Annotated in this window: 93 protein-coding genes and 1 rRNA gene (1 of these 94 running past the window's edge); 63 read left to right on the top strand and 31 right to left on the bottom strand. The window is 43.6% G+C overall.

Translation table 11 applies throughout. The annotated features are described in order from the left end of the window. From rrf to BLR82_RS06895, 5 genes are all read left to right on the top strand, one after another. Positions 1–93: ribosomal RNA gene (gene rrf / locus BLR82_RS06915) — 5S ribosomal RNA — on the top strand; the annotation flags it as partial. Between the two features lie 79 nt (positions 94–172). Further along, entirely contained in the window at positions 173–409 is a 237-nt protein-coding gene (locus BLR82_RS06910; RefSeq protein ID WP_425440888.1) for a transposase, read from the top strand. 472 nt (positions 410–881) lie between these two features. Continuing rightward, the gene (locus BLR82_RS06905; protein ID WP_074598202.1) at positions 882–1,259 is read left to right on the top strand and encodes a DUF2512 family protein; all 378 of its coding nucleotides are present in this window, start codon (positions 882–884) and stop codon (positions 1,257–1,259) included. A 223-nt stretch (positions 1,260–1,482) separates the two neighbouring features. Next, complete coding sequence (locus tag BLR82_RS06900) at positions 1,483–2,490, top strand: STAS domain-containing protein (protein ID WP_074598201.1); 1,008 nt, start codon at positions 1,483–1,485, stop codon at positions 2,488–2,490. A gap of 11 nt (positions 2,491–2,501) precedes the next feature. Beyond that, entirely contained in the window at positions 2,502–2,930 is a 429-nt protein-coding gene (locus tag BLR82_RS06895; protein ID WP_074598200.1) for a hypothetical protein, read from the top strand. A 48-nt stretch (positions 2,931–2,978) separates the two neighbouring features. Here BLR82_RS06895 and BLR82_RS20990 read toward each other — a convergent pair whose 3' ends face one another. Then, positions 2,979–3,119: a hypothetical protein gene (locus BLR82_RS20990; protein ID WP_175486761.1), complete on the bottom strand. Its 141-nt coding sequence runs from the start codon at positions 3,117–3,119 to the stop codon at positions 2,979–2,981. Between the two features lie 85 nt (positions 3,120–3,204). On the opposite strand from BLR82_RS20990, the gene mug reads away from it, so the two are divergent. The 3 genes from mug (at position 3,205) to BLR82_RS06880 (ending at position 6,825) form a co-directional block, all read left to right on the top strand. After that, entirely contained in the window at positions 3,205–3,729 is a 525-nt protein-coding gene (mug, locus tag BLR82_RS06890; protein ID WP_139186915.1) for a G/U mismatch-specific DNA glycosylase, read from the top strand. After that, entirely contained in the window at positions 3,720–4,478 is a 759-nt protein-coding gene (locus BLR82_RS06885) for a (S)-benzoin forming benzil reductase (RefSeq protein ID WP_074598198.1), read from the top strand. The genes mug and BLR82_RS06885 overlap by 10 nt, the downstream gene beginning before the upstream one ends. A 394-nt stretch (positions 4,479–4,872) precedes the next feature. Further along, entirely contained in the window at positions 4,873–6,825 is a 1,953-nt protein-coding gene (locus BLR82_RS06880) for an aconitate hydratase (protein WP_074598197.1), read from the top strand. Positions 6,826–6,984: 159 nt separating this feature from the next. Here BLR82_RS06880 and BLR82_RS06875 read toward each other — a convergent pair whose 3' ends face one another. After that, positions 6,985–7,602: an NUDIX hydrolase gene (locus BLR82_RS06875; protein ID WP_074598196.1), complete on the bottom strand. Its 618-nt coding sequence runs from the start codon at positions 7,600–7,602 to the stop codon at positions 6,985–6,987. Between the two features lie 300 nt (positions 7,603–7,902). Between BLR82_RS06875 and BLR82_RS06870 the strand changes: the two genes are divergently transcribed. Continuing rightward, positions 7,903–8,031 carry a YjcZ family sporulation protein gene (locus BLR82_RS06870; protein ID WP_074598195.1) on the top strand — a complete coding sequence of 43 codons (129 nt, stop codon included), beginning with the start codon at positions 7,903–7,905 and terminating at the stop codon, positions 8,029–8,031. A 161-nt stretch (positions 8,032–8,192) separates the two neighbouring features. Here BLR82_RS06870 and BLR82_RS06865 read toward each other — a convergent pair whose 3' ends face one another. Next, positions 8,193–8,741 (bottom strand): GNAT family N-acetyltransferase, encoded by a 549-nt coding sequence (locus BLR82_RS06865; RefSeq protein WP_074598194.1) that lies wholly within the window; start codon positions 8,739–8,741, stop codon positions 8,193–8,195. A gap of 320 nt (positions 8,742–9,061) precedes the next feature. Between BLR82_RS06865 and map the strand changes: the two genes are divergently transcribed. Together map and BLR82_RS06855 are read left to right on the top strand one after the other, a co-directional pair. Next, the gene (gene map / locus BLR82_RS06860; protein ID WP_074598193.1) at positions 9,062–9,817 is read left to right on the top strand and encodes a type I methionyl aminopeptidase; all 756 of its coding nucleotides are present in this window, start codon (positions 9,062–9,064) and stop codon (positions 9,815–9,817) included. Positions 9,818–9,925: 108 nt separating this feature from the next. Continuing rightward, on the top strand, positions 9,926–10,702 hold the full coding sequence (locus BLR82_RS06855; protein ID WP_074598192.1) for a cobalamin-binding protein: 777 nt from the start codon (positions 9,926–9,928) through the stop codon (positions 10,700–10,702). On the opposite strand, the gene nhaC is transcribed toward BLR82_RS06855, so the two are convergent. Beyond that, positions 10,699–12,054 (bottom strand): Na+/H+ antiporter NhaC, encoded by a 1,356-nt coding sequence (nhaC, locus tag BLR82_RS06850; protein WP_074598309.1) that lies wholly within the window; start codon positions 12,052–12,054, stop codon positions 10,699–10,701. The two genes, BLR82_RS06855 and nhaC, sit on opposite strands and share 4 nt — an antisense overlap. Before the next feature lie 425 nt (positions 12,055–12,479). Between nhaC and BLR82_RS06845 the strand changes: the two genes are divergently transcribed. The 3 genes from BLR82_RS06845 to BLR82_RS06835 all read left to right on the top strand — a co-directional run bounded on the left by BLR82_RS06845 (position 12,480) and on the right by BLR82_RS06835 (position 14,118). Beyond that, positions 12,480–13,208, top strand: a complete 729-nt coding sequence (locus tag BLR82_RS06845) for an AzlC family ABC transporter permease (RefSeq protein ID WP_074598191.1) — start codon at positions 12,480–12,482, stop codon at positions 13,206–13,208. After that, positions 13,205–13,498, top strand: coding sequence for an AzlD domain-containing protein (locus BLR82_RS06840; protein ID WP_074598190.1), 294 nt, complete (start codon positions 13,205–13,207; stop codon positions 13,496–13,498). Before BLR82_RS06845 ends, BLR82_RS06840 begins: the two co-directional genes overlap by 4 nt. 68 nt (positions 13,499–13,566) lie before the next feature. Further along, complete coding sequence (locus BLR82_RS06835; RefSeq protein ID WP_074598189.1) at positions 13,567–14,118, top strand: GNAT family N-acetyltransferase; 552 nt, start codon at positions 13,567–13,569, stop codon at positions 14,116–14,118. Between the two features lie 202 nt (positions 14,119–14,320). Here BLR82_RS06835 and BLR82_RS06830 read toward each other — a convergent pair whose 3' ends face one another. Further along, the gene (locus tag BLR82_RS06830; protein ID WP_074598188.1) at positions 14,321–15,205 is read right to left on the bottom strand and encodes a cation diffusion facilitator family transporter; all 885 of its coding nucleotides are present in this window, start codon (positions 15,203–15,205) and stop codon (positions 14,321–14,323) included. Between the two features lie 254 nt (positions 15,206–15,459). On the opposite strand from BLR82_RS06830, the gene BLR82_RS20770 reads away from it, so the two are divergent. From BLR82_RS20770 to BLR82_RS06800, 6 genes are all read left to right on the top strand, one after another. Continuing rightward, complete coding sequence (locus tag BLR82_RS20770; protein ID WP_139186897.1) at positions 15,460–15,672, top strand: hypothetical protein; 213 nt, start codon at positions 15,460–15,462, stop codon at positions 15,670–15,672. Positions 15,673–16,008: 336 nt separating this feature from the next. Further along, positions 16,009–16,605, top strand: a complete 597-nt coding sequence (gene wrbA, locus BLR82_RS06820) for an NAD(P)H:quinone oxidoreductase (protein ID WP_074598186.1) — start codon at positions 16,009–16,011, stop codon at positions 16,603–16,605. A gap of 358 nt (positions 16,606–16,963) precedes the next feature. Next, a complete protein-coding gene (locus BLR82_RS06815; RefSeq protein WP_074598185.1) occupies positions 16,964–18,202 on the top strand; it encodes an MFS transporter in 1,239 nt (412 codons plus the stop codon). Between the two features lie 348 nt (positions 18,203–18,550). After that, positions 18,551–18,793, top strand: a complete 243-nt coding sequence (locus BLR82_RS06810) for an IDEAL domain-containing protein (RefSeq protein ID WP_026569099.1) — start codon at positions 18,551–18,553, stop codon at positions 18,791–18,793. A gap of 149 nt (positions 18,794–18,942) precedes the next feature. Continuing rightward, the gene (locus BLR82_RS06805; RefSeq protein WP_074598184.1) at positions 18,943–19,776 is read left to right on the top strand and encodes a M15 family metallopeptidase; all 834 of its coding nucleotides are present in this window, start codon (positions 18,943–18,945) and stop codon (positions 19,774–19,776) included. 635 nt (positions 19,777–20,411) lie between these two features. Continuing rightward, the gene (locus BLR82_RS06800; protein WP_074598183.1) at positions 20,412–21,704 is read left to right on the top strand and encodes an MFS transporter; all 1,293 of its coding nucleotides are present in this window, start codon (positions 20,412–20,414) and stop codon (positions 21,702–21,704) included. 113 nt (positions 21,705–21,817) lie between these two features. Here BLR82_RS06800 and BLR82_RS06795 read toward each other — a convergent pair whose 3' ends face one another. Next, positions 21,818–22,735, bottom strand: a complete 918-nt coding sequence (locus tag BLR82_RS06795; protein WP_074598182.1) for a zinc dependent phospholipase C family protein — start codon at positions 22,733–22,735, stop codon at positions 21,818–21,820. A 361-nt stretch (positions 22,736–23,096) separates the two neighbouring features. Here BLR82_RS06795 and fumC point away from each other — a divergent pair, with 361 nt between their 5' ends. From fumC to BLR82_RS06770, 5 genes are all read left to right on the top strand, one after another. Beyond that, positions 23,097–24,482, top strand: a complete 1,386-nt coding sequence (gene fumC, locus BLR82_RS06790) for a class II fumarate hydratase (RefSeq protein ID WP_074598181.1) — start codon at positions 23,097–23,099, stop codon at positions 24,480–24,482. 304 nt (positions 24,483–24,786) lie between these two features. Beyond that, on the top strand, positions 24,787–25,623 hold the full coding sequence (locus BLR82_RS06785) for a YihY/virulence factor BrkB family protein (protein ID WP_074598180.1): 837 nt from the start codon (positions 24,787–24,789) through the stop codon (positions 25,621–25,623). A 90-nt stretch (positions 25,624–25,713) separates the two neighbouring features. Beyond that, positions 25,714–25,917, top strand: coding sequence for an alpha/beta-type small acid-soluble spore protein (locus BLR82_RS06780; RefSeq protein ID WP_074598179.1), 204 nt, complete (start codon positions 25,714–25,716; stop codon positions 25,915–25,917). Between the two features lie 241 nt (positions 25,918–26,158). Further along, complete coding sequence (locus BLR82_RS06775; RefSeq protein ID WP_026569106.1) at positions 26,159–26,362, top strand: alpha/beta-type small acid-soluble spore protein; 204 nt, start codon at positions 26,159–26,161, stop codon at positions 26,360–26,362. A 362-nt stretch (positions 26,363–26,724) separates the two neighbouring features. Continuing rightward, positions 26,725–26,907 carry a hypothetical protein gene (locus BLR82_RS06770; RefSeq protein WP_245693658.1) on the top strand — a complete coding sequence of 61 codons (183 nt, stop codon included), beginning with the start codon at positions 26,725–26,727 and terminating at the stop codon, positions 26,905–26,907. A 48-nt stretch (positions 26,908–26,955) separates the two neighbouring features. On the opposite strand, the gene BLR82_RS06765 is transcribed toward BLR82_RS06770, so the two are convergent. The 4 genes from BLR82_RS06765 to BLR82_RS06755 form a co-directional block, all read right to left on the bottom strand. After that, positions 26,956–28,053, bottom strand: a complete 1,098-nt coding sequence (locus BLR82_RS06765; RefSeq protein WP_074598177.1) for an ABC transporter ATP-binding protein — start codon at positions 28,051–28,053, stop codon at positions 26,956–26,958. Between the two features lie 125 nt (positions 28,054–28,178). Next, on the bottom strand, positions 28,179–29,075 hold the full coding sequence (locus BLR82_RS06760; protein WP_074598176.1) for a PucR family transcriptional regulator: 897 nt from the start codon (positions 29,073–29,075) through the stop codon (positions 28,179–28,181). A gap of 465 nt (positions 29,076–29,540) precedes the next feature. Beyond that, entirely contained in the window at positions 29,541–29,717 is a 177-nt protein-coding gene (locus BLR82_RS20985) for a hypothetical protein (protein WP_175486760.1), read from the bottom strand. 48 nt (positions 29,718–29,765) lie between these two features. Further along, positions 29,766–31,097, bottom strand: a complete 1,332-nt coding sequence (locus BLR82_RS06755; protein WP_074598175.1) for a YheC/YheD family endospore coat-associated protein — start codon at positions 31,095–31,097, stop codon at positions 29,766–29,768. Between the two features lie 113 nt (positions 31,098–31,210). Here BLR82_RS06755 and BLR82_RS06750 point away from each other — a divergent pair, with 113 nt between their 5' ends. Both BLR82_RS06750 and BLR82_RS06745 read left to right on the top strand, forming a co-directional pair. After that, on the top strand, positions 31,211–32,350 hold the full coding sequence (locus tag BLR82_RS06750) for a DUF445 domain-containing protein (RefSeq protein ID WP_083334733.1): 1,140 nt from the start codon (positions 31,211–31,213) through the stop codon (positions 32,348–32,350). Positions 32,351–32,452: 102 nt separating this feature from the next. Beyond that, entirely contained in the window at positions 32,453–32,809 is a 357-nt protein-coding gene (locus BLR82_RS06745; RefSeq protein WP_074598174.1) for a YlbF/YmcA family competence regulator, read from the top strand. Between the two features lie 160 nt (positions 32,810–32,969). Here BLR82_RS06745 and BLR82_RS06740 read toward each other — a convergent pair whose 3' ends face one another. Continuing rightward, positions 32,970–33,155, bottom strand: a complete 186-nt coding sequence (locus BLR82_RS06740) for a YhzD family protein (RefSeq protein ID WP_074598173.1) — start codon at positions 33,153–33,155, stop codon at positions 32,970–32,972. Between the two features lie 381 nt (positions 33,156–33,536). Here BLR82_RS06740 and BLR82_RS06735 point away from each other — a divergent pair, with 381 nt between their 5' ends. The 5 genes from BLR82_RS06735 (at position 33,537) to BLR82_RS06715 (ending at position 40,959) form a co-directional block, all read left to right on the top strand. Next, positions 33,537–34,436: an ABC transporter ATP-binding protein gene (locus BLR82_RS06735; protein WP_074598172.1), complete on the top strand. Its 900-nt coding sequence runs from the start codon at positions 33,537–33,539 to the stop codon at positions 34,434–34,436. Next, a complete protein-coding gene (locus BLR82_RS06730; RefSeq protein ID WP_074598171.1) occupies positions 34,429–35,679 on the top strand; it encodes an ABC transporter permease in 1,251 nt (416 codons plus the stop codon). Before BLR82_RS06735 ends, BLR82_RS06730 begins: the two co-directional genes overlap by 8 nt. A gap of 483 nt (positions 35,680–36,162) precedes the next feature. Next, the gene (locus tag BLR82_RS06725; RefSeq protein ID WP_074598170.1) at positions 36,163–37,395 is read left to right on the top strand and encodes a metallophosphoesterase family protein; all 1,233 of its coding nucleotides are present in this window, start codon (positions 36,163–36,165) and stop codon (positions 37,393–37,395) included. A gap of 10 nt (positions 37,396–37,405) precedes the next feature. Continuing rightward, a complete protein-coding gene (locus BLR82_RS06720; protein ID WP_074598169.1) occupies positions 37,406–40,360 on the top strand; it encodes an ATP-binding protein in 2,955 nt (984 codons plus the stop codon). A 53-nt stretch (positions 40,361–40,413) separates the two neighbouring features. Continuing rightward, positions 40,414–40,959, top strand: coding sequence for a GbsR/MarR family transcriptional regulator (locus BLR82_RS06715; protein WP_074598168.1), 546 nt, complete (start codon positions 40,414–40,416; stop codon positions 40,957–40,959). 271 nt (positions 40,960–41,230) lie between these two features. Here BLR82_RS06715 and BLR82_RS06710 read toward each other — a convergent pair whose 3' ends face one another. After that, complete coding sequence (locus BLR82_RS06710) at positions 41,231–42,460, bottom strand: HD domain-containing protein (RefSeq protein WP_074598307.1); 1,230 nt, start codon at positions 42,458–42,460, stop codon at positions 41,231–41,233. Positions 42,461–42,708: 248 nt separating this feature from the next. On the opposite strand from BLR82_RS06710, the gene BLR82_RS06705 reads away from it, so the two are divergent. Next, positions 42,709–43,977 carry an MDR family MFS transporter gene (locus tag BLR82_RS06705; protein ID WP_074598167.1) on the top strand — a complete coding sequence of 423 codons (1,269 nt, stop codon included), beginning with the start codon at positions 42,709–42,711 and terminating at the stop codon, positions 43,975–43,977. Positions 43,978–44,050: 73 nt separating this feature from the next. Further along, positions 44,051–44,266, top strand: coding sequence for a sporulation YhaL family protein (locus tag BLR82_RS06700; protein ID WP_083334732.1), 216 nt, complete (start codon positions 44,051–44,053; stop codon positions 44,264–44,266). A 184-nt stretch (positions 44,267–44,450) separates the two neighbouring features. On the opposite strand, the gene BLR82_RS06695 is transcribed toward BLR82_RS06700, so the two are convergent. Further along, positions 44,451–45,464, bottom strand: coding sequence for a peptidylprolyl isomerase (locus BLR82_RS06695; RefSeq protein WP_074598166.1), 1,014 nt, complete (start codon positions 45,462–45,464; stop codon positions 44,451–44,453). 198 nt (positions 45,465–45,662) lie between these two features. On the opposite strand from BLR82_RS06695, the gene BLR82_RS06690 reads away from it, so the two are divergent. Next, positions 45,663–45,746, top strand: coding sequence for a YjcZ family sporulation protein (locus BLR82_RS06690; protein ID WP_074598165.1), 84 nt, complete (start codon positions 45,663–45,665; stop codon positions 45,744–45,746). Between the two features lie 237 nt (positions 45,747–45,983). Here BLR82_RS06690 and BLR82_RS06685 read toward each other — a convergent pair whose 3' ends face one another. Together BLR82_RS06685 and BLR82_RS06680 are read right to left on the bottom strand one after the other, a co-directional pair. After that, positions 45,984–46,163, bottom strand: a complete 180-nt coding sequence (locus tag BLR82_RS06685) for a hypothetical protein (protein WP_026569119.1) — start codon at positions 46,161–46,163, stop codon at positions 45,984–45,986. A 156-nt stretch (positions 46,164–46,319) separates the two neighbouring features. Next, positions 46,320–46,853 carry a DUF3267 domain-containing protein gene (locus BLR82_RS06680; RefSeq protein WP_074598164.1) on the bottom strand — a complete coding sequence of 178 codons (534 nt, stop codon included), beginning with the start codon at positions 46,851–46,853 and terminating at the stop codon, positions 46,320–46,322. A 267-nt stretch (positions 46,854–47,120) separates the two neighbouring features. Between BLR82_RS06680 and BLR82_RS06675 the strand changes: the two genes are divergently transcribed. Continuing rightward, positions 47,121–47,459 carry a DUF1878 family protein gene (locus tag BLR82_RS06675; RefSeq protein ID WP_074598163.1) on the top strand — a complete coding sequence of 113 codons (339 nt, stop codon included), beginning with the start codon at positions 47,121–47,123 and terminating at the stop codon, positions 47,457–47,459. Here the strand turns inward: BLR82_RS06675 and BLR82_RS06670 are convergent. Continuing rightward, the gene (locus BLR82_RS06670) at positions 47,456–47,986 is read right to left on the bottom strand and encodes a GbsR/MarR family transcriptional regulator (RefSeq protein ID WP_074598162.1); all 531 of its coding nucleotides are present in this window, start codon (positions 47,984–47,986) and stop codon (positions 47,456–47,458) included. The genes BLR82_RS06675 and BLR82_RS06670 overlap by 4 nt on opposite strands. Before the next feature lie 433 nt (positions 47,987–48,419). Between BLR82_RS06670 and BLR82_RS06665 the strand changes: the two genes are divergently transcribed. From BLR82_RS06665 to BLR82_RS06655, 3 genes are all read left to right on the top strand, one after another. Further along, positions 48,420–49,619, top strand: coding sequence for a quaternary amine ABC transporter ATP-binding protein (locus BLR82_RS06665; protein ID WP_074598161.1), 1,200 nt, complete (start codon positions 48,420–48,422; stop codon positions 49,617–49,619). Next, a complete protein-coding gene (locus BLR82_RS06660; protein WP_074598160.1) occupies positions 49,612–50,469 on the top strand; it encodes an ABC transporter permease in 858 nt (285 codons plus the stop codon). The genes BLR82_RS06665 and BLR82_RS06660 overlap by 8 nt, the downstream gene beginning before the upstream one ends. Before the next feature lie 74 nt (positions 50,470–50,543). Continuing rightward, entirely contained in the window at positions 50,544–51,476 is a 933-nt protein-coding gene (locus BLR82_RS06655) for a glycine betaine ABC transporter substrate-binding protein (RefSeq protein ID WP_074598159.1), read from the top strand. A gap of 202 nt (positions 51,477–51,678) precedes the next feature. Here BLR82_RS06655 and BLR82_RS06650 read toward each other — a convergent pair whose 3' ends face one another. Together BLR82_RS06650 and BLR82_RS06645 are read right to left on the bottom strand one after the other, a co-directional pair. Further along, a complete protein-coding gene (locus BLR82_RS06650; protein WP_074598158.1) occupies positions 51,679–52,053 on the bottom strand; it encodes a YtxH domain-containing protein in 375 nt (124 codons plus the stop codon). A 106-nt stretch (positions 52,054–52,159) separates the two neighbouring features. Then, entirely contained in the window at positions 52,160–52,588 is a 429-nt protein-coding gene (locus BLR82_RS06645; RefSeq protein ID WP_074598157.1) for an HIT family protein, read from the bottom strand. Positions 52,589–53,090: 502 nt separating this feature from the next. Here BLR82_RS06645 and BLR82_RS06640 point away from each other — a divergent pair. From BLR82_RS06640 to BLR82_RS06630, 3 genes are read left to right on the top strand one after another with little or no spacing between them, the layout of a single operon-like run. Beyond that, positions 53,091–53,834: an ABC transporter ATP-binding protein gene (locus BLR82_RS06640; protein WP_074598156.1), complete on the top strand. Its 744-nt coding sequence runs from the start codon at positions 53,091–53,093 to the stop codon at positions 53,832–53,834. After that, entirely contained in the window at positions 53,827–55,041 is a 1,215-nt protein-coding gene (locus BLR82_RS06635; RefSeq protein ID WP_074598155.1) for an ABC transporter permease, read from the top strand. Before BLR82_RS06640 ends, BLR82_RS06635 begins: the two co-directional genes overlap by 8 nt. 13 nt (positions 55,042–55,054) lie before the next feature. Continuing rightward, on the top strand, positions 55,055–55,771 hold the full coding sequence (locus BLR82_RS06630) for an EcsC family protein (protein WP_074598154.1): 717 nt from the start codon (positions 55,055–55,057) through the stop codon (positions 55,769–55,771). A gap of 1 nt (position 55,772) precedes the next feature. Here BLR82_RS06630 and BLR82_RS06625 read toward each other — a convergent pair whose 3' ends face one another. Beyond that, on the bottom strand, positions 55,773–56,942 hold the full coding sequence (locus BLR82_RS06625; RefSeq protein ID WP_139186896.1) for a M20 metallopeptidase family protein: 1,170 nt from the start codon (positions 56,940–56,942) through the stop codon (positions 55,773–55,775). 236 nt (positions 56,943–57,178) lie between these two features. After that, positions 57,179–57,619 carry a ferritin-like domain-containing protein gene (locus tag BLR82_RS06620; protein ID WP_074598153.1) on the bottom strand — a complete coding sequence of 147 codons (441 nt, stop codon included), beginning with the start codon at positions 57,617–57,619 and terminating at the stop codon, positions 57,179–57,181. Between the two features lie 133 nt (positions 57,620–57,752). Here BLR82_RS06620 and BLR82_RS06615 point away from each other — a divergent pair, with 133 nt between their 5' ends. The 6 genes from BLR82_RS06615 to BLR82_RS06590 all read left to right on the top strand — a co-directional run bounded on the left by BLR82_RS06615 (position 57,753) and on the right by BLR82_RS06590 (position 62,183). Next, entirely contained in the window at positions 57,753–58,409 is a 657-nt protein-coding gene (locus BLR82_RS06615; RefSeq protein ID WP_074598152.1) for a phosphatase PAP2 family protein, read from the top strand. A 189-nt stretch (positions 58,410–58,598) separates the two neighbouring features. Beyond that, complete coding sequence (liaF, locus tag BLR82_RS06610; RefSeq protein ID WP_074598151.1) at positions 58,599–59,372, top strand: cell wall-active antibiotics response protein LiaF; 774 nt, start codon at positions 58,599–58,601, stop codon at positions 59,370–59,372. 12 nt (positions 59,373–59,384) lie between these two features. Next, positions 59,385–60,422 carry a sensor histidine kinase gene (locus tag BLR82_RS06605; protein WP_074598150.1) on the top strand — a complete coding sequence of 346 codons (1,038 nt, stop codon included), beginning with the start codon at positions 59,385–59,387 and terminating at the stop codon, positions 60,420–60,422. Between the two features lie 29 nt (positions 60,423–60,451). After that, positions 60,452–61,084: a response regulator transcription factor gene (locus BLR82_RS06600; protein ID WP_074598149.1), complete on the top strand. Its 633-nt coding sequence runs from the start codon at positions 60,452–60,454 to the stop codon at positions 61,082–61,084. Between the two features lie 179 nt (positions 61,085–61,263). After that, positions 61,264–61,701, top strand: coding sequence for a disulfide oxidoreductase (locus BLR82_RS06595; protein ID WP_074598148.1), 438 nt, complete (start codon positions 61,264–61,266; stop codon positions 61,699–61,701). Then, the gene (locus BLR82_RS06590; protein WP_074598147.1) at positions 61,698–62,183 is read left to right on the top strand and encodes a thioredoxin family protein; all 486 of its coding nucleotides are present in this window, start codon (positions 61,698–61,700) and stop codon (positions 62,181–62,183) included. Before BLR82_RS06595 ends, BLR82_RS06590 begins: the two co-directional genes overlap by 4 nt. 402 nt (positions 62,184–62,585) lie before the next feature. Here the strand turns inward: BLR82_RS06590 and BLR82_RS06585 are convergent, their stop codons facing one another. Continuing rightward, complete coding sequence (locus BLR82_RS06585) at positions 62,586–63,083, bottom strand: antibiotic biosynthesis monooxygenase family protein (protein WP_074598146.1); 498 nt, start codon at positions 63,081–63,083, stop codon at positions 62,586–62,588. A gap of 288 nt (positions 63,084–63,371) precedes the next feature. On the opposite strand from BLR82_RS06585, the gene BLR82_RS06580 reads away from it, so the two are divergent. The 4 genes from BLR82_RS06580 to hemY all read left to right on the top strand — a co-directional run bounded on the left by BLR82_RS06580 (position 63,372) and on the right by hemY (position 69,205). After that, a complete protein-coding gene (locus BLR82_RS06580) occupies positions 63,372–65,534 on the top strand; it encodes a transglycosylase domain-containing protein (protein ID WP_245693657.1) in 2,163 nt (720 codons plus the stop codon). A 228-nt stretch (positions 65,535–65,762) separates the two neighbouring features. Next, entirely contained in the window at positions 65,763–66,800 is a 1,038-nt protein-coding gene (gene hemE / locus BLR82_RS06575; RefSeq protein ID WP_074598145.1) for a uroporphyrinogen decarboxylase, read from the top strand. 52 nt (positions 66,801–66,852) lie between these two features. Further along, on the top strand, positions 66,853–67,803 hold the full coding sequence (hemH, locus tag BLR82_RS06570) for a ferrochelatase (protein WP_074598144.1): 951 nt from the start codon (positions 66,853–66,855) through the stop codon (positions 67,801–67,803). Beyond that, positions 67,796–69,205 carry a protoporphyrinogen oxidase gene (gene hemY, locus BLR82_RS06565; protein ID WP_074598303.1) on the top strand — a complete coding sequence of 470 codons (1,410 nt, stop codon included), beginning with the start codon at positions 67,796–67,798 and terminating at the stop codon, positions 69,203–69,205. The genes hemH and hemY overlap by 8 nt, the downstream gene beginning before the upstream one ends. 270 nt (positions 69,206–69,475) lie before the next feature. Here hemY and yhfH read toward each other — a convergent pair whose 3' ends face one another. Next, on the bottom strand, positions 69,476–69,622 hold the full coding sequence (gene yhfH, locus BLR82_RS06560; protein ID WP_074598143.1) for a protein YhfH: 147 nt from the start codon (positions 69,620–69,622) through the stop codon (positions 69,476–69,478). A gap of 82 nt (positions 69,623–69,704) precedes the next feature. On the opposite strand from yhfH, the gene BLR82_RS06555 reads away from it, so the two are divergent. The 5 genes from BLR82_RS06555 to BLR82_RS06530 all read left to right on the top strand — a co-directional run bounded on the left by BLR82_RS06555 (position 69,705) and on the right by BLR82_RS06530 (position 75,666). Then, the gene (locus BLR82_RS06555) at positions 69,705–70,436 is read left to right on the top strand and encodes an MBL fold metallo-hydrolase (RefSeq protein WP_074598142.1); all 732 of its coding nucleotides are present in this window, start codon (positions 69,705–69,707) and stop codon (positions 70,434–70,436) included. A gap of 75 nt (positions 70,437–70,511) precedes the next feature. Continuing rightward, a complete protein-coding gene (gene lplA / locus BLR82_RS06550; RefSeq protein ID WP_074598141.1) occupies positions 70,512–71,507 on the top strand; it encodes a lipoate--protein ligase in 996 nt (331 codons plus the stop codon). Between the two features lie 326 nt (positions 71,508–71,833). Continuing rightward, positions 71,834–73,375 carry a fatty acid--CoA ligase family protein gene (locus BLR82_RS06540; RefSeq protein ID WP_074598139.1) on the top strand — a complete coding sequence of 514 codons (1,542 nt, stop codon included), beginning with the start codon at positions 71,834–71,836 and terminating at the stop codon, positions 73,373–73,375. A gap of 110 nt (positions 73,376–73,485) precedes the next feature. Continuing rightward, positions 73,486–74,700 carry a M48 family metalloprotease gene (locus BLR82_RS06535; protein ID WP_074598138.1) on the top strand — a complete coding sequence of 405 codons (1,215 nt, stop codon included), beginning with the start codon at positions 73,486–73,488 and terminating at the stop codon, positions 74,698–74,700. 27 nt (positions 74,701–74,727) lie between these two features. Then, a complete protein-coding gene (locus BLR82_RS06530; RefSeq protein ID WP_074598137.1) occupies positions 74,728–75,666 on the top strand; it encodes a hypothetical protein in 939 nt (312 codons plus the stop codon). Here BLR82_RS06530 and BLR82_RS06525 read toward each other — a convergent pair. Further along, the gene (locus tag BLR82_RS06525; RefSeq protein ID WP_074598136.1) at positions 75,663–76,124 is read right to left on the bottom strand and encodes a DUF3939 domain-containing protein; all 462 of its coding nucleotides are present in this window, start codon (positions 76,122–76,124) and stop codon (positions 75,663–75,665) included. The genes BLR82_RS06530 and BLR82_RS06525 overlap by 4 nt on opposite strands. A 224-nt stretch (positions 76,125–76,348) precedes the next feature. Here BLR82_RS06525 and BLR82_RS06520 point away from each other — a divergent pair, with 224 nt between their 5' ends. Continuing rightward, positions 76,349–76,858, top strand: a complete 510-nt coding sequence (locus BLR82_RS06520) for a competence protein ComK (RefSeq protein WP_074598135.1) — start codon at positions 76,349–76,351, stop codon at positions 76,856–76,858. Here the strand turns inward: BLR82_RS06520 and BLR82_RS06515 are convergent. Beyond that, entirely contained in the window at positions 76,806–77,195 is a 390-nt protein-coding gene (locus tag BLR82_RS06515) for a YhjD family protein (RefSeq protein WP_074598134.1), read from the bottom strand. The genes BLR82_RS06520 and BLR82_RS06515 overlap by 53 nt on opposite strands. Before the next feature lie 194 nt (positions 77,196–77,389). Between BLR82_RS06515 and BLR82_RS06510 the strand changes: the two genes are divergently transcribed. Further along, positions 77,390–77,656: a hypothetical protein gene (locus BLR82_RS06510; protein WP_139186895.1), complete on the top strand. Its 267-nt coding sequence runs from the start codon at positions 77,390–77,392 to the stop codon at positions 77,654–77,656. A gap of 54 nt (positions 77,657–77,710) precedes the next feature. Here the strand turns inward: BLR82_RS06510 and BLR82_RS06505 are convergent, their stop codons facing one another. The 3 genes from BLR82_RS06505 to BLR82_RS06495 all read right to left on the bottom strand — a co-directional run bounded on the left by BLR82_RS06505 (position 77,711) and on the right by BLR82_RS06495 (position 78,844). Continuing rightward, entirely contained in the window at positions 77,711–78,043 is a 333-nt protein-coding gene (locus BLR82_RS06505) for a YolD-like family protein (RefSeq protein WP_074598132.1), read from the bottom strand. A 2-nt stretch (positions 78,044–78,045) separates the two neighbouring features. Beyond that, positions 78,046–78,267, bottom strand: coding sequence for a WYL domain-containing protein (locus BLR82_RS06500; RefSeq protein ID WP_074598131.1), 222 nt, complete (start codon positions 78,265–78,267; stop codon positions 78,046–78,048). Positions 78,268–78,583: 316 nt separating this feature from the next. Beyond that, the gene (locus tag BLR82_RS06495) at positions 78,584–78,844 is read right to left on the bottom strand and encodes a hypothetical protein (RefSeq protein ID WP_074598130.1); all 261 of its coding nucleotides are present in this window, start codon (positions 78,842–78,844) and stop codon (positions 78,584–78,586) included. A gap of 224 nt (positions 78,845–79,068) precedes the next feature. On the opposite strand from BLR82_RS06495, the gene BLR82_RS06490 reads away from it, so the two are divergent. Together BLR82_RS06490 and lepB are read left to right on the top strand one after the other, a co-directional pair. After that, positions 79,069–79,683 (top strand): TVP38/TMEM64 family protein, encoded by a 615-nt coding sequence (locus BLR82_RS06490; protein WP_425440890.1) that lies wholly within the window; start codon positions 79,069–79,071, stop codon positions 79,681–79,683. 73 nt (positions 79,684–79,756) lie between these two features. Then, entirely contained in the window at positions 79,757–80,299 is a 543-nt protein-coding gene (gene lepB / locus BLR82_RS06485; RefSeq protein WP_074598128.1) for a signal peptidase I, read from the top strand. 376 nt (positions 80,300–80,675) lie between these two features. Here the strand turns inward: lepB and BLR82_RS06480 are convergent, their stop codons facing one another. Beyond that, positions 80,676–81,407 carry a hypothetical protein gene (locus BLR82_RS06480; protein ID WP_074598127.1) on the bottom strand — a complete coding sequence of 244 codons (732 nt, stop codon included), beginning with the start codon at positions 81,405–81,407 and terminating at the stop codon, positions 80,676–80,678. Positions 81,408–81,576: 169 nt separating this feature from the next. After that, positions 81,577–82,707 carry an MFS transporter gene (locus BLR82_RS06475; RefSeq protein WP_074598126.1) on the bottom strand — a complete coding sequence of 377 codons (1,131 nt, stop codon included), beginning with the start codon at positions 82,705–82,707 and terminating at the stop codon, positions 81,577–81,579. Positions 82,708–82,782: 75 nt separating this feature from the next. Between BLR82_RS06475 and addB the strand changes: the two genes are divergently transcribed. Continuing rightward, positions 82,783–86,274, top strand: coding sequence for a helicase-exonuclease AddAB subunit AddB (gene addB, locus BLR82_RS06470; protein ID WP_074598125.1), 3,492 nt, complete (start codon positions 82,783–82,785; stop codon positions 86,272–86,274). Next, positions 86,274–89,999 carry a helicase-exonuclease AddAB subunit AddA gene (gene addA / locus BLR82_RS06465; RefSeq protein ID WP_074598124.1) on the top strand — a complete coding sequence of 1,242 codons (3,726 nt, stop codon included), beginning with the start codon at positions 86,274–86,276 and terminating at the stop codon, positions 89,997–89,999. Before addB ends, addA begins: the two co-directional genes overlap by 1 nt. A gap of 153 nt (positions 90,000–90,152) precedes the next feature. Here addA and BLR82_RS06460 read toward each other — a convergent pair whose 3' ends face one another. Together BLR82_RS06460 and BLR82_RS06455 are read right to left on the bottom strand one after the other, a co-directional pair. Then, complete coding sequence (locus BLR82_RS06460; RefSeq protein ID WP_074598123.1) at positions 90,153–90,371, bottom strand: spore germination protein; 219 nt, start codon at positions 90,369–90,371, stop codon at positions 90,153–90,155. Positions 90,372–90,400: 29 nt separating this feature from the next. Then, on the bottom strand, positions 90,401–90,722 hold the 3' portion of the coding sequence (locus BLR82_RS06455) for a spore germination protein GerPE (protein WP_074598122.1). The gene runs 77 nt beyond the window's last position; the window shows 322 of its 399 coding nt (coding positions 78–399); the start codon falls outside the window, past its right edge; its stop codon occupies positions 90,401–90,403.

The following is a 90,722-nucleotide window of genomic DNA, read 5'->3' as shown; positions in this document are numbered from 1 at the left end:
CACACCTGTTCCCATGCCGAACACAGCAGTTAAGCTCTCCAGCGCCCATGGTAGTTGGGGCTTTGCCCCTGCGAGAGTAGGACGCCGCCAGGCAAACCAACCCCCGTGAATGAGGTTATCCTCATTCACGGGGGTTTTTTTATGATTCACAAATCAACATGTTTCAGAAGAGGTGGATATGAAGACACCTATTCACATGAAGCGAAGTGAAAAACTGTTGTGGAAATCGCCCTCCAAGCTGTTAGAAGAAGAACCACAAAAGGTAGAAAAGCTTCTCCAGAACCATCCGCGTTTAAAAGAGGCATATGTGTTAAAGAACATAGAGGCATTCCGTCGTGTAAGAAAAACGTTCATGGGTTGGAAACATAACGATAAAAGTTTTAAAACGAGATTCCTTTGGAACGAATAAAGCATAAAATTTTATGGCAGCAAGCGGTTAAAAATATCTATAGAGTGAAATAGCGTAGCAGAGGAACTAAGCGAGACTCCTGCGGAAAAACGGACGTCCGAGACCCCACAGCTGGGCTTGCGAGGAGGCTTGGGCGTTCGTCCGCGGAAAACGCGAGTTTAGTTCCTCTGCGGCCGCAGGAAAATAGCTATTTTTGGAGTGAGTCTTTCGATAAAGAGAGAGTGGAGTGAATATTACACTACCACATTTGACAGAGAACCAATTTACTTTTTTGCAGCTGACTAAAGAGGGAAAATAAGTAATACATCGGATTAACCCTAGGTCCTATTTAAAAAAGCCTACCGGTCAATAAGAATTAGCAAATGAGGAACAAAAAATCAATAGTCCAATTTTACTAAAATGTTTATGAAACGTTTATCCTTTCAGGATACGCGGAATAACATTACCAAATACAGATAAAGGAGGTATTTTCATGGAACACGGAAAAGCCCTTGGCATGAAGGCGTTAATGGTCTTACCTATCATGTGGATTGTTATGACGCTGATTTTTGATGTATCTTTTTGGAGCACCACTGTATTGGGAATTATCCTAATTGCAGCAGCGTATGCTCTTGGCGATATGATGGTATTTCCGCGAACTAGCAACATGATGGCTACTCTAGCTGACTTTGGTTTAGCGTTAATTGTGCTTTGGATTGGACTTGCAGTCATCGGAGCAGAAAGTACCTTTTTACCAGCATTGATCTCGGCAGTTGTAATAGCTGCAGGAGAATGGTTCTACCACAAATGGTTAGTGAAAAATAACATGGCGACAATCAGAGAAAGCCGTAAGTTATCCGAAAGTCATTAATAAATTTAGTAGAAGAAGAATAAATTAATAAAATAGCCCTCTGATTCTTAGTGAATCAGAGGGCTATTTTTATAACTCCGGATAAAAAATAACAGAACCATTTTATGAAAAAGTAGAGAAGCAAGTCTTCCAAATGAAGAATAAACGCATTGTTTTGGTAAATCGACAGGAAATGATAAAATTAGGACGCAGGAAATACTGTCTATGAATGGGGGAACGACAGATGAGTGAGTCCGTTTTAGAAAAACATGCTAGTTATACATGGCTCCCTAAAGAGGGCAGCATGAGATTTGAAGGACAGGATGTTATTATATTCTGGATCGAAACGGCGATGAAGTCGTTTGTTGATACAATAGAAGAAGTGTCCGGCAACGCTGCAGCAAACGTGGTGATGGAAACAGCCGGTTTCAGAATGGGCAACATCGTTAGTGATTTCTTTAAACAAGATTGCATAAATAATGTGATTACCTCTTTTCCGGATATTTATGCTGCAGCAGGCTGGTGTGATTTGGAAGTTGTCGATTTTTCAGAAGAGAAAAAAACGGCTGTCATTCGGGTGAGAAACAGCTGGGAGTATAAAGTGAACAAGGTGCAGGGAAAACAGAAAATGAGTACCTTTTTACCTGGGCATTTCGCTGGTACATTGACCGGTTTGTTCGGGCAAAACACCGGTTTTTCGGTGGTGAAAAGCCAGCTGGAAGGGGATGAATATGACGAAATACACTACTATCCTTCCGATGGACATCCAGTCAGGGACATTCACCATTTTACAAGGATAAAGGAGCAAGAGGAGATAAGTCGTCTGGAAAAAATGGTCGAGGAGAGGACGGAAACATTAACCACCCTTGTTAAAGAAATCTCCTCCCCATTGATCCCGGTATTGGACGGGATTGTGGTGATGCCACTAATCGGCAAGTATGATGAGACCAGAGCCGATGATTTGCTGAACAAAACTTTGAAAAGCTTACCGGAATACCAGGCCAACTTTTTAATCCTCGATGTAACCGGATTGGATGACGATTTGGATGCCTACTCGATTTCCCTTCTGCAAAGCTTGACCCATTCTTCTGAATTGCTGGGGACCAAGAGTGCTATTGTCGGCATTTCCCCGCACTTGAGCATGAAGCTGATCGAAGCAAAGGTTGACATGAAAGGGTTGAACTGTTTCTCTACGTTAAAACATGCGATTCACTTTGCTTTGGCCCAGGAAGGGAAACAGATTATTGGCTAAGGAGAGAAATAATGAGTAACGTGAAAATCGAAATGACGGAAAGTCAGTACAAAAAATTGACCGAGCTCGTTTATTTAGGGAATTGGCTAGTAAATGCCCATCGAAACGAAGAAATTACCGACTATGAAGAACTAGAACAATTGGTTTATAAAAATGCAGGGTTAGCCGATATGGTGACATACGATAAAGAGGATGATTTTTACAGTCTCCCACCTGAGCAGGAAGAGAAACTCCATCGTTATATAAAGGAATATGAAGACTATAATTTTTGGGAAGAATTGACTTATCGACTTGCTAACCGTGACTTGTTACGTGAGCTTGGGCCGAAAGGAAAACTGGAACAAAAGGACATAGAAAAAAGGCTGGAACTTGCCGAAGAATACGAGAACGAGTTTATTAAGCATGGATTGAGGAATGTGACCGTCAACAAACCCAGTTAGTAAAGGCAGCGCCCCTTCCAGAGCGCTGCTTTTCCTATAGTGCATCATCTACTCACTCGCTTCAGTCGTATTAAAAAACAATTTTTCATCTTTGTGGGTTGGGGTTCTTCCTTTATCACGATGCTGGTCTTTCCCCATCTTTCCATCTGACTCGTAGCTTTGCTTATACGTTTTCTGTTCTTTGTCCAATTCAAAAACTCCTTTTATGTCGTAGGGTTTCCCTGAATTGATGCTGGTATGCAAACGATTCGAAAGAGAGGAAGTAGTGTCTATGTTGGAACCAATTCCTGACCATTTACGGAAACATTTGAAGGTCCTGTTTGTAGGGTTTAATCCTAGTATTAGGTCATCTGAAACAGGTCATCATTATGCTAATCCAAACAACCGTTTCTGGACCATTTTGTATAGGTCCGGCCTGACCCCTGTTAAGCTTTCCGCACAGGAAGATGCCCGGCTGCTGGAATATGGCTATGGGTTAACAAACATTGTCCAGAGGCCAACAAAGGAAGCTGCTGATATAACGAAAGCAGAGTATCAGCGGGGAAGGTTGGAATTGCTGAATAAAATATCCTATTATCAGCCCAATGTTGTTTGTTTTGTCGGGAAGGGAGTTTATCAGGAGTTTAGTCAGAAACGGCAGATATCTTGGGGAATGCAGGATAATTCCGTAAGCAGCAGGTATGAATTTGTAGCTCCGTCTTCGAGCGGTCTGGTCAGAATGAAACTGGACGAAATTACAGCTATTTATCAAAAATTGGCAGAAGTAGTGAAGAAAGGGGATGATCAACAATGGAATTAGCTATCGTTACGGGAGCATCACGCGGTCTTGGTGCAGCTTTGACTAAAAGGCTTTTGTTGCAGGGAACAAATGTCATCGGAATTTCACGAGAGGAAAATCAGGAGTTGCTGGAGATCGCTAAAAAAAACCAGATTTATTTTCAGCATTATAAATGTGATTTAGCGGATACTCGGGAAGTGGAGAAGGTTTTTAATAAGGTAGCGAATAAGGCATTTGACGGCACCTTTGAAAAGGTTTATTTAATTAATAATGCTGGAGTAGTCAGTCCAATCGATATTGCCGGTAATTATGATACGGCCACTTTGAGCAAACATATCCAAGTTAATCAATTGGCGCCTATGACGACGACCAACATACTGATTGCTGAGGCAGAAAAATCGTCTCTTCCACTAGTTGTTGTCAATGTCACTTCTGGAGCAGCGAATCGTTCTGTCTATGGCTGGAGTGCATACAGCAGTACAAAAGCTGCGATCAATCGATTCACGCAGACGGTCGCTCTCGAACAGAGTGCAAAAGAAACGGGAAATAAAGCTGTGTTGTATGACCCTGGCAAAATGGATACGGACATGCAAGGAACAATCCGATCGTCCAGCGAAGAGCAATTCCAGGATGTAGAGCAGTTTAAGCAATTGAAACAAGCCAATCAGTTACGGGGAGCAGAAATCGTCGCAGACCATCTGGTTTCCGTGTTAAACCTCGGAGTCCGGCTGGAAAGCGGAAAGACATATAGTATCAAGGATGCCAATTAAAAATATCAGCACAAGAAGTAAGAAAAGAATTCTGTAAATGAAAGATGGCAACTTTTCCAACCCTGGCAATGCGAAGCACTCCTCTGCCAACAGTACAAATAAAAGGAAATCGAGCAAAGTATTACCTTAGATGAAAAATAATGAACGGAATGAATTTTAATGCTGAGCATTTGGAATTCGTTCCGTTTTTACTTTGGCCATCACGTTTTTGTCCCAGTTACTTCCTTACATAGTGATCAAGAAAATGTCCGCTTTGAAAAGAAATTTTTCACAGAAGGTTTGAAAGCGATTTAAGTAAGGAAAATGATTTATATAGCATATAGGCAGTTTTCTGCAGTCGAAAGAATGTACATCATGAAACGGAGCGAATTAAATTTGAAGAAAGGAGATATACATGGCACTTAACGTTGCGCAAAAATTAATGAAGGATCATTTGGTATCAGGAAAGATGGAAGCGGGAGAGGAAATTGGATTGAAAATTGATCAAACCTTGACCCAGGATGCAACAGGGACACTGGTTATGCTGGAACTGGAAGCTATGGGAATAGACCGGGTGAAAACAGAAGCCTCTGCCCAGTATGTCGATCATAATCTTATCCAAGTCGACCATAAGAATCCGGATGACCATCTATTTCTGGAAAGTGCAACAAGAAGATTCGGAGTCCATTTCAGCAAACCAGGAAACGGGGTGAGTCATCCCGTTCATATGCAGCGGATTGGGAAGCCGGGAAAAACGATGGTAGGTTCCGATAGCCATACCTGTGCTGCAGGATCAATCGGTATGCTGGCAATGGGAGCAGGTGGGATGGAAGTCGCACTTGCCATGGCAGGCCAGCCTTTCTACGTGAAAATGCCGAAAATCTGGGGTGTGAAGCTTACTGGTGAATTGCCGGACTGGGTAAGCGCCAAGGATGTTATCCTGGAAATGTTAAGAAGGCACGGTGTAAAAGGCGGTGTTGGAAAAATTATTGAGTTTTATGGACCTGGGGTCAGTCAACTTGGTACTATGGATCGCCATGTAATAGCCAATATGGGGGCTGAATTAGGTGCCACTACTACTGTTTTCCCATCTGATGAAGAGGTTCGTAAATTCCTGGAGATGGAGGAACGAGGCGAGGACTGGGTCGAGCTGAAAGCGGATAAGGATGCTTCCTACGATTTAGAAGAAGAAATCAATTTATCGACTTTGGAACCGTTAATCGCCAAGCCTTCCAGTCCTGGAAACGTCGTGCCGGTACGAGAAGTGGCAGGTGAGCCTATTTATCAGGCTTATATCGGATCTTCGGCAAATCCGGGATATCGTGATGTGGCAATCGTAGCGGAAATTCTGAAAGGGAAAAAGGTTTCTAACAGTGTATCCCTGGATATTAATCCGGCATCTCGACAACTCTTGTCCGATATGACGAAGTCTGGATTGCTGTTTGAATTGATCCAAGCAGGAGGCAGGCTGCATCAGGCAGGATGTAACGGCTGTATAGGAATGGGGCAGGCGCCGGCAACCGGTAGAAACAGCCTGCGGACAACACCGCGCAACTTTCCGGGTCGTTCAGGAACCAAGGAAGACTCTGTGTTTTTGTGCAGCCCGGAAACAGCAGCTGCATCTGCCTTAACTGGAAAAATTACCGATCCGCGTGACTTGGATATGGATTATCCGAAGGTGGAGCTTCCCGATAAGCCGACCATTAATAATGAATTGTTGGAGGAGCCGCTCCCTTTGGAGGAAGCTAGAAAAACGGAGCTTGTTAAAGGGCCCAATATATCGAAAATCCCTGAATTTGAAGCACTGCCTGATGAAATGGAATTACCAGTATTATTCAAGGTAGGAGATGATATCTCGACGGATGAAATTTTAGCAGGCGGTGGGCGTGTTCTTCCTTATCGCAGTAATTTGGAGGAAATCAGTAAGTTCACATTCGAAATCTTAGACGGAACTTATTATGAGCGGGCGATGGAAACGAGAGATGCCGGCGGTCATGTGATAATCGGCGGCAGCAACTACGGGCAAGGCTCCAGCCGTGAACATGCTGCTTTGGCACCACGCTATTTAGGATTACGCTTTGTTATCGTAAAGGATTATGCAAGAATTCACTGGCAAAACCTTGTCAACTTTGGCGTGCTGCCGTTAGAGTTTGTTCATAATGAGGATTATGACATGCTCGAACACGGAGATGTACTGCGGGTGAAAAATCTCCACCAGACATTACCGGCTACAAACGCATTGGAGGTTGAAGTGAAAGGGAAAGGACCGATAGAAGCTAAACACTCGCTTTCTAGTCGTCAAATCGATGTCATGCTTCACGGGGGGCTGATCAATTGGGTCAAACAAGGGGAAGCCAAAAATAGTTAGATACGTAAAAACCAAGCATATTCATCCTTCAAAGAAGTGGCTGCCTCACTAGCGGGGCAGCCATCTTTTAAATAGATTTTCCTGCCACTTCTTTTTTAGATCCAGCCACTTTCATTGATAAAAGAGTGTCCTTTCTCTTTGACTATTCTTTTCGGTGATTCAATCGAATCGGCAAGGTGCATTCGGGTCCCTAGCATCCTGGAACAGTTGAATGATTTGCTTTTGCGTGTTCCGCCCGGTTGACAGGGATGGTAGCTGGTTCTCAGGAAAAAAAGCGGCATGGCTTGTTTCCAATCCGCCTGATGGTTTACCATCAAGGAGTTCACATTGAATAAACAATTTATAGACGTGATAAGGCATTGGCGGGTGATCGTGCTGGACGGTATCATAAACGGCAAGCATTCGAACTGGTTTTACTTTTAATCCCGCTTCTTCCATTGTTTCCTTGGCAGCAACTTCACCTGGGGATAGGCCAACATCTCCCCATCCGCCGGGCAGAGCCCATTTTCCATCGGATTTTTCCTGGACCAGAAGAAGTTCCCCTTTTTCCAATACGACAGCTCTTATATCCACTTTAGGCGTTTGATAGCCGGTTTCGTTTGTAAACAAGTCTGTTAATTTAACCAAGGGGATGTCTGTATGGCTGGCGACAATTTCTTTACTGATTTCCCTAAGACGCTGAAAACGCTCTTGATCATATACGTCTTGTGAATAAGCCAGACCAGCTTGTGCCAATGCTTGGATTTCTTTCGCCCAGGTTAGCCATTTTGGCTCCATGTCTGTACCTCCTGTCTAATTCATTTTAAAAACGGCTTCTTTTGTAATAATATTTGCTTTTAATCGAGACCAGTGATAAAAAACTCATTTACCTTCTCCACGTTTGCCTGCCCTGTCTTACTGGAAGAGTACTTATCCAACGCCGAAAAATACCCGCTTTTCCGCAGGGAACATTCTCGCCTCCTGATTGACAATAAGAACTCACTATACTGGTCAAAAACCCAAATTCGATAAATGCCCTTCCGACTTCAGAGAAGCAACATACGCTATAGTACATCGGAAAAAGGAGGGATTGTTTAAATGAGTGGAGGAGCAGGTTACGGATATGGTTCCGGTTTTGCGTTAATTGTTGTCTTGTTCATCTTGCTTATTATTGTCGGGTCATCATGGTTTGGTGGTGGCGGTGGCTACGGCTACGGCGGATACTAATAAGCTTGACCGGTCCATTTAGATAAACCTAATCAATACAGGAGAGCTTCCAAATGGAAGCTCTTGTTTTTACTACGCTGAATTGCAACGGGAATAATCCATTTTTGCTGCGAGGCTCTTCTATAAAAGCAGCTATGCCTCTGGCTTCTCTCACAGTCGCACTAGTCATATATTTTCTTTTCATTTTCTGCATCCTTGTTTTCTTCGTTTAAAAGAAAACAGACCATGTGTACTTCATCGACATATTTATTCTCTTGTTTGATCGCATTTTTTTCTTTTCCGTAACACGTAAATCCCGCTTTTTTATATAAATGCTGAGCTGCAAGGTTATCAGCTACTACGCTAAGTCCTAGTTGTTCTACGCCAATTTCCGCTGCATCCCGTTTTGCTCTCTGTAACAGTTCATGTCCGACTCCGTTTCCGCGGGCGGATGGAGTCACATACATAGCCAGAATGTCTGCTTTATGAGCAACTTTTTCCTGCTCTTTTCGCAGCATGGTGACAACACCGACGAGTTGTCTGTTCATGTATGCACCATATGTATAATTAGAAACAGCCTCGAGTCTTTTGGCTGTCGAGTCAACCGGACTCTCTTTTGTTAGCGCGGCTTGATATGTAGTGAGGAATGCTTCTGGGTTCTCCCGCAAAGCCTCCAGTCTCAACTCCCAGTATTCAGCAGCATATTCACGTCCAAGTCTTTGTACTTCCAAATCAAATTCCTCCTGTTGAAATTAGAGTAGATTTTTAGTCTATCATAGTATTACTGAATGTTGTGAAAATTTCAGTAGTATTTTTCTCGGATCTATAACGGATGACAAAACTATACTGGCTTTCTTTCCACACTTAATGGACAGGTTGTTTTACGCAAGGGAACCGTCATGATAAACTTTATAATGGATAAAATCCCAGCACAGAGATAATTAGCGCGTTTCCTCCTCCTTTCATATAATGCTAATGCCATTGAATTGGAAGATGATTTACCTGCCGTTCCCCTCATGATAAAATGGATGATGTAGAAAGGAAGTCATAGATGATTACACGTAAAAGCAATCGAGAAATTGAAATGATGCAGGAGGCTGGCAAGCTGCTTGCATCCACCCATAAAGAAATAGCGAAGAGAATGAAACCGGGCATAACCACCATGGAAATTGAGAAATTCGTCGAGGATTATCTAGCTGAACATGGAGCAACTGCAGAACAGAAAGGCTATAACGGTTACCAGTTTGCTACATGCGCATCGGTCAATGATGAAATCTGCCATGGTTTCCCTCGTAATGAGGCACTGAAAGACGGTGACATTGTCACCATCGATATGGTAGTCAATTTAAATGGCGGGCTTGCCGACTCTGCCTGGACATATGCTGTCGGCGATGTCGATGAGAAAGGGAAACGGTTGATGGAAGTCACGGAAAAGTCCCTTTACAAAGGAATTGAAAAGGCACAGGCCGGAAGCCGGATTGGGGATATTGGCCATGCTATTCAAACATACGCGGAAGCAGAAGGTTTTTCCGTTGTACGTGATTTTACTGGTCACGGTATCGGGCCAACCATTCACGAAGCTCCTCATATCCCCCATTTTGGTTTGGCAGGAAAGGGTCCGCGTTTAAAAGAAGGCATGGTCATCACAATCGAACCAATGTTGAATGAAGGCACTTGGCACAGTCAAATGGACAGTAATAATTGGACAGCACGGACAACCGACCAGGGAAGATCGGCCCAGTATGAGCATACAGTAGTGATTACTAAAGAAGGGCCGAAGATTTTGACCAGTCAGGATGACATCTAAGAGGAAGCAGTATTTGCTTTCTCTTTTTTTCGACTCTGCGTTGTTTAGCGTGTATAGCTGTCAGGCCTTTTAGAAAATGGCTATTAAGTGATGAGAGGGGGAGACGGTGTGAGAGTTGTTTCTATTTGCCCAAGCAATACCGAGCTGCTTGATTATTTAGGAAAAGTGGATAAATTGATTGCGGTCGATGACTTCTCTGATTATCCGGAACGTGTCAAACAGTTACCCAAAGTCGGTCCTGACTTATCAATTGATGTTGACAAAGTTGCAGCGATGGAGCCAGATTTAGTTTTGGCCTCGCTTAGTGTGCCAGGTATGGAAAAAAATATTGAAGCATTGGATAAACAGCAGGTTCCTTACATCATCCTGAACCCGAATTCATTAGAAGAAATCGCAAGGGATTTGGAGACAACAGGAGCAGCAATTGGGGAGGAAGCTCTGGGGAAACAAAAAGCGTTGCAGTTCAAAAATGAAACCGCTTCCTTTCGGTTGGGTATGGCTTCTTCCTATAGGCCATCTCTATATTGGGAATGGTGGCCCAAGCCAGTATTCACACCGGGAAGAGAAAATTGGCTCACGGAAATCAGCGAGCTGGCTGGTGCCCGGAATATTTTTGATTCGGAAGCAAAGGCAAGTGTACAAACGAATTGGGAAGAAGTAAAAAGCAGAAACCCAGACCATATTTGTCTGGTCTGGGTTGGGATTCAAGAAGAAAAGATGCGTCCGGAATTAATCAAAAAACGTCCCGGTTGGAACGAGCTGGACGCTGTAAGGCAAAACCGGATTCATGTACTTCCGGAGGCGTTGTTCTGCAGGCCATCACCACGACTGCTGCTCGGCCTTGAAAAGCTGAACAAAATACTGATGAAAGAACGAATGTCTTAACGATTTCCTTTTATCAGCATGGTTAGCACAGGGCAAAGCATGCAGAAAAACGCAAATGGCAGGTATGTCAATACGGGGACTCCCAATACATCCGCCAAAAAGACCCCACAGACGCTCCATGGTACGAGCGGATTGATAACTGTGCCGGCGTCTTCCAATGTGCGCGACAGTTTTTTTCTGGCGATACCCTGTTCATCATACACTTTTTTATAGGCCTCTCCTGTCAGAAGAATTGATAAATACTGTTCGCCAATCAAGATGTTTGCACTGATTGCCGTCAACACAGTAGTCAGTGTCACTCTACGTAGACTTGTCAGTTTTGACTGAATCGATTTTAAGAGCGAGGGAATGATCCCAGTTACAAACAGCAGTCCCCCCAATCCCAGAGCTAGAAGTACGAGGGAAATGGTCAAGAACATGGATTCCATGCCCCCTCTGCTCAGAAGGCTGTCGACTGTTTTGATGCCTGTTTCAGCCATGTACCCGGAGTACCAGGTTTTCCAAATGGCCAACCACCCCATGCTCCCGCTCAGGCCGGCAGTCAGTGTCGCTAGCAGACTGCTGGCGGCAATGGTCAAGAATGCCGGAACCTTAAACAAAGTTAGTACCACCAGGAGAAGAAGCGGGAGCCAGGCATACCAGTGCAGCAATCCAGAACCGGAAAGTCCCTGCTGATACTGCTCGAGCTGAGTGCCGCCAATCTGGCGGCTTGGCGATAGGAAAACAAAGATTATGAAAGTGATCAAAAATGCCGGAAGGGTAGTCCAAGCCATGTTCCGAATGTGCTGAAACAAATCGACTTCCACGATGGTGGAAGCAAGATTGGTAGTATCCGAGAGTGGTGACATTTTGTCTCCGAAAAATGCCCCGGATACTATCGCTCCTGCCGAAACGGCTAGTGATAAGTCCATTGCTTCGGCCATCCCGATGAAGGCGACACCAATAGTAGCACTAGTCGTTAAGGAGCTCCCCAGCGCAGTACCAATCAAAGCCGTAACGGCAAAAGCAATGGCAAAAAACCAGGTGCCTCCGATAAGTTGGATACCCGTATGCATTAATACCGGGATAGTGCCGCTCACCATCCAGCTGCTGATCAGGATACCGATCAATAAGAATAGAAAAACGGCACCAATACCAGTTCTTGCACCTTCAGCCATTCCCGACTGCAAATCGGCAAACGGTATTTTTTTCAAAAGACCGTATGTTGTGACAGTCAAGACAGCCAGGATAAGTGGAATGTGCGGAACTGTTTCTAGTTTGATAATAAAGAAACCAATAATGGCGATGACCAGTACCAGCAACATGGCAGCTTCCTGCCATCGCGGTGTCTGTTTGGGATTAATCTGAAACATAAGCATACTCCTTTGGTAGTTTTCAGCTTTTTCCTTGGATTCAGGAAGTTTCCAAGCCATAAGGGGGCGGACAAAAATAAAAAAAGCTCCATCCCTGAAAGGGACGAAGCTTTTACTCCGCGGTACCACCCTAATTGATGAACGAATCCATCCAGCTTTTAAAACTGCCGCTTCTTGCGATCCTGTAATTCAACTTTACCCTGCCCGGGCTTTCACCAACCGCCCGGTCTCTATTGACTGACAGCAGTAAAGTCTACTTCGGAATCTGCGGAAAACTTTTATGGTAATCTGTTTCCGTGAATCATACAATAAAGCTTGTATCACTGTCAACGGCTGTTTATATGGAAAATAGTTGAAACTCTTTCTATTTAACTAGCAATCCGGTATAATGAATGAAAAATTTTTTACATACCGGAGGGCAGCACATGTCATTAAAAGCAGTTGTAAAAACAGAGGAATCTGCTCGTCTTTATATGATCCAGAAAGGGGTTTCCAGAGGGATACCGATTATGCTTGGTTATTTACCGGTTGCACTCACATATGGTGTGCTGGCAAAACAGGCTGGAATGACGATTTTGGAAATCACCTTGATGAGTGTGCTCGTTTTTGCCGGAGCCAGCCAGTTCATGGGGGCCGGGATGATTGCGATAGGCACCGGAGCAATCGAAATTATCATAGCTACGTTTGTACTGAACTTCCGTCATTTTGTAATGAGTTTCTCGTTTATGAACCGGCTCCGTTTCATCGGTTTGCAGTGGAAGGTGCCTCTTTCGCTCGGCTTGACGGATGAAACCTTTTCGGTTGCCTCCATGCACACGGAAGAAGCAAAGCAGGAAAAGGGAATGTATTTTTACGCAGCCTTAATGATAACAGCATATTCTGCATGGGTAGCTGGTTCGTTTTTAGGCGGGGTTCTAGGTGATATCATCCCGGCTGTTTTAAGCCAGAGTATGGGAATTGCATTATATGCGATGTTTATCGGATTACTTTTGCCCAGTGTCAGGAAGGAAATGCGGGTTGGATTGATAGCGGTTATAGCAATGCTGATCAATGTGTTTAGCAGTCAGTTTGTCAGTGATGGCTGGGCGATTGTATTTGGAACGCTTATAGGCGGGTTGTGCGGCGTCTTCCTGCAAAAGGGGGAAAAGCAATGATTTTATTCATTATTCTTGGCATGTCTCTCGTTACCATGATTCCGCGAATGTTACCAGCATATATCGTCGACAAGGTCCATTTTCCAGAATGGATAAACAGATGGCTTAACGCCATCCCTTACGCTGCATTAGGGGCATTGATTTTTCCGGGAATATTGACAGTCAAACCTGATCAGCCGCATCTAGGATTGATCGGCGGGGCAGTAGCTGTCATTTTGGCCTTCTTGGGGCTAAATATCATTCTTGTCGTTATCGGCGCAATTGCGACTGTCTTTCTTCTAACATTTTAAAGAAACAGAAGGAAGGATCTTATCGCCTGATTTATTGAAGTATAGATACAGAAAGAGGGGAAAAAAGGATGTACCATATCAGAAAAGCTGAATTAAAAGATGCAGAGCAAATTGCCAATGTCCATGTGAACAGTTGGAAATCAACGTATTTTGAGCTGATTAATGAAAAAGATATGTCCAATATAACCTTCGAAAACCGGAAGGCCTTGTGGGAAACAATTTTAAAAATGCCAACCTCCGGTCAAGTTGCCTTGGTGGTAGAAAATACGGATGGGGAGATTGTCGGCTTTGTATCAGGAGGAAAGGAACGCACGAAACGTTTTGGTTATGACGGGGAGATATATGCGATTTACTTGTTGGCTGACTATCAACGGAAGGGACTTGGTACCTGGATGCTTGCGGCTTTCACGGAAGAAATGGTGAGGGAAGGGTATCAATCCATGCTGGTGTGGGTACTTACTCAAAATCCATCGAGCAGATTTTATGCTAAACACGGAGCACGGCAAATTGAGAAAGAAGATACAACCATCGGTGAAGGTACTTATCAAGAGTCTGCTTTTGGTTGGAAGGATATCCATGAATTATCGAAAAAACTCAAAAGCTTGGAACAGCGGAGTTAAAAAGAGTGGCTGGGACACTAGGATCGCAATCGATGCTTTCCCAGCCACTTTTAGTGTATTCGTTATAAATTCCGGGGTATGGTCTAGCACCAGCGGGCTTTAGCCTTAAGGCCATAAGCTACTCCGTTGTTTGCAAAATAGTGTCATAGCAGGGGGCTAGACTTTCGAAGTGTGGCGCGTTTTTTGCACAGGTAATTAGATGCTATCTATCTGTTATAGCATCTGGAGCAGGCTCGATATGGATATGGGCATGATTGATATCATGTTTTTCCTGCAGTAATTCCTCTATTCTCTCCGTAATTTCATGACTTTCCTGGACATCGAGAGTAGGTTCTACGTATATCGTTACTTCCACCAATGTCTGATTCCCATGCAGACGACCTTTGATATCCTTTACCTCTTTTACCTCTTCATCACTGGCTATGCTGTTTCTGATCGTTAGAAGTTCCTCTTCATTAAAACCATCTGTCAAGGTATGCGTGGCATCGCGAAAAATATTCCAAGCCGTTTTGCAAATGATAATGCCGACAATCAGACCCGCCGCAGGATCGAGCCAATATAGACCGAACTGAGCTCCAGCAATCCCGACGAAGGCCCCAATACTGACCAGGGCATCTGATTTATTGTCCTGTGCCGCCGCATGAAGGGAGGAACTGTTGATCCTTTGGGAAAGCCGTAAGTTGAAACGATAGACTGCAAGCATCACCACAGCACTGCCTAAAGCTGTCCAGGCAGTAATCATACTTGGTTGATCCAGGGATTGATCGATGATTTTCTGAATTGTATCGAGAATGACCTGAAAACCGACGGTGACCATAATAAAAGCTGCCACCAGGGATGCGATGGTTTCGGCGCGGAAGTGACCGTAATGGTGATCCTCGTCCGGCGGCTTTCGTGATATCCGCAAGCCGATAAGTACGGCAACGGAAGCAACGACATCTGTTGTATTATTAAGCCCGTCCGCTCTTAGGGCGTCCGAGTTTCCGATAGAAGCGATGATTAATTTGGATAGAGCCAGGATCAAATAAGCGGCGATGCTGATCCAGGCTCCCCTTTCTCCTCTTTTTAAATTTTCATATTGACCCATGAAATGATTGCCTCCGCTTCCTGTCGCTTTTCCAGCAAACATAGCTTACCAAATCATACTTCAGTAAGTCTAGAGAAAAAAAGCTTACTCAAGGCACTATAGTTGCCCTAAGGCAATTTAGTTTAATGGAAGAAACGGATGTTGCCAAAAACTTTGAATTGTCCAGACTGCGTAAGATTAATTGTACACATTTGAGGGTAAAGAAATACAAGGAATCATATTATTTGTTTTTATTATATCAAGGGAGTGAGAGCATGTATCGCGAAACGGTTATCATAGAAGGTTTAGTGGATGGAATGCGCTTCTCCAAACCAATTTTACTCTCCTACAATCCTCAACAGGAAACCATCGAAGAGGCAATCATCAATTTTTATAACAGTCAAGCACGAACCTTCGATGAACTCGCTGTCCAAAGAGGATGGGGCGAGTGTTATTGGACATTTCCTTCATACAGTAAAGTAGTTTAATGGGAGGCACGACCAATTTGGTCTGTCTCTTTTTTTTTTGAGTGAATTGGATATAGAAGTTCGTCAACCGAATCAAGGTGGAAACGAGGCAGAGGAATAGGAGAAACGCTCTTCATTCGGTCGGTGAAGGTGGAAACGAGGTAGAGAATCAGGATAAAAGCATATCATTCCATTAAAATATTTGAATCGCGATCGGAATTCCGATTTTTTATTGCCAGTACTGGTCAAAATTAAAGTGAAGCGGCTTATCATCTGCCTGTATAGGGTATAAGAAAAAGTGCATACTCTTGTAGGACAAGAGAATACTAGCAGGTAAAATGGAAAGGAGTATGAAACATGGTAAAAATGGCAATTTTTTATTATAGTTCCACGGGCACCAATTACCAATTGGCACAATGGGCTGAAGCTGCGGCAAAAGATGCAGGTGCTGAAGTCAGGGTCAGAAAAATTAAAGAAACTGCACCAGAAGAAGCGATTGCCCAAAATCCGGCTTGGAAAGAGCATTACGAGGCAACCAAAGAGGTGCCGGAAGCGACCAATGATGATCTCGACTGGGCTGACGGATTCATTTTTAGTGTACCAACACGTTTCGGGAACGTGCCTTCGCAGGCTAAGCAGTTCTTTGATCAGGCTGGAGGATTATGGGCTCAAGGGAAGCTCGTCAACAAGGTAGTAAGCGCCATGACGTCTGCTCAAAATCCGCATGGTGGACAAGAAGCTACGACGTTGAATTTATATACAACTATGTTCCACTGGGGAGCGATCATCGTCGGTCCTGGTTACACAGATCCGGTAACATTTGCTGCCGGTGGAAACCCATATGGTATAAGTGTTAGTGTCGATCAGGACGGCAACATGGTAGAGGATGTGGAAGCTGCTGTGAAGCATCAGGCGAAAAGAACGGTTGAAGTGACCAAAAAGATTGCAGAATAAATAAATATCGGTTTACCAAAAGGGGTGCCCCTTAAGTCAAGAAAAACTTATCGGGCATCCCTTTTCCTTTAGGTGCATTCCGAAAATACAGTTCCGGTGTTAGGTCTACTTCCAGTTTTCTCCATCTTCCGATTAATATTAATCGATGTATTAAACAAACAACTATTTTCCGGTACCGTGCAAGTCATCAAAGGCGAAGATTATACCTCTCAAAGATTAAGACCATGTTTATGTACCCGATTCATTTCTCTTGCTTATGGCATGCTTATTTTCGCCATGCAGCCGACGTTGATTCTTGCATGAAAAAGTGGGACTTAGGAAAACATGAAAGGAGAGTATATTAGAAAGGAACATTGCCATGCACACCACGAACAATCCGCACCAGGAAAGCGAAATACACGAAAAGAGATGGGCAATCGTTTCACTGGCTTCGATTCCGCTAATCATGACGTTGGGGAACTCGATGCTAATCCCGGTATTGCCTTTAATGGAAAAGGAAATGGATATTACCAAACTGCAATCAAGTTATATTATCACGGTCTATTCCATTGTAGCCATCTTTTTTATTCCCCTGGCTGGATTTCTGTCCGATCGTTTTGGAAGAAAGGTCGTGATTGTTCCGTCCTTGATAGTCGTAGGGCTGGGAGGATTGTTATCCGGATATGCTTCCTGGAAGCTTAGTGATCCATTTCCATATATTTTGCTTGGCCGGATCCTTCAAGGAATTGGAACCTCAGGAACTGCACCGATTGTATTGCCCCTAGTTGGAGACATGTTCCGCAGAGAGAAGGATGTGAGTGCGACGCTTGGTCTGATTGAAACATCCAACACGTTCGGCAAAGTGTTGAGCCCTATTTTAGGCTCATTGCTGGCTGGAGTTATTTGGTTTTTACCATTTTGGGCAATCCCTGTATTTTGTGCGATCTCTTTACTTATGATTTTACTATTGGTACGTAAGCCGAAAAATGATAAAAAAGGACCTCCCTTCAAGGAATTCTGGAAGAATACCCGGAAGACCTTCCATAAACATGGGGGATGGTTGTCAGCTGTATTTGCCATAGGTGCGATTCTTATGTTTATTTTGTTTGGTATTTTGTTTTATTTATCAAGTGTTTTAGAGGATCAATATCATTTTTCTGGTATAAAAAAAGGGTTTTACTTAGCAGGTCCATTGGCCGCTCTCTGCCTGGCTTCTTTCACAACTGGAAAAGTGATTAAGGATGACCTGGTGAAGATGAAATGGATAACGTTTTCCGGGATTCTGTTGTCCGGACTTTCGGTAGTTGCTGTCCGATTTTCTGATCAGTTTGTTTATTTATTGATTGTCTTTTTGCTTTGCGGCGTCGGAATAGGAGCTGGTCTTCCATGTTTAGACGCCTTGATCACTGAAAGTATCGAAAAGGGTGTCAGAGGGACTATCACATGTATTTACAGCTCTGCCCGTTATTTAGGTGTGGCAGCAGGGCCGCCGATAATCGCGTTGTTAATGAAGGCTGATTTGACTTGGATGGTAGTCTTGCTTGCTGGCCTTGCTGTCGTGGCTGCTTTTCTTTCCTTTAAAACGATCAGGCCGGAAGCAGATGGAAAAAGAGCATAACGAATAATCGGAAAGCCTGGGAATTGTCCTCCAGGCTTTTTTCATGACAGCATTTCACTGTGGTTCCGCAAAAATCGCTGCCTGCTCATTGAGATTGGAGGCATGGGATACGAACGACGAATGAACGTGTTTACACGATAATCACTTTATCAGTTTGCACTTATTTGTGCGCCTAGGTTAAATTATCATTTAAAGTTTGAAATAAAAGGCTTGTCCCCTGCCAATTAGGCGCTTTTGAACGTTTTACGAGGAAAGAATAAGGGAATTGATTAATAAATATTCAGAAAATTATTGCATTATAACTGATTTTCTAGGATAATAAAAAAAAGGAACAAGGGGGCGTGTTCCATGAAAAAGCATAAAATCAATTACAGATTACAGGCTTTTGGAACCAATAGGAAAAGTAAAATTGTGGCCAGACGTGAAATCTCCTATGAAATTAAGCTTGCTACTAAATTACTCCTTGACGAATTATGTTTTAACTGGAACAAATCACGCTTAGAAGCTCAAATTAACAACTCGATTGATGCAAGTGACAGAGAAGCTTTCCTTTCCTTAAGCGAGCAATATCAGTCTTACGTTAAGGAATAAGCAGTATAGTTGAATAGATAAATCCTTGCCTTTTCTTTTAAAGGGCAGGGATTTTTTTACAGCATTTTTTTCTAAAAGAGCCTTCTCCATTATGTTACACTTAGAAACGTATCGTAGAATACAAACAACCAGAAATGAAGGGGTTTAACATGAAGCGAAAAGCATTATTCATAACGGCCGCCCTTGGAGTTTTATTGCTTGGCTGTCAGCAGGATGAAGAACCGAAGCAAGGTGAAGATACCCAAGCCAGTCAAACGGAATTGGATGATAAGCAAGCTACTGACCAATCGGATTCCCAAGATGGGAATCAGGAGTCCGAACAGGATCAGGCAGGGCAAAAAGGTGACGAAAACAGTGAAAATAGTAGTGGACAACTGGAAAAACCGGAGGACGGGGAAGTGGTTACCGTGGAGGATCCCGAAAGTACGTTAGTGCTTGTCAATAAACAATTTAAGCTTCCGGACGGTTATGAGCCACCCGACCTGATTGCGCCGGATGTGCCGTTTTATTTTGATGAAGATTTAGAAAAACGCTACATGCGCGAAGAAGCAGCGCATGCTTTAGAGGAATTGTTCAGCGGGGCAGAGAAGGCCGGCCTGGATTTGGTTGCTGCTTCCGGCTACCGCTCTTATGGACGCCAGGAAGAAATTTATCAGCAGAACGTCGACAGTATGGGACAGGAGGAAGCGGACAAATTCTCGGCACGGCCAGGCAATAGTGAGCATCAGACTGGTCTGGCCATAGATGTGACATCAGCGGAAATGGCTTTCTCACTTGAGCAATCCTTTAAACAGACCGATGAAGGAGCCTGGCTGGCAGAGAATGCCCATCATTACGGTTTTATTATCCGCTACCCAGAAGGAAAAGAGGATATCACCGGCTACAGTTATGAGCCTTGGCATATTCGTTATGTTGGGGAAAAGGCTGCCAAGGAAATTTACCAACAAGATTTGACTTTGGAAGAATACCTTTTTTCTGAATAAAACAGGGAGACTGGGATAAAAGCATAGAAAACGAACTAGAAACCGAACGATGATTCGAAATCGTTCGGTTTTTTGATTATAAAAAGTAAACGGTTCTACCTTCTCTTAGGAATCGTGCAACGCTCCACTCCGGTTATCTTTAGCATGTGTAGAGCAGACCGCGAAAACATAGCGAAATACGGAGGCTCCAATGGGAACAGCACGAGGTGAAAATCCCGCAAGAAAGCGGTTGGGGCTTTCTGAGGAAGTTGAAGCCGTGCCCGTGGAACGCGTAGTATCTTGCCGTAGCGATACGAAGCATGCATGAAACAACAGGATAAAAAGAGACCATACAAGTAAACCACCCGTTTAGCATCTAGCGTTCGTTCTTTTTTTGGTTTGGTGGCCATGCTTTTGTCCCGGCCTCTTTGCCGTAAATGGGGAAAAGGTTAATGGACATGTACATAAATCGCGTCATTAAGCATAACGAAGTATTGGCTGGTTGTCTTTTTGCGTACTGTTCCTTTTGATTTCTATCGTCAATGAAAGGGATCCTTAGAAAGGATGCAATTTTAGAAAAAACTGACAGAATCTTAACATAAATCGAGCGCTATTCTGTTATGCTTGTTTAAAGAGAATAGGGAGGGAGAAGCTGGATGAAAAACAAACGGGTGCGCAGCTGGTTGTTTTATGATTGGGGAAATTCCGCTTTCGCCACTACGATCATGGCAGCTATCTTACCAGTGTTTTATTATGACGTGGCTGCACAAGGGCTTCCGGAAAACACGGCAGCTAGTTACTGGGGCTATTCCCAGTCATTGGCGGTATTGCTTGTGGCGGTGATGTCTCCAATCCTGGGAGCGATCAGCGACTATTCGGCAGCCAAAAAACAGTTTTTGCGTTTTTTTGCCTTTATGGGAATGATTGCAAGTGTGCTTCTGGCTTTTGTCGGTGAAGGCGACTATTTATTTGCTTCAATTCTTTTGATTGTCGGTACCATCGGGTTTTCAGGCGGAAATGTGTTTTATGATGCCTTTTTACCGGAAATAGCAGAGGAAGATAATATCGACAGCATATCGACCAGGGGATTTGCCTACGGTTATATTGGTGGCGGACTGTTACTGGCTATAAACGTTCTGATGCTACTCAAACATGATTGGTTCGGCATGCCTGATCAGGCGGTAGCAAGTCGTGTTTCCTTTGCCACAGTTGGACTTTGGTGGTTTGTTTTTTCGATTCCGCTCTTCCGGAATGTACAGGAGGAAAAGAAGCATCAACAGCAGCGCAGTCAATCCTACGCAATGATTGGTTTCAAGCGGGTCGCAAGCACGTTCAGGGATTTAAAGCAGTATCGTCAGCTCTTGGTATTTTTGTTGGCCTTTTGGTTATATAATGATGGCGTTTCTACCATTATCAAAATGGCCACCATTTATGGAAAGGATATCGGTATTGATACCAATTCGCTGATAACAGCGCTTTTGATCACACAGTTTATTGGCATTCCTTCCACATTCTTTTTTGGCTGGCTTGCCGGAAAAATCACGCCAAAGAGGGCATTGCTGATTTCCCTTTACACCTATGTGGCCATCGTTATTTTAGGATTTTTTATGGTTTCTGCTCTTCATTTTTATTTACTGGCGATTTGTGTCGGATTGGTTCAAGGGGGAGCACAGGCATTGAGCCGCTCGATTTACGGTAGGATGGTACCAGGAGACAGACATGCGGAATTTTTTGGCTTCTATGGAATTTCTTCTAAATTCGCTGCCGTTTTTGGTCCGTTTCTGTTTGGGATTGTCGGACAGTTAACTGGTTCCAGCAGGTTCGGGATTTTTTCCTTGCTGCTTTTCTTTATAGCCGGTATTGCCCTGTTGCAAATGGTGAATATAGATAAAGGGATTGAGGAAGCGAACAAACAGACGAACGATGATTTAAAAGTGGAAGTACATTGACTGAATTAGTGATGGGAAAAAGTCCGGCAGTATTAAAACGGTAGGACTCTAACTACTGCCGGATACCCAGTTCAAGTGGCTTCTCATTCCTGTGTCAGTGAACAGGTGCGAATTCAAATGATTGGATCGCTGAATTGATTGGTCACCCCTAAGTGAAGGGCCTTACCGGTATCGTAGGATATGTCATCGATCAATGTTCGCAACTTTTCTTTGGTTGATTCTAATGGATTGTTCCAATAACCAACTACTTCATTCATGATTTCGATCCCTTCGAGCCTTGCCTGTTCGAACAATTGCCAAAAGCTTTCCCGGGAAGGCTCTTGTGTTGCCGGGTGGTACCAGGTGGAACCCGATTCATTGAGAAAATCAGCACGATTTGTCACCGGCCGATGGGAATAAGCAGAAACGAGTGATGGAAACAAAGCGTTTTTCCAGCCATAAGGATCATAAAGCAGCCGCAGAGCACGTTTCATGTCACGATAAGCAGACTCCACATATTGACTTCCGAGGTCCTCAGACAGGTCTGGGTAGTGTTTGTTGATCAACTTTGTCAGTAACCCAGATATGTCATTGCCCAGACGGCTCCCGGTATCTAATTCCTTGTGAACAGGAGCTTTCCAAGTTTTTAAATGACGCATTTTCTCTCCGATCAATGTATCGATGATGATTTCTAAGCGCTGATGATTACTTCCTTGATACCCTGCTTTGTAGTGGATATAAGGATGGGCATTTCGGTCAAGAATATGATGGGTGGCAAATCCGAATACATAGGCTTGTACAGCAAGTGTTTTGTCCTTTGCTTCTGTGATGAGATCGATCAGGAAATCACCACATTTTTCCGTATGCAAAAGGGTACCTATTTGGTTTACATGTGAAGATTTTTTCCACGGCCAAAAATCGTGGTAAAAAAACGGGTCGGGTCCTTGTGCACCAATTTTCATATATGTATCCTGCTGCATGAATGGATTTTCTACCGTCAAAGAATCAGCGACTTCTTCGCAAAACAAAATATGAGTCCAACTGTTTGGCATTTCATTTCCTCCCTGGCAGGATTAAACTGTTCGCAAGCTATTATATCGAATGATCCGGTAAAAAAGAATGACTATTCTGCGAAAAGATTGTGTCGATTTCAGGACGGTTGGAAGATAAAGAAAGAGAGCCGTGCTGGGCAGGCTCTCTTTCACCACTTATAATCGCGAGCATAAACGAAGAAACGATATCCTGAAAAGTCTCTCCCTTCGCTTGCTTTGTCCCCATTTTATCATGGAGTTAGAATAGAATAAATAGTTAGAAGATTAAATCCTTATATTGGCAGCAGCCCGTCGGTTTTCTACATTCTTTGAAAATTTGGTACAATGAAGAAGAACTATATTCAAGGGAGGATGTCTAACGATGGATTATCGGATCGAAAAAGATACATTGGGAGAAATGCACGTTGCGGCTGATAAATTTTGGGGGGCACAAACGCAACGAAGCAAGCAAAACTTTCCAATTGGCTCGGAAAAAATGCCACAGGAAGTCATTGATGGCTTTGCAGTTTTGAAAAAAAGTGCTGCAATGGCTAATCGTGACCTCGGCCTGCTGGAGGAAGATAAAGCGGAAGCAATTGCATATGCGGCAGACAAAATTATGGCAGGGGAACTGAAGGAACACTTTCCGTTAGTTGTATGGCAGACAGGAAGCGGCACGCAATCGAACATGAATGTTAATGAAGTAATTGCCTATGTGGGAAACCAGTGGTTGGATGAAAAAAATAGTGAATACAGGCTACACCCGAACGACGACGTTAATAAATCACAAAGTTCGAATGATACATATCCCACCGCTTTGCATATCGGGGCTGTGCTCAAATTAGAGGATACTGTACTCCCTGCGCTTGACACCTTGAAACAAACATTAAAAGAAAAAATGGAAGCGTTTCAGGATATTGTGAAAATCGGCAGGACCCATTTACAGGATGCCACTCCGCTAACGCTGGGACAGGAAATCAGCGGTTGGCACCGAATGCTTGAAAAGTCAGAGGCAATGCTGGTCGACAGTATTCGCTATGTAAAAGAACTGGCCATCGGTGGTACAGCAGTGGGTACAGGGTTAAACGCTCATCCGGAATTTTCAGAACGCGTCTGTAAAAAAATCAACGAGTATACTGGCAAGGATTTTGTGTCTGCTCCAAATAAGTTCCATGCGCTGACGAGCCATGATGAATTGGTTCATTCGCATGGCGCATTGAAAGCTTTAGCAGCAGATATGATGAAGATTGCCAATGATGTACGTTGGCTGGCTAGTGGTCCGCGTTGCGGCATCGGGGAAATAACCATTCCGGCAAATGAACCAGGGAGCTCGATTATGCCGGGAAAGGTAAACCCTACGCAAAGCGAAGCGGTTACCATGGTTGCAGTCCAAGTAATGGGCAACGATGCGGCGATCGGCTTCGCTGCCAGTCAAGGCAACTTTGAACTAAATGTTTTCAAACCAGTTATCGCCCATAACTTTATTCAGTCGGCGCAATTATTGGCGGACAGCATGCTTTCATTTGATGAGCGCTGTGTAAAAGGTTTGGAGCCCAATCTTGAAAATATCGAGAAAAATTTGAAGGATTCACTTATGCTGGTAACGGCACTGAATCCGCATATCGGGTATGAAAATGCGGCAAAAATCGCCAAAAAAGCTTTTGCTGATAATACAACACTAAAGCAAGCAGCGGTTGATTCTGGTCTGTTGACCGCAGAGCAGTTTGACGAATACATCAACCCAAAAGAAATGACTTATCCAAAGTAAACTAAATAAGCGAGCGGGACAAAAGATAGTTCTCAAAAAACCGAACGATTCGAAAGGGCACAAGCTTTCGTACTCGTTCGGTTTTTTCAGTTTAATTCCTGTGATAATAACTTCAAAAATAAGAAGGGCTTTCTGATTTTTGAACTGGGTGGTCCCCCGTTGCATATTTCATGTTATGTTTTTTTGCAATCAGCCTTACCTTATTCTTATTGGTCTAATTGATGAAGGTGGAAAAAATGATTGAATGGTTTTTTTATCGGGGATATACCAAGCAAGGATATGTTTCTGATAGGAGGATAAGGTAATGAGTAAAGTGATTGAATACGGAAAACAACTTGGAAAAGAATTTAAAAAAGATGATGCAACCACTTTGGCGGCAGCCCAGGCATTTTATTATCTACTTGCAATTGTACCTTTATTGATATTGCTGTTGTCAATTCTTCCTTACTTGTCAATCGACCCTCAACGAGCGGTAGGCTTTGTGGAAAATGTTGTTCCCTCAGAAATTGCAGGCACCTTTGAAGATACTGTCGTTAATGTCGTCAGTAACCAGCGTGGCGGTTTGCTGACGGTCGGTATTTTGGGGACCCTTTGGTCTGCTTCCAAGGCTGTCAACGCCTTTATCGATGCTTCCAACCATGCGTATAACGTGGAAGAAACGCGATCTTTTATCAAAGTGAAATTATTATCACTCGGATTAACATTGGGAATGGTGCTTGCGCTGGCAGTGGCACTGGTTCTGCCTATTTTCGGCGGCGTTCTGCTTGATTTTGTCAATTCGTTGATTCGATTACCGAGCGGAACAGAAGTGCTGATTAATGTATTGCGTTGGGTGATCAGTATTGTCGTGATGATTGTGATTTTAACAGCAATGTACTGGTTGGCGCCTAACATTGATTTTCCTATTCGGCAAGTAGTCCCCGGAGCCGTTTGTGCAGCTGTGTTATGGCAAGTCATTTCTTTTGGTTTTTCCTTTTATTTGGGTAACTTCGGCAACTATTCAGCTACTTACGGTAGTCTCGGCGGCGTAGTCATTCTCCTGCTTTGGTTCTTTCTGACAGGGTTGACACTAGTCATTGGTGCAGAAATAAATGCCATTTATCACCGGAAAAGACGGACGCGTGAAGGCGCAAGTTCTTAAGCATTTACAAGATAACGCTGAATTACCAAAGTTTTCTCCTGATAATCTGACGATTTCTGTTCCATACTAGGTTTACAGGAGGTGATACACATGGCAAGCAACAACTCTAATCAATTACTAGTGCCTGGTATCGAGCAAGCATTGGATCAAATGAAGGTCGAAATCGCACAAGAATTCGGTGTTAATCTTGGCGCTGATACAGTCTCCCGTGCTAATGGTTCTGTAGGTGGAGAAATCACCAAGCGTCTGGTAAGAACTGCACAACAGCAAATGGGCGGTTCACAACAATTTTAATTTCCCCCTCTGACAATTTTATAATATGGCTGTGGAGGCACTTGTTATAAGTGCCTCCTTTTTCAATGTAAGATAAAAAGCTAATTGTATCGGGTGCTGTTCTTCCAACCCTTGAGAGTACGGAGGAATGCTGGGCACCTCCTAATGGATAGTCTCTTCCTTCGCATGATATATTTACCAAACAAGTGGATAAATATTATCTGTCCTCCCGTAAATAATAGGGTTACAGGAGGTGATACACATGGCAAGCAACAACAACAATCAATTGCTAGTTCCAGGAGTAGAACAAGCTTTAGATCAAATGAAAGTCGAAATCGCACAAGAATTCGGCGTTAACCTTGGCGCTGATACCACCTCTCGTGCCAACGGATCTGTTGGTGGAGAAATCACGAAACGTCTTGTAAGAACTGCCCAACAACAAATGGGTGGTACTCAACAATCATAAGTGAATCAATAATGGCAGGGAGAGACACCTAATCAGGTGTCTCTCCTACTTACTTTTCAGGAAATTTTAAAGATGCTTTTCATAGGAGTGTTGCTCCCCCCCCCTAACTTTATTTAGTCCGGGTTTTTGTCTGTTTAGAGCGAAGACACCCTCTCAAGCAAAGACATTTCTGTCATGTTGAAACATTCTGTTAATGGAATGAACAATCAGGAGAGAATAATACCAAAGTCTTTTTAAAGGAATATCTGGAAGAGAAACGGTACACGTTATACTTGGAAGGGAGATAACTGATCATGTATGCTTGTCCACTTTGCAATGGTATGAGAACGGTTCAAAGAGCGTGCTCAGAGTGTGGGGGAGAGATGACCGATCAAGGGAAATTGGTTGACTTCATGGGGGATTATAGTCCGTATCTCGATATTGAAATCGCCAAGACTGTCGATGGAGTAAAAGATTCCAGGAGCAGTCATACTTGTGTCCATTTATTTCAGTGTTTAGGCTGTGATACGCAGAAAACGGAAGTAATACAGGAAGTTGTGAAGTAATAAAAATAGAGCAACAAGCTTGGGGGAATGCTTGCTGCTCCAAAACACTTATCTAATTCTTAATTCAGAATCTATATCGAAAAAGTGGGCTTTGTTCATATCAAGGGCCAAGTCGATCTTTTCTCCGCCATTAATGTCTGTCCGTGAATCTACACGGGCAATGAAATCCTGATCGTTTACTTTGGAGTAAAGATAGGATTCAGATCCCATCAATTCGGCAACATCGATGGTAGCAGAAATTTTTGTACCCGGAGTCGACTCAATAAATACTGGTTCATCGTGCATGTCTTCTGGACGAATGCCAAGAAGCAATTCTTTTCCTACATAATTTTGGGCACGGAGGGTTTTCATTTTTCCTTCCGGAACCTGGATTTTAATATCCCCAATTTGGAATTCGCCTTCATTCAAAGTACCGGTCAGGAAGTTCATGGAAGGAGAACCGATAAACCCACCAACAAATACGTTTTCCGGTTTATCATACACTTCCTTTGGCGCCCCCACCTGCTGGATGATACCATCCTTCAATACAACAAGACGGGTGGCCATTGTCATTGCTTCCGTCTGATCGTGGGTAACGTAAATGGTAGTGGTCTGCAGACGTTTATGCAGCTTTTGGATTTCTGCGCGCATTTGGACACGCAGCTTTGCATCCAGGTTGGAAAGCGGCTCATCCATCAGGAACACTTTGGCATCCCGTACAATGGCACGACCAAGTGCAACACGCTGACGCTGACCACCTGACAGTGCCTTCGGCTTACGGTCAAGGTAACCCTCAAGACCAAGAATCTTTGCAGCGTTTTGAACGCGCTGGTCGATTTCGTCTTTTTTGAATTTACGGAGCTTCAGTCCAAAAGCCATGTTGTCATACACATTCATATGCGGATACAAGGCATAGTTTTGGAATACCATAGCGATGTCGCGATCCTTCGGGGCCACATCATTCATACGAGTGTTATCAATATAAAAATCTCCGTCTGAAATTTCTTCCAAACCGGCAATCATTCTTAAAGTAGTGGACTTTCCGCAGCCGGAAGGACCGACAAATACCACAAATTCTTTATCAGCGATTTCCAGATTGAAATCCTCGACCGCTGTTACGTTTTTATCGTAGACTTTGTAAATGTTCTTCAGACTAAGTTCAGCCATGTTTATCTCCTCCCGCTTTATGTAAGCGTTTTTATTTGATAGGTTCATTGTACGCAGTTGTTTGTTAAAGGTAAATGGACGAGGTGCACAAAGTCTTGCAGTTGGTTTTGTGCACACTTACCAATTCAGCGTATTTGGTTGATCATTAACGCTAAATAAACCGTTAAAGCACCCTTGAACTGTTTGACGTCGATTCCGGTTTTTTCGATGAATTTGTCCACCCGGTACTGGAGGCTGTTGCGGTGCATGTATAGTTTCTTGGCAGCCATGGTGGCATTGGAGTTACATTCAAGAAACGTCTGAATGGTCGCCAACAATTCTTTCTCCTCTAACGTATCTTGGAAAACAGCGGAAACAATTTCTTTGTTTCTGACGCTCGACTGCGACAAGAAGAGATAAGGAACAGCATCGATAAAAGATACGACAGAGCCTTTGTTGTATTTGCGGATCGTTTCAAACCATTCAGCCCCTTTTTGAAAATGCTTGCGAGCCTGTGCTAAATCGGAAAAAGAGGGTCCGATAAAAAGATGGACTTTCATATAAAAATCGCTCATCAACAAATCGGTGATCTGTCCATAGCTTATTTCCCCGTCATCTGGCTCGCGCCCTTGTTCAACGATGATCCCTTGATTAGCTGAAATCCAAACGATGGGGACGAATTCAGGATAAAAGCTGGCAATGGCCTCCCGAAAAGATGCTGGTTCAGTATCGGCTTCAGACAAGTGAAAATAAATAAAGCGGTAAGTTTCTCCCTTTATTTCCGACAACAAATCAGGCTGTGTGCCGCGAAAAAGCAGTTCCGTCCAGGCAAGTTCCTGCTGATTCATTGGAGCCTGGTGGAAATGATAAGGTTGAAGGAAGGCTCCCAGGAGAAGCAGATCCTTTTCCGAAAGTTCCTTTTCCGGAATGCCGACTATTTCGTTTTTATCCGTAGTAAACCATCGGTAAGCATCTATGTCCGGCTGCTTCTCGGGGTGGTATTCAATCAGTCCGGGAAAAACGGCACGTAGCTTGTTGATCATAAAAACTGTCTCCTTCTTCCTGTTTCTTTCATTATACCAAAAAGGACAAGCACGGCAGACTTGAATGAGTTTAAAGCGTTTTGTCCGCAGAAGAAAAGAGGGGAAAGCATAAAGGTGAATGGTGTGCTAGTGCTTAGTGGGCAGGTCCACAATCTGGAGAAAACTAATCGAACCCCTAAAAAAACGAACGATAACTGGATAAGATGTGTAGAAAAAACTTCAGTGGCCAAGGGAAAATGGCGACTATTCCACCCCGGTAAAGTACTTCGCGCAGTATCTTGCTAGTGCGATAGGAATCACTAAATCACAAAACCAGAAAAAAGAAAGTCTATCTAAGGATTTTACAAAACAAAAATACCGAGCGAATTCGATTAGCGTTTTGAATTCGTTCGGTATTGACTTTTGGTGACCATGCTTTTGTCCCAGCTACATAAGCTTTTCTCCCGGAAAAAGGACTTTGCAGCATTACTCGGGATCAGAAAAGGGCTGCTCCTGCCGTGGCAAGTCGCGGCTTTCTTCGATCTGACTCCGTTCTTTATTTGCACGTACAGTTCCGCCAGCAAGTCCCTCATTGATCATTCGGTCGACATCAAGTTCGTAGGTTTTCTTATCCTTAAAAAAAGACTGCCCATTTTTATTCACTACTTCACCACCTCCTTATCTTAATAGGATTGCTAAGAAGGAGGTGATTCATTCCTTGTTTAATCTTTCTTGCAGATTGGTTAAGTAGAAGGCAAATTGAAACGGGAAGGCCAGCACGGTCTCCGCATGCTCCTGGAGTTTCGGGTGTTGGAGGAATCCATAGCCAGGCTTAGAATTGACCTCAAACAGCCAGACACGCCCCTCTTTGTCGATCCCGAAATCAATGCCGATTTCCCCAATCGTTGTTGGATAGTTTTTATCGATCTTCCCAGCAACTAACAGAGCCATTGATTCAAGTCTTTTTTTAAGTTTTTTTCCTTCTTCTTCCCCAAATACCTCTTCAACCAGCAATACTTTTCCACCACGTTTCACATGGGTGGTCAAGCTTCCCTTTCCGGCGAATTTTGCGCATATAAGTGGGACTTCCCAACTGTTTCGATGGTTCTTGTTGACATGGACACGAAAATCAAGCGGGCTTTTTCTCTTTTGAACTAAGTCGATTTCCTGCTGGGCAATGTAACCTTCCATTCCATTCGGGAAGTGCTGTTGAAAAAATGCTGCGGGTTTTTCGTAACGGTTTACCTGCGGTTTGTCCTCCAAGTAGTAATGGCACTCCAGTTCACCGGCAGGGAGGTTACGGCACTTGATGATCCCGTTCCCTCTGCTACCATGAATCGGTTTGATATATACATTATATTTTTTGAGCATTGTTTCGATTTTTTTCTCGGAAGGGTGTAAAATAGTTTCCGGTACAAGAAAAGAACATGCCGGGTCTTTCATCATGTATTGATAAATTTCCCATTTGTTAAAAAAACTGTTGTTAAACAAAACTGCTTGTTCAGTCAGAGTGGATTTGGCCCGGATAACTTCCGGGTGGTGTTCTGTTTTACGATTGGGAATTCGATTGTAAATCACCTTGGGTATTGGAAAGCGTCCTTGCTTCCAGCTCCCATTTTCAAAATAAAAGGCGTGGATATGTGCGTTGTCGCGGTCGATATGCTGGTGGCCAAAAATCAGAGCCTGCATCCCTATCTTTTCTCCAGCCCGAATTAACCGGAGGAAAATAGGGGAGCGTTCATCTGTAAGAAAATGATTTCCAGAGAAACCGGCAGTAAAGATACCCATCGTCAACAGGATGATACATCGGTTTTTTTGAAAATTCACTGTGAAGGAAGAGCTTTTGTGCAGGTTGAGCACGCCCTTCAAGCGGGAAGAGATGTATAACGTTTCAGTATCTTTATCGTGGACAAGCGTTTCAACAGGGGAGTGAATGGGGCCGTATTGTATCTCTGTTGTATCCTGAAACTTTTCTAAATGACGGTAAGGAACAATCATCCGGCTATGGTTGCCAGGATAAAATTTAATCTTGAATGTTTCCATCGCAAAATCCCCTCCCGTTGATAGCATGTTCTACTAACCAATTATATGTGGAAGTTCCCGCTACATGCGTGGGAACTCTGGCAAGCAATTGAAAAAGAGAGGTCGATGTAAAAGTGTCAGCAATTGTATTGATCATCATGATGATCGTAATAGGAGCAATTATTGGCGGATTGACAAATTCGCTGGCGATTAAAATGTTGTTTCGTCCTTATGAGGCTAAATATCTGGGATCATGGAAGCTTCCATTCACTCCTGGATTGATTCCAAAGCGTAGGGATGAGCTGGCCAGACAATTGGGACGCATGGTGGTGGAACACCTGCTGACCCCTTCTGGAATCAGAAAAAAGCTGCAGCAACCTATCTTCCAAAAACAACTGACGAGTTGGGCGCAAAAGGAAACAGCGAGCCTGCTTGAAAGCAATGCAACCTTAAAAGAAGCATTGGCATCTTTAGGATTCACTGTGAACGAGCGGGATGTCAGAGAGAAAATTGCCGAGTTGTCAGGGAAACAATATCGGGAGTTTGTCTCGGCTATTCACGAACAGACTTTACATGAATTTTTACCGCCAGAATGGGAACAAAAACTCAATAATGGAGTAAGCCGTGCCGGCAAGTTTGCCCAGGATAAACTGGCGGAATATTTATCCAGTACAGAAGCAAGAAATAAAATAGGCACCATCGTGGAGAATTATCTGGATGGGAAGGGTTTTTTCGGAAATATGATTTCCTCTTTTCTAGGGAATGAGGGTCTTGCCGACAAAATTCAGCCATTACTTGTCGATTATGTCAGGTCGGAGGAGGCTGGCACTATCATTGAAAAGATGCTCGGTCAGGAAGTGGAACGCCTTTACTACCAGACCACAATCGGCCAACTTGAAGAAAAAGTGGGGCCAGATGAAATTGCTGGTCTGATCGGTCAAGTGGTTTCCCGGTTCGTTCCAGTCGACCGATGGTTGAATAAATCCATTCAGGCATGGACAGGGCCCTTTAAACAGCAAATCCTGACTAATATGGTTCCAAATATGGTGGATAAAATTTCGAGTACGCTTGGCGAGCGGATGGAAAAATTGATGGACAGCCTCCACCTGGCTGAAATTGTTGAAAAAGAAGTAGAGGCATTTCCCACCAAACGGATTGAGCAGTTGGTACTGGACATATCCAGACGGGAGTTCAAGATGATTACCTATCTGGGAGCATTGCTTGGAGGAGCGATTGGTTTTATCCAGGGACTGATTGTTACGCTGCTGAACTAGAGGGACCCTCCGTCTTTCATCCCTATGACTATACATTGTATTTTAGGTTTGTTATAGTGGGGAAAGTAGCGTGAGAACGCAAAAATTAGGAGGATTTTACAAATGGCGAATATTTATGACAGTGCCTATGATCTGGAAAAGGCAATCCGTGAAAGTGATGAATTTAAAGGGCTGAAACAAGCTTACGATAAGGTAATGGCCGATGAATCGGCGAAAAAAATGTTTGATGATTTCCGTACTACCCAAATGCAGCTTCAAGAAAAACAAATGCAAGGCCAGGAAATCACCGAAGAAGAAGTAGAAAAAGCAAAAGGTGTTGTAGAATTGGTTCAACAACATCCGGATATTTCCAAACTGATGGAAGAAGAACAACGACTGAACGTCGTTATTAATGATGTAAGTAAAATTATTACGAAACCGTTAGAAGAGTTGTACGGTAACCCGGATCAGCAGCAGTAAGGCAGAGAAGCAGCCCCATCCATGGATGGGGCTGCTTTTTTAATCATAATGTTTTCATCTTAGGCGTGAAAGCGCATCACCCCTTCGAGGATTTTCTCTCTGTCTTAGCAGCACTGCTTTAACTTGTCGTAAGAGCTTGTTAAAAGACAAGCAGATGTTGTCAACGATGAAACAATACAAGTTTCCCATCCGGAGAAACACAGCGGTGCGTATAGTTACTATATTCCAAATCTTCGAGCCGATTTGTACCGATTTTTTCAGCGTCTTTATCACTTGCTGCTTCGAAGGTTTCCTCCAGCAGTTTTTTTCCTTCCTGGTCAAATACAGTCAGTACATAAGTTTTCACTAATTACCCTCCTACATGATAATTCCGTATACTTATTCTTTGTTACCTGGCCAAATTCCTTTTAAGAATAAAGCTTTTAAACAGCTTGTTGCTATTGTTCAGAAATACCAAATAATTTTATGGAAATTCACTTCCTTCTTGCCGGTCCCTTAACCGATGTTTTGGTTGTATGAAAATGGAGGAAGAGTATTTCTTCGATAGCTGCGATATCGGTCTAAGTCAAATTGAAAAAAAGTGTACGTTACTTCCTATTTTTAAATTTAATGGTACAAAAACACCTTATAACCCTATACCCTTTCAATAGAAAAATATATAATGAAAACGGAACTTTTCGTTTAGATAGAACGTAATTACAGGGGAGATGGGGAGAGGAGATGTTCTATGACATTAAAAATTAGTAATGTTACCAAGCGCTTCGGTGACTTCACCGCGGTTAACAATCTGTCACTGGAAATTCCAGAAGGTCAAATTTTCGGCTTCTTGGGGGCGAATGGGGCAGGTAAAACGACAACATTCCGCATGATACTGGGGCTGCTTGATATTACAGAGGGAAGCATCGATTGGGATGGCAAAAAAATCAATTACAGTAACAGTGATGCAATCGGGTATTTACCCGAAGAACGTGGTTTATATCCCAAACTGACGGTCAAGGACCAAATTATCTATCTTGGCCGGCTGCGCGGCATGCAAAAAAATGAAATCGTCGCTGAATTAAAAAGCTGGCTGGAAAAATTTCGTGTACCTGCTTATTTAGATAAAAAAATTGAGGAACTATCAAAGGGAAACCAGCAAAAAATACAATTTATTTCCGCTGTCATTCACCGGCCCAAGTTGTTGATACTGGATGAGCCATTCTCCGGTTTGGATCCCGTCAATGTAGAAATGCTTAAGCAGGCTGTAGTGGACTTAAAAAGTCAGGGAACTTCGATTGTGTTTTCATCCCACCGGATGGAGCATGTGGAAGAGCTTTGTGAGTATTTATGCATCATGCAGCATGGCAGTCCAGTCGTTCATGGATCCTTAAAAGAAATCAAGCGTGCTTTTGGCAAGAAAAACGTATTTATTCATGCTGATTTTGACTTATCATTTTTAAAGGATCTTGTCGGTGTCGTTGATTACAAAGCAACGACAGAAGGATGCGAGCTGCAGATCAATGATGAAGCGGTATCGCAGGATGTGCTGACTGCCCTTCACGATCGAGGGTTTGTGAGAAGGTTTGCTCTTGAAGAGCCGTCCTTGAACGATATTTTCATAGAGAAAGCAGGTGCATCTTATGAGTAAATTTTGGATCGTCTTGTCCCATACATACATGACCCGTTTCAAAACGAAGTCATTTTTGATCACCAACATCATCGCTTTACTCGTTATCGTGGGATTGGCGAATATCAATTCGATTATCGATTTGTTTGATAGTGAGAAAGATAGACAAGTAGCGGTTCTCGATGAAACGGGAGACATCTTCGCTCCGCTAAAAGAGAGTGTGGAAAACACGGCTTCTGATGTCACACTGGAGCAATATGAAGGAACAGCGGAAGAAGCAAAACAGGCTGTTGAGGAAGAAGAGTACGAGGCCTTTCTTTCCATAAGCTATGGCGAACAAAATTTGCCGCAGGCATCTTATTACGCTAACCAAATCGCCTCATCTGAACTGAGCAATACGTTGGAGCAACAATTGCAACAAATCAAAGTAGCCATGGCAACGAACAATGCAGGCATCGATCAGTCACAGCTTGAGGAAATTTATCAACCAGTTGCATTTGAAGCAGTGGCGTTGAAAGAGAGCGCCAAAACAGAAGAAGAATTGAGTGAGGCTCGCGGTCTCGTATATATTATCTTGTTTCTGCTATATATATCAGTGATAACGTATGGCAATATGATTGCCATGGATATTGCGAATGAAAAAACATCGCGAGTCATGGAAATTTTGATTTCCAGCGCTTCACCGGTGAGTCAGATGTTTGCCAAGATACTTGGGATAGCACTGCTCGGTTTGACCCAAGTCGGTTTGTTTATTGTAGTCGGTTATATCGTCCTGCAACAAAAACAATCTGAAATGACAGGCGGCGTTTTTGAATACTTTGGCCTATCTGGAGTGACGGCTTCCACTTTTATCTATGGAATTGTATTTTTTGTACTTGGTTATTTGTTGTACGCGACGCTGGCGGCGATGCTCGGCTCTCTCGTCAGCCGCATCGAAGATGTACAGCAGCTGATGATGCCGATGATCTTTCTGGTGATGATCGCCTTTTTCATCGCCATGTTCGGTTTGAATATGCCTGAATCCAGTTTCGTGACAGTCACTTCTTATATCCCGTTTTTTACCCCGATGCTAATGTTCCTGCGAGTGGGCATGCTGGATATTCCGGCATGGGAAGTTGCCTTATCAATCGTCATCATGCTTGCTTCGATAGCTTTGCTGGCGGCATTGGGAGCACGGGTTTATCGCGGAGGTGTTTTAATGTACGGCAAAGCATCTTCGTTAAAGGACTTTAAAAAAGCATTACAGCTTTCTAAAAAATCTTGATACGTTTTCCAGGAAGGTTCTACTTCATTTGGAAAGAGGCTGGGACATGAATGAATTCATCTGCAAAAATCGAACGATAACAGGATAAGAAGTTTATAAGAACTTCATCAGGCATCCAGGTGATTCGATTGATACTCCGTTTTCCACGGGGGGATTCAACTTTCTTAGAAAGTATATACCCGCAGAAAGCGAAGTTACCTTGCCGTAGTGGAGGTTTGCACTCTTCATTAGAAAAGAATAAAATGGTTAATTTTTCGCCAAGGGTTAGAGTGAAAATCAAAAAAAAGGCCGAACGATTTCGAATGTTTAGGATTTCGAATCATCGTTCGGTTTTTGCTTTTGTCCCGTTGCTTTAATCATTGGCTGATTTGGAACAGGCTGGCGCTTGTTCGTGATTGTAGCTGAAACTCGTATAACGAACGTGCATTCGGCCTTTGGATTTGCTAAAATTAAACTGTAGCCAAATGGGAAAGGAAAGTTTATATGGCAAAAGAAAAAATATCTTTTTTACATAGTGCCGATTTGCATTTGGACAGTCCGTTCAAAGGTTTGGGAAATGTACCGGAAGCCGTTTTTGAACAAATTAGAGGAAGTACTTTTGGTGCTCTGGAAGCGCTTGTCCGGCTGGCAATCGAAAAGCAAGTCGACTTTGTTTTAATCGCCGGCGATGTGTTTGATGAAAATCAGCACAGCCTGCTGGCAAGAATGCAGTTAAAGGCGGCCTTTGAGAAGTTGAACGTTCACCACATTGAAGTTTATTTGTCCTATGGAAATCATGACTTTACAGAGGGCAGCAAGTTTATTGATCAATTTCCTGGAAATGTCCATGTATTTTCCGACCAAGAAGTCCGTTCGATTCCTTTTCAGAAAAATGGCGTGACTGTTGCTAATATATATGGGTTCAGTTACCGGGAAAGGGCGGTCACGAAGAATAAAACGCAGGAATACACCATACAAGGGGAAGCCCCGTATCATATTGCCATGCTGCACGGCAGTCTTCACAGCAACAAAGAGCATGATGTCTATGCTCCTTTCCACTTGCGGGATCTGACCGATAAGGAGTTTGATTATTGGGCGCTCGGGCATATTCATACTCGTGACATATTAAACCAACTCCCTCCCGTCGTCTATCCAGGAAACATCCAGGGGCGCTCAAAAAAAGAATCAGGTGAAAGAGGCTGTTACCATGTTGAGTTAAAAAATGGAGAAGCAGCACTGACTTTTCACCCGTTGCAGCGAATCCGCTTTGAAAGCATCAAAGTGGATGTTTCCTCCTGCAAAGATCCTCAGGAGATGGTTCCGGTTATCGAAAGGCATCTGGAGGATTGTAAAAATCGTTTTGGGAAAGTGATTCTCCATGTTATTTTTTTCAGTAACCGAACTGTCCTTCAAGATTGGCAACAGACTGGGTATCTGGACGAAACAGTGGATTTTTGTAATGAAATCGATCGAACCGAGAATAAGTGGGCTTACATACAAGGTTACTCGGTTCAAGTTGAAGATAGCTGGAACTGGGAAGAGCTGGAGAAGGGTCACCATTTTGCCGGTGAATTGGCAAAAAGGTTTCAGGAGACAGACAATATAACCCGTTATTTACAGCCGATCCTTCATCACCGCAAGGCAAGAAAGTATCTTTCCGGATTTTCGGAAGAAGAGCAGTCGGAAATCAAACAAATGGCAGAAAACTTGTTGATGAATCAGCTATTAAAGAAATGAGGGAGTCATAATGAAGCTGTTAGCAGCCCATATTTATGGATTTGGTAAATGGCAGGACTTCCGTGTAAGATTCCCGGAGGAAAACCTGTTCCTTATCAGTGGGCCAAATGAGTCCGGCAAATCAACAATCCGGCAGTTCATGTTGTTTATCCTATTCGGTCTCCCGCCGAAGCAGCGTGAATTTTTTCGACCAAAAACCGGAGGGAAAATCGGAGGCAGATTAAAGCTGTGGACAGAAGAAGCAGGAATCTTTTATATCGAAAGAACCCATGAAAAGCAAAGTGGAGAAGCCATTTGTTATCTGCCTGACGGAAGCGTGAAGGGGAGTGACTGGTGGAGCAAACAGTTAAAAGGCATGAACCGGGACAGTTTTGCATCCGTGTTTTCGTTTGATGCCGATGACTTGATGAAACTGCATGCCATGAAGGCGGAAGATCTCGGCGAACTTCTTCTTGGCGTAGGAATGACCGGTACAGACAAGATATACTCCATTGAAAAACAATTGGAAAATGAGTTAGATAAACGATTCAAGCCGCAGGGAAAGAACCCGGAAATAAACAGCCAGCTGAATAAGTTAACATCGATGCAGCAAGAGTGGATTCAGTTGCAGGAGCAGGAGGAATCCTATCAGCAGCAAAAAAAAACAGAGGACGAACTGATAAGCAATCTAGAAATGATACAGCGGGATTTAGAGGATGCAAAAGCGGCAAGGACGAAGCACGAAAAACTAGTGCAGGCTTTGCCGATTCTTTACATGCTTGCAGGAGAACAAGATAAATGGACCCGACTACCTGAAACCGACCATTTTCCGGAAAAGGGTCTGGAGCGTTATGAATATCTTCAAGAGCAACTGCGACCATTACGGAGCAGGTTGGCGGTATTGGAAAGCAACGAACGGGAGTACCGACAAGAAATATCGTCACTCCACCAGAAATTATGGCCGAAAGAGAAACTGGAAAAGGCAGAGGCATTAGGTGCCGCTTCTCAAACGTATCAGCAGCAGGCAAGCCAGTTAGACTACTTGAAACAGAGAAGGAAAAAAGCGGCCACAGAACTAGAGCAGCAGGTAAACGATCTTCATCTTGATTTAAACTGGGAGCAGCTTGGATCTTTTTCTATGCCTTTTCACCTCGAGGACAGCTGGCATAAAATAAAAGAGGCAGAGCAGCAGGTAGAAGCAGAATGGGAGAGCATAAAGCGTGAAGAACGAAGTACAGAGGAGGAGCTGCGTTCTTTGCGGGAAGAGCAGACACGTTTGGATAGGGGGAAACTAGAGGAATCAACAGCAGTAGAACTACAGAAAATAGTAGATAAAAAACGTACGCAGGAGTACGTTGAGTCTTCTAATAGGAACCCGGTTATGCTTGACCAGTTTGACAAATGGCGGAAGAGACAGGCATGGACATTGTTTGGTGTGGCTGCAATAAGTGCCGTGTTGTTTGAAGCAGCAGCATTCCTGTCCGATATCAAAAGTTTTTATGCGATTGGTCTTATTCTGTTTCTGGCTGGAATGGTCCCGGTTTGGTACACGAAAAAGTTCCCAGAGAGGATGTCCAGCCCTGCATCAAAGCGTGAACCGGTTACCATGCATGGGACGGAGACAGACTACAAGGAGGCTGAAGAGAAGCTTCGCCGTCATTATCAGCTTTTGGATGAGGAGCATGCCATTAACGGTCAAATCAAGCAGCGGTCGCTTCAGTTATTGAAGCTTTCCGAACGGAAAAAATTCATCCAGGAAAAACACCAGCAGGTTGAACGGCAAATTAAAGAACAAAAAAGCCACTATCCTTTTCTCGCCGATGTGGATCCAGCTTACTGGCCGAAGCTGTATCATAAATTGAATGCCTGTATGGAAAAATATCATTCTCTTATACGCCTAGACGAGGAGCAAGATGAATTGATCCAACAGATGGAGGATTACAGAAAAACGTTAACGGAATTTTTTAAAGAGGATGGGTTGGAGGATGCTGATAAAACCAAGGATCTTGTTCATTTACTCCTAGAACAGTTGGAAACACAAAGACAAACCAGGCAAACACTCTCGCAGTATGAGGAATGGTTGGAAAAAACTACACGGGAGAGGGAACAGCTAATAGAGGAAATGCAGCCTTATGAACAGGACACGGGCTTGTTATTCAAGACGGCAGCTGTTCAAAATGAAGAAGAATTCCGGCGTCTTGGAAGGCAACAGCAAGAGGCCCAATCAATAAGGGGGAAAATGGATAGTTGCCGCAGTCAACTTGCTCCTCTTCTGTCAGGGAAGGAGATCAGTCATTACCTTGACAATCTGCCCAGTCAGGCGGAGGCAGAACAAAGGTTGGAACAAATCGATACAAGGTTAAAAGAATTGGAATCCCGAATGGATGCAGCCAGGCAACAGTTAGCGGACATTCGCTCCAAGATTAGCGGGATGGAGCGGTCAGAACACTTTTCTCAATTCAAGCACGAGTATTCTGGGGAAATCGAACAACTGAAAAAACAAGTAAAACAATGGGCGGTTTACCAAACAGCCAAAGAAATGCTTTCCGAGACAAAATTAAATTATCAACAGGATTACTTACCACACACACTCAGGGTAGCTGCAAATCACTTCCATAAATTGACGGGAGGAAAATATGTGGACATTTTTCCTCCGGAAGATGGCCATCCGTTTTCCGTATCAGACCAGGAAGGATTCCGATATGCCGTGGAGGAACTTTCAAAAGGAACAGCTGATCAACTATACGTATCCCTTCGGCTTGCTTTAAGCAGCGTGTATCAGGCTGAAAAAATGCCTTTTTTTATTGATGATGCCTTTGTCCATTTTGATCAAAAACGAGAAGAGGAATTTGGCAGTATTCTCAAAAATATTGCCGACCACCAACAACAGATTATTCTATTTTCTAGCAGCAAATCCATTCAAAAAAGCTTGGAAGAGATACCTGTTATCGATTTAGAAAATAGTGAAGTAATCGAATTAGCATAATCGGTAAAGGAATGATAAAATAACTGAAGATAAAGTGGTTGGAGGGTATTCCATTGCCAAATAGTGACAAATCAAGCGAATGGTCTGAGTATGAAGAAACCATTGAAAAGTTTATACAAGTGATTGCAAAAAACATGAACCTTTACGGGATTACTTCATCAGTAGGACGTCTATACGGCGCATTGTATTTTGCAGAAGAGCCGATGACATTGGATGATATGCGTGACGCGCTGGAAATGAGCAAGACAAGTATGTCGACGGGAGTCAGATCATTGGCTGAGATGAAAATGGTTCAGCCGGCTTATAAAAAAGGGGTAAGGAAGGACTTGTATAAATCAGAAGAAGATTGGTATAAATCCTTCACTTCTTTGTTCGGAAACAGGTGGCGTCACCACACAGAAACAAACATTGAGGAAGCGGCAGAAGCTATTCATGAGTTGGAGATGATCCGTGACCAGACCGAAGACGATCATTTAAAGCAGAAAATAGCTGACGATATCGACAGGCTGAAATATGCCCAAAATTATTATCGCTGGCTGATGAAATTCATCCAAGTCGTCGAATCAGGCGAAATTTTCAAGTATGTCCCAAAGCACTAGGTATTCAAAAACCCTTGCCGGCAAAGGCAAGGGTTTTTATTTTCATGACGCTGAAAAAATTGTGGCCAACATAATAACCGAATGAAATTATCAGGCTAAGTATTCAACATTATTCAGTCCGGTTTTTACAATAGGCCTTATGTTAGGTCTATCCTCTATGTACGGAGAAACTGTGCCGGATCCGCCATAAGTTGCCGCTTAGAGGTCTGTCAAAAGTTTAACTAAAACTTCAGGAATAGTAAGTGGCCAGTGAACGAGAAAGTATTATTTACTACTTCACTGTTTCGCTGTTTTCGTAGCGGCTGTCCAGATAATCGACAAAATGGATGATGTACCCTTCGATTGTTTGCGGCTTTTGAATACAGGATCCCCATTCCGGAAGTCCGTGATGGCATAATATGCAATGGGCCATCTGATGAATGGCGGCCATTGATAACGAAATCCCCTCGGTTTCAATTATTTTATTCAACAGCAGGACCCCATAGGGAATATGCCCGATCATAACTCCCAATTCATCCATTGTGATACCTGCTTGCTTGCGGTTTTCCTGTAACGCTTGTTCCGCTGTCGGAAATAAAAAGTGAAAAGAATCGAACGTTTTGCCGGCATGGTCGTATTCAAGCAGCTTTCCGATATCATGGAACAAAATACTTGTCATGATCACATCGTAATTCGGTTGTTTTTCTTTATGCTCCATCATACCTTGTAACTGTCGGTATAAATGATCAATTGTGTCCTTCCAGACTAAATGCTGCACACCATTTTCTGACTGGAATTGTGTCCATAGTTCATTTTTATATGCCTTCTCTACTACATTGATCAGCTTCATTGCTGCCTGAAAATGATTTTCTTCTTGTTTTAAAAGATATCGGGCGAATCGCATCAGCCCGACAGTATGCTTTAGCAATCCTCCCAAATAATTATGGTGATATCCTTTTGCAGCTGGCCTGATCCGAAATTGATCCCAAAAGCGTGTCATGACGGCACGGGCGATTTGGCGATAAGGGTGTTGTAACTCATCAAGGTAGCTGAACAATTCCACCGTTAAGTCTTCAATGCTTTGTTGGGTGTGTGGCAACAGAGAAAACGGGTTTACTTCTGTCTCGCACGGTGTAATTTTCTGGATAGTGAGCGATTTAAATCCTCTGAACTCATCGACCATCGCTTCTACATCAAACACAGCGAACTTTTCCAGAAGTGGCTGGTTTTGTTCGACGGAACCTTGATTATCCCACATCTTTGCATTCATGACCCCAGCATTATTACTGAATCGGAGTTTTAGAAACTGTTTGTTAGTCTTAGTGAGCTGGATTTGATAGTCATTTAGTAAAAGCCGGAGGGTGATGGTACTGCCCGGTACTTGGTCATCCAGTGTAAAATATTCACTGCTGTCCGGGAGTGCAGGCGGAGGGAATTCAGCCAGAATTTGCTTCCGCTGTACTTGATCCGTTGTGTAGTCAATCGGGATAAAATCATAAAAATAAGTGGCTTGTTCAGCCATATCTATCACTCCATTTTTCTTCAAACTTCTGTATCTACTATATAAAGCAGCGATTCTCCTCCTATTGTAACGCAATGTAGCACGCTTGAATATTCATTACCATTGCGTAACCTGATCCGAAATTTTCCGTGCTTCCTATAGTGGTGTTTCTGGTATAATGAAAAAATCAGTGCCGATGGAACAGCTGCTGTCATTGGGATACAGCTAGTACAGGTAAGGAAAATCGTATAGAAACAGAGGCGAAGATGATGAGGTGGAAGGATTGGGATCGTAATTTAAAGATTCGTCTATTTGGCGAAGGGACAACAAATTTTCTTTTTTGGTCTTATTTTCCGTTCATGACAATTTTATTTGAAAATTCATTTGGGAAGGACAAAGCTGGTTGGTTGCTAGTACTATCGCAGGCATTTTCGGTGGTAGCCAGCTTGACAGGAGGGTATTGTGCAGACCGCTTCGGCAGGAAACGAATGATGGTTATTTCCTCCTTCGGACAGTTTTTGACGTTTCTGTTATTTGCTTTAGCAAACTCACCCTGGTACCAGTCACCAATAGGGACGTTTGTAGCATTCAGTTTACTGGGAATATGGGGAGCGTTATACTGGCCGGCATCACACGCGATGGTCGCCGACGTTGTATCAGAAAAACACCGTGCTTCCGTATTTGCTGTATTTTATACGTCGATCAATATTGCAGTCGTTGTCGGCCCGATCATCGGCAGTTTTTTATTTTACAGTTACCGGTTCGAAATGCTGTTGGCTGGGGCGCTTCTGACTGGGACTTTGACGATTATCCTGCAGCGGTTCCTGGGAGAAACGGTGACGTTAAAATTTCGGAGGAAAGAAGCGAAGGTTCGTTGGTACAAAGCTGTATGGGATGAATTAAGTGACTATCGAATCATAGCCAAAGACCGGACTTTTTTATTGTTTATCATCGCCGGCGTTCTTGTTGCGCAGACATTTATGCAACTCGATATTCTCATCGCTGTGTATACAAGCGAAGTGATTGATAATCAAACCTTGATTCAACTGGGGGACTTTAAGCTCAGCATTAGTGGAGAGAAGGCATTTGCCTTAGTGCTGGCTGAGAATGGGCTATTGGTAGCTATATTTACGGTGTTTATTACCCGAGTCATGAACCGTTTCAAAGAAAAGTGGGTGTTCGTGGCATCGAGTCTTCTCTATGCCATAGGAATATTCCTATATGGCATTACCGAGAGTATTTGGATGTTTATTTTTGCCATGGGCTTATTTACCATGGCCGAGTTGATGGTAGTCGGCATTCAGGAAAGCTTTGTCGCAAAGCTGGCTCCACAGCATATGCGCGGACAATATTTTTCTGCAGCCAGCCTTCGTTTTACTGTCGGCAAATTAATGGCGCCCTTAAGTCTAGTATTGACAAACTATCTTGCATATCCCGTTGTGTTTGCCGCATTAGGCCTGTTTGCTGTCATGAGTGCCTTTGTATATTGGTATATGTTTAAAAAACTGGAAAACAATCAGAGACGAGCCGAAATCTGACAACAGGCCTGTCATATTTGACGTGTTCCTGCATATATTTTAAATAGCAAATAGGGACAAGGAGGGCTGTGCGATGATACTGGGGATTCCTTGGTGGGTTTATATGTTCATCCTTTTTATTTTTTTCAGTGGATATATGGCTTTTAGGGCTATCAGAGCAGAGAAAAAGCTGGAGATGCAGTTTATTGAACGGGAAGGAAAAATATACATGGATCGGATACAAAGTGAACGTGGGCAGCGACACCAGAATGAAGCAGAGACAGAACAGAAACAAATGACTTCTATGTAATGAAGAAGTATCAAGCCTTTAAAACGGTTATGTGAAAGAAAGAGCTCGGGAAACAGGCATGACGGATAGGAGAAATACCGACCGATGATTCGAAATTCGAACTCGGTCGGTTTTCTTTTGTTTGTAATTAGCCTGGGAATGAAAAAAGCCCGGATGAGTATATCCGGGCTTGCAGTTTGTTGAATTATTTTTCTGAGTTTTCTTGTTCTTTACTAGAATTTTCATCGGAAGAACCTTCATCAGAAGAGCCTTTATCTGAAGAACCTTCATCAGAAGAGCCTTTATCTGAAGAACCTTGGTCTGTATTGCCAGAGCCTTCTGTTTGTTGCTCTTCTGGTGTGGTTGTTTTAAATAAGTCTTTGAATTGATCGACCTTTACATCGATATTCGCATCTTCCATCAACTGCTGCATTTTTTTCTGAGCCGCAGCGTCATCTACTTTCGTAGAAGCTATATCTCTGCGGATTTGATCGCGGATGTCTTCAAGAGGTTCTACTTCCTCTTCAGCATCTTTACGTTCTGTTACCTGGATGATGTGCCAGCCGTTGGATGTTTTAACAGGATCGCTAATCTCATCAACTTTTAAGTTGTAAGCTGCTTTTTCAAATTCAGGTACCATGTCACCAACGCCAAATGTTCCAAGGTCGCCGCCATTTTCAGCAGAACCAGTATCGGTAGAGTATTCTTTCGCAAGTTTTGCAAAGTCCCCGCCGTCATCCAGTTTCTGCTTCACTTCTTTTGCAGTTTCTTCATCTTGGACAAGAATGTGTCTCGCCACAAGGTCGGTTTTCATGTTTTCGTATCTTTGTTTAATTTCTTCATCCGAAACTTCCACATCTTCTGTTACTGCTTTTTCCTGTAACATATTTAAACGAAGTACCTCTTTGAATTCCTCTTCATCAGAGAACCCGCTTTGCTGAAGCACCATTTCAAATTGGTCTCCGTATTGTTCTTTTAATGAATCCAATTCTTTCTGTACTTGATCATCTTCAACTTCGTAATTACCCTCAAGAACCTTTTTCGTCACTAACTGCTGAAGGACCGTCTCACCATTTTGGTCTTTTAATTCCTGGTAGAATTCTTCCTTACTGACGTTACCTGCTTTTGTTTCTACGACTGTTTCCGGGTCATCCGAAGAACAAGCGGACAGAGCCAGGATCCCGACTGCCAAGGATGCCGATAATGCGATTTTTTTCATTATATAAACACTCCTACTCTCCAAAAACTTTTCGTACAAGCTTTGACAAGCTCTTGAAATAATATAACACATTTAGCAGTGAAAAAAATAGTCTATTCCTATAATTACACACTTTTTACTAAATTTCGGGCATCCGCCTATGCTCGACGCTATCCCGTTGCATAGGATGGAACAAAAGACAACAAGGGGGTGTTGCAGATGGGCGCAGGATACCAAGGCGGATTTGCGTTAATTGTCGTTTTATTCATTTTGCTGATCATTGTCGGAGCGGCATGGCTGTAATGCAATAAGAAAAATGCCATTTTTCCGGTTGTAAAAAGGGATGACCAGTGGGCAGCTGCTCATGGTCATCCCTTTTTGAGAGTTGAGTAAGTTGTCTTCATGGAGTGCCTTTCCCTTCGAATTAATCAGTCAAATCCCTGTGTAGCAAAGAACCTCCACACCGGGGTTTGACTTAAACATGACGGGGGAAAGCGTCACTTCTACATTCTTCCTCTTGTCCATGGAATCTAATGTTGTTTACGTAAATAGTACCTCTACATATGAAGAGATCAACAAGATGGTTATCAATATATTGATTGTTCTGAATACATTGGGCTGACGTTCCTGAGACATTTCTGTTCTTACTACAAGTTTATGGGTTAAAGAATTAAATAGAAATAGCACAAACAAAGCGAAAATAGCAAAAAAGACTGGCATATCTTATGACCTCCTTTACACCTATACATTACTTTATCAAAATTTATCTTGCTTGAACAGTTATACCTTGCAGAAAATCTTTTAGTCTGTTTTTCCAGCCTCAAGCAAATAAAGAGGAATAAAAACAGCATCCCGTCACCGGAATGCTGTGTGCAATCAAATTAAAATATCATAACCATCTTTGGCATTTTCGATGATGCATTTGCGCGGCGCTTTGACAACATGGCTGGCATACAAAAAGTCTGTAAAAGAAAGGCCGATGTTAACAGACAAGAATAGTAGAAAATAAACATAATAGCCCATAAATACATAGCTTGACACCAGTCCGGCAGCAGTTACCAATAACGCCGGCGCCAATAGAATGAACAACGATGTTGTTTTGGACATTTTTGATCGTGTGCGGAAAGAAAATGTCGGAAATAATCCCATATTCATTTTCCAGTTAATTTTCACTCGTTTATTAGTCAGTATTAATGGTAAAATATGTGTAAGTTTATGAATGGTCGGCAAAAAAACCAGCCCGACGACTAAAGGGATGATTCCATGGTCCTTTACTGTTCCTGCTTCATGGATCATGGAAAAAATTAAATAAAAGAAAATGAATGCCATCATACCTGTAAGCATGGAAAGTATATAAATGCGATTGATACCGAATTCTTTGTATAGATTGATAGTTTTCCAGCAATTCATTTTTTATCCCCCTTTACACGGCTGTCACATGGTTGTATGGGGCGGCATCATCGCCTTGCCCTCAACGAATGATAGTATGTTTCCAGGGAAAAATCAATAGCTTTTTATGAAAAAAAATATTATTTTATAATCTGAAATTCCGGTAATATCTCAAACCTCGTCATGACGGGGTTTTTGACGGGTGTGACATCCTGTCCGTGCAGCTATTTTTTTTCTGTTTAAGGCTGGATATTATATAATTACATTATGAGGCAGGAGGGGAAACGTATGGGCACCGATAGAAACGAAACAATCAACTTTCATCTTCACTTGCTGTTAAAAATCAAAGAAATTGACCAGTATCCTTTTACAAAATTAATCATTGAAAAAGAGTTAACGCAGGAAGAGTACCGCAATCTTATGCAATGGACAGATTGTATACATCAAGAGTTCCTGGCGCAGACCGAAGAAGGATTCCTTGACGTAACTCCACTGCTGATAAAATTTGTCGGAATGCTCCATTATAAGCTGGAGCCCAAGCAGACGATAGAGGCATTAAAAAAGGAAGGGTATTACCCTTCCTTGATGGAGGCGTTCTTAAAACTCCCAGTTTTGAGAAATACCTAATGGTTAAGTTTTTGATCAATCAAAGTGGAAGCTGTGGGCTTTATTCTTAAAAAAGCTTTTTCCAACAGCTGATGAAACGTTATCATATCTTTCAAGCGGTCATTCAATTTGTCAAATTCCTTTGAATCAGCCGAAAATGAGAAGTTTTCTGCATTTTGAACGAGCATTGTTTCGATTTGTTCAAGCGACTGTTTATGCCGGCTGGCGGCATCCACCCACTTATGAATAAAGGCAGACATGAATTTCCTATACAAATTTTCATCTGCACGGTAAAAATCTTTTCGTTCCCCTTTTTTCCACACGCGTTCTACTAAATTCAATTCTAAAAGGGTCCGTATTCCGGTACTCATAGAGGTTTTGCTTTTCCCCAATGCTTCACTCATTTCATCCAGGGTCATGGGAACTCCTACTAAATACAGAATAGCAAATAAACGTGCTTCTGAAGGGGTAAGGCCGAACATTTCTACTGTTTTGGCAAATTCTGTGGTGATTAATTCGTTGATATCTTCTAGATTGTAATCCGACATATAATCCTCCTTCAAAGCTTTGGCAGAGTATACAGACAAGCATCCCAGCCCGGCCTCTGTTTATTTTCAGCTTTGGTTGCCGAAAATTTTAAAATAGTATGATGCATCATAGGTTACACTATTAGTGATATTTTTTAAATCGTGTCATCGGGTAGATATCCGAAGCAATTTCAAGTAATTCAAAGGAAAAACCCGAAAAAGTTTGTTCAGTTTAAACTGTATGAAAAATATATACAAAATCAGTAGTATGTTATGTTTGAATTTTATCCCCAAATAGGGATATAGTATTAAGAGTGATTGATTTGGTGTTCGGATTTTTCCTTTTCTAATAGTAGAAAAGTAATGAATGAAACAGATAAACCAAATTCAACGTAACGTTTGCGTGGTAAGCACGTTCTAACAGAAAAACAACAGGCTAAGAGAGGTGAATGACATGCCGGTAATTGAAGTTCAGGGTTTATCCAAAGTTTTCGGCAAAAATAATAAGCAGGCGCTGAAGTTGTTGGATCAAGGGAAACCCAAAGATGAAATATTAAAAGAAACTGGCAATACAGTTGGGGTAAACCGGGCATCCTTTGAGGTCGAAGAAGGTGAAATCTTTGTCATCATGGGTTTGTCAGGAAGTGGTAAATCGACGCTGGTACGTCTGATTAATCGACTGATTGAACCCACAGAGGGCAGTGTCTATATTGATGGGGAAGACTTGGCGAAAATGGATAAAAAGAATCTTCGCCGGGTCCGCCGGGAAAAATTGAGTATGGTATTCCAGAAGTTCGCCTTGTTTCCTCACCGCACGATCTTGGAAAATGCCGAATACGGTTTGGAAATCCAAGGGGTAGAAAAAGAGGAGAGAAGCAAAAAAGCGAAGGAATCATTGGAAATGGTCGGTTTGGGTGGCTATATCCATCAGTATCCAGCTCAGCTTTCCGGAGGTATGCAACAGCGTGTCGGTCTGGCACGGGCACTGGCGAACGATCCGGAAGTTCTGCTTATGGATGAAGCTTTCTCCGCATTGGATCCGTTGATCAGAAAAGAGATGCAGGATGAGTTGCTTGATTTACAGGAAACGATGAAAAAGACCATCTTGTTCATTACCCATGACTTGGATGAGGCATTGCGGATTGGTGACAGGATTGCTTTGATGAAAGACGGATCGATTGTCCAAATCGGTACGCCGGAAGAAATCCTGGTTCATCCTGCCAATGATTATGTAGAGAAGTTTGTGGAGGATGTGGACCGCTCGAAGGTATTGACGGCACAACATATCATGAAACGTCCAGAAACAATCAATATCGAAAAGCATGGGCCGCGAGTTGCCCTTGAACGAATGAGGGAAGAAGGACTTTCCAGTATTTATGTGACAGACAGAAAACGGAATATTAAAGGATATGTCACAGCGGATGACGCTTCGGATGCAAGAAAGCGTGAAATCACTGATCTTACTGAAATATTGAGGACAGATGTCCCGCAAGTTGGAAAGGAAACATCTATGAACGATATCTTTGAGATCATTCATGATTCGCCGGTGCCCGTTGCCGTTGTAGAAGATGGCAAGTTAATGGGTATTATCGTTAGAGGCGCAGTTATATCCGCTCTGGCCGGGGAAACAGAGGTGATCAGTGAAGATGCTTAATTTTATGGAAAATGTTGCACAAATACCAATAGCCGATTGGGTATCGAAATTTACCGATATTCTGACAAATACTTTTGCATTTTTGTTCGATCCGATCAAAAATGATTTCGGTACATTCATGGAATGGCTAGCTGAGCTTTTGGCATCCATTCCACCTGTCATCGTCATATTATTAGTAGTTATACTGGCGTTTTTCGCCAGTGGTAAGCGGTTCGGTTTGGCGGCCTTTTCTTTAATTGGCTTGCTGCTAATCTGGAACCAGGGACTTTGGGAAGAATTAATGTTTACCTTTACGCTTGTATTGGTGGCAAGTCTTCTTTCGATTATTATCGGGGTTCCATTTGGCATTTTGATGTCTAAGAGTAAAACAGCAGAAGCAATTATTACGCCGATACTCGACTTTATGCAGACAATGCCGGCATTTGTTTATTTGATTCCAGCAGTAGCCTTCTTCAGTATCGGGATGGTACCAGGTATCTTTGCTTCTTTGATATTCGCCACACCGCCGACTGTGCGGTTCACCAATCTTGGAATCAGACAGGTTTCCAGTGAGTTGGTGGAAGCATCAGAGGCATTCGGGAGCACTGGTGCCCAAAAATTATTCAAAGTTGAATTGCCGATGGCGAAAAAGACCATCATGGCCGGCATCAACCAAACTGTCATGCTGGCGTTATCGATGGTGGTTATCGCATCGATGATCGGTGCACCGGGATTAGGCCGTGAAGTGCTGTCATCCTTGCAAAGGGCTCAGGTTGGAACAGGATTCGTAGCAGGATTGGGAATAGTTATCCTGGCTATTATCATCGATCGATTCACACAGAGTTTGAATTCCCAAAAAGGGGATGCGTAAAACGTATTGTTGGCCGCTTTTCTGCGGAAAAGTTAACCATATAAATAAAAAGCTAAAGGGGAGAATTATTAGTTATGATTAATCTTAACTTAAAGCGTCTCGGCCTTGCTGCCGGATTATCGCTTACACTAGTAGCTGCCGGTTGCGGTTCTGACGACAGTTCAGACTCAGAAAACGCAGGAAGTGACAATGGCGGTGGTGAGACAAACTATAGCGAAGAAATGGATTACACCATCACAGGCATCGAGCCTGGAGCCGGTGTTGTACAAGCAGCAGAAGATGCTACAGAAACTTACGACAGCCTTGCAGGCTGGGAAGTGGAAACTTCTTCAAGTGGCGCAATGGCAACTGCATTGGGAGAAGCAATCGACAATGAAGAGCCGATTGTTGTTACAGGTTGGACACCACACTGGATGTTCGCGAAGTATGACCTTAAGTATCTAGAGGATCCGGAAGGTTCTTTTGGAGAAGCAGAAGAAATCAAAACCATGGTTCGCAAAGGCTTGAAAGATGACATGCCAAATGCTTATCAAATCCTTGACCAGTTCAACTGGGAATCTTCCGATATGGAGGAAGTAATGCTTGAAATCAGCAATGGTACTTCTCCGGAAGATGCTGCAGCTGCATGGGTGGAAGACAACTCTGACAAAGTTGCTGAGTGGACTAAAGGTACAGAAGAAGTAGATGGCAAAGAAATTGAACTTGCTTATGTAGAGTGGGATTCCGAAGTAGCTTCTACTAATGTCATGAAAAAAGTCCTTGAAGACCAAGGATTTAAAGTGACGATTACTCCTCTTGACAATGCCGTAATGTGGCAAGCAGTAGCGAATGGTGATGCAGATGGAATGGTAGCTGCTTGGATGCCTGCTACTCATGCTGCTCAATTTGAAGAATATGGTGACCAAGTAGAAGATCTTGGAGCTAACCTTGAAGGTGCAAAAATCGGCTTGGTTGTTCCAAAATACATGGACGTAGACTCTATTGAAGATCTACAGCCTGCTGAATAATTAGTATGTGCAAGATAAAACGGTCCGTCGGTAAAAATTACCGGCAGACCGTTTTTTTATTGAATGAGAAAATAACCTCGATAAGGCGGAGCACGATACCCCATTTCTTCAGTGAGAGGACTATTTCATTATCCATGATAGATATGTGGTCAAAAAAAGCTGCCCAAAAGTCACTTATTTGTGACGAATGGGACAGCCTTTTTTACGCTTGATTCGATTTTTGCTTTTGGGTTTTCTCTTCCAGTTCTTTTAAACTGTCTTCGATTTGTGCTAAATACGTCTGGATGTTCTTCTGATGTGGTTCAATCGTATTCTTCCAGGATTCAATGGACGTTTTCATATCGGCCGATAAATCCTTGATCATCGTTGCTCCTTCTTTAGAAGTCTGTGTAATTTGCTCCTTCAGTTGGAAGCCTTCCTGTTTCAGTTTTTTAAATGTGTCCATCAAGTCATCTCTCCGCGCATTTACCTGACCGCGGATTTCTTTACCTGAAGATGGTGTGCTAAGCAAAGTAGCTGCGGCGCTTACCGCTCCGCCGATTACAAAGCCTAATAAAATTGATTTGCTGTCAGCCATGATATACACCCCTTTTCCTATTATTATACTTATTTTCTCGAAAAATTCCGAGCTGAAACTACTATTTCCAAACTTCTACTTTCTGTCCGACATTAATAGCTATTTGTTATAGATAGTTTCCGATTGTACCGGCAATTTGCTGCAGATCATCCTGGGAATAAGCATTTGCATTTGTTTTCCAAATAGCATCAAATCCGTCGCCTTTTCCGTAACGGGGAATTAGGTGGATATGTAGATGGAAAACGGACTGTCCGGCAGGTTCCTCATTGTTGTTAAGCAAATTAAGTCCAACCGGCTGGAACGCTTCCTTGATGGCATTTGCCACCTTCGGAACTTTTTTAAACAACTCCTGGGCAACGTCCGGCTGGGTTTCATAAATATTTTTCGTATGTTTTTTGGGAATGATTAGTGTATGGCCTTTCGTTACCTGGCTTAAATCAAGAAAAGCATAGACATGCTCGTCTTCATATACTTTGGCAGAAGGGATTTCCCCCGCCGCTATTTTACAGAAAATGCAATCCTCCGTATGGCTCATCCAATCGCTCCTTCTATGTAATAAACTCCTGAGTCCATTGTATAAAGGAAAGAAGGCCTGTGTAAAGCAACTATACCTATGAATAAGCAAACGGACCGTCCGCAGCAGGAAAAGTCATCCGGTTGGACTTACCTGCATTGGAACGGCCCGCTGCCGAAGAAGAAGGATATTCTAAGCATCTGTAGAATAACTTGTTGTAATTATAATGAATCAGAATATGATTCAGTCAATTACTGTTGGAAACCTTTCATCAACACCCCATTTGGCTGAAGTAGTTGCTTTCCTGTTAGGAAAAGGTTTAATAAGTTTTCTTTAGATGGTCGATCACCAACACCTCATTCCGAGTAGTGGAGATGTAATCCTTTCTTCTTCCTTTACAGTTTGTGTTAGTTGAAGCAATCGTATTCACTATTTTTTTGGTAAAACCCGTCATTAAATGATAAAATTTTATTGATTAAAGAATGTACGTAAAGATAATGATGAGAGAAAGTGGGGGGAGTACTTGGAACCTTTATTACATATTAAAGACTTATCAGGTGGATATACACATAAAAATGTGCTGCATGAAGTTTCGTTCGATGTTTTTCCAAATGAGATCGTGGGATTGATTGGGTTGAACGGTGCCGGCAAAAGCACAACAATCAAGCATGTTATCGGACTGATGCAACCGAAACAGGGCAGGGTCGCTATCGAAGGGAAGACCTTCCAGGAAGCACCTGAAGCTTACCGCAGCAAGTTTACCTATATACCGGAAATGCCTGTTCTATACGAAGAGCTAACGTTGGAAGAACATCTCCGTTTAACGGCCATGGCGTACGGTGTGGATGAACAAACCTTCCAAAAGCGGTTAACGCCGCTTTTAAAAGAGTTCCGGCTTGAAAAGAAAATGAAGTGGTTCCCTGTTCATTTTTCCAAAGGGATGCGACAAAAGGTGATGATCATGTGTTCCTTTCTAGTCGATCCGCCTTTGTATGTCGTCGATGAGCCATTTGTTGGTCTTGATCCTTTAGGGATCCAATCATATTTGCAGCTGATGAACGATGTAAAGGCAAGGGGAGGCGGTGTGCTGATGTCCACCCATATTCTGGCTACGGCGGAACGTTATTGTGACCGCTTTGTTATTCTGCATGATGGAAAAATACGTGCCCAGGGCACCCTGCAGGAGTTGCGGAACCAATTTGGCATGAAAGAAGCAGCGCTTGATGATTTGTATGTTGAACTGACAAAGGAAGATGGCCATGTTTGATGCCAATCAGTTTTTTAAAGACAGGTTTTCTTCTCATATGAAGGAAATCAGTCGGTATTTAAGGTACATTTTCACTGGTCACCTGGTGATTGCTATGTTGTTTTTCGTTTCAGCGCTGGCTTACTATTATCAGCAATGGCTGACAAATATGCCTGAGAATTTTCCAGCAGCTTTGGTGATCGGCGTTGTTTTTGGTGTCATTGCTGCTTATAGCCCTGCCCGGACGTTGCTAAAAGAAGCAGATATGGTTTTTTTGCTTCCAGCAGAGACGAAAATGGGGCCTTATTTCCGGAATGCGTTTATTTATAGCTTTGTCATCCAGCTTTACCTGCTGGCACTTGCTGCTGCAGCGTTGGCTCCATTGTATCATGCGGCCCGGACAGAAATAGGAGGACCTGCTTATTCCTTGATCCTGCTTCTGTTTGTTTTGTTTAAAATATGGAATTTGGCTGCCTCTTGGTGGGTATTGAAGGTGCGCGATGCCAACCTCCGGATGCTGGATTTCATTTCCCGTATGGTGCTGAATATCGCTGCTTTTTATTTTTTTGTCAGTGGAGAAAATCTGCTGGCCGGATTTGCGACATTGTTGCTGGCCGCCATTTTTGGATATGACTATTACTTGAGCCGGAAAAACGGTGGGCTGGCTTGGGATCTCCTGATTGAGAAGGATAATGCCAGGATGCGGTCTTTCTACCGGCTTGCCAATATGTTCACCGATGTACCTCATTTGAAAAATCAAGTAAAAAAACGACATTGGCTTGTAGCGTTATTGCTAAAAAGGATGCCACTACAACAGGATCGCACCTTCGCCTATCTTTACCGGATCACTACCGTTAGGAGCAGTGATTATTTGGGCTTGTATCTTCGCTTACTCATCATTGGCGGGCTCGCCGCATTTTTTGTGCCGAATATATGGGTGAAAATTATTTTTTGCCTGCTGTTCCTTTATTTGAGTGGATTTCAGCTGACGAGTTTGTGGCAGCACCATCGTACGGTAGTCTGGCTCGACTTATATCCCGTAAAACCGGAATGGCGAAGCGCTGCCTTGCTTCGCTGGATGCTGCAATTGATGCTTGCTCAGACATTCTTGTTTGGCTTGTTGTTTTTGTTTATGCAGCTCTTCACAGGCTTGTTGATTGTATGGGCAGCCGGGGCTGCTTTCAGTTATTGGTTTGTCAATGGCTATGTAAAAAAGCAACTTGCTTAAGGAGCGTATGTCAATGACTGATATCGGAAAATATGAAAAACAAGCATTGTCTGAAGCACGCCGTTTCGTTCAATCGGCTGGTAGAAAATCATCACTGTTTCAACGAAGTTCTAAGCAAATTCAAACTAAAATCAATCAAAAGATTCCAAATCAGGTTCACCAGCTTGTGACCGATAGTATCCGCTCCATGATTGAGGTGTCTTTGACTTCTTCCCATTATATTTTGCCTGTCGACACTACTGGACTTGTTACATTGGAAGACAGGGAAGAAGCTGTCAAGTTCCGTCTTAAGCAATATAAACGGACAGCGATGATCGAAGGAGCCGGCACAGGTGCTGGAGGAATTTTACTCGGTGCAGCTGACTTTCCGATGCTGCTCAGTATTAAAATGAAGTTTTTGTTCGATGTTGGTCAGCTGTATGGGTTTGAAGTAAAGAAACACGAGGAAAGGGTGTTTTTGCTGCACGTGTTTTTGCTTGCTTTTTCGAGTGACCGGAAAAGGGAGGAAGTATTGCATACGCTTGTGAACTGGCAGGAAGAAAAAAACTGGAGTCAGCAAGTGGATTGGCGTACATTGCAGCAGGAATATCGGGATACCATTGATTTGGCGAAGCTGCTGCAATTGGTTCCCGGTTTCGGGGCATTGGTTGGAGCCTTTGCCAATGGGCGTTTTTTAGATAAATTAGGAGAGACGGCCATCAACATGTACCGTCTCCGTTTGTTAACCTGATTTATTTTTCCTGGTAGACTTTATAGGTTTGCGCCAAGGCCTTTGCAGCAATTGGCAGGGCCCGTTCATCAATATCAAACATAGGATGATGATGCGGATAATAATGGTCTTCTTTCTTCGCACCTGTGAAGAAGAAAGCGCCTGGCTTATCCAAAATATAATAAGAAAAGTCCTCGCCGACCATACCTGGAACCACTTCCTGGGAATGTTCCACGCCTGGTACCTGCTCTGCAGCTTTTAGAACAAGTGCTGCTTCTTCCGGATGATTAATGACAGGCGGGTACCCTTTTTCATAATCAAATTCATAATCGGCATCGTACCCGATACAAACACCCTTGATGACCTTTTCCATTTCTTCGATTATCAAATCCTGTATCTCCGGGTCGAATGTCCGGACAGTACCAGTGATTTTCGCTGTATCGGCAATAATGTTGAACGTGCTGCCGGATTGGAATGTGCCAATTGTCAACACGGCCGTCCCAAGAGGATCGACTCTGCGGCTGACGATATTTTGCAGCGTTGTCACTAGCTGCGAACCAATGACAATAGCATCTTTTGTCTGATGGGGTTGTGCACCATGCCCTCCTTTTCCCTTGATAAGGATTTCAAAGCGGTCTGCTCCGGCCATAAACGCTTTCAACGATGTCTCAATCGTACCGACCGGCGTGTTTGACCATAGATGAGTGCCGAAGACTGCGTCCACGTCATCCAGGATTCCCGATTCCATAATCGATTTTGCACCACCCGGAGCCAGCTCCTCAGCATGCTGATGAACAAACACCACGGTGCCCGGGAGATCTTCCTTGAATTCATGGAGTACTTTGGCAAGGACAAGCAAAGTTGCTGTGTGGCCATCGTGACCGCATGCATGCATGACACCTTCCACTTTGGACTTATAAGGTACATCTTTCTCATCCTGGATCGGAAGCGCGTCAAAATCGGCGCGCAGAGCGATCTTTTTCCCTGGTTTTCCGCCTTTCAGGGTGGCCACGACTCCATTGCCGCCGATGTTTGTTTGATAAGGAATCCCCAGTTTTTCGTATGTATCAGCAATATACTGGGACGTTTTTTCTTCCTGGAAAGACAACTCTGGATATTGGTGCAGATACCGGCGGATATCCACCATTTCCTGATAGTAATCATCTAACCGAGTCATGACTTTATTCCACAAAACAATTCCCCCTTTACCTTTCCAACCAGTATACCACAGCAATTATGGAAGAAAAGTGAAAACAACGGGGTGGAATCCTGGTGGTTATCTAATTGGCGAGGGATGTTTTGGGGGGCGGTGGTTAATTAACAAAAACCAAACAGATTCGAATGTATGGAGGTTCGAACCCGTTCAGTTTTTGTTTTGGTTTTATAGTCATGTTTTTAACATACGTAAACCCGTAGCACGGATGATGCTTAAGCTAACCTTGAGTCAGAAAGCAGGCGGTCGATTTCTTCCTTATGCCCAGTCTCATCTGCAATCATATCTTCCAGCTTCACGACTAACTCGGTGAAGCCCAATGACTCAGCTTGCTTTTTGCGTTGTTCGTAACGCTCGATTGTTTCCTGCTCAGCCTTGCGCGCTTCTTCCAGCATTGCTTTCACTTCTGTCAGCTGTTTCACCTCAGCCGGTTTTGTTGTTGGCGTGCCGCCAAGAATTGCTATTTTATCCGATAAATACAACGCGTGGCCAATCTCATCGTTGATTTCATCCTCGAAGAAGGGCTTTAATGCGGAGCGGTATAGTCCGGAGACGACAGCCGCATTATACGTGTACATAATCGTAGCTGCATATTCGTTTGCAAGATCTTCATTCAATCCATCAATCAGCTCTTGTAGTTGGGCATTGTCTGTCATTAAAATCATCCTTTCTCAAAGTAATACGTTTGCCATAAATACAATTCCCTGGTAGTTTTTTTATAAACATTCCGGGAATTTATACAAAGACTGATAATAACAATAGTAATAGCAAGTCTAAAAGGAGCAGAGTATGAAAAAACGAACCTATTTTTTTCTATCTTTTTTACTGTTGGCGATATTGTCCAGCGCCCTTATTACCTTGGAAGTGTTATTTCGTGAAGAACCGATTCTGGATCGGTGGACAGCACCTGCCGTTCAAGGGATTGATCAAACTTTTTGGTTCTTTGTATTTCGCTGGTTGACAGAGCTGGGATCTGGCACGTTTCTCACACCTTTTACGATAGCTGCAGCACTGTTTTTACTGCTGTATTCGCGCGATTGGCTAGCCTCGCTTATGCTGGCTTCGGGCACCCTGCTCGGTTATCGGGTGAATCATTGGATTAAGCTGGCTGTCGAGAGAGAAAGGCCGCGGTTATTTTCGGAGGCAGAAGGGGTGGGATACAGTTTTCCGTCGGGGCATGCTATGGTTTCCCTGATTGCCTACGGCCTGTTTATCTATTTTCTGTTGAAATATATTAAATCCCAGAAAGCAACATTGTTTCTTAATATTTGCGGCATTTTCCTCATTTTGTTAATCGGTCTGAGCCGTTATGTCATTCGTGTCCACTATTTAACCGATGTGCTCGGAGGTTATGCCTTTGGCTTTATTTTTGTTTCGATATGGATTGGTTTTTATACCATTTTGCAACGTCTCATCAAACCGAAATATCGCCGTCTCCGTCTCTAGACGGAGACAATCCCCTTCCACCGGTCGTTCAAGCCCGGTGTGCTTTTTTTTATAATAGATTTAAGAAAAAAGGCGGCTTCCTTGTCGTTTTATCAAGATAAAGAATCATGTATTGGTGTTCCGTTTCTGTAAAGGCAGGAATTTGACGATCCGAACCCGAATATTGAATGGATGAGGGGAGAATTACAAATGAAAAACAGCCAAATAATGCGCAGCATTGCAGCCATAGCCATCATATGTTTCGGAGCTGCGCTGGTATTAGCGAACATCGGCATCATCTCTTGGGACTTAGCGGAGGCCTGGTTATATGTTTATCCTGCTTTTTTCATTGTCCTTGGATTAAAGTGGACTTGGGATGGGGTCAGATATAAAAATGGCATTACGTTTGGGTCTTTTTTAATTATATTTGGCGGATTATTGCTGCTTGACCGATTTGGAATCATTCCGTTTTCCTTTACAGATGTCTATAAATTATGGCCGCTGCTGCTAGTTTATTTGGGCTTCAGTATTTTTGGCAATTCGACAAAAAGAAAGCGAAAACGAAAATTTCAATTTATCTTTGATACTGATGATCAAAGAGCCAATAAGAAGATACCCAAAAAAAAGCGGCTGACAGTTGGAGAGCATAACTTCAGCGAACCAAACTGGCGGGTGGAGCCGATGGATTTGTGGAATGCTGTCGGGGATTATCATATTGACTTTACAAAAGCCTTCATTCCGGATGAGGAAATTCCGATAAGTATCCAGGGTTGGGCAGGGGATATTCGGGTATTAATGCCGGAAAATGTAGAAATGTCGATTCAAGCACATGTCAAAGCTGGAGAAATCAATGTATTCGGCATGAATGCAGATGGAATGAACCGCGAGATTTTTTATGAAACGCCAAATTATGACCAGGCTACTCGAAAACTTGATATTTTCTTGAGCATGAAGGCTGGATCAATCCGTGTAGACAGAGTTTAGGGGGAACAGGATATGTTAAAACGCTTGAATACGGTCCGGTATACGTATATCCGTTCACTATTATATGGGTTGTTTTTAACTACAGTCACTCTACTGGCCATTCTTTTGTCGGTATTCGTCCTGTTCCAGCCGGGCTGGCTCGATGTGACAAGCATTTTTATCACGATTTTGTTATACATATGTTTAGGAGTGTTCATCTCTATTTATGTTGGCTTCAAATCAAGCAGCGACATGAAAGATCGGATGGATTATTTATCGGTTCTGATCACACAGTTATCTCGCGGCAATTATACTTCTCGGGTGTACTTTAGTGAAGAGGATGAAATTGCGCGCATCGGTGATGAGTTGAATGAGCTCGGGGAAAAGTTGCAGAATCAGGTAAGGTCGCTACAAAGAATGGCAGATGAACGGGCAGAATATGCCAAATCAGCTCATAAGGCAGCTACTATTGAAGAACGTCAACGGCTTGCCCGCGATTTGCACGATGCGGTCAGCCAGCAGTTATTTGCCCTGACGATGATGTCCCAAGCATCTTTACGTTTGTTCGATCGTGATCCTGCACAGGCCAGGGAACAACTGGAGGAAATTTCAGCTACTGCATTAAAGGCCCAAACGGAGATGCGGGCATTGCTGCTTCACTTGCGCCCGGTTGATTTATCTGGTCAGCCATTGAAAAAAGGCGTGCAGGAGCTCGTAGCAGAATTACGGCAAAAATGCCAAATTAACTTTCAACTAAAAGTGGAGGAAATCGAAGCTCTGTCGGCTACTGCCGAAGAACACTTATTCAGAATTGTACAGGAATCGTTGTCAAACACCTTGCGACATGCGAATGCGACGGAAGTCACGCTTCAGATTGTGGAAAGGCATAATGAGCTGTTTTTACATATAGCTGATAATGGGAGTGGATTTGACGTCAATACTGATGAGCGCAAAAAAACTTCTTACGGACTAAAAACAATGAAAGAACGCTGTGAGGAGATTGGTGGAACTTTTTCCATCCGCTCCCAAGTCGGGGCAGGCACACATATTGATATCAGAATACCATTATAATGACAACAGAGGGGAAAGGAAGCGGGAGGATGATCAAAGTAGTAGTTGTAGATGACCACGAAATAGTCCGAAAAGGCGTGATTGCCTATTTGAGAACGGAGCCCGGTTTAGAAATAGTCGGGGAAGCTTCGAGCGGTGTACAGGGAGCAAAAGTTGTGGAAGAGACGATGCCTGATGTAGTTCTCATGGATCTCATTATGGATAATGGAACGGGGATTGAAGCAACCAGACAAATCATGAGTTTTAATCCGCACTGCAAAGTAATCATTCTTACAAGCTATTATGACGATGAACAAGTTTTTCCTGCCCTGGAGGCAGGTGCTTATAGCTACATGCTGAAAACGTCCAGCGCTGATGAAATTGCAGCTGCTATTAAAAAGGCGGCAGACGGGGAGCCGGTGATCGAACCGAAGGTAGCGAGTAAAATGATGACCAGTTTCCGTCCATCAGCAGTAAAGCCACACGAACAATTGACCGACCGGGAACTCGAGGTTCTCATGTGCATTGGAGATGGCTTGACCAACCAGGAAATTGGCGAAAAACTCTATATCGGGATTAAGACCGTAAAAACACACGTCAGCAATATTTTGAGTAAGCTCGAGGTCCACGATCGGACTCAGGCTGCTGTGTATGCACATAAAAACGGGCTGTTTCGTAATTAATCAGGCCAGTGGGGGTGCTTCAAGCGAATAATGCTAACATGCATTCCTTTTTTTACAACCGGCCCTTGCCGAAAATGGATAGAATAGTGCACCCGAGGTATTTCTGAATATTATTCCTTTGTTTTTGCTCCCTTCGCTAGTATAATGTTTTTGAATGCGTTTGGAGAGAGGGGTATTTCATGGCAAGTAGTCAACAAACAAAAGAAAACATTCTGTTGATCATATGGGGACAAGCCGTAGTAGCGATGCTCGGAAGTTTGTTTTTTTCGGAGTTCATGGGATATGAGCCTTGTGAGTTATGCTGGTATCAACGGATTCTCATGTATCCGCTCGTCATCATTTATGGATATGCAGCAGTAAAAAAAGACATCCGTTTCGGGTTACCTGGATTGATTATGAGTGGAATAGGCATTTGTGTTTCGACCTATCATTATTTAATTCAAAAGCTTCCTGCTCTTCACGAAGCAGGGGAGTCGTGTGGTTTAGTTCCGTGTAATGGCCAGTACGTCAATTACTTCGGCTTTATCACCATTCCGTTTTTGGCTTTGATAGCCTTCCTTGTCATTTTTGTTTTCCATATTATTTTGCTTTTGCAACAAAGGAGAGGTAATGAGTGAATAAAAAAATGTGGATTATCCTTGGGGTAATCGTTGTATTGATCGGCGCTCTAATATTCGTCGTCAGTTATCAAAACAGCCAGAAAATGGCTGACAATCCTTATGGAAAAGAGAATCTGCGTCAATCGACCATTGATCAGCTGGATAATGAATTATATCAAAATCAGATTTTGCCGGATGAACTGAAAGAAAAGCTTGATAATCAAGAAGACGTAACCGTCTATTTTTACAGTCCGGAATGTGTTCATTGTCAAAAAACGACGCCGGTAGTTGTTCCGATGACGGAAGAGTACGGAATCGATTTGAAAAAGTTGAACATTCTCGAGTTTCAAGAGCCGTGGAAAACATACAATATTGAAGGAACACCTACGGTGATTCACTTTGAAAACGGAGAGGAAGCCGCACGTATCAGCGGTGAGCAGTCCGTGTCAACTTGGGATAGCTTTTTTCAGGAAAATGTATTAGATGGAGAAGAACAATGATGTAAGCCAAGCGAGAATGGGACAAGAGCATCATTGCCAATATAAAAACCGAACGATTACCCAATTCGTTCGGTTTTTATATTGATTTTTATAACTCGACTTAGCACATGAAAACCGTTCTAACCTTCACTTAAAAAAGCAACCATTCCACCCCGGCAAGGCTCTTCACTTTCCGCTAACAATAAATTCGCCCGTGGAACGTATAGTATCCTGCCGTAGCGATTCGAAGCACCTATCAAACAACAAATAATAGAAAGTATTTTAAAGAACGAACAAATAAAAGAACCGGACGAATTCGATTATCTTTAGAGTTCGTTTGGTTTTTACTTTGGTGGCTATGCTTTTGTCCCGGCCTGTTACTTCCTTAAAGAAAGACTGCTTAGGTTATTTTTATGCCAAAAGTTAAGCTGGTTCGATCATGTTTGCTTCTGTAGTATAGGACGGACCCGCATGATAAGGCGGACGTTTTTTCGACTTGGAGGAAGAATGCGCTGCCGTAAACGCATCTGAATCCTTCCAATTTTGATAGCTTTTTCTGGAATCCCATTGAACCATTACTACGTATTTGTTTCCTTGTAAGGGCCGCAGAACACGGAGTGCCTGAAAGCCTGGAATGTCGTTCATGGAACCGGCCCGCTTTTTAAACTGGTCTTCAAAGATCGGTTTTCCCTCGTAAGTCACGGGAATATTGTTCATAACGACAAAGCCGCTTTGCTGCAGCTCGCCATCCGTCACAAAACTTTCATATTCTCTGGCCTGTTCGAAAACGTTAGCTTTTTTTCCTTCATAGTAAGCCATGGTGGAATCAGCAGCCTGCATTAAGTAAATCGGGATATCAGGATAATCTGATTGAATTTTCACGAGAAAATCATATGTCCCATTCGTAATATGCGCTTTCATTTTTACTCGCCTGCCTTTTGCTTAATGGTTGGTATGTATAGTATATACCCTATTAGAAACACGGGTATGCCCTTCATTTATTTTAAGCTTAGCAAGCAGAACAAGTCCTTGCAAGTATCTTTACTGGAACGGAATAACAAAAAAACAGGCCCCTGTCCGGGAAGTACGAGTTTATACCCTTACAAAACCCCTCGCGGTTAATTACCTATTTAATGGGTGTGGGATCTGTCGTATAATGAAAAGAATGCTTTACTCAGTAGCAGAAAGTTTTAGATAAAGGTGGAAAATATGAACATAGATACTATTTTAAAGTGGATAATCCGGTTGAAATGGCCGCTGCTTATCGGCGGTGCCATTTTTTTACTCGGTCTGATCGGTTATCTGACTATTTTATTCGGGGGCAGGTTTGTAGTTGATGAGCAGGATTTGATTCTCCCTGCGGCAACGGTTGTGGAAACAAAAGCTGGGGAGAGAATCGGCGAAATCTATGATGAGTATCGCCGACCGGTAACCATTAAACAAATTCCCGACCATGTGGAAGACGCTTTTGTGGCAATTGAGGACAACCGCTTTTACGAGCATGCCGGGGTTGATTTCAAGGCGGTGACGAGGGCGGTTTTTCGCGATATTGTATCTATGGAAAAAGCGGAAGGCGGCAGCACGATAACCCAGCAGCTCGCGAAAAATTTATTTTTGCATAATGATAAGACATGGATGCGAAAAACCAAAGAGGTCATGGCTGCCATTTATTTGGAACGAAATTTCAGCAAAGATAAAATCCTTGAATATTATTTGAATGAAATATACTTTGCCCATGGGATATACGGTGTAGGGGCAGCAGCGGAATTTTACTTTAGTAAACCGGTTGATGAATTGTCGGTCACGGAAGGAGCACTGCTTGCTGCAATGTCGAAGGCACCCAACACCTATTCACCGCTTATAGATGAAGAAAAAGCAAAAGAGCGGCGTGATTTGGTGTTACAGCAAATGAATCAGCTCGATATGCTGAGGACGGAAGAAATGCTGCAGCTTCAAGGGAAAACCCTGGGGGTCAACCAGCAGAAAGAGGAGGATAAACCTTGGAATGCCTCCTATCTGGATTTGGCCATTAAAGAGGCGGCGGAAACATATCAGCTTACTCTTCCGGAACTGAAGCGGGGTGGCTATCGGCTTGTCGTCAATATCAATGAGACAGCCCAGCGGACTGCCTATGAACATTTTCAACAAGACGAGTATTTTCCTGGATCGGCAGCTGGGGTGGAAGGCTCCTTTGTTTTGATCGATAACAGGTCCGGCGAAATTGCTGCTGCTATCGGAGGGCGTGATTATCAGATTGGCGGCTTAAACCGTGTGACAACTGCCAGACAACCTGGTTCTACCATGAAGCCCCTTGCTGTATATGGACCTGCAATGATGATGGAAGAATACAGTCCTTATTCGCTACTCGTGGATGAAGAACGGAGCTATGGGGATTATACCGCCCGTAATTATGACGGTTCTTATAGTGGACAGGTAACCATGTATGAGGCACTACAGCAATCGAAAAACGCACCGGCAGTCTGGTTATTGAATGAAATAGGTATTCCCAATGCAAAAGAGTATTTAGAGAAGATGGATATTTCCTTGTCTGATAACGGTCTGGCTATTGCGCTAGGAGGACTGGAGCAAGGAGTTTCACCACTGAAGCTTGCACAGGCTTACGGAACCTTTCCAAATGGAGGGGAAATGAATAGTGCCTCGGCCATCAACAAGATCTTCGATCGGAATGGAGAACTGCTGGAAAGCAAGTTACCAAAACCAAAGCAAGTATTTTCACCCCAAACGGCGTGGAATATGGTTCGAATGCTGGAAGCAGTGGTCGATAAAGGAACAGGAAAAGCAGGCAGCTATTCTGGGGCTTTGGCAGGAAAAACCGGATCCACCCAGCATCCAACCGCAGAAGGAAAAGTCAAGGATGCCTGGTTTGCGGGCTTCACACCAGAATATAGCAGTGCGCTATGGATGGGATACGATCAAGCGGATGAAGGGCATTTCCTGACGGCGGGAAGTGAGAAGCCCACTAGATTGACAAAAGCGATTTTGAGCGATCTTGACAAGAGTCAGAAACTCGCCGCTAAGTTTGAACAGCCGGAAAATGTCAAAGATGTAGAAGAACCAGTAGATTTACCTGAAATCACGGACCTTTCTGCCCGATATAGTCTTGGTGGATTATCATTGGTGCGCGGGACACTGACATGGACAGCTTCTGCTGATGATCGGATTAAGTACGAATTGTATCGAGTTAAAAACGGAAATGAACAAAAAATTGGCGAAGTGGAAGGAAAGGGATCTTATCAAATCAACCGGATCGGCTTATTCGAACAGGCATCTTACTATGTAGTTCCTGTCGACCCGTTGACTGGGCAGCGAGGAAAACCATCGAACCGAGCTAAGCTTTCCCTTGATTTCTAACGAAGGGTCTTTGTGGATGCTTCATTGTATTTTTACTATCCACAGATGAAAAAACACGAACCGATTGTATGAGCCGTATTTAATACAGCTGACAGTGAAGAATGCTGAATAATCGACGGCTTGTGCAAGAACGCACAAATTAGTGACAAATAAGGCCAATTGCTATACATCAAAATTATTAATAGGTATAGTGATTATGGAATGGATTAGAGATAAAGGGTGAAACGGATGGCAAGGACAATCAATGATACAATATTGAAAGCATTTAGGGGGGAACCGACCGATTATACGCCTGTATGGTATATGCGGCAGGCAGGACGGTCACAGAAGGAATACCGGGAGTTAAAAGAAAAATACTCCCTGTTTGAAATTACACATCAACCAGAACTTTGTGCTTATGTGACGAGACTTCCAGTCGAACATTACGGGGTAGACGCTGCGATTTTATACAAAGACATTATGTCGCCGTTGCCAGCCATCGGTGTAGACGTGGAAATCAAATCGGGAATCGGACCTGTCATCGACAAGCCGATTCGGTCTAAAAGTGATGTTGAAAAACTCGGCACGATCGACCCAGTCTCCGACGTCCCTTACGTACTCGAGACAATCAGATTTCTTGCAGAAGATCAGCTGGATGTACCCTTGATCGGGTTCAGCGGCGCCCCATTTACGTTGGCAAGTTACATGATAGAAGGCGGGCCGTCCAAAAACTATCATAAAACGAAAGCAATGATGTATAGTGACCCGGCAGCCTGGTTTGCCTTGATGGATAAGCTGGCCGACATGACCATCACGTATGCCAAGGCACAAATCCACGCGGGTGCTAAAGCATTTCAAATTTTTGATTCATGGGTTGGCACCTTGCATGCGGCTGATTACCGAGAATACATCAAACCGGTAATGCAGAGGATCTTTTCAGAACTGAAAAATGAGGGTGTTCCCTTAATTTTATTTGGCGTCGGGGCTCGCCATCTGATTTTGGAGTGGAATGATCTTCCTTTAGATGTACTCGGTCTTGATTGGCGTACATCGGTAACGGAAGCGCGGGAAATGGGAATTACAAAAACACTGCAAGGGAATCTTGATCCTGCCCTGCTCGTTTCAGACTGGAAGGCTACGGAAATGAAGGCACAGGCGATTTTGGATGAAGCAGAAGGTCAACCAGGCTTTGTCTTTAACCTCGGCCACGGTGTAACGCCGGAAATCGAACCGGCAACCTTGAAAAGGCTGACAGATTTCATCCATGATTACTCCCGCCGCAAATAACGGTTATAGAGAAATTAGGAATAAGAGATAAAAAGCTAAGAGGTGTTGGAAAGTGGCAAAGAAAAAAATTGGTTTACTGGTAATGGCTTATGGTACGCCATATAAAGAAGAAGATATTGAACGTTATTATACGGATATCCGGCACGGCAGAAAGCCGACACCGGAAATGTTGCAGGACTTGACAGATAGGTATCGTGCAATAGGCGGCATTTCTCCCTTGGCGGAGATTACCAAACAGCAGGCGCAAGGCATCGAAGACCACCTCAATGAAATGCAAGATGAAGTGGAATTTGTCCATTATCTTGGCCTGAAACATATCGAACCGTTTATCGAGGATGCTGTTGAGCAAATGGCGGCTGACGGAATCGAAGAAGCGGTTTCGCTGGTGTTGGCTCCACACTATTCCACGTTCAGTGTGAAGTCATATAATGGTCGTGCCCAGAAGGAAGCAGAAAAACATGGAAGACCACAAATCACTTCGGTCGAAAGCTGGTATGATGAACCAGGCTTTATTGATTATTGGGTTAAAGCTATTTCCAAGGTTTATGGCCAAATGGATGAACAAGAAAAAGAGAAAGCAGTCTTGGTTGTTTCAGCCCATAGTCTTCCTGAAAAAATCTTAGAACACGGGGATCCATATCCAGACCAATTAAAGCGGACTGCCGAGCTGATTTCAGAAGCTACCGGCATTGAACAGTACGAATTGGGGTGGCAAAGCGAAGGGAATACTCCAGATCCTTGGTTAGGTCCTGATGTCCAAGATCTGACGAGGGAGCTTTACCATGAAAAAGGTTACCGTTCATTTGTTTATGCTCCGGTTGGATTTGTCGTCAACCATTTGGAAGTACTATATGATAATGATTACGAATGCAAGGTTGTTTGTGATGAATTGGGTGCGAACTATTACCGTCCGGAAATGCCGAATGCGAAGCCGGAATTTCTTCATACGCTGGCAGATGTAGTTTTGCGGAAATACCTTCAAAGTAATGATCACCATGCCTGATTCGAAGCAAATCGTCATTGTCGGCGGTGGTATTACTGGTTTGACTGCTGCCTATTACTTGCAAAAAAGGATAATAGAAGAGCAGCTCCCATATAAAGTGAAACTAGTGGAAGCAAGTGATCGCCTTGGCGGAAAAATCAAATCTGTCAAAACCAATGGCTATACATTCGAACGAGGTCCCGACTCTTTTTTGATTAGGAAGCCCTCTGCAGCACGTCTGGTCAAGGAGGTAGGTTTGGAGGACGACTTGATCAAGAACGGAACCGGCCAATCGTATATCCTGGTGGATAAAAAGCTGCATAAAATGCCAAGTGGTTCTTATATGGGTATTCCCACTCAAGTTAGTCCGTTTTTGTTTTCCGGTATTTTTTCCGCTAAAGGGAAACTGCGGGCCGGCATGGATTTTATCAGACCAAAAGGGAAGCAGAGCGGTGATCAATCGCTAGGCTTGTTTTTCCGCCGGCGTTTCGGTGATGAATTGGTCGAGAATTTGGTTGAGCCGTTGCTTTCCGGGATATATGCCGGGGATATTGATGAACTTAGCCTAATGGCGACATTCCCTAACTTTTACGAGTTGGAACAGGAGCATCGCAGTCTGGTTAAAGGGTTGCGTAAAACCGTACCGAAAAAGAAGAGCAACAAGGGGAAGAAGCCGAGCATGTTTTATTCGCTTACGAATGGTCTCGAATCCTTGGTTGACGCTGTGGAGGACAAGCTTGTGCCCGGCACGGTCGTAAAAGGGACAGGTGTGGACCATATTGAACAGAAGGATGATCATTATCATCTCTTGCTCAGTGATGGAACCGTTGTCCAAGCTGATTCGTTAGTGATGTCAACACCGCATTTTGCAGCTAGACGGATGCTCAGTCAATACGAGTTCATGGACGTATTTAAAGAAATGCCGGCTACATCGGTGGCCAACGTCGCCCTTGCTTTTGATCAGTCGGCGATCAAAAAAGATATTGATGGTACTGGGTTTGTTGTATCACGCAACAGTGATTATCGGATTACCGCTTGTACTTGGACACATAAAAAGTGGCCGCAATCTGCTCCAGAAGGAAAAGCATTGCTCCGCTGCTATGTAGGACGACCAGGGGATGAGCAGGTGGTTGATTTATCTGACCAGGAAATTGTCAATATCGTGCTTCATGATTTAAAGAAAATCATGAAAATTACCAAGGAACCGGAGTTTGCCGTGGTAAGCCGCTGGAAAAATGCTATGCCACAATATGCAGTAGGACATAAAGAGCGTTTGGCTCACGTTCGTACAAAGATGGAAGCAGAATTACCCGGTATATTTTTAGCTGGAAGCTCCTATGAAGGAATTGGTATTCCTGACTGTATCGATCAGGGAGAAGCTGCTGTTGAGCAGGTTCTGTCTTTTTTGAGTCAGTCAAGGTAGACACGAAAAAGGCATAGCGTACAAAGTAAAAACCGAACGAGGATTCGACATCTAAAGCATTCAAACTCGTTCGGTTTTTCTTTTCTTATTTACTATCACACGCGGATGAGCTTGGAAGAAATTAAACCAATCCAACCTTTTCTTCGTTGTTACGATTGAAGGGGGAGGATTAATGACCTTTCCTGAAAGAAAAATAAAAGCTTGTAGAAGATAAGAAATATTCTCTACAAGCTGTACTATTAGACATAATGGTTAAGTTTTTCTGTTTACCTATCTGGCGGGGTGATCGCAATGGTCACATAAATTACCATAGCAATCGGCTTTTTCAAGTATTTCCTTCCCACAATTGTGACACTTTTTTCGCGGCAGGTTTTTGAAAAATTCCACAATACTTAGCAAAGAAAATCCCCTCCACATGTTGTTATACTATCATTGTATTATAACAGAATGGAAAAATCAATGTTCTGTTTCATAACAATTAAAAAAGAGGTGAATGTCCTTGAAATGTACAGTGATCGGCTACTGGGGAGCATACCCGGAGCAAGGAGAAGCCACTTCTGCCTATCTTCTTGAGCAGGATGGTTTTCGGTGTTTAATTGATTGTGGAAGTGGTGTCCTTTCCCGACTGCAAAGCTATATCGATATTAAGGAACTGGATGCAGTAGTTTTATCCCACTATCATCAAGATCATATCGCGGACATCGGTGTGTTGCAGTACAGCTGGCTGGTCCAGAATAGTCTGCATAACGATAATCATATGTTGCCCATTTATGGACATGGTGAAGATGAAACAGGTTTTGCCGCCCTGAACCATCGATTTACCGAAGGAATTGCTTATCAACATGATGATCCGTTGGAGATCGGACCTTTCCAGTTTACATTCCAGCGGACCACACATCCGGTTCCCTGCTTTGCGATGCGGATTTGTTATGGAGACCAGGTGATTGTTTATACAGGGGACAGCAGCTTCCATCAGGAAATAATTCCATTCTGCAGCAACGCCGATTTGTTGATCAGCGAGTGCAGTTTCTATCATGGACAGGACGCTGCCAAAGCTGGCCATATGACGAGCAGCCAATGTGGTGAGCTTGCTGCAGCGGCGGGAGTAAAACAGTTGCTTCTCACGCACCTTCCCCACTTTGGAAACAGGCAGGATTTAGTCATAGAAGCCCGGAAGAAATTTAACGGAGCAATCCAGTTGGCCTATGAGGGTTGGATCTGGCAAGGGTAAAAAAGACCCATTTATTGCTCTTGTCTGAGACTTTCGATAAAATAAGGAAAGACAAGCATTAAGGAGGGTATAATCATGTTATTTATCGATAACGAGGGAATTACCGATCCTCATATCAATTTAGCGATCGAAGAATATATTCTGAAAAACTTTGGAGCAGACGATACATATTTACTGTTCTATATTAATGAACCTTCTATTATTATCGGAAAAAACCAAAATACCATCGAAGAAATCAACACTAACTATGTCGATGCCAATGGTATTCATGTTGTCCGCAGACTTTCTGGAGGCGGCGCAGTCTATCATGACGAAGGGAACTTGAATTTTAGTTTTATTACCAAGGACGATGGCAACAGTTTTCATGATTTTGCGAAATTTACCGAACCGGTAACCGATGCTTTGCAAAAGCTGGGGGTCAACGCTGAACTTAAGGGACGCAACGATATTGTTGTAGATGGAAGGAAAATTTCCGGTAATGCCCAATTTTCCACGAGGGGTCGCATGTTCAGCCATGGCACGCTGATGTTTGATTCCGAGATTGAAAATGTGGTTTCTGCTTTAAATGTCAAAATGGAAAAAATCAAATCAAAGGGAATTAAGTCGATTCGTAGCCGTGTGGCCAACATCTCGGAATTCCTCGAAGAAAAGGTTACGATGGACGAATTTAAAGCGTTGATTTTGCGCTATATTTTCGATGTGGAAGACGTAAAAGATGTCCCGCAGTACAAACTGACAGAGGAAGACTGGAAAAATATCCATCAGTTGTCTGAAGAGCGTTACCAACGCTGGGATTGGAATTACGGCCGCTCTCCTGCGTTCAATATTCAACAGTCTCATAAGTTTCCCGCAGGTTCTGTCGATGTTCGGCTCGATGTCATAAAAGGAACAATTGAAAATGTGAAAATTTACGGAGATTTCTTTGGAGTCGGCGATATAGGGGATGTCGAATCAAAGCTTATTGGTGCTCGTTATAATCGCCAGGCAATCGAAGATGCTTTGCACGACATCGATATTAGCCATTACTTAGGCAAAATCACCAAAGAAGAGTTCGTGGATTTAATCTATTAAGTAATTGTACAACAAGAAGAGGCTGCTATAAAAGTGTCATGGCCAAGACAAAAACCGAACGATGATTCGAACCTTAGCATTCGAACTCGTTCGGTTTTTTATGTATATAAACGTGTATGTAGTATTCTCACAGGAAGGAATGATGCGGACGCTCCAATCCGTTCACCTCGCTCTCCGTGGGCCTGAACGGATAGTCCCGAACGAAAGCGTTGTTGAGGTATCGATTTCTCCAGTTTTTTCTAACGCCATCTTGCTAGAAAACTGGGTTTATCTTATAATAAGGAATAAGGCCATAGTGAATGACCATTCATTCAGGGAGGGGTAGCATGAATATAAGTGATCAAATTTCTGTCACTGCCAAACAACATCCCGAGAAAACAGCATACATATTTGAAGGCAATGAAACGAGTTATCTGGAATTGGAAGGCATGATCAACAAATTTGCCGATAGTCTGGTGGGACTTGGTTATCAAAAAGGAGACCATCTCGCACTGGTGGTCGGGAATAGTCCGCATTTTGTAATCGGTTTATATGGTGCATTGCGGGCAGGAATCATTGTCATCCCTATTAATCCGATTTATACACCTGATGAAATCTCGTATATTTTGCAAAACGGGGATGTCAAAGGAATCGTTACAATGGATATGCTTGCCGGAAAGTTCGCTCAAATTTCGGACGTGCTAGAGGATGCAGAGCATATTATTATTGCGGAAACCGGAGCGGGAACTGATACAGGCAGCACCATCTTATCAGAAAAAATGAAATCGTTTTCAAAATTGATGGAAGAAGGAAACATTCATTTTGACCGTCCTGAACTTCGGGAAGATGATATTGCACTGGTACTCTATACTTCCGGTACGACGGGAAAACCGAAGGGCGCCATGCTCACCCATCGCAATCTTTATTCCAATGCCAAGGATACGGCGGATTACCTGGAGATGGATGGCGGGGATAAAGTAATCGCTGCCCTTCCGATGTTCCATGTTTTCTGTTTGACGGTAGCGTTGAATGCGCCATTGATGAATGGGGGGACGGTGCTGATTGTACCGAAGTTTTCTCCTGAAGCAGTGTTCAAGCTGGCAAAAGAACAACAGGCGACTGTTTTTGCCGGTGTTCCGACAATGTATAATTATTTGCTCCAAACACCTGGAGGGCACGCGGATGACTTTCAGAGCATCAGGCTTTGCATTTCCGGAGGGGCTGCTATGCCAGTGGCACTATTGAAACATTTCGAGCAGAAATTCGGAGTGATGATATCTGAAGGCTATGGTTTGTCGGAAGCCTCCCCGGTTACTTGCTTCAACCCTCTGGATCGAGCACGGAAACCTGGTTCGATCGGCACCAATATCAAAAATGTCGAGAATAAGGTGGTAGACGAGTTGGGGAACGAGCTTCCTCCGGGTGAAGTAGGTGAATTAGTCGTCCGTGGCCCCAATGTAATGGCTGGGTACTATAAACTGCCGGAAGAAACGGAGGCAGTACTGCGGGATGGCTGGCTTCATACAGGAGATATGGCCAGAATGGATGATGAAGGCTATTTTTACATTGTCGATAGGCGTAAGGATATGATTTTGGTTGGCGGTTATAACGTCTATCCGCGAGAGGTGGAAGAGGTATTATACGAGCATCCCGATATTGCTGAAGTGGCTGTCGTCGGTATGCCGGATCCTGATCAGGGAGAGAGTGTCGTCACCTTTGTCGTCACAGAGAACAATGCATTGAAAGCTTCAGACGTCATCACATTTTGTGGAGAACGGCTTGCTAAATATAAGGTGCCTGCCGTAGTAGAGTTCCTGGATGAATTGCCGAAAAATACCACCGGGAAAATTTTGCGGAAGCAGCTGCGTGATAAAGTGGCTCAACTATAAGCCATATAGCAGACAGATAAAAGAATATGGTAAAATTTAAGAATCTCCTGCCCAAAATGGCGGGGGATTCATTTTTCTAAAAATGAGAAATCCGGCAGGAGGAAATCCAAATGAAAAAATTGCTGGCAGCTTATTTGTTCTTTCTTATGATTATATGGGGATATTTTCTATTCTTTTATCCGTTGGATACATATACTAGCTCTCATTACGCAGCTATGGCGCACGCCATGTACTTTTCCAAGCTTCCACTCGAGTGGTTACTGTTGTATACCATCATCAAAAAAGGTTGGTCGATAGCATGGATGGATAGGATCGAGCAATTTACAGGCAGACTTTGGTTAAAAACATTGTTCTTTTCGCTGCTGCTGACTGTTGCTTATCAGTTTGTTCGTCTTCCGTTCAATGTCATTTGGTTTGCCATTAGCAGGAAAGAAGGAACCAGCAATCAAACAGTCGGAAACTGGTTTTATGAGCTTGGGCTGGACAGTCTGTTCTTCTGGCTCATCTTGGCAGCTGGTATTTATGCAGCGCTGATATTGATGGGCAGATTTAAAAACTGGTGGTTTGGATTATGGTTGCTCGCTCTTCCGGCAGCTGTGTTCGTGGTGTATATTCAGCCAGTCTGGATCGATCCCTTGTATGAGGATTTCACGGCAATGGAACCTGGACCGCTCCGAACAGCAATCGAAGATTTGACGGAAAAAGCGGGACTTGAGGATGCTACCCTGCTTCAAGTCGATATGAGTGAAAAAACCACCACTTTTAATGCTTATGTAACCGGAATTATGGGGAATGCCCGGATTGTCTTGTGGGATACCACACTGAAAGGAATGCCACAGGAGGAAGTGCTGTTTATCCTGAATCATGAAATTGGCCATTATCTAAAGCACCATGTGTACATAGGAGTGGCGGGTTACCTGCTGTTGAGCTTGCTTTTGCTTTATGCCGGTGCGTTGGTTTACCGGGTTGTCTACAAGAATGTTTTAACGAAACAATCCTCTTCCAGTGGGAATGATTTGCGGGCTGTTCCGATTCTGCTGTTGATTTTTTCTTTGCTGCTTACTGCCGCACAACCACTGTCCTTAGCTGTTTCCCGGCAAATTGAAGCTTCAGCAGATCGTTATGCAGTAGAGAAAAGCGACAGTGATCAGCTGCGGGCTGGTATTTCCAGCTTTCACCGGATGGCAGAGCAGTCAAAGAGTGACGTCAATCCAGCTTTTTGGATAAAGTGGATGCGGTACAGTCATCCGCCGATCCAGGAGCGAATTGATCGAATCGAAAAAGAGCTGACTGATCGTGAAACCAATTCGAGCAGTTCTTCGTAAAAAGATGAGAAGGGATGGGATGAGGCGATGATAGATTTCCAAGAACAATTAATGCGCGAAAAGGAAAAAATGCGAGAAAAGCAAAGCTTGAATAACCAGCTTACAACCATGACCGCCCAGTTGAAAGAGTTGCGGGAAACGGAAACTCGAATGAAGCGAAGACTGGTAGATGAAAAAGTAGATGTGGAAAAATTGGAGGGAGTCAGCCTTAAGGGTATTTTCATGACGATTGCCGGAAAAAAAGAGGAAGTACTCGATAAAGAACGGCAGGAGGTACTGGAAGCCCAATTGAAGTGGAAGGAAGCACGAGATGCACGGAAAGAACTGGAACGGGAGCACAGCGAAATCACAGACAGGATTCAATCCCTCGGTTATCCGGAAGAAGAGATGGACCGTCTGCTGGAGAAAAAAGAAAAGTATCTGCTGGATCATGGGCATCAGGCAGGAGAGGAACTGCTTGATTTGTCGGAAGCAATTGGCGAGTTGCGAGCGGACGCTAAAGAAATTCAAGAAGCACTGGCTGCCGGCTGGGATGCTTCAAGGGCTCTTTCCAATGCAGAAGAATCTCTTCACAGTGCCGAAAACTGGGGAACGCTCGATATGTTCGGCGGCGGAATGATTACGACAGCAATTAAACATGGACGTATTGATGACGCAAGTAATGAGGTGCACGAAGCACAGCGGCTGCTGCGGAAATTTTCGCATGAACTGAATGATATCGGTAATTCGTTTGCAGTCGATATATCTATATCTGGCGGCTGGACAGTGGCTGATTACTTCTTTGACGGTTTGATAACGGATTGGTTTATCCAAGGCCAAATCAAGGATTCGCTGGAACAAGTCAGCACGGTCAAAAGAGAAACCGATCGGACAGTGGGCAAGCTGAAGGAACTGTCCGGTGATGTAAAAAGGAAAATCGTGGAACTGGAGGAAGATAAACGCCGACTGCTCGAAACACCGCTTTAAGGCTGGCGGTGGGTGACCATATCTTCCTCCTCGGTAATGAAAAAGGGACGGTCCGGACGATTGGACAACAATCCGAGCTTTTCTAGTTTCAAGTAGTTGACTTGCTTGTCAGGGTCTCCTTCTGTGATCGGAAGCTTTCCGGTTTGCTCGCGATAATGATCGACAGCTTGCTGAACTTTATCCAGGTCCTCGGCGAGCTGTTTATCTTTCTCCTCGAAGATTTCATACGTTTCCCGGGACATATAATACGTCTGTTGCGGTTTGGCTTCCAAATAGGGAGCCAGCAGCTGATAATCAATCGTCCGGTCCGAGTTGATGATTACTTGCAAAGGTATTTCAGAAGCCAGCTCGGCGCTGTATCGCCGGACGGCATCTTTCACCTCTGAAAGGCTTACCGGTCTAGCGGGGAGTTGTTTCTGCTGCGAATCGTTTTTCAGTTTTTTGCTCTTTTTCCACATGGCTTTTCTCCTTTAGTGAAAGATTTAGTACCTATTGATATAGCTAGAGTATAGCAAACCTGTTCGCCGGGATTAAAACGTTTTCCATTTGAAGAAGAGAGTGTGACAAATAGCTGTATCATTTTACAAAAAATTCAATTTATTCTACCATTTTATGCAATTTTCTGGTAAATTAGGAGTAGGCCTTTCACTTGCCTAAATATTGAATGAAGGGATGGTAGTCAATGATGTATGAAACACATTACGAAGTAACTCCGCTTACCCTTGCCGTCATTGGAGGGGACAAAGGAAACAGGTTTTCCTCCCGGGTCCTGGAAGAAGAAGAAGTGATCCAGGTGAAACAGCCGGCAAGCAAAATCATCGACCTTGCCTGTAAGTTCTTTGGGAGCAGCCTGCGGGGCAGGCAGGAAGGGACCAAAGATATCTGCAACATTACACACAAAGTACCTGTCTCCATTGATCCCTCGAGCGGTATGTATTTTTTCCCCACGGCTTCTCCTAATAGCCCTCAATGCTCGTGGATTGCCCACTCGCATATTGATCGAATCAGCAAGGCAGCGAATCAATCCACCGAAATCATCTTCAAAAATGGAAATTCCATTACACTCCCTGTTTCTCACGGCATCATTTTGAATCAAATTCAAAGGACGGCGCAATTCCGTTACTTGCTCGATCACCGGATTAAGTATTTGTGGAAGAATAATGCTGATGTGGTTGCTGAGCCTTTTGTATAAGTTCCCGTAGAATGGTTTCCACTTTTTTTCGAATAGCAGGATTAAAATAGTTTCTTTTTTCCTCTCGTCCCTGACAGATAAATAAAAAGGAAGAGAAGGAATCATTTTTATTTAAAGACACGACCTGCAGCTGTTCATTCGCCATACGGCTCCGAAGCTGTCGGCGTTCTGCTACAGCTTCCTGCTCCATTTTGCCAAGCAGGTCTGTGTAAGGTTCTTTGATTTTGAAACTGCCTGTTTGAATGCTTTGCAGATCCTTTTGGATGACCACAATGGCCATGGAAAGAAATAGAAAACGGGAAGCAACGGAAAGTTGTTCTTCGCTGAGATAACGCACAATTACTCCTCCTTAACGAACGTATGTTCTATTATACCCTAAACCGATCGATTCTAAAACCAAACCTGTGAAAAAAGAATACTGGTAAATAAAGTGAGGCGGTGAAAGGCCGGAACACGAAGCAGGTCAAAAGGACATCGGCATGGGCTGTTATTTTTTCAGTATTTCGGATACCCTATGATTGGGTGATAAAAATGAAAGCAACCGAATTGGAAAGCAAGCGTTTTGACAAAGCGCTTGATGAGATTCTCGATTTATTCAACAACTTGGAAAACGATGCACCGATCATTGATTTCGGGCAGGATGTCCTCGATAATATTGCACGAGCCAAAAAGAAATATGGAGATAAAATGGTGGACGAAAAGATAAATACAGTAGTAAGGGAAATGCTTTCCTGGCTCGAGCTGGATGATGTGAAACTGGAGGAAGAGGAGAATGAACAGGATGACGGTGAATCCTAAAAAAGCTTAAATGCGTCAAATGTAGTCGGCTCCTTTCCCCGGCAAGCCTATTTTTTATCCAATTATTTCCACATCTACGATGGCTTCGACGGGAAGAAATTCGAGACCGTCGTGGTTTTCGATTTCAAGTTTACCCATTCCCGCTCCTTTTATGAAACCTTCCAGCATTTCGATTCGCTGTGCTTCATAAAAGTAAAGGGAAACCTTTTGTTTGCACTCGATCGCCTGCATGATTGTTCGCTGCATTTCCTCTAATTTGTCACTGCTGAGAAGCGGTTTTTCAACGTCTTTTTCTGATTCATACCACTGATTGAGCATTTCTACATGCTCGGGCAGCATGAGGGAAGTCCATTTAATGGTTCCCCGGTCCTGATGTTTGCCTTGCATGACTATGCCCCCCGACGCCGCAGTTTTTTAGCCGGATGAACGGCCAAAATGTTTTCCAGGCGAAAAGTCCTGACTTGCTTGCGGTAAAAGCAGTAAGCCACCACCTGTTCTTCTTTAACCTGGAGAATTCGGACTATGCGTTGTGACAGCTGTCCGTTTTTAGCCTGATAAATCATTTCTACCTTTGTTTTATTGTCTTGGGCCAAGTGAAGCATAGTTTTCATTTATTTCACTCCTGTAAGGGAACGTTTGTTCTTATTATATGCAGAATACGATTATTTTACAACCAAATAAACCCTGGTAATTTATACCTACCTGTCGGGGTAGGGTGACTGCCATTCTGCCTAAACCACAAATACTGCCTTTACGGGGAACAAACGGCTGCTACAGGAATCAAGAAAACGAAAAAATCCAGCTTCTAAGAATAAAATGCGGGATAAGCAACAAATAGGTTGAACATCAACCCCTCTATACGGCCCATAATTAGGAACAGGCAAAAATAAAAGGTACCGCCTCTCACGGAAGAAAGGCGGTACCATATTAGAAGGGAAAATAGAAAAAAATCAGAAACAAGGCAATAGCAATCAAAAAAGTTGCTCCATAAATGATACTTAGCAAGGGCACATTTTCCTTCATCGAGCGCTTTTCATAGTCCATCGAACGACCGAGTTCCTGTTCGTGCCGATTTTCGGCCTTTTCATAAACCTTCGCTTTGTCTGACTCCGACTTTGCTAATCGCAATGTTATAATAAGGGCAGCGATACAGACAATAAAAGCTGAAATCATCAAAAAAACATACATGTTATCCCTCCTGAAATGGTTGGCTGTCCCTATTATCTGTTTTTATTAGAAGAAAAACAACGGGAGAAAGTGACACAGGGTATGTCCTTTAACAGAAAAAGACAGCGGGCTGGGCAATTTTCCTTGTTTACATTACAATTAAAATAGGGAAACTGGTTAGTAAGCAGTACATAACTCAAGTGCGGGTGCGAGGAGAATAGAACTTGTACATATTTGACATAGATATCAATGAACTTAGAGAATTAATTGAAAGTAATAGATTCGATGACTTGCTGATGCAGCTATTGAAAACGTATGAAGGTCTTGGACCGCTGCCGGGCATTTTACTGCCTTTCATTGAGGCTTTTCTGCCATTTTTGCCGCTGGTCGTTTTTGTGCTTGCCAATGCAGCGGCATACGGATTGCTCGAAGGCTTTTTGTTTTCCTGGATCGGTGCCAGTGCTGGGGCGTTGTGTGTGTTTATGCTTGTGCGCAAACTTGGAAATAAACGTTTTTTTATTTGGCTGCGGAAAAACAAGCAAGTGGAGCGGGTGACCGAATGGCTGGAACGACATGGATTTGGTCCGTTGTTTTTACTAATGTGCTTTCCGTTTTCGCCGTCTTCTGTCATCAATATCGTCGCAGCGTTATCTAAGGTCAGCTTTCAACAATTCGTCCTTGCCGTGCTATTGGGAAAGACGGTGATGATTTTTACGATTGCCTACGTGGGAGACAGTATTGTTTCCTTTGCTCAGAATCCGGTCAAGACAATCGTCGTTGGAGTTTGTATCCTGTTGTTTTGGATATTCGGTAAATTTTTAGAGCAGCGGCTGCAAAGAAAGGCCAGGGAACGTGGGTAGCTTTTAAATAGAGGATTAATATTTTTTCTGAAGGGTAAAATATGGATAGAAACAGCACCTGGAGGAAAAGACGATGAAAAGAATAAATTATTGGAAAGTATTACGGACGGTAGTAATTGCAGGAATACTGGCAGTGCTTTTCCGTTCGTATTTATTTGCTAGTTATGTTGTGGACGGAAAATCGATGGAGCCTACCCTATATGATGAAAACTTGATCATGGTGAACAAGATGGCCTATGACCTGCACAATATCAACCGGTTTGATGTGATTGTCTTTCACGCTAATGAAAAAGAAGATTACGTGAAACGAGTAATCGGTACACCGGGAGATACAATCGAGTATAAGAATGACCGTTTATATCTGAACGGAGAGCCGGTCGAGGAAGAATATTTAGAACCGTTTAAGAAGGATGATGGCAAACCGCTGACGGAGGATTTTTCACTGGATGGAGTCACAGGTCAGAGTGAAGTACCAGAGGGGAAACTGTTTGTCATGGGAGATAACAGACGGGAAAGCCTGGACAGCAGGTATTTCGGATTTGTTTCCCAAGACGAGGTGGTCGGAAAAGTTGATGTGAGATATTGGCCGATTTCACAATTAGGTGTTAGTTTTTAAAAAACTTTTCGCACGCTTGTTGCTTCTCAATCTTACAGTGATACAAAATGCAACTTAGTGAAACCTGAGAAGCTAGTTCTATATTTATTGTAAAGTGCTTAGGCTCGCTTCGGCAGAATATTACGCTTTCCGCGGGCAACGCTCAGCCGCGGGAGAAGCAAAGAACGATTCTTCCGGGGTCTTCGGACACGGAAAGCATAGTGTATTTCCGCAGCACCGTAATAACAAGTGATTGTAATAAAAAGAAGCTACGGACAAAAGCATAGCAACCAAATAAAGACCGAACGATAATGGGATTCGTTCGGTCTTTATATATTTAATAACCTGCCTTAGCAAAAGGTAAATCCTTTTAACCTTCTCATATGTGCTACGTTAATCAAATGATCAACAACAGCAGTGTGTAGCTGGCAACACCGGTCAAAAAAGCACCGAAGCTGCTTTGTCTTTCTTCTGGAAGCTCTTCTTTTAAAATATTGAGAATGACACCGCCGGCAAGAAAAGCCGTTAAAAAGGAAACAATGAACGGCTTCACCTCATACAAACTTCCTACTACCCAGCCTACCAGCACTGCCACGCTCAGCAGCCAACGGCCGTATTTATCATAATCCCTTTCGTGGCGCTCGCGAAGACTGAAATCATTTATGATAAAATGGACAGCCAGCGCCAGAAAGTAAAAAACCATTCCCGTCACATCGGCAAATTCCTCGGTAATCAATAAATAGCCAATAATCGCATTATAAAAAAAGAAGGAACCAATATGGATCCAAAAAACTCCCGAATTGGTCTTACCCGGACCAGCAGCGTTATTTTTCCGTTTAGACACTTTCACCATCCGTTCCAGTCCATAAAAAAGTGTCAGCCCTACAAGGGCCACCAGGTAAATATGGGATTCCAGAAAAGATAAACCCTCTGTAGTCAATGTCTCTTCGACAGCCTGCTGGTGTTCATTAAGATCGGGCAATAGATGAATGAACACATATGCGACAGCTATGCCGCCGGAAATGGACAGAAATCTGCTCCTCGGTACATTGTTCAGGAACAATAATTTATCGGAAAATAGATGAATCAAAACAAAGCACAAAGCAAACAAGAAACTCATCCAGAACATGTAAATACTTCCTCCTTTCCTGACTCTTTCGTTATTCCCTGTTCGGTAAAGGATTATCCAGGCTTTTTCTAAAGAAGAAAGCTTGTCCGGTTTCTGGTCAGGCCGCTATTTAATTGAATAAAACGAACATTTGTTCTATGATGAGGGATAGAAATAGCAAGGGGCTGTTTTAGTCAGGCAGCACCCTTGCAAAAATAGTCAATCCGGTAAACAGTAATGGAATCAGCAGTAATACTACAGAAAAACCGAGAATTGGAGCCAGAGCGGATCCCATCGTAGCACCAGAAAGAAGGGTAAATGAGTAAATCGCAACAGCACTTGTTCCGGCGGTTGCATGCCGTCCTACCAGGAGTACAACCATGGGGATGGTCAACGATGTGGATATAATCATGAAAAAGGAAGCAATTGCAATGGTTCCTACATTTAAATGAACAGCCGCTGGAAGAAAACCAGCTGCCATAATCGCCAAATGCAATCGCAGTACACGTTTGACTCTGAATTTTTTCAAAACAATGCTTGTGAAAAAAGAAGGGAGAATCCCGATTAAGCTGATCGCGCGGAACAACTGCAGCGGAATCGGAAATTCTGGCCAGCTGGTATAAAGATAGATTTCAAAAGCCCCATAGAACAGCATGATCGGAAACAACAGGAAAAATGCGATCAGGTAAAGGCTGCGGACAATGCGGTTGCGCAAGCATGATAAAATAGAAGCAGTGAGCTTCTTTAACTGCAGGCCGTTTGCTTTGGCAGACGGTTGCAAGGTAAACAATAAAAAAATAAAACAGGAAAGATAAAATACACTGAAGGCAATGAAGACACTGGAAACAGAAAAAGTATCGGCGAATGCCGCTGATACAATTTGACCGAATACACCGGCAAAAAGGAATCCGGTATTGATCAGAGCGATCGCTAATCCCTGCAGGGAGGGGGCAAAGCTGCGAAAACAATACCCGAATGCCAAGGGTGCGAAACTTGCAGCAAGCAGCCCTTGTATTACACGCAATAATAAAATAGATTCGATCGTGTCGGCCAGGGCGATGGCCGCAGTTACTAGTGTCAATACAGCCATACCGGTCAACATGATCCGGCTTAAAGGCAGCTGATCGGCTAAAAATCCGAAAAATAGAAGACCGAATGCGTATGCCAGGATAAAGAAGGAGCTCGTCAAAGAAGCATTCCCGATTGATACGTTGTAGGTTTCAGACAGCAGTGGATGCAAGGGAATCATTACATACAAACTACTTGCGACAAAAACAGCACAATAAATCAAGGCGGCCGCGCTGATAGTTTGCTTGGCCATTCTGCCGCCTCCTTTTCGATAGACTAGTGTACTATATGTTTCAGGGATAATTTTGTGAAAAAGGAGAGAGTAACAATGGGTGTCCGGTTTATATTAGGAAAAGCAGGGGCTGGAAAAAGCAATCACTGCCTACAGGAAATAGAAGGAAAATTGAACGAAGATCCAAAAGGGCCGCCTCTTTTGTATATTGTGCCGGACCAAATGACCTTTCAGCAGGAATATGCGCTACTGAAGAGAGACTCGGTTAATGGGAGTATCAGAGGGCAGGTATTCAGCTTTTCACGTTTGTCCTGGCGGGTTTTTCAGGAGACCGGAGGAGGCACTAGGAAGTTTATCAGTTCTACGGGTGTCCAAATGATGCTTCGAAAAATCACCGAGGAACGGAAATCCGATTGGAATGTGTTCCAAAAAGCGATAGAAAAGCAAGGCTTCATGGAACAATTGGAACAGATGATCACCGAGTTCAAGCGGTACCGGATTTCCCCAGAAGCACTTGCCGGACAAATCGTTAACATGGATCGCTTCACTCATAAGTACCCCGGGGAGACGGCATTGCGTAATAAGCTGGAAGATTTGAGTTATATTTATGACCGGCTTGTCGATGCGTTGCGGGATCAATATATTGATAGTGAAGATCAGTTGCAGCTGTTGGCGGAAAAAATAGAAGAGGCTTCATCCCTTGAAGATGCGGAAGTGTATATTGATGGATTTCATCATTTCACTCCACAGGAAATGCAGGTTGTCCAAGCCTTGATGAAAAAAACCAAACAGGTGACAATCACTCTGGCCATTGACGGACCAGCTGATGAAGAAGCGTCTGAATTGGATTTGTTCTGTCTTCCGACCGAAACCTATCATGCTATCCGGGATACTGCAAAGGAAAACGGTATCCCGGTCGATGAAATCCGGCATCTTGGGCAGGAAGATGGACGGTTTGCCAACAGGCCGTATTTTTCTCATTTGGAGAAGTACTTTGATAAACGACCGGCGCCTGAATACCCGGGCTATGTGCCGATTCAACTGGCACAGGCTGTCCATCCGCGCGCAGAAGTAGAAGGAGCGGCACAGGAAATCCTGCGTATTGTCCGGGAGGAAGGCTACCGGTATAAAGATATTGCTGTTCTGATCCGCCAGACAGAGGTTTATCATGATTTGATCGACACCGTTTTCGAAGATTACGGTATCCCTGTGTTTATCGATGAAAAACGGACGATGATGAATCATCCGCTGTTGGAGCTTATCCGTTCTGCACTTGATGTAGTCGAAGGAAACTGGCGTTATGATGCGGTATTCCGTCTTCTGAAAACGGGCTTTATCCCTGCATCTGACAGGGAATATCCTCTAACAGAAGATGCGATTGATGAGCTGGAAAATTATGTTTTGGAATATGGCATCCGTGGCAGAGACCGCTGGTTCAGTGACCAGGAGTGGAAATTTCAGCGTTTTAGGGGATTTGACCAGGCATCGCAAACAGATAAAGAACGGGAAATCCAGACGAGAATCAACCGCTATCGCCGCCAAGTAGTCCAGGTTCTTCAACCGTTTGATGAACAAGTCAGGGAGGCGGCTACTGTCATGGAGCGAGCGAGTATCATTTTTGAATGGCTGGAAAAGCTCCAAGTACCTCGCCAACTGGAAGAAGTTCGCGCCGAATTGGACGAGCAGGGGCGAAACGAGCAAGGGCGCGAACAGGAACAAGTATGGGATGGAGTCATTCAGCTTCTTGATGAAATGGTAGAAATTATCGGGGAGGAACGTTTGTCTTTACAAGTGTTCCGTACTACCCTGGAATCCGGTTTTGAATCGCTCAAGTTTGCGCACGTACCACCAAGTATGGATCATGTAGTTACCGGCACAATCGACCGGTCGCGGATCAGCGGCATTAAGTGTGCCTTTTTACTAGGGGTCAACGAAGGGGTCTGGCCGATGAAGCCGGCGGCAGACGGAATGATTTCGGAAGAGGAACGGGAATTGCTTGCTGAACAGGGAATCCGTTTGGCTGATGGAAGCAAACGCCAGCTACTGGATGACTGGTTTTATGTCTATCTTGCTTTCACATGTGCCCGGGACAAGCTTTGGATCAGTTATCCACTCAGCGATGAGGAAGGAAAATCCAAAGTGCCATCCCAACTGATTAACCGTATCGAGGATTTATTTCCAGCCTGTTGCGATCAACTGCTGCTTCAGGATCCGGAAGAACTGATGGAAGCGGACAGATTCATTTCTACGCCGATAAAGACAAGGTCTGCACTGACAGCACAGCTGGCACGGAATTTGCGAGGCTATCCGATTCATGACATCTGGTGGAATGTATTGAACTGGTATATAGAGCATGAGCAGAAGGATGGCACTGCTTATACCATTCTGCAAAGTCTGTTTTATAAAAATACGCCAACAAACTTAAAAGAGGAAACAGCCAAGCAATTGTATCCGCGTGAAGTGAAAGCGAGTGTCTCCCGTCTGGAAATGTATTACCGCTGTTCCTATCAGCATTTTGCCAAGTACAGTCTTGGGTTGGAAGAACGCCGCACTTATAAACTTGACGCTCCGGATATCGGGCAGCTTTTCCATGAGGCATTAAAGAAAATCACGGAATGGATTCAACAGGAAGGCAGGAATTTTTCCGACTTACAACGGGACGAAACCAACAAGTATGCAAGCCGGGCGGTACAAAATCTCGCTCCCGTTCTGCAGCATCAAATTTTGCACAGTTCGAACCGGTACCAGTATATTCAGCATAAGCTTCAGGAGATTATCGCCAGAGCGGCTTTCGTTTTAAGTGAACAGGCAAGGCAAAGTAAATTTTCTCCCATCGGATTGGAGCTCGGATTCGGTCCCAACCAGGAGCTGCCGCCGATTACGATCGACCTGCCGAATGGTTTCGAACTGATGTTGCGAGGAAGGATCGACAGGGTCGACAAGGCATTGGAACAGGAAAATTTGCTTTTGCGGATTATCGATTATAAATCAAGCTCCAAAGGATTGAATCTCGTAGAAGTTTATTACGGTCTTGCCTTGCAAATGCTGTCTTATCTGGACGTGATTTTATCCCACTCGGAGCAGTGGCTCGGTGCCAAGGCAAGCCCAGCCGGCGTATTGTACTTTCATGTCCATAACCCAATGATTTCCGGCACTAAACGACTGGATGATCTGGATATCGAACAGGAGATTTTTAAGAAATTCAAAATGCAGGGACTGCTGTTGGAGGACGAACAAATTGTTAAAATGATGGATACAGGGCTTGACAGTGGAATGAGTCAAATAGTTCCGGCCGGATTGAAGAAAAATGGAGACTTCCGCAAAGGTTCTAATACTGCAGGACAGGAAGCTTTCGATCAATTGCGTCATTATATCCGCGACCTGATGGTACAGGCAGGAACGGATATTACCGATGGCGGTGTACATCTCAATCCGTATCAACAGAAGCAGCAAGTGGCCTGCACTTACTGTCCGTTTAAATCGGTTTGCCAGTTTGATCCGACGCTGCACGAAAATAATTATCGCAGATTGAAGGATATGAAGGACGAAGAAATTCTCAATTTGATTGCCAGGAAGGAGGAGGACTGATGCCGCAATGGACCAAAGAACAGGAAGAAGCAATTTACGCAGCTGGAAGTGATATTCTGGTCGCGGCAGCTGCCGGATCTGGTAAAACGGCAGTCCTTGTAGAAAGAATCATTCAAAAACTGTTAAATAAGGAAAATCCGGTGGATATCGATTCCCTTCTGGTTGTAACCTTCACCAATGCAGCAGCCCAGGAGATGCGGAATCGTGTAGGCGCAGCACTGGAAGAAGCTTTGCAGAGCAACCCGGAATCTCTCCACTTGAAAAAGCAATTGTCGTTGCTGCAACGGGCGTCGATATCGACGTTGCATTCCTTTTGTATGGACGTAGTCAGACAGCACGCTTATATGCTGGACATTGACCCTGGTTTCCGTATCGCCGATGATATCGAAGGAGATATGATCAGACAGGAAGTCCTGGAAGAAATGTTTGAGGAATGGTATGGAAAAGATGGAGAAGAACAAAAAGCATTTTTTTCAGTGGTGGACAGGTTTTCCAATGACCGCAGTGATTTGGAAGTGGAAGAACTGATTCTTAAATTATATGATTTTGCCACACAGAATCCATGGCCGGATGCATGGCTGGATCAAATGGCCGCTATGTACGATGTGAATGAAGAGGCAGGTGAAGAATCACTTCCCTGGCTGTCTATTCTAAAGCGGGAAGTGAACAGCCAGCTGGATGCCATGCAGCATGAAGCAAAGTCCGCTCTTGACTTAACCAGAGATAACGATGGTCCCTACCACTATGGGGAAACGATTGATACTGATTTGGAAATGATCCAGCAGGCGAAGGCATCGCTGCATGCCTCTTGGGAAAAACTTCAGCAATTTTTCAAAGAAAGCAAGTTTCAAACGCTGTCCAGAAAAAAGACGGACTGTGCAGAAGAGAAAAAGGATAAAGTGAAGGAGTTGCGAAGCAGCTATAAAAAACGTTGGAATGACTTGGCTGAAGACTGGTTTTCCCGGAGCATGGATGCCTATTTAGCAGACATGAAAGGACTGCATCCAACCGTCGTTCAGCTTACTTCGCTCGTCAAGGAATTCAAGCGGCGCTATACGCAACTGAAAAAGGAAAAAGCGATCGTCGATTTTTCCGACTTAGAGCATTATTGCCTGCAAGTATTACTGGATGACACATCGACTCCGGAAAAGCCTGTCCCTTCCAGCGTTGCCGGAAATCTACGCAACAACTTTACGGAAGTAATGGTCGATGAGTATCAGGATACAAACTTGGTACAGGAAACGTTGCTTTCGCTGATTACCGATCAGGAAGGCACAGGGAACATGTTCATGGTCGGAGACGTCAAGCAAAGCATTTACCGATTCCGGCATGCCGAACCATCCTTGTTTTTGAATAAATATAAGCGATATGCAGATGAAGCAATCCCGGGGCGACGTATCGATCTGGCCAGGAACTTTCGAAGCCGGGAGCAAGTATTGTCGGCGGCCAACTATATTTTCCGTCAGCTTCTAAGTGAAGACGTCGGTGAAATGGAATACGAACCAGAGGCAGAACTGATTTACGCCAACCGTATTTATGATGAACTACAGCTTGGTGACACAAATGCAGAACTTCATATCATCGATCGGGAAAACCAGGAAGAACGCCAACAGGAAGAAACAGGAGAAGAAAATTTCCAAGATTTAGAAAAGGCGCAGCTGGAGGCACGCGCATATGCACGGATGATAAAAAAATGGATCGGTGATGAACAAAACCCGCCAATGAAGGTAGTTGATAAGGCAAGTGGAACCCAGCGAGACATCCAATACCGGGATATGGTGATTCTGATGCGGTCGATGACGTGGGCACCAACGATAACCGAGGAATTAAAGCAACAGGGAATCCCGGTTTATGCAGAACTTTCAACCGGTTATCTTGAAGCGATTGAAATCAAAATCATGATCAGTTTGTTGAAAGTGATTGATAATCCGAGACAGGACATTCCACTTGCTTCGGTACTACGATCCCCGATTGTCGGTCTTGATGAGGAAGACTTGGCGGAAATCCGTCTGGCGAAAAAACAGGCAGCATATTATGATGCCTTACAGTCGTTCATCGCCTCTTCAGCCAATAATAGAAAAGCAGAGAAAGTTCGCTTGTTCATCAACCAGTTAAAGGATTGGAGACTAAGGGCACGCCAAGGTGCATTGTCTGAGTTAATCTGGCAGATTTATCGGGAATCAGGCTATTATGATTTTGTCGGCGGGATTCCTGGCGGAAGACAACGCCAGGCGAACTTGCGTGCATTATATGATCGGGCGCGCACCTATGAAAATACTTCCTTCCGTGGGTTGTTCCGCTTTTTACGATTTATTGAGAGAATGGAAGAACGCGGCGACGATTTAGGTGCAGCCAGAGCGCTCGGTGAGCAAGAGGATGTTGTGCGGTTGATGACCATCCATAAAAGCAAGGGATTGGAATTCCCGGTTGTTATTCTCGGAGCAATGGATAAACAATTCAACCAGCAGGATTTGAAGCAAAAATATTTGCTGCACAAAGATCTTGGTTTCGGCAGTAAGTATATTGATCCTGACAAACGCATCATGTATCCGACGCTTGCTTATCATGCCTTGAAAAAAGAGAAGCAGCGGGAAATGCTTGCAGAGGAAATGCGCGTGCTGTATGTAGCCCTGACCAGGGCGAAAGAAAAGTTGGTAATGGTCGGTAATGTGGCATCCTTTGAAAAGAAGCAGGAAAAGTGGCAGCAAATCATTGATCATCCCGAATGGGTTCTGCCTTCCCATTTCCGTTTGGAAACCCAAAGCTATCTCGACTGGGTCGGTCCAGCTCTGATCAGGCATGATGCCAATCAACCGCTCCGCAATGTAGAAGTAAGCGTCCAAGTTCCAGAGTCAATTCGGTGTGACAATTCCGATTGGCAGGTCCAGTTGTTACATGGCAGTGAATTCACCAATCTGGATGCATTGGAAGCAGTGGAACAGGAAAAAATCAAAACATCTGTACAAGAATGGAAGTCGCTTCCCGATACCAAGCCAGAATTGGATAACAAAGTGGCTGCCCGTTTATCGTTTGTTTATCCAAACAGGAATGCAGCCTTTTACCGAGCCAAACAAACCGTGACAGAGTTGAAGCGCCAGCGGGAAATAAAAGACGAGTATAGTAGCGATCAGCTTGTCCAGCGTTATCAGGCGCCGATCATCAGGCGGCCGCGCTTTATGCAGCAGGAAAAGCGATTGACAGCTGCCGAAAAAGGGAGCGCCATGCATGCCGTCATGCAACATCTGCCATTTGATCGTAACTGGCAAAAAGCCGCGCTTGTTGAATTTGTCCAGGGACTGGTAACCAAAGAGATACTAACTCAGGAAGAGGCCGATGTCATTGATAGTACAGCTATTGAGCGGTTCTTTACGACAGAAATAGGCAGAATGGCTATTGAAGCAGAAGAAGTAACACGGGAGGTTCCGTTCAGTTTATCTATTAATGCAAAAGAAGTATATGCAGATTGGCTGGAAGAAACAGAGGAACAGGTACTTGTTCAAGGGGTGATAGATTGTATCATCCCGGACGGTGATGGATGGATCATCATCGATTACAAAACAGACAGCATTGACGGAGACATTACCCCCGAACTACAGCAAAAACTATTATCGCGCTATCAGGTACAGCTTGATTTATATGCACGGGCACTAGAACAAATTTGGAAGCAGCCAGTCACGAAAAAATATTTGTATTTCTTTGATGGGCCGCTGCTAATAGAAGTATAACCGGTTGCTTGACGTTCAGCCGGAAAATGGATAAACCGGTTCGCTATCTTGGCGAACCGGTTTTTCAACTTCGTTCAAAAATCACTAAGTGGGTAACATGTCCGCATCCGAATTTGCCCAAATGGATTATGGTTTGAAAAGGAAGTGACCGCTTTAAGCGTTTGCGGAAACGTTTTGGTCTGCAACGTCGGGGTCAGCCGTATTTGTGGCACTCAAACCGCTGTTCGTATTGATGAAGTCACCAGTATTAAAAGAACCGGAGCCGGAACTTACTTTGGAATTGCTTTTAGGGGAAAGATAAAAGCTGTCACCAAAGTTGATGACCCCTCCATCTATACTGTTGATCTTGATTGGTCCAACTATCGACGGCATTATATGACACCTTCTTTTATTTGCATTTATTACAGTGTATTGTTAGGGGTGCTGTTCTGTTCCTCATTTAGAATACGGATATGTTTTATCCGTGCTTCGGCATCCAATAGATTCAAACTTCCTATTTGTAAAGTGGAAGATGCAGCTATCCCGAGCACACTGATATTTCCCACGGAGATTTTCGGGTAATGATGAATGGTTGTCTGTCTGATGGGGGGAACAGGAGGCAGGGCCGAAGGTTGTTTGCTGAATACGGGAAAATCAGCAAACTCAACTGGCACTTCTCCTTTTTCGGTTATACCTTCCTCCTGAACAGCAATGGCCAGCATCCTCGGGCGTAGCCTATTCACA

Source organism: Sediminibacillus halophilus, from assembly GCF_900103695.1.
GTDB lineage: Bacteria > Bacillota > Bacilli > Bacillales > Amphibacillaceae > Sediminibacillus > Sediminibacillus halophilus.
This window is presented reverse-complemented; position numbering and strand designations above follow the sequence as displayed.

Coding starts and splice junctions, on each gene's coding strand:
- BLR82_RS06645 (WP_074598157.1), bottom strand. CDS start 52,588: ATGAGCCATACGGAGGATTGCATTTTCTGTAAAATAGCGGCGGGGGAA.
- BLR82_RS06845 (WP_074598191.1), top strand. CDS start 12,480: ATGTCATTAAAAGCAGTTGTAAAAACAGAGGAATCTGCTCGTCTTTAT.
- liaF (WP_074598151.1), top strand. CDS start 58,599: ATGAAAAACAGCCAAATAATGCGCAGCATTGCAGCCATAGCCATCATA.
- BLR82_RS06680 (WP_074598164.1), bottom strand. CDS start 46,853: ATGAATTGCTGGAAAACTATCAATCTATACAAAGAATTCGGTATCAAT.
- BLR82_RS06735 (WP_074598172.1), top strand. CDS start 33,537: ATGACATTAAAAATTAGTAATGTTACCAAGCGCTTCGGTGACTTCACC.
- lepB (WP_074598128.1), top strand. CDS start 79,757: ATGAAAAGAATAAATTATTGGAAAGTATTACGGACGGTAGTAATTGCA.
- BLR82_RS06600 (WP_074598149.1), top strand. CDS start 60,452: ATGATCAAAGTAGTAGTTGTAGATGACCACGAAATAGTCCGAAAAGGC.
- BLR82_RS06650 (WP_074598158.1), bottom strand. CDS start 52,053: ATGGCTGACAGCAAATCAATTTTATTAGGCTTTGTAATCGGCGGAGCG.
- BLR82_RS06895 (WP_074598200.1), top strand. CDS start 2,502: ATGAGTAACGTGAAAATCGAAATGACGGAAAGTCAGTACAAAAAATTG.
- BLR82_RS06775 (WP_026569106.1), top strand. CDS start 26,159: ATGGCAAGCAACAACAACAATCAATTGCTAGTTCCAGGAGTAGAACAA.
- BLR82_RS06660 (WP_074598160.1), top strand. CDS start 49,612: ATGCTTAATTTTATGGAAAATGTTGCACAAATACCAATAGCCGATTGG.
- BLR82_RS06685 (WP_026569119.1), bottom strand. CDS start 46,163: ATGCCAGTCTTTTTTGCTATTTTCGCTTTGTTTGTGCTATTTCTATTT.
- BLR82_RS06605 (WP_074598150.1), top strand. CDS start 59,385: ATGTTAAAACGCTTGAATACGGTCCGGTATACGTATATCCGTTCACTA.
- BLR82_RS06835 (WP_074598189.1), top strand. CDS start 13,567: ATGTACCATATCAGAAAAGCTGAATTAAAAGATGCAGAGCAAATTGCC.
- BLR82_RS06675 (WP_074598163.1), top strand. CDS start 47,121: ATGGGCACCGATAGAAACGAAACAATCAACTTTCATCTTCACTTGCTG.
- BLR82_RS06830 (WP_074598188.1), bottom strand. CDS start 15,205: ATGGGTCAATATGAAAATTTAAAAAGAGGAGAAAGGGGAGCCTGGATC.
- nhaC (WP_074598309.1), bottom strand. CDS start 12,054: ATGTTTCAGATTAATCCCAAACAGACACCGCGATGGCAGGAAGCTGCC.
- BLR82_RS06500 (WP_074598131.1), bottom strand. CDS start 78,267: ATGAAAACTATGCTTCACTTGGCCCAAGACAATAAAACAAAGGTAGAA.
- BLR82_RS06885 (WP_074598198.1), top strand. CDS start 3,720: ATGGAATTAGCTATCGTTACGGGAGCATCACGCGGTCTTGGTGCAGCT.
- BLR82_RS06655 (WP_074598159.1), top strand. CDS start 50,544: ATGATTAATCTTAACTTAAAGCGTCTCGGCCTTGCTGCCGGATTATCG.
- map (WP_074598193.1), top strand. CDS start 9,062: ATGATTACACGTAAAAGCAATCGAGAAATTGAAATGATGCAGGAGGCT.
- hemY (WP_074598303.1), top strand. CDS start 67,796: ATGCCTGATTCGAAGCAAATCGTCATTGTCGGCGGTGGTATTACTGGT.
- BLR82_RS06495 (WP_074598130.1), bottom strand. CDS start 78,844: ATGTATGTTTTTTTGATGATTTCAGCTTTTATTGTCTGTATCGCTGCC.
- lplA (WP_074598141.1), top strand. CDS start 70,512: ATGTTATTTATCGATAACGAGGGAATTACCGATCCTCATATCAATTTA.
- BLR82_RS06720 (WP_074598169.1), top strand. CDS start 37,406: ATGAAGCTGTTAGCAGCCCATATTTATGGATTTGGTAAATGGCAGGAC.
- fumC (WP_074598181.1), top strand. CDS start 23,097: ATGGATTATCGGATCGAAAAAGATACATTGGGAGAAATGCACGTTGCG.
- BLR82_RS06725 (WP_074598170.1), top strand. CDS start 36,163: ATGGCAAAAGAAAAAATATCTTTTTTACATAGTGCCGATTTGCATTTG.
- BLR82_RS06805 (WP_074598184.1), top strand. CDS start 18,943: ATGAAGCGAAAAGCATTATTCATAACGGCCGCCCTTGGAGTTTTATTG.
- BLR82_RS06595 (WP_074598148.1), top strand. CDS start 61,264: ATGGCAAGTAGTCAACAAACAAAAGAAAACATTCTGTTGATCATATGG.
- BLR82_RS06760 (WP_074598176.1), bottom strand. CDS start 29,075: ATGATCAACAAGCTACGTGCCGTTTTTCCCGGACTGATTGAATACCAC.
- BLR82_RS06670 (WP_074598162.1), bottom strand. CDS start 47,986: ATGTCGGATTACAATCTAGAAGATATCAACGAATTAATCACCACAGAA.
- BLR82_RS06840 (WP_074598190.1), top strand. CDS start 13,205: ATGATTTTATTCATTATTCTTGGCATGTCTCTCGTTACCATGATTCCG.
- addB (WP_074598125.1), top strand. CDS start 82,783: ATGGGTGTCCGGTTTATATTAGGAAAAGCAGGGGCTGGAAAAAGCAAT.
- BLR82_RS06875 (WP_074598196.1), bottom strand. CDS start 7,602: ATGGAGCCAAAATGGCTAACCTGGGCGAAAGAAATCCAAGCATTGGCA.
- BLR82_RS06475 (WP_074598126.1), bottom strand. CDS start 82,707: ATGGCCAAGCAAACTATCAGCGCGGCCGCCTTGATTTATTGTGCTGTT.
- BLR82_RS06665 (WP_074598161.1), top strand. CDS start 48,420: ATGCCGGTAATTGAAGTTCAGGGTTTATCCAAAGTTTTCGGCAAAAAT.
- BLR82_RS06730 (WP_074598171.1), top strand. CDS start 34,429: ATGAGTAAATTTTGGATCGTCTTGTCCCATACATACATGACCCGTTTC.
- BLR82_RS06755 (WP_074598175.1), bottom strand. CDS start 31,097: ATGGAAACATTCAAGATTAAATTTTATCCTGGCAACCATAGCCGGATG.
- BLR82_RS06520 (WP_074598135.1), top strand. CDS start 76,349: ATGATGTATGAAACACATTACGAAGTAACTCCGCTTACCCTTGCCGTC.
- BLR82_RS06585 (WP_074598146.1), bottom strand. CDS start 63,083: ATGAAAGCGCATATTACGAATGGGACATATGATTTTCTCGTGAAAATT.
- BLR82_RS06630 (WP_074598154.1), top strand. CDS start 55,055: ATGACTGATATCGGAAAATATGAAAAACAAGCATTGTCTGAAGCACGC.
- BLR82_RS06615 (WP_074598152.1), top strand. CDS start 57,753: ATGAAAAAACGAACCTATTTTTTTCTATCTTTTTTACTGTTGGCGATA.
- BLR82_RS06780 (WP_074598179.1), top strand. CDS start 25,714: ATGGCAAGCAACAACTCTAATCAATTACTAGTGCCTGGTATCGAGCAA.
- BLR82_RS06460 (WP_074598123.1), bottom strand. CDS start 90,371: ATGCCGTCGATAGTTGGACCAATCAAGATCAACAGTATAGATGGAGGG.
- BLR82_RS20770 (WP_139186897.1), top strand. CDS start 15,460: ATGTATCGCGAAACGGTTATCATAGAAGGTTTAGTGGATGGAATGCGC.
- BLR82_RS06870 (WP_074598195.1), top strand. CDS start 7,903: ATGAGTGGAGGAGCAGGTTACGGATATGGTTCCGGTTTTGCGTTAATT.
- BLR82_RS06770 (WP_245693658.1), top strand. CDS start 26,725: ATGACCGATCAAGGGAAATTGGTTGACTTCATGGGGGATTATAGTCCG.
- yhfH (WP_074598143.1), bottom strand. CDS start 69,622: ATGTGGAGGGGATTTTCTTTGCTAAGTATTGTGGAATTTTTCAAAAAC.
- BLR82_RS06620 (WP_074598153.1), bottom strand. CDS start 57,619: ATGACAGACAATGCCCAACTACAAGAGCTGATTGATGGATTGAATGAA.
- BLR82_RS06880 (WP_074598197.1), top strand. CDS start 4,873: ATGGCACTTAACGTTGCGCAAAAATTAATGAAGGATCATTTGGTATCA.
- BLR82_RS06815 (WP_074598185.1), top strand. CDS start 16,964: ATGCACACCACGAACAATCCGCACCAGGAAAGCGAAATACACGAAAAG.
- BLR82_RS06785 (WP_074598180.1), top strand. CDS start 24,787: ATGAGTAAAGTGATTGAATACGGAAAACAACTTGGAAAAGAATTTAAA.
- BLR82_RS06535 (WP_074598138.1), top strand. CDS start 73,486: ATGAAAAAATTGCTGGCAGCTTATTTGTTCTTTCTTATGATTATATGG.
- BLR82_RS06530 (WP_074598137.1), top strand. CDS start 74,728: ATGATAGATTTCCAAGAACAATTAATGCGCGAAAAGGAAAAAATGCGA.
- BLR82_RS06900 (WP_074598201.1), top strand. CDS start 1,483: ATGAGTGAGTCCGTTTTAGAAAAACATGCTAGTTATACATGGCTCCCT.
- BLR82_RS06580 (WP_245693657.1), top strand. CDS start 63,372: ATGAACATAGATACTATTTTAAAGTGGATAATCCGGTTGAAATGGCCG.
- BLR82_RS06695 (WP_074598166.1), bottom strand. CDS start 45,464: ATGAAAAAAATCGCATTATCGGCATCCTTGGCAGTCGGGATCCTGGCT.
- BLR82_RS06905 (WP_074598202.1), top strand. CDS start 882: ATGGAACACGGAAAAGCCCTTGGCATGAAGGCGTTAATGGTCTTACCT.
- wrbA (WP_074598186.1), top strand. CDS start 16,009: ATGGTAAAAATGGCAATTTTTTATTATAGTTCCACGGGCACCAATTAC.
- BLR82_RS06765 (WP_074598177.1), bottom strand. CDS start 28,053: ATGGCTGAACTTAGTCTGAAGAACATTTACAAAGTCTACGATAAAAAC.
- BLR82_RS06525 (WP_074598136.1), bottom strand. CDS start 76,124: ATGTGGAAAAAGAGCAAAAAACTGAAAAACGATTCGCAGCAGAAACAA.
- BLR82_RS06510 (WP_139186895.1), top strand. CDS start 77,390: ATGAAAGCAACCGAATTGGAAAGCAAGCGTTTTGACAAAGCGCTTGAT.
- BLR82_RS06635 (WP_074598155.1), top strand. CDS start 53,827: ATGTTTGATGCCAATCAGTTTTTTAAAGACAGGTTTTCTTCTCATATG.
- BLR82_RS06700 (WP_083334732.1), top strand. CDS start 44,051: ATGATACTGGGGATTCCTTGGTGGGTTTATATGTTCATCCTTTTTATT.
- BLR82_RS06540 (WP_074598139.1), top strand. CDS start 71,834: ATGAATATAAGTGATCAAATTTCTGTCACTGCCAAACAACATCCCGAG.
- BLR82_RS06710 (WP_074598307.1), bottom strand. CDS start 42,460: ATGGCTGAACAAGCCACTTATTTTTATGATTTTATCCCGATTGACTAC.
- BLR82_RS06480 (WP_074598127.1), bottom strand. CDS start 81,407: ATGTTCTGGATGAGTTTCTTGTTTGCTTTGTGCTTTGTTTTGATTCAT.
- addA (WP_074598124.1), top strand. CDS start 86,274: ATGCCGCAATGGACCAAAGAACAGGAAGAAGCAATTTACGCAGCTGGA.
- hemE (WP_074598145.1), top strand. CDS start 65,763: ATGGCAAGGACAATCAATGATACAATATTGAAAGCATTTAGGGGGGAA.
- BLR82_RS06745 (WP_074598174.1), top strand. CDS start 32,453: ATGGCGAATATTTATGACAGTGCCTATGATCTGGAAAAGGCAATCCGT.
- BLR82_RS06810 (WP_026569099.1), top strand. CDS start 18,551: ATGAAAAAGCATAAAATCAATTACAGATTACAGGCTTTTGGAACCAAT.
- BLR82_RS06505 (WP_074598132.1), bottom strand. CDS start 78,043: ATGCAAGGCAAACATCAGGACCGGGGAACCATTAAATGGACTTCCCTC.
- BLR82_RS06690 (WP_074598165.1), top strand. CDS start 45,663: ATGGGCGCAGGATACCAAGGCGGATTTGCGTTAATTGTCGTTTTATTC.
- BLR82_RS06800 (WP_074598183.1), top strand. CDS start 20,412: ATGAAAAACAAACGGGTGCGCAGCTGGTTGTTTTATGATTGGGGAAAT.
- BLR82_RS06795 (WP_074598182.1), bottom strand. CDS start 22,735: ATGCCAAACAGTTGGACTCATATTTTGTTTTGCGAAGAAGTCGCTGAT.
- BLR82_RS06705 (WP_074598167.1), top strand. CDS start 42,709: ATGAGGTGGAAGGATTGGGATCGTAATTTAAAGATTCGTCTATTTGGC.